This window comes from Pseudomonas sp. S3_B11, from assembly GCF_054667715.1.
The window spans coordinates 6,413,528-6,528,870 of the sequence record NZ_CP162749.1 but is presented as its reverse complement, the minus strand read 5'-3'; the positions used below and the strand labels follow the sequence as shown (position 1 = coordinate 6,528,870).

Genomic DNA, 115,343 nt, shown 5'->3' with positions numbered 1-115,343 from the left:
GCACCGTGGGTCAGGTGACCGCCGTGGGCCAGGCTCATGCCCAGGATGGTGTCGCCAGCCTGCAGCAGGGCCAGGTATACGGCGCTGTTGGCCGAAGAGCCGGAGTGCGGCTGGACGTTGGCGTAATCGGCACCGAACAGTTGCTTGGCGCGCTCGATGGCCAGGGCTTCGACTTTGTCGACGTGCTCGCAGCCACCGTAGTAGCGCTTGCCCGGATAGCCTTCGGCGTACTTGTTGGTCAGGCCGCTGCCCTGGGCCTCCATCACGCGCTTGCTGGTGTAGTTTTCTGACGCGATCAGTTCGATGTGATCTTCCTGGCGTTGCTCTTCGGCGTTCATCGCCGCCAGCAGTGCATCATCGTAGCCTTGGATTTGGTCTTGCTTGCTGAACATCGCGTCTCTCCCAGCGGCGGCGGTGCGCCTTTCGTCTCGGTGAGGCACGGACCGTTCGGTCGTGCCCTTTGGATGCGATGGTATGGCTGGCGCAGGCATGTCAAATGCCTATGGACGCCACGCAAAGGTGCGTTTACGACATGGGATCAAAGAGTCGGAGAGCAAGGCCTGCGCGATAGCACTATGGGAGCAAAGCTTGCTCGCGATCCAGGCGCCTCGGTCCATGGGAGCGCGCGGCGCTTTCATCGCGGGCAAGCCTTGCTCCCACTGGCTTTGCTCCCGCGCCTTAGTTCCCAGGATGCTGCTCCCATAGGGTTACTCGACGATATGGCGAACCGCGAGCAGTAACAGGAAATGCGCGGGATAAAGGCCATATGTCCAACGCCGCATCGCCGGTGGATGAAAACGACCCGCGTGTCGCAAAAGCATCAGCCCAAGCCATGGCGCGATCAGGCAAGCCACCAGCCCCCACAACGCCACCCCATCCCCCAGCCATGCCGCGCCATACAACACCCGCCATTGATTGGCCGCCACGCAAACCAACCCCGGCAACAACGCGAAATACCAGGGCCGGCGAAACACCAGCAGCATCGCCAGCGGCAGCAACACACCGAAGAACCCGAACATCAGTTGCGATGAAAACAGTGCCGCCAACAACAACGCCACTGCGGCCAGGCCGCGCGCCTCCAGCGTCGGCACCCGCCAACTGCGCGCCACCAGCAAGCCCAGGACCAGGGTTGGCATCACATTCAGGGTGACGGGATCAGGGATGAACAAGCGGTAGGGGATTTCGCTGACGGCGCTGAATAGCAACAGCCAGCCCAGGTAGCGCCACGGGACGGTGCTGGCATTGTTGCGTGCCAGGTTTGCCGCCATCGCCAGGCAAAACCAGGGAAACGCCAACCGCCCCGGCACATAGAGCCAATCGACGGAGAAACCGACATATCGCAGATGATCGAGCACCATCGCCAACAGAGCCAGCCACTTGAGCAGGTCCAGCGCTCCGTCGCGCCGGCTCATGTATAAAGCCACGCGACGAGATTGATACTTTCCGACAGAAACATCCGGTGTGTTCCCCCGCTAATCTTGGGTAAAGTGCGCACCAACATAGATCACGGCGTTGTGGACCCAAACACGCCGCACCATGGAACGCCCCACCCGGGCATTCCGCCAGGGATCTCTTTATCCAGGACTCTCTATTCAAGGAGCAAGGCCATGACCGACAAGAGTCAACAGTTTGCCAGCGACAACTATTCCGGCATTTGCCCCGAAGCCTGGGCGGCCATGGAAGAAGCCAACCAGGGTCACCAACGCGCCTACGGCGACGACGAGTGGACCCACCGCGCGGCGGACGATTTCCGGGCCTTGTTCGAAACCGACTGCGAAGTGTTCTTCGCGTTCAACGGCACGGCGGCCAACTCCTTGGCGTTGTCCTCACTGTGCCAGAGTTACCACAGCGTGATCTGCTCGGAAACCGCCCACGTCGAAACCGACGAATGCGGCGCGCCGGAGTTCTTCTCCAACGGCTCCAAGCTGCTGGTGGCGCGCACCGAAAACGGCAAGCTGACCCCCGAGTCGATCCGTGAGATCGCCCTCAAGCGCCAGGACATCCACTACCCCAAGCCCCGGGTCGTGACCCTGACCCAGGCCACGGAAGTCGGCAGTGTCTACACCCCGGAAGAAATCCGCGCCATCAGCGTCACCTGCAAGGAACTGGGGCTGAACCTGCACATGGACGGCGCGCGTTTTTCCAACGCCTGCGCCTTCCTCGGCTGCTCCCCGGCCGACCTGACCTGGAAGGCCGGCGTGGACGTGCTGTGCTTCGGCGGCACGAAAAACGGCATGGCGGTAGGTGAGGCGATCCTGTTCTTCAACCATGACCTGGCCGAAGACTTCGACTATCGCTGCAAACAGGCCGGGCAACTGGCCTCGAAGATGCGCTTCCTCTCCGCGCCCTGGGTCGGTTTGCTGCAAAACCAGGCCTGGCTCAAGCACGCCCGCCACGCCAACCACTGCGCCCAATTGCTGGCAGAGCTGGTCAGCGACATTCCCGGCGTGGAACTGATGTTCCCGGTTCAGGCCAACGGCGTGTTCCTGCAACTCTCGGAACCGGCCATCGCCGCGCTGACCGCCAAGGGCTGGCGTTTCTACACGTTCATTGGCAAAGGCGGCGCACGCTTCATGTGCTCGTGGGATACCGAAGAAGCACGGGTGCGGGAATTGGCGGCGGATATTCGGGAAGTGATGGCAGGCTAGGAAAGCCGCCCCGGCCTGTCATGCCCGCCGTGGTGAAAGAGGCTTACTGTGGGAGCAAAGCTTGCTCCCACAGGGCTTTGCTCCCACAGACCTTAATCCCACGGGAGGTGCTCACCGCTACTTGGATGGGCAGATCAGAACTCGATCCGCACATCCCCCTTCGGCACGCTGCAGCACGACAGGATGTAGCCCTCGGCCTCGTCGTCCTCGGTGATCCCGCCGTTGTGGTCCATTTCCACTTCCCCGCCCAGCTTCAGCACCTTGCAGGTGCCGCAGATGCCCATGCCGCAGGCCTTGGGGATCATCATGCCGAGCTTGGCGGCGGCGGCGTGTACGGTTTCTCCCGGTCCCACGCGGATGCTCTTGCCCGAGGAGGTGAACTCCACCAGGTGCAAGTCCGCAGCGTCGACTTCAGGGGCGTCGGCGGCCTGTTCGGCCTGCTCCACTGCGTCGGCGCGGGCTTCCGGTGGCGTGGCGCCGAAGGATTCCTCGTGATAACGCTTCATGTCGTAGCCGGCCGCTTCCAGCAGGCGCTTGACTGCGGTCATGTACGGGGTCGGGCCACAACAGAACACCTCGCGATCGAGGAAGTCGGGCACCATCAATTCCAGCATCTTGTGGTTCAGATAACCGCGATAGCCGGCCCAGGGCTCGCCCAGGCCATGTTTTTCGCAGATCAGGTGCAAGCTGAAGTTGTCGATCCGCGACGCCATGTGTTCCAGCTCGCGGTGGTAGATGATGTCCTTGGGCGAGCGGGCACTGTGGATAAAGGTCATGTCGACATTGGCGTTGGTGTCGTAGAACCAGCGCGCCATGGACATGCATGGCGTGATCCCCACGCCACCGCTCAGGTACAGGACTTTCGGGCTCGGGAAATCGATGGCGTTGAACAACCCCACCGGCCCGTGCACCGCCAGCTCCTGGCCTTCATGCAGAGTGTCGTGCAACCAGTTGGAAACCTTGCCCCCCGGTACGCGCTTGATGGTCACCGAGAAACTGTAGGGCACCGACGGCGAGCTGGAGATGGTGTAGGAGCGCATGACCGGCTGGCCTTCGATTTCCAGCTCCAGGGTGACGAATTGCCCAGGCTTGAAAAAGAACAGGATCGGCTGGTCAGCCATGAAGCAGAAGGTGCGCACATCCCAGGTTTCCTGGATGACTTTGACGCAACGTACGATATGTCGGCCATTGGCCCAGGTCTGGGTCGTGACCGGGTTCAGGAAGTTATTGGACATGCTGATCTCCACGGCCGACTGTCGGCCTTCATGAGGGCGATTGTGCGCAGGCGCCTGGGTGACCATTTACCTATCTGCGACATTCACATACTTATCGCGACCAGCCCCCAACTACCGGGGCTTGCGCGTCGGGAACAGATTGGGCCATGTCGCCCATGGATAAGGTTCGGCCCCTGCGCGGCCCCACACTCGCCCCAACAGATAAACAAAGTTTTCTGCCTTGCGTAGCACAACCGATTAGTCATTTTTCGCCGGCCACATAGAGGGCCATGAGGATAAAACGATGGACGTCACCACTACCCTTAGCCTGGGCGATCCGCTGGAACCCGCACGCAAGGCCACCGCGCAAATGCTGCAAGAGCGTGAGCGCACCTTTTCGCTGCCGCAGCCGTTCTACTCCGATGAGCGCCTGTTTGATATCGATATGCAGGAAATCTTCCAGAAAGAATGGTTGATCGCCGGCATGACCTGCGAAATCCCGGCCAAGGGCAACTACCTGACCCTGCAAGTCGGCAAGAACCCGATCATCGTGATTCGCGGTGCCGAGGGCGTGGTGCATGCGTTCCATAACGTCTGCCGCCACCGCGGTTCGCGGCTGTGCACCAGCGACAAGGGCAAGGTCGCCAAACTGGTCTGCCACTACCACCAGTGGACATACGAGCTGGACGGTCGCCTGCTGTTCGCCGGCACCGAGATGGGCGCCGACTTCGACATGAAGCAGTACGGCCTCAAGCCTGTGAACGTGAAGACCGCTGGTGGCTACATCTTCATCAGCCTGGCCGAGAACCCGCCGGCCATCGATGACTTCCTGTCGACGCTGAACCATTACATGGAACCGTACGACATGGAGAACACCAAGGTGGCGGTGCAAACCACCTTGATGGAAAAAGCCAACTGGAAACTGGTGCTGGAAAACAACCGTGAGTGCTACCACTGCGGCGGCGCGCACCCGGAACTGCTCAAGACCCTGCTGGAATGGGACGACGTCACCGACCCACGCGCCGACCAGGCGTTCAAGGACCACGTGGCTGCCTCCGCCGCTGCCTGGGACGCCGAGAAGATCCCCTACGCCCACGCCAGCTTCGGCCTGCGCAACCGCATCGTGCGCATGCCGCTGCTCAAGGGCACCGTGTCGATGACCATGGACGGCAAGCAAGGCTGCGCCAAGCTGATGGGCCGCATCAAGAACCCGGACCTGGGCTCGATGCGCATCCTGCACCTGCCGCATTCGTGGAACCACTGCATGGGCGACCACATCATCGTGTTCACCGTGTGGCCGATCAGCGCGCAGGAAACCATGGTCACCACCAAGTGGCTGGTGCACAAGGACGCGGTCGAAGGCGTGGACTACGACGTCGCGCGCATGCGCCAGGTCTGGGACGCCACCAACGACCAGGACCGTCGCCTGGCCGAAGAAAACCAGCGCGGCATCAACTCCACCGCCTACCAGCCAGGCCCGTACTCCAAGACTTACGAGTTCGGCGTGGTGAACTTCGTGGATTGGTACAGCGAGCGCATGCTCAACAACCTGGGGGCCGAACCGGCGCCGTACCTCAAGGGCGTTCCGGTCCAGGGCTAAAATCCAAAGCTTCGGTTGATGATCGTCCCCACGCTCTGCGTGGGGATGCAGCCCGGGACGCTCTGCGTCCCAAAAGCGAACGCGGAGCGTCCGTAGAGGCATTCCCACGCAGAGCGTGGGAACGATCTTCAGTGGGAAGACCACCGCACACTGCCATCCTCCCCATAAAACGTCTCGACAATCTCCTCCCCCTTCAGCCGCACCTTCACATACCCGTTCAACACCCGCTGCGGATACGCCTCGTCTCCCGCCAACTGCGTTTCCGACCACAGCACCCGGGCATGCCCATTCAACTCGCTGGTAGTACCGTAGGGAATCGCTCCGTGCCCGGCGCAGCGCGCATGCAGCCCGCCTTGCGGCGCGTAGCAGATACCGTTGTGCAGATGCCCCCAATACCAATAATCCGGCTCGCGCCCCAAGGCATCGCACACCGGTTGGTAAAGCGCCGTCTTGTTGTGCCCGGAAATATCAAAACCCTGGTGATGACTGAGTACCATGAGTTTCTTGCGCTTGGGCAGGGTCTTCATCCACTCGATCTGCTGGGTGTTGAGGGTGCCGTCCATGTACAGGTTCATGGCGTCCGAGGCGTAAGCACTGTCGAGGCCGACCACCAGCCAGTCGTCGTTATACAAGGCAAAGTAACTGGTGCCTTGCTGCACCGGGAAACGCTTGGACAGTTCCTTGAAATAGCCGTGGGCACCGCTGTACATCTCATGGTTGGAATTGAGAGTAAACGCGCCATGCTTGCCCTGGGGCCAGCCGACCATGTCGACGTCTTCCTGGGAATGGGTGCCGGCGTAATACACGTCGCCCAGATGGATGGTGAAATCGGCCAGGGCCAGTTGCATCTGGTTGGCCACCGCCACCGCCGGGGCATGACTGTCGAACGGCCCGGTGCCCCAGTCGCCAGCGATGGCCAGCACCACGTCGCTGTCCATTTTCACCAGCGCCGGGTTGGTGGCGAACGGCGCGTGGTGGCGCAGGTTCTCGATCCACTTGAGCAGCGCCTCGCTCCACAACAGGTCCAGCAGCTCCCATTTGCGGCAGCCGAGCAAGGTGCCGTCCTTGAGTACCCGGGTCGGCAACTCGTCCTCGCTTTGCGGCAGGGGCGTGGCGTTGCCGATCTTGAGGATCGACAAGCCGTGGGACAACTCCCACGGCACGGCCGGTTCGTCGTCCGGCAGGTCGCCATGCTCGATGACATGCTGGGCCTGGTCGTGGCCTCGCTGCAGCAGCTTGACGATGGCCTGGAACTCCTCGGGCTCCAGGTCGTTGACGAGTTTCTTCCAGGACATTTCCAACCGCGTGACCAACCCGTGCAGGCGGACCTTGACCTTGTCGAACTCATGTTCCCAATGGTGCAGTAATGACATGTGAACGCTCCTTCGCAATGCCCTGGGCTACAGGGTCTTCATGAATTCGATCAGGGCCCGTTTGTCGACGTCCGACAGCTGCGTGCCATACAGGTGGCCGCCGTTGTGGTTGCCTTCCAGACGGGTGTCGTATTTGAAATCCGCCGACGCCTTCATCTGCGCGCCACTGGTGATGAAGCCGACTTTCTGCGGGTCGTAGATGTCGGAGCCGGTGTAGAACACCTGCGGACGCTGCTCCGGCGCTTGCAGCAAATCCCACAGGGTCGGCACCGAACCGTTGTGCAGGTACGGCGCGCGCAGCCAGATGCCGTCGGTGGGCGTGTTGCTGTAGCTCTGGGTCTTGCGGTAGGCGTTGAAGTCGAATGGCGGTTTCTTGAAGCCGTGGAACGCCGTCACCAGGCCGGTGGTGAAGGAATTCAGGCGATGGGGATCGGTGCCCAACTGGTCGATGTTGGTGGTGACCTGGCCGGTGTCGCTGCGGCCAAAATCATGGCAGCCGGCGCAGTTTTTCTCCCAGATCGGTTTGCCCTGGGCGACTTTCGCCTGGTCCAGGGCGAACGGCCAGGCCGGTGCCTTGTGGCCCAACAGCCAGTTGGTCACGCGATTGAAACTCGGCGGCAACACCGATTGCGGCGTCGCCCCCACGGCCATCGCCGCTGCGTAGTTGCGTTCGTGGATCTTGTTGTTATTGCCATCCCAATGCAGGTACATGGACTCGCGCGGTTTCTGGTTCCAGACCTGCGGCAGATCCACGGTGCCGATGGTGGAGTCATCCGGGAAGCCGAACACCACCATTTTGGTCGGATTGAAGGTGTCGGTCCGCCCTGGCCCCTGGGCCGGACGCAGCTTCTGCCAGGCGTAGGCCTGCTTCTGCTTGAGCAGCGCACTCTTGGCCATCGGGATGATCAGGTAACGGTTGTACAGCTTCTCGAAAAAACCCAGTTGGAACTTGCTGTTGATCGCCGCCATGACCGCATCGGGGGTGAATTTCGGGTCGCTGGCGCAATCGTAGGCAAACCACTGGAAGGCTTGCAGTTGCAGGGTATTGGCCGGTGCGGTGGCGACCGGAACCGCTACGTCACTGGCGTTGGCCCGGTAGGAACCGGTGTGGCACAGGGCGCAGTTCGGTTCCACCGTGGGGTAGCCGAGCTGCCGCTTGGCCATGCCAATGGGCAGACCGTTGCCGTTTTCGTAGAGAAAACCGAACACCTCGTAGCCGCCCGGCTTGGGCAGTTTTTCCGGGCACATCTGTGGCAGCACGGCGAACAGGTAGTACGGAATCCGCGCCTCGATGCCGAGGCCAATGGCGGCGTATTTGTAATGGTCTTCATCTGAGGCGAAGTCCGGTTGCGGCACTTCCCGGATCATCTGGTACCAGGTCTGGTAGCCGATGAAGCCCAGCACCAGCAGCACCACCAGCGTGCCGACCTTGAAAGCGTGGCTCTGCCAGCGCAGCGCCCAGCCGGCACGCCATTCCCGCCAGCCGGCGCAGAGCAAGGCCAGCGGGCGATTGGCCGCTGGGCAGCCGAGGTACAGCAGCACGCCCAGGATCAGGAACATGCTCAGGTCGCCCATCAACATCGGCACGAACACCTGGCCCTGGTTGTTGGTGTTGATCAGGTAGATCCAGAACACCACAGCCACCAGCCGCGACAGCACGCACAACCACGAATGCACGACGAAACGCGGCGCGTTGAACCCCGAGGGCATGTAGAACAGGCTGATTCCCACCAGCAACATGCCGGCGTTTTCCAGCCAGGGATCGGATAACACGGGCGGCAGGCCGAGCATGGACGTCAGCAACGCTGGCGCAAACAGCGCCGGAATCGCGAAGAACATGTTCATGACGATCCCGACCCAGATGATGCGTTGGAACCAGCGGATGTAAGTGTTCATGGCATCCTTTTCCTTATTCCTGACTCACGAGATGCGGCGCTCTGGTGATCGCCATCGCGAGCAAGCTCGCTCCCACACTGGATCAGCGGTACATAGCCCCCTTGTGGGAGCGAGCTTGCTCGCGATGCAGTCGACTCGGTCTTGAGTCAACCGAGCGCCGTCTTCTCCAGGTGCTCGAGGATGATCGGATACACATCCACCACCGCATCCTTGCCGAACATGCAGTCGATGTGGCCGTAACCCGGTATCTCGTGACGGCTGAACAACTGCGGGCCGTGCATCTCGCACAGTCGCTCGTAGGTCTTGAGGGTGCTTTGCGGCAAGTAGCACTGGTTGTCGGCACCGCTGATGAAGCAGATCGGCAATTTCAACCGATCGAAATGCGGCATGTAGACGTCGTTGCCCTTGAAGTCCACCAGGTGCCCCTTGCGCACGATCAGCGCCAAGTGCTCGAAGGTCTGGATGTTCGACTCGCCGAACAATTCATGCAGGTTGTCGTGCAGGGTTTCGTTGAGGGTGTCGTGGCGGTACAGCGAGGCATACATGAACGTGATGCGATGGCAGACCGGGTTGGTGCAGTAGCCCTGGGCCTCGATCCGGGCATAGCCGTTGAGGGCCTTGTCGTAGAGTTTGTTGAACCAGCTTTCCTTGGTGTCGGCGTAGGCCGTGAGGGACTTGATGCCGATGGCATCGAGCATCCCCGGCAAATGCAAACCGGCCTTCAGCCCAGTAGCAGTGGCGACCACCGTGTCGGCGGCGATCTGCGAGCAGACCACCGAACGCACGCCCTGCAAACCCGCCAGCATCGACATGAAGAACGTCGTCGCACCGTAGCAATGCACTACGCACTGCACGTCACTGGCCAGGGTCGCCTGCTGGATCTGCTCGATGGCGGCCTTGAAATCGTACTGGGCCACCTGGTCGCCGTTCCATTCGTTTTTGCTGGCCGGCAGCAGGATGCTCACTCGCAAATCCAACAGCCAGACGTCGTATTCGTGCTTGCAGAGGTATTCCAGCAGGTTGGTGTGGATGGTGTCGGTGGAGAAAATATTCGAGCCCACGCCCAGGCCATGGACCAACATCACCGGACCTTTGGTGCCGGCCTGATAACGGGTCAGGCGCAGCTCGACGTTGTCTTCGGTCTGGAAGAAATGCACCACCGGTGGCGGCGCATCCAGTGGACGTTTCAACCGGGGCGGCGCGTCCGGGTTGAAGTAGACGTCGCCGGCGAAGACACCGCCGTAGCTCTCCCACAAGATGCCGGCAAAGAACTTGCCAAATCGCGCCAGCGCCTCCACGCGCTCACGTTCATTGCGGGCATTGAGCACTTTCATGGTGGTCATTTGCTTGGCGAAGTCAGCCGGCAGGATGTGCATCACCCCCGAACCGATCACCGCGCCGGTCTTGTCTGACCCTCGATAGAGGGTGACGTACAAGGTACTGGTGTCGTGCCAGATGTTCAGCACACCGTTGTCCTCGGGCACGGTCTTGAAGGCGCTGAAGTAATAGTCGCTGCCGTCTTCGGCGGTCAGCTTCATGTCGTAGTTCATGTGCCGCACGCCAACCTGCCCCTGATACTGCTCGAACAGGTTGAATACCCCATTGCTGGCGACCAGCGGCTGCGACGAGAGCGACGGTGCGTCGAGGGTCCCCACCAGGGTTGCCGCATGCTCCGGCTCCTTGATCAGGCGGTTGAGGTCGGCGGCGGTGATGGTCAGGGTGAATTCGATGGACGAGTTGTCGGCCTTGCCACGCTTGGCCGCCGCTTCATACAGGCTGAGATCGGTGCCCTGGGGCTGGATGAAGGCTGTGGAAAAGTAGCCCTTCATGGTTTCGGTGAACTGCACGCCGAGGGTCGGCGCCGCCACCGCTTTACGCGGGACCGAAGGCAGCGTGTAGTCGATGATCCACCCCCGATCAGCCGCCAGCAGGCCCATGTTGCGCTCACTCACCGCCGAGATGGTCAGCAGCGGGTTGACCGCCAACGACGTCGGGATCACCGAACCGTCGGTCACGTACAGGCCCGGGTAGACATCGGTGCCGCTGGCGCCACTGAACACCTGGCCCTTGTGGTTGACCACGCCTTGGGTCGCATCCTCGCCCATCACGCAACCGCCGAGGGGATGGACCGAGACGATGCTGTGCTTGAGCAGCTTGGTCCAGATCGGGTTCTCGACCCAGATCCCGCCCAGGGCCTTGGTGCTCTGGTGCAGCCGCTCGTTGCCGAGGGTGACGTTCTCCTGTTCGCCGACGCCGGGCCAGTCGATGCGCAACTGATCCTTGCTGTCGAGCAGCATGCGCCCCTTGCCGTTGTCATGGCTCATGATCAAGTAGGTCTGCATGTTATGCAGCGCGCCGTAGTAGGGACCGCGCAAAAAGCTCTCGGCTTCGCGCCCCTTGTACTTGAGGCTGGCGCCGAAGCCAGTGTCGGTGGGCACACCGATCATTTCGGCAAACGCCGCCATGCTCGGCACCATGGCCCGACCGAGGGCGCCGGGAATCGAACCTTCCTCGATGACCATGCGGCTGCGCCAGTCGCCCTCGGTGCGCATATCGATGATCGAGGTGATGCATGGCCCCACCGGTTCCAGTTCCTTGGCCGAATGGGCACCGAAGCCGATGCCATTGATGACCTGGTCGCAGTTGTGGCCGAAGCCGAGGATGTCGCCGTTGCCGCTCATGTTCTCGCCCAATTGGCTGGACATCGACAGGCCCTTGTCCCGCGAGCGCAACATGATTTCGGTGGAGCCCAGGGTGCCGGCGGACACCACCACGATGTCGGCGCGCACGAACAGGGTCGGCGCCGAGAACATCTCGCGACCGCTGTCCAGGTATTGGAAGTGCACGATCCAGCCATCGCCGTCGCGCTCCAGGTGCCGCACCTCGGCCTGGCAGAAAATTTCCGCACCGTGGTTCCAGGCATCCGGCAGGTAATTCATCAGCGTGGTGTTCTTGGCCTTGTTGTTACAGCCCGAGACGCAATCGCCACAGCCGTTGCACGGCAGTTGTTCGACGCCGACGTGGTTGAGGTTGTTAGGCAACTTGTCGAAGGTCACGTTGATCGGTGGCGTGTAGAAATGCGCGCCTTGCTTGAGGTAATCGGCCGACTTCTTGTGGGCATCAAGTTTGGGCAGGTTTGGCTCCGACGCCGGATAGGCGTTGGGTTTGAGCATCTCCCGGGCCCGGGCGTAGCCGTCCTTGAGCAGCGTGTCCTGGTGCTCACGGACCGCCTGGGGCCAGCGCGGGTCCTCGAACACGCCAGGCTCCGGCTCCAGCGAAACGTTGGCATTGATCAGCGACGTGCCGCCCAGGCCACAACCGACCACCACGTTCTGCTGGGCGTTGACGTGCAGGTCGAACAGCCCGGTGCGCGAACCGATGTGGCCGTCCGGGTCGTGGACTTGCAGTTCCTCGGTGGCCGCGAGCAGGGTATTGGGGTATTCGCCGGGCTGGATTTCCCGGCCACGCTCCAGCAGGCACACCTTGCGTCCGGCCCGGGACAGACGCGAGGCAGCAATGCCACCCCCGTAGCCGGAACCGATGACGATCACGTCGTAGTGCTCCTGGATATCACTGATGGGGGTCGAGATCCGTGTCATGTTCAAGTCCTCTCAGGCAGAAGGGGCAACTCTGCGGTTGCCTGCAAATCGACAGGCGCACGAACGCCTGGCCACCGTCCCTTGCAGGGTCCGGCGGCAGTCAGCGGTGCTACAGGGAAAAAACCAGGCGCTATAGACGCGCACGCTGATTGACGGCGCGGCGATGAATGCGTTTGTGCAACGAGGTGGGAGGTGTCGGGACGCAGGTCACCGATGATTGCGGGTGTGAGCGGGGGTCCTTGCTATCCATCATGTGTTCTCCCTGAACCTGATGTGGATAAAGTGGCGATGTCCTTGTGCCATGGAGTGAAGACAGCCCACAGACCCTCGTCAAGGCTGCGACTTAGAACTGTATGAAATTTGATCTATCGCGATTTGCGCTATGCCCGCCGTGGCTTGCAGCGTTTGGCGAACAAGTTATCCACATGACCACCCACAGCAAATGGGGACAAGTACGTGTATGTCCGGCATTTTTCCACCGGCAAAGTGAATAAAAACCGTGACTTATGAACAATGACGGTTTTACCGACCTATCGGTTGTTTTTTGATCAAAGACCTGTAAGCCATGCCTGGCAAGGCGTGTGGCGGTAAGCGAACACCTTATCCACAGAAGCGCCAACAGTGTTTGGGGGTAATTCTGACGATTCTGTGGAAAACCCTTCGGACGACTTGTAAATCGAGGTTTTCCGGAGGTTTTCCTGATAAAAATGGCTGATTGATCATTTTATGATCAACTTACTGAAGACCCCGGTTCGTATGGCTTGCAGCGTAGAGCGAACATCTTATCCACAGAAGCGCCAACAGAGATTGGGGGCAAGTTTCGGCTGGAGCGAATAACTACTCACAGGCAAAAGCCAATAAAAACCGTGGGTTAGGCTGACTATTTTTTGAGCGCAGGCCTGGAGGGCCTGTTTTGCATAGGGTGCAGCGAGGGGCGAACAGGTTATCCACAGAAGCGCGCACAGGGATTGTGGGTAACCCACCATGCCTATTTTTTGTGGGAGCTAGCCCTGTGGGAGCAAAGCTTGCTCGCGATGAAAACGCCTCGATCTCTTAAGTGCCGAGGCGCCTGGATCGCGAGCAAGCTTTGCTCCCACAAGGGGGGCAGGGGGTACTTGAGGTCAGCGAACCACCCCTTCCTCCACCAACAGCTTGAGAATCGCCTCGGCCCCCGCCTCCGCGCTCACGCCCTTGAGCACTTGCCCGCCTCCGCCGCTGGCCTTGGCCGTGGCGGCTTTCATGCGGTCGGCGCCGCTCTTGGCCTTGATCACTTTCAAGCGTTTGGGGCGTGGCTTGGCCGGTTGCAGGGTTGCCACCGCCAGCAAGGTGTCGTCGATTACCTCGACTTCCTCGCCATGCAACGCCCCGCGCCGGGCCGGGCCGTAGGCGCTTTGCCGAGGTTTTGGCGCAGCGTTATCCACAGTGGCCAGGAACGGCAGGCGCACTTTGAGACGGCGTCGTTGGCCTCGAGGCAAGGCTTGCAGTACCAGGGCCACGCCGCCGTCGATGGACTCGACCTGGGCCAGCCCCACCACCAACGGCCAACCAAGATTCTCGGCCAGCAGGAACGGCAACATGCCCGAACCTTCACCGGTTTCGGCCTGGCTGCCGGTGAGCACCACTTGGGCTCCAGCGTCACGCAGGTAATCGGTCAGGGCCGGCAGAGCGTCCGCGCCGACAGGGTTTTCCAGCACGTGCAATTCATCCAGGCCCATGCCCAGGTAGGCGCGCAGGGCCGGTTCGGCCACATCACCGGCGTGCAGCACTTGCAGGTCGCTGCCGGCCAGTTGCAGGCCCAGCTCCACGGCCCGGGCGTCCTGTTCGGCGCGCCGGGGTCGCCCGGAAGTGGGGTGGGCGCCGATGGACACGAGGCTGATCACTTGGGTACTCATCAACTTATCCTTCTTAAGCCGCATCGCGCTTGGCTTCGTTGCGGTAAGCCTCTACCGCCGCGATCAAGGCCTGGAGAATCGCCGCGCTGTCACCGATCACCGACAGGTCCGCCCGTTTGATCATGTCGCAACCCGGATCGAGGTTGATTGCCACCACCTTGTCGCAGGCGCCAATGCCCTGCAGGTGCTGGATCGCCCCGGAAATCCCCACGGCCACGTAGACCCGCGCCGTAACCCAGGTGCCGGACGCACCGACCTGGCGATCGCGAGCCATAAAGCCGTCGTCCACCGCCACCCGCGAAGCGCCTTCAGTGGCGCCCAGGGCCGCAGCGGTCTGGTGGAACAGCGCCCAGTCCTTGACCCCATTGCCGCCGGAGAAAATGAATTCGGCTTCGGCCATCGGGATCGCACCCGGGTCCACCGCCACCGCGCCGAGGTCTTCGATACGCGACAAGCTGCGAGCCACGCTTGTGGATAACTCCACCGGCAAGGCTTCGTGGCGGGTTTCGCTGACCGGCTCGGCACATTCGACCGCCGCCAGGATCAAGCGCGCCAACGGCCGGGCCAGGTCTTGCAGGCCGGCACCGGCGCGGCCGATGCACTCTTCGCCCTTGACCTGCCAGACCCGCGTGGCCGGGCGTTCGCCCAGGGCCGCAGCCAAACGCCGGCCCAGTTCTCCGCCACCGGTGCGGCTGTCAGGCAATAGCCAATGGCGCGGGCTGAATTGGTTATCCACAGCCCGCAGGCCTTGCACTCGTTGTTCCGGTGCATAACCGCTGAATTCTTCGCCATCGAGCACCAGCAAGCGGTCGACACCGGCCGTGGCGAAGGCGTTTTCCTTGTGTTCGCCGAAGACCACCGCCAGCACCGCGCCTTCGCTGCCGGCAAGCTGATGGGCCAGGCCCAGCAGATCGCGGTCGTGGCTGCTCAAGCGGCCACCGACCATGTCCGGCACCACACTGATGTAGAACGCAGGTTGCGGCACCTGATGCAGCGGCAGTTGCACTTCAGCGGCGGCAGTACGCTTGGTCGCGCCACCCTGCTGGGCGCCGCTGCGGTCGATGCGCTTGATGCCATTGGGGCCGATGAAACCGACGCCATGGACATTCTTGCGGATGATGCCGTTGGGCCCCATCCAGCTGTGCTGCACCGGTTGCATGGCCGCGTGCAGCGGGTGCAGGCGGTTGCGGGCGATCCACTCGGCGCGGGGGTCGCGGCGGATGATGTCACTCATTAATGCACCTCCGCGGGTTCACGTTTGGCCGGGGTTACCGGTTTGCTCGGGGCCGCGTCTTCCAGCAGCGCGTCGGCCACCAGTTCGGCGATGTCCTTGATCATTGGCCGCGGTTCGACCACGCCTTCCAGCATCGCGGTGCACTGTGGACAACCCACGGCCACCAGTTCGGCGCCGGTTTCGCGGATGTCGTCCATGCGCATGTCAGGGATCCGCTGCTTGCCCGGAATGTCGGTGATCGGCGCACCGCCGCCACCGCCGCAGCAACGCGAACGGAAACCGGAACGTTGCATCTCCTTGACCTCGATACCCAGCGCACGCAACACCTGGCGCGGCGCCTCGTATTCGCCGTTGTAGCGGCCCAGGTAGCACGGGTCGTGATAGGTCACGCTGTCGCCCTTGTGCTGGCCGAGGTTCAGCGCCCCGGCGTCGATGATTTCCGCCATGTAGGTGCTATGGTGCTGCACCAGGTAGTTGCCATCGAAGGCGCCGTATTCGTTTTTCAGCACGTGGAAACTGTGGGGGTCGCAGGTGACGATGCGGTTGAAGCTGTATTTGGCCAGGGTCTGGATATTGCGCTTGGCCAACAGCTGGAACGTCGCCTCATCACCCAGGCGCCGGGCCACGTCGCCGCTGTCGCGCTCTTCGAGGCCGAGCACGGCGAAGTCGATTTTCGCCGCCTTGAGCACTTTGACGAAGGCGCGCAAGGTGCGCTGGTTGCGCATGTCGAAAGCACCGTCGCCGACCCAGAACAGCACGTCGGTGGATTTCTTCTCGCTGAGCAGATTGAGGTTCAAGTCCGCCGCCCAGTTCATCCGCCCGCCCGGGGCGAAGCCGCCAGGGTTGTCGGTGGCGATGAGGTTTTCCAGCACCTCGGCGCCCTTGTTCGGCGTCGCGCCTTTTTCCAGGGTCAGGTGGCGGCGCATGTCGACGATGGCGTCGACGTGCTCGATCATCATCGGGCATTCCTCGACGCACGCCCGGCAGGTGGTGCAGGACCACAGGGTCTCGGCGTCCACCAGGCCGTTGACGATCGGCTGATGTGGGTTGCCGCTGTGCTCGCCCACCGGTTTACCTGGATAGGGGCTGCCGGCGAATTTCGCATCGGTGCCGCCGGCCAGGCCGACGACCATGTCCTGGATGAGCTTTTTCGGGTTCAGCGGCTGGCCGGCAGCGAACGCCGGGCAGGCAGCTTCACACTTGCCGCACTGCACGCAGGCATCGAAGCCCAACAGTTGGTTCCAGGTGAAATCCTTGGGTTTCTCAACGCCCAGCGGTGCGCCAGGGTCGTTCAAGTCCAACGGCTTCAGACCGGTGGAACGACCGCCACCAAAGCGCTCGGCTCGGCGGTGCCAGGCCAGGTGCAGGGCACCGGCGAAGGCGTGTTTCATCGGCCCGCCCCAGGTCATGCCGAAAAACAATTCCGACACACCCCACAGCACGCCGACACCCAGGACCGCCGCCACCAGCCAACCGCCGAAGTTTTCCGGGAGAATGCCCGCCACCGGCAGGGTCACCAGGAAGAACGACGCCGAGAAGGCCAGCAGGCTTTTCGGCAGGCGCATCCAGGGGCCCTTGGACAAACGGGCCGGCGGATTGCGCCGACGCAAGTAGACGAAGATCGCACCGACGAACATCACGGCCGACATCAACAGCAACGCATAGCCGAGGAAGCGATTATGCAGGCCAAAACCGTGGACCAGGATCGCCAGCACCACCGACGCCACCGCACCACCAGCCGTGGCCACGTGGGTATTGGCAATGTATTTGTCCCGCGCCACCACATGGTGCAAATCCACCATATAGCGCTTGGGCATGGCGAAGAGACCACCGATCAGGTCGACCTTGGCCGGTCGTCCACGGCGCCACATGTTCACCCGCCGCAAGGCGCCAAGGACCGCGAGGCCCAGGGCAGCAAACAGCAGGATGGGAAGAAGGGTGTTCAACATGGTGAAGCTCCCAAAGACCTCAGGTCTTGCAGGCACAGAAACCTGGATGTCTTGCTCGATCCCTGTGGGAGCGAGCTTGCTCGCGAAGACGGACTCAGATCCAACATAAATGTCGACTGATCCACCGCTATCGCGAGCAAGCTCGCTCCCACAGGGTTATCCACAAGCCGTTAGAAATCCTTGCACAACCGCAGGGCGTCGTAGATGGCCGCGTGGGTATTACGCTGGGCCACGCAGTCGCCGATGCGGAACAGCAGGTAGCCTTCGCCACTCTGCTCCAGGCACGGCTGGGGCTTGATCGCGAACAGGGCTTCAACGTCGATCTGGCCCTTGTTGCGCGAACCTTCCTTGAGCGCGTAGTAGATTTCCTCGTCCGGCCGCACGCCGTTTTCCACCACCACCTGGTCCACCACGCGCTCTTCCTTGGCACCGGTGTATTCGTTCTCCAGCACCGCCACCAGCTTGTCGCCTTCGCGGTAGACCTTCTCCAGCATCATGTCCCCGGTCATGATCACTTCCTTGGGGTACATGCTGCGGTAGTAGGTGGGGAACGACGTCCCGCCAATCGCCACGCCCGGCTTGATGTCGTCGGTGACGATCTCGACCTGGCTGCCCTTGTCGGCGAGGAAGTCGGCCACCGACATGCCGGTGAACTCGCAAATGGTGTCGTAGACCAGTACGTTCTTGCCCGGTGCAACCTTGCCGTCGAGCACGTCCCAGCTGCTGACCACCAGCCCTTCGGCGGCGCCCCAGTGCTCGTTCTGCTCCAGGTACGGATGCCCGCCGACGGCCAGCACCACCACGTCCGGACGCAAGTCCATGATGGTTGCCGCATCAGCCGCCACGCCCAGACGCAGGTCGACTTTCAACCGCGCCAGCTCCAGTTGGAACCAGCGGGTAATACCGGCGATCTGGTCCCGTTGCGGGGCTTTCGAGGCGGTGGTGATCTGCCCGCCGATGAATTCTTTTTTCTCGAACAGGGTCACGTCGTGCCCACGTTCGGCGGCCACACGCGCCGCTTCCATCCCAGCCGGGCCGGCACCCACGACGACCACCTTGCGTTTCGGCCCGGTGGACTTCTCGATGATGTGCGGCACTCCCATGTATTCACGGGACGTCGCGGCGTTCTGGATGCACAGCACGTCCAGGCCCTGGTACTGGCGGTCGATGCAGTAGTTGGCGCCGACGCACTGCTTGATCTGGTCGATCTGGCCCATCTTGATCTTGGCGATCAGGTGCGGGTCGGCGATGTGGGCGCGGGTCATGCCGACCATGTCGACGTAACCGCCCTCCAGGATCCGCGTGGCCTGGTTCGGGTCCTTGATGTTCTGCGCGTGCAAAACCGGAACCTTGACCACTTCCTTGATACCGGCGGCCAGGTGCAGGAACGGCTCCGGTGGATAACTCATATTCGGGATGACGTTAGCCAGGGTGTTGTGAGTGTCGCAACCCGAGCCCACCACGCCGATGAAATCCAGCATGCCGGTGTCATCGTAATACTTGGCGATCTGCTTCATGTCCTCGTGGGACAAGCCGTCCGGGTGGAACTCGTCGCCGCACAGGCGCATGCCCACGCAGAAATCGTCACCGACCTCGGCGCGCACGGCTTTCAACACTTCCAGGCCGAACTTCATCCGGCCTTCGAAGGTGCCGCCCCATTCGTCGGTACGCTTGTTGACCCGCGGGCTCCAGAACTGGTCGATCATGTGCTGGTGTACGGCGGACAGCTCGACGCCGTCCAGGCCACCGGCCTTGGCGCGCCGTGCGGCCTGGGCGTAGTTGCCGATCACCCGCCAGATCTCTTCCGGCTCGATGGTCTTGCAGGTGGCGCGGTGCACCGGCTCACGCACACCGGACGGCGACATCAGGGTCGGCCAGTTGAAACCGTCCCAACGCGAGCGACGGCCCATGTGGGTAATCTGGATCATGATCTTTGCGCCATGCTTGTGCATGGCGTCGGCCAGGTTCTGGAAGTGCGGAATGATGCGGTCGGTGGACAGGTTCACCGAACTCCACCATTCCTGCGGGCTGTCGATGGCGACCACGGACGAGCCACCGCAGATCGCCAGGCCGATGCCGCCCTTGGCCTTCTCTTCGTAATACTTCACGTACCGGTCGGTGGTCATGCCGCCGTCGGTGGCGTAGACCTCGGCGTGCGCGGTGCTGAGCACGCGGTTGCGGATGGTCAGCTTGCCGATCTGGATCGGCTGGAACATTGCTTCAAAAGCCATGGTGCGATCCTCGACTTACAACGGCTTGACGATGAACAGGCCGTCGTCGTGGCCTTCTTCGGAACCGCCGTAGACCTGCTCGGCCACGGTGCGGATCTTGCTGCCGCGAGCGGCGAGGATCTGGTCCATGGCACCGGCGAACCAGCCAGTGAACATGTAGTCGACCTTGCGCCCGACCTTGCCGTACACATAGACGAATGCCGAGTGTTCGAGCTTGACGCTGGCGGTGCCTTTGTCCAGGTCGATGTCCTGGATCTTGAACAGGCCCCAGCCACGCTGCGACAGGCGCTTCATGTAGTGCTCGAACACCGCGACGCCTTCCAGGCCATGGCATTCGGCTTCTTTTTCACACCAGTGCCAGGCGGATTTGTAGCCGGCCTTGTAGAGAATCTCGGCGTAGGCGTCGGCGCCCAATACTTCTTCGATGCCCATGTGGTTGTTGACGAAAAAGTGCCGTGGCACGTACAGCATCGGCAGGGCGTCGGAGGTCCAGACACCGGTTTCGCTGTCGACTTCGATAGGCAGTTGCGGGGCGATCTTGGCCATGAAAACTTGACTCCGGAAATTCGTGGTATTGCCTGCGGCGCAGAGGGCCGCAGGTAGAGGGTTGGCGGTACGGCGGCGTTTTATTCGCCCCAGACGTCTTTCAAGACGCTGACCCAGTTTTCGCCCATGATCTTGCGCACTACCCGCTCAGGATGGCCGCGCTTGAGCAGCGTCTCGGTGAGGTTCGGGAACTCGCCCACGGTGCGGATGCCCAGAGGGTTGATGATCTTGCCGAAGCTGGTCAGACGACGGGCGTAGCCCTTGTCGTGGGTCAGCATTTCGAAGAAGTCCTGGCCGTGGCCCTGGGTGAAATCGGTGCCGATGCCGATGGCGTCTTCACCAACGATGTTCATGGTGTATTCGATGGCTTCGGCGTAGTCGTCGATGGTCGAATCGATGCCCTTGGCCAGGAACGGCGCGAACATGGTCACGCCGACGAAACCGCCGTGATCGGCAATGAACTTCAGCTCTTCATCGGACTTGTTGCGCGGGTGTTCTTTCAGGCCGGACGGCAGGCAGTGGGAGTAGCACACTGGCTTCTTCGATTCGAGGATGACCTCTTCGGAGGTCTTGGAACCGACGTGGGACAGGTCGCACATGATGCCGACCCGGTTCATCTCGGCGACGATTTCGCGACCGAAGCCCGACAGGCCGCCGTCGCGTTCATAGCAACCGGTGCCGACCAGGTTCTGGGTGTTGTAGCACATCTGCACCACACCTACGCCCAGCTGCTTGAAGATCTCGACGTAGCCGAGTTGGTCTTCGAAGGCATGGGCGTTCTGGAAACCGAAGATGATGCCGGTCTTGCCCTGTTCCTTGGCGCGACGGATGTCGGCGGTGGTTTTCACCGGGATCACCAGGTCGCTGTTCTCGCGGATCAGTTTCTGGCTCGCGGCGATGTTGTTGATGGTGGCCTGGAAACCTTCCCACACTGACACGGTGCAGTTGGCTGCGGTCAGGCCGCCCTTGCGCATGTCTTCGAACAGGTCGCGGTTCCACTTGGCAATGATCAGCCCGTCGATAACGATGCTGTCGGCGTGCAATTCGGCTGGGCTCATCAGGCAGTCCCCTTTTGTCAGCGATTCATGCGCCGAATCGTGTGCCGGCGCTTTGGGGCCAGCATATGCCTGAGGGCCGTGGCGACCCGGTGCAAAAACGACAGGGGAATTGCCGAAAGCGTCAATCCACGACAATGGACTACAACAGGCCCACCCTACCCGTCTGTTCTTTAGCCGACGCTTGCGCCAGAATCCGCCGCATCACTGGTTTTCACTGGACTCGAGCGGCAACGCGATGAAATCACTCTTCCTGGCTTTGGCACTGATCAGCACCGTCGCACATGCGACCGAAGACACCGAACCCAACCCCTGCGACGAAGTTGAAAACGACGTCCAGACCCTGGCCTGCTCGGTCTACGGCAAAACCGCCGCCGAACAATTGCTGGGCGAAAACCTGCAAAGCCTCTTTGAGCGCCTGCAAACCCGCTACGCCAGCGACAAGGCCCAGCTCAACGACATCACCACCAAGGTCAAGGCCGCCCAGCAACTGTGGCAAAAACAGCGCGAGGCCGACTGCGCCGTCGCCGCCTTCCCGGCCAAACCCGGCAGCGAAGCCTACAAAATCGCCGAAAACGACTGCATGGCCCAGGTGAGCGATGATCGGTCGGAGTTTTTGGAGTCGATTGGGCAAGACTGAGGGCAATATTCAGACACCTTTCATGCGTTGGCCCTGGAGGGGATATAAGTCAGGATTCGCAAAACTTATAAAAGACTTATATCCTTTCATGAACACCATCCACTGGACCAGAAAAGCCGTTAAGCAGCTTCTGAAATTGCATTCTGCCCATCAGGCCCAGGTTCGGGACGCCGTTACGGCGCTCGCCCAGATGCCCGACGCGGCGAACGTCAAAGCGCTTGTCGGCCATGACTACGCCTGTCGCCTTCGGGTAGGCCGCTATCGAGTCATGTTCGATTGGGACGGGGCGATCAAGATCGTCAGCATTCAAGAGGTCAGGAAACACGATGAACGTACCTACTGATATTCAGATCATCAATGACGCAGACGGGCATCCGGCATTTGTGGTCATTCCATATGCCCAATACGTCGCGCAGAAACTGGAACCCGATCTGATTCCCCATGAAGTCGTCAGCCGCATCGTCGATGGCGCCACGCCCATTCGTGCCTGGCGCGAACACCTGAACCTGACTCAAGATGAAGTCGCCAGGCGCCTGGGTATTTCTCAACCGGCGTTTGCCCAGCAAGAGTCGGTCGCCAAGCCTCGCCGAGCCACCCGCGAAAAAATTGCTGCGGCCTTTGGTATCCATGCTGACCAGTTGGAGCTGTAAGCTGCACGCCACCCTCCAGCAAAAGGATTCACATGAAAACGTGCGGCATCGAAATCAAAGGCAGCGAAGCGATCATCGCCGTTGCCTCGCTGGATCAACAGGCGTTGAGCCACGTCCCGCTGAACACCAAGAAAATCGCCCTGGACGACGATGACGAAGCCGCCAACGTCAAGGCGTTTGCTGCTCAGGTCCGAGCGTTCGTGACGGATAACGGTATCGAACGCATCGCCATCAAAAAGCGCAGCAAGAAAGGCGAGTTCGCCGGTGGGCCGACGACGTTCAAGATCGAAGGGGTCTTCCAGTTGCTGGACGGTTGCGAGGTGACGCTGCTGTCGCCGCAGACCATCAATGCACAAAGCAAGAAACATGACTTCGCCCTGCCGGCGACGCTGAACAAGTATCAGCATGAGGCGTACAAGGCGGCGTGTTCGGCGCTGATGAAGAAATAGACCTTTTCCAGCCGAACACCGTACCTATAGTCATGGAATTTTTGTGGGAGCAAGGCTTGCCCGCGATGGAGGCGATGCGGTCCTTCAGAAACCGAGTCGACTGTTTCGCGAGCAAGCTTTGCTCCCACAAAACCCCCTCTCCACACAGGTCACTATGCTCGACCGCCAATCGGGTCAGGACCGATTCTGTTGCTTGCGATACCCCTTCAACCAATCGGCAAACGCCTTGTCCTCCAGCGCATAACCACCCCGGTTGGACTTCCACACCAATTCCTTTTCACGCAGCGCATCAATGCAGGCTTGGATGGTCTGGGTACCGGGCACGACTTCGCTTCCCATGGTCCTCAGCGCCTTGCCCACCGCCTCCAGCGTTGAATCGGTGAAAGGTGCGAAGGGCTCGTTGTTTTGCGAGCGCTCTGCCATGACCTGCAGCACGGCGCGTTGTGGCACCGTCAGGGCGTTCCAGGCGCTCTCGAACTCGGTCCAGACGCCGGCGCGCAGCATTTCAGCGCTGCTGCGCAGCAATTCACCCAACTGGCTCGCCTCACCCAGCTCCAGGGCAATTTCGCCGATGACGCTGCGCAACATCTCGGGACGGCGCCCAACCAACTCAAAAGCCTGGTCGAGGTCATCGGCGTTGAACTGGTTGGTCTGAGCCAGGTGTGCGTTCAAATGGGCGGTGTAGGCCTGGGTGAAAGCTTTGCCCAACAACGGAAACGGCGTGATGCTGGACCCGTAGAACGGTTGGTTGCGGCTCAATACCAAGTGGGCGAGCTTGTCGCGATTGGAGCCGGTGAACACCAGCCGCAGGCCGCTGGCATCCCCCTCACGTCCCTGGTTGAGCTGGTCACGGGCAGCCTTGAGGCCGAACATCGCGTTGACCCCGGCCTCGGTGGTCAAGGCATGCTGGGCTTCGTCGATCACCAGCACCACGGTTTTACCCGCGGCACGGTGCAACAGTTCCAGCGCCTGGGTCAGCGTCGCCCCTTCGGGCAGTTGCGGCTGGCTGAAATCCCAGGACAACGTGCGCAAGAAGCTGAGTTTGTCGATGCCCATGGATTTGGCGAGCTTGCGGATGCCCTTTTCATAAGGCACCAGTGCCCCGGCGATGGCCGAGGCGATCAGGTCGGCAGGGTCCTTCTCCTTGTTGGCCCAAAGATCGACATAGACCGCGAGCCAACCTCGCGTCTCGCATTCGGGAATCAAGTCTTCGCGCAGGAACGTACTTTTTCCGGTACGCCTTGGCGCGGCCAGGAACAGGCCTGAGGTGTAATCCTGGATCCCGGCGCCGGCCAGCCCATCGACAATATTGCGGGCCAGATCGGGGCGCCGGAAGACAAAACCGGGGTGCTTGGACATGGTTTTATACTCAATTATGGCGACAGGTATAATTTATAGTCGCGAGTATAATTGAGTATAAAAGCCTGTCAAACCAGTTCCCGCCCATCCCCCTGCCGTCGTCGATCCTCCCGCGGGCAGCGCTCGAACCGTGCCCGATAGCTGCGGGTGAAGTACGACGGTGACTCAAAGCCGCAGGCGATGCTCACTTCCAACACGCTCATGTCGGTCTGGCGCAGCAGCTGCCGGGCCTTCTCCAGGCGCAGGCGCAGGTAGAAGTTGCTCGGGGTGTCGTTCAGGTGCAGGCGGAACAGGCGTTCGAGCTGGCGACGGGTGACGTTGATCGATTCGGCCAGCGCCAAGGTGCTCAGGGGCGGTTCGCTGTGGGTTTCCATCTCGCCGATGACGTGCACCAGCTTCTTGTTGCGAATGCCATAGCGGTTGGCGATTTCCATGCGCTGGTGGTCTTTGCGCGGACGGATACGGCCGAGCACGAACTGCTCGCTGACCTGGATCGCCAGTTCCGAACCGTGGGCTTGGCCGATCAGGTCCAGCATCAGGTCGATGGAAGCAGTGCCGCCCGCGCAAGTGATGCGGCGACGGTCGATCTCGAACAGTTCCTGGGTCACGCTGAGTTGCGGATAGGACTCCTTGAACGCCTCGATCGCCTCCCAGTGCAAGGTCACGCGGTGCCCTTCCAACAGCCCCGCCTCGGCCAGCACCACACTGCCGGTGTCGATGCCGCCCAGGGTCACGCCTTCGTTGTCCAGCCGATGCAGCCAGCGCTCCAGCGCCGGGGTGGCGAATTTGAGCGGTTCGAACCCGGCCACCACCCAGAGGGTCGCGCCTTTCTTCAAGGGTTCAAGTGCGGCATCGGCGTTGACCGACATGCCATTGCTCGCCAGCACCGGCCCGCCATCGACACTCAGCACATGCCAGCGGTATAGCTCGCCACGAAACCGATTGGCGACCCGCAACGGCTCGATGGCCGAAATAAAACCGATGGCCGAAAAACCCGGCATCAACAAAAAGTAGAAATCCTGGGACATGGAGCGCACTCGGTTGGCGGGTAGCGTGCGGACCTTGATACGCCAGTTGCAACGGCCGTTCAAGAGTCGCTGCAGTGCAAGAGCACGTCGCCGCTGTGCGTTTTGCCAGGCGCCGGGCTGCGTAACTTGGCATCACCGGTGCGCAGATGCCGGACCCCATAACAATAAGCTGCCGAGGAACCCGACATGAAACGACTGATCAGCTCCTGTGTACTTGCACTTTGCGGCACCACTTTGCTCAATGGCGCCGCCATGGCAGCCGACCCTGCCGCATGCCAGAACGTGCGCCTGGGCGTGGTCAACTGGACCGACGTCATTGCCACCAGCGCCCTGACCCAAGTGATGCTCGACGGCCTCGGCTACAAGACCAAGCAAACCAGCGCCTCCCAGCAAATTATCTTCGCCGGCATCCGCGACCAGCGCCTGGACTTGTTCCTGGGCTACTGGAATCCGTTGATGACCCAGACCATCACCCCGTTCGTCGAGGCCAAGCAGGTCAAGGTGCTGGAGCAGCCAAGCCTCAAGGACGCCCGCGCGACCCTGGCCGTGCCGACCTACCTGGCCGACAAGGGCCTGAAGACCTTCGCCGACATCGCCAAATTCGAAAAAGAGTTGGGCGGCAAGATCTACGGCATCGAGCCGGGCTCCGGCGCCAATACCCAGATCAAGGCGATGATCGCCAAGAACCAGTTCGGCCTGGGCAAATTCCAACTGGTGGAGTCCAGCGAAGCCGGCATGCTCGCCGCCGTGGACCGCGCCGTGCGCCGCAAGGAAGCCGTGGTGTTCTTTGGCTGGGCGCCGCACCCGATGAACGTCAACGTGCAAATGACCTACCTCACCGGCAGCGATGACGCCCTCGGTCCGAACGAAGGCATGGCCACCGTGTGGACCGTCACCGCGCCGGACTACGCCCAACAATGCCCGAACGTCGGTCGCTTGCTGAGCAACCTGACGTTCAGCGCCGAAGATGAGAGCCGGATGATGCAGCCGTTGCTCGATCACAAGGACCCGCTCGAATCGGCCCGGCAATGGCTCAAGGATCATCCGCAAGACAAGCAGCGTTGGCTCGAAGGCGTCACCACCTTCGACGGCAAGCCCGCCGCCGACAACCTGAAACTGACCAGTAACTGAGCAACCGCTATCCATCTGCGCAGCACCAAAGGGCTGTGCAGTGACTCACCACGCCTGAAGGAATCCGCACCATGAACCACGACGTCATCATCACCTGCGCACTCACCGGTGCTGGCGACACGACCGCCAAGAGCCCTCACGTACCGGTCACCCCGAAACAGATCGCCGCCGCTGCCGTCGAGGCGGCGAAGGCCGGGGCCACGGTGGTCCATTGCCACGTCCGCGACCCGCAGACCGGCAAGTTCAGCCGCGACGTGGCGCTGTACCGCGAGGTGATGGAGCGCATCCGTGAAGCGGACGTGGACATCATCGTCAACCTCACCGCCGGCATGGGCGGCGACCTGGAGATCGGTGCGGGCGAACGGCCGATGGAGTTCGGTCCCAACACCGACCTGGTCGGTCCGCTGACCCGCCTGGCCCACGTCGAAGAGCTGTTGCCGGAAATCTGCACGCTGGATTGCGGCACCCTGAACTTCGGCGACGGCGACACCATTTACGTCTCCACCCCGGCGCAACTGCGGGCCGGCGCCAAGCGCATCACCGAGCTGGGGGTCAAGGCCGAGCTGGAGATCTTCGACACCGGTCATCTGTGGTTCGCCAAGCAACTGATCAAGGAAGGCCTGCTGGAAAACCCGCTGTTCCAACTCTGCCTGGGCATCCCGTGGGGCGCACCGGCCGACACCACCACCATGAAAGCCATGGTCGACAACCTGCCGGCGGACGCGGTGTGGGCCGGCTTCGGCATCGGCCGCATGCAAATGCCGATGGCCGCCCAGGCGGTGCTGTTGGGCGGCAACGTGCGGGTTGGGCTGGAAGACAACCTCTGGCTGGACAAAGGCGTACTCGCTACCAACGGCCAACTGGTGGAGCGCGCTGGCGAGGTCCTCAGCCGCCTCGGCGCCCGCGTGCTGACCCCGGCTGAAGGTCGCAAGAAAATGGGGCTGACCCAGCGCGGCTGAGCCGACATCAACTTCCCCTATTGGGGGCACAACCTGTGGGAGCAAGGCTTGCCCGCGATGACGGTATGTCAGTCGACATCCCTGTTGAATCTACTGCTGCCATCGCGGGCAAGCCTTGCTCCCACAGGAGATCACCGAACTATTTTTTCAGGAAATCACCATGAGCTTTATCACCGACATCAAGACCTTCGCCGCCCTGGGCAGCGGTGTGATCGGCAGCGGCTGGGTCAGCCGGGCCCTGGCCCATGGCCTGGACGTCGTCGCCTGGGACCCGGCGCCGGGTGCCGAAGCAGCGTTGCGCAAGCGCGTCGCCAACGCCTGGGGCGCCCTGGAAAAACAAGGCCTGGCACCCGGCGCTTCACAGGATCGGCTGCGCTTTGTCGCGACCATCGAGGAGTGTGTGCGCGACGCCGATTTCATCCAGGAAAGCGCCCCCGAGCGCCTGGAACTGAAACTCGAATTGCACGGCCAGATCAGTGCCGCCGCCAAGCCGAACGCGTTGATCGGTTCCAGTACCTCGGGGCTGCTGCCGAGCGAATTCTACGAAGGCGCCACCCATCCGGAGCGCTGCGTGGTCGGGCACCCGTTCAACCCGGTCTACCTGTTGCCGCTGGTGGAAGTGGTCGGCGGCAAAAACACCGCGCCCGAAGCCCTGCAGGCGGCGATGCAGGTATACGAATCCCTCGGCATGCGGCCACTGCATGTGCGCAAGGAAGTGCCCGGTTTCATTGCCGACCGCCTGCTCGAAGCGCTGTGGCGCGAAGCCCTGCACCTGGTCAACGACGGGGTAGCGACCACCGGAGAAATCGACGATGCGATCCGTTTCGGTGCCGGCTTGCGCTGGTCGTTCATGGGCACGTTCCTGACCTACACCCTGGCCGGCGGCGATGCCGGCATGCGGCACTTCATGGCCCAGTTCGGCCCGGCGCTGCAACTGCCGTGGACTTACCTGCCAGCGCCTGAGTTGACCGAGAAGCTGATCGACGACGTGGTGGACGGCACGAGCGCGCAATTGGGCAGCCACAGCATCTCGGCCCTGGAGCGCTATCGTGATGATTGCCTGCTGGCGGTGCTGGAGGCGGTGAAGACCACCAAAGAAAAGCATGGGATGACCTTTGCCGAGTAACTGATCGTTCCCATGCTCTGCGTGGGAATGCAGCCCGGGACGCTCCGCGTTCCGAATGAAGCGTGACGCAGAGCGTCACAAGAGGCGTTCCCACGCAGAGCGTGGGAACGATCATGCTCGGAGACAGCCATGCCCACCCTCACCACCTACCAAACCCGCATACTCCCCGAATGGGTCGATTACAACGGCCACCTGCGCGATGCCTTCTACCTGCTGATCTTCAGCTACGCCACCGACGCGCTGATGGACCGGCTCGGCCTGGACAGCCAGAACCGCGAAGCCAGCGGCCACTCGTTGTTCACCCTCGAACTGCACCTGAACTACCTGCACGAAGTGAAGCTCGACGCCCAGGTCGAGGTGCACACGCACATCATCGGCCACGACGCCAAACGCCTGCACCTCTACCACAGCCTGCATCTGGTCGGCGGTGATAAAGAGCTGGCCGGCAATGAACAGATGCTGCTGCACGTCGACCTGGCCGGCCCGCGCTCGGCGCCTTTCACCGAACAGGCCCTGGGCCAGCTCAGCGCCCTGCTCGACGAACAATCCGACCTGCCGCCGCCGCTGTACATCGGCCGGATCATCGCCCTGCCTCTCCCCCGATAGGCCGCGAACAGGAGATCGCCATGAACACCGCCGCCGCCTTTGCCGACTTCCGCCGTTACCCCCTGATCTCCCCATTGACCGCCGCCACACCGTTGACCGACCGGGTGCAAGTGACGTGGGCCGATGGCCGGGCCAGCCCCTTTCATCACCAGTGGCTGCGGGACAACTGCCCTTGCCCTCAATGCGTCTACAGCGTCACCCGCGAGCAGGTGCTGGAAATCGTCGACGTCCCTGAAGACATCACCCCCCGCGCAACCTACCTCGATGACGAAGGCTGCCTGTGCGTGGACTGGCAGGACGGCCACCAGAGCCGTTTCGATCCGGGCTGGTTGCGCGCCCACGCCTACGATGATCAGTCCCGAGCCGAGCGCCTGGCGAACAAGCCCCGACGCCAACTGTGGCGGCACGACCTGCAATTGCCAGTGTTCGACTACCCGGCGCTGATGGACGACACCGATGCGTTGTTGCAATGGTTGCTGGCGGTGCGCGACATCGGCCTGACCCAGGTGCGCGGCGTACCCACCGAACCCGGCTCGCTGAAACGGATTGCCCAGCGCATTTCCTTTATTCGCGAGAGCAACTTCGGTGTGCTGTTCAATGTGCAGTCCAAGGCCGATGCCGACAGCAACGCCTACACCGCTTTCAACCTGCCGCTGCACAGTGATTTGCCGACCCGGGAATTGCAGCCGGGGCTGCAATTCCTGCATTGCCTGGTGAATGACGCCGACGGCGGCGAGAGCATTTTTGTCGACGGGTTTTCCATTGCTGAAGCGCTGCGCCAGGAAGACCCCGAGGCCTTCGACGCGCTGTGCCGGATCCCGGTGGAGTTTCGCAACAAGGACCGTCGCAGCGACTACCGCTGCCTGGCGCCCATCATCGCCCTGGACGCCCTCGGCCAGGTTTCGGAAATCCGCATGGCGAACTTCCTGCGTGGGCCGTTCGACACCACGGTCGAGCAGATGCCCAAGCTTTACCGCGCCTACCGCCGCCTCATTGCCCTGACCCGCGAGCCACAATTTCGCCTGATACAGCGTCTCGAGCCCGGCCAGCTCTGGTGCTTCGACAACCGCCGCACGCTCCACGCCCGCAATGCCTTCGACCCGGCTTCCGGGGCCCGGCATTTCCAGGGGTGCTATGTGGATCGGGATGAGTTGTTGTCGCGGATTCTGGTGTTGCAGCGCTAGACCGCGTCATCGTTCATCGCGAGCAAGCTCACTCCCACAGGGGTTCTGCGTCGTTCACAAAATCTAATGTGGGAGCGAGCTTGCTCGCGATGACAATCCACCAGACACCCAAGCTTTCCCTGATTCACAGGCAAAAAAATCCCCGATCAAGCCGTGACAGGATCGGGGCAGGTTGCGTTACTGGAGGAGCTGTCGCGCGAGGGTGACCAAACCATCGTGATTCAGCTTGAGGTCAGTGTGCCCAGTCCAGCCCCGTGCAAGTTAGCCGAAAACGACGCCTCCATAGTCATTCATGACATTGCGACCATTTGCCCTTGCCGCCGCTTCGGGTCGCTACCAGAATCGAGACACGACCCCAATCCCTGAACAAGGAAAAGCGTCATGATGTACGCCGATTTGATCGACCAGGAAGACCTGCTGGGCCATCTCAAGGCCCTGGGTCTGCAAATACCCAGTGGCTCCACCGCCGAGCAGGCATGCGAGTGCGCCGTGCGGGGGCTGGACACTGTCCGTGCCAATGACTTGCGGCGGATGGTCAAGGAGATGTACACCAGCAGCGCCACCATCCTGCCGGCCGTGCGCCAGGCGATTGATAAGCAGCTGTTGCCTGCGTTGATGCAATACCAGCAGAACCATAGCGCCTGACAAACCAATGGCTCCCGCAGGATCTGTGTCGTTCACGAAACCTGTGGGAGCGGGCTTGCTCGCGATAAAGGCGCTGCGGTCTTAGAGCCTCACACTGGCAAACGTCGATTCATTGCGCGCCTGGCTCAGCGCCGACAGCGGGCCGGACAATGGCGACAGCACCAGCGCCTGCGGCAGCGGCATCATCGCCACCTGTTGCGTGGTGTTGGAACCGACGCGCTCGTCCCGTGGCGGAATGCCGAAGTATTCGCGGTAGCACTTGGAGAAGTGCGGAGTGGAGACGAAGCCGCACACCGAGGCCACTTCGATGATCGACATCGGCGTCTGCTTGAGCAGTTGCCGTGCACGGATCAGCCGCAGCTTGAGGTAATAGCGCGATGGCGAGCAGTGCAGGTATTTCTGGAATAACCGCTCCAGCTGACGCCGGGACACGGCGACGTACACCGCCAGCTCGTCCAGGTCGATCGGCTCTTCGAGGTTGGCCTCCATCAGCGCGACGATTTCCTGCAACTTCGGCTGGTTGGTGCCGAGCATGTGCTTGAGCGGCACACGCTGGTGATCCTGTTCGTTGCGGATACGCTCGTAGACAAACATTTCCGAGATCGCTGCCGACAGTTCACGACCGTGATCGCGGCTGATCAGGTGCAGCATCATGTCCAGCGGCGCGGTGCCACCGGAGCTGGTGAAGCGGTTGCGATCAAGGGTGAACAAACGGGTGCTCATCGACACCCGTGGGAAAGCTTCCTGCATTGCCGCCAGGCATTCCCAGTGCACGCTGCAATCGAAGCCGTCCAGCAGGCCGGCGCAGGCCAGGGCCCAACTGCCGGTACAAACCGCGCCGAGGCGACGGGATTGGCGGGCCTGGCTCTGCAGCCACGACACGTGTTCGCGGGTCACGGTGCGCTGGATGCCGATGCCGCCACAGACGATGACAGTATCCAGGGCCGGCGCCTTGTGCATCGAGGCGTCGGGGGTGATCTGCAAGCCGTCGCTGGCCCAGACCTGGCCGCCATCGACCGTAAGGGTGGTCCACCGATATAGCTCGCGACCGGACAGTTGGTTGGCCATGCGCAGCGGTTCTACCGCGGACGCCAGGGAAATCAGCGTGAAATTGTCCAGCAGCAAAAAGCCGATGGATTGAGGCGCACGGTTCTGGGGTTGGGCCCCGGAGTTGGACGTCGTCATCGCGGTATCTCCTCACACAAAGCGGGTGATGGCCTCAGGCGGAGGCTCTTTTTATTGGTTATTGCCCTCGTTCTCACAAAGGAGCTGGGCTTTACAGCAATAGAGCAATTGCCATGCCTAAAATTGAATACGCGTTCAATAAATCCTGAAAACGACATCACGACCTGTCTATATAAGGCGTACATCGAGTACGGGTTATGAGCGCCATCAATGGCGGCAGGCACCTGCCACAGCGGACCGTGAGCAGTTCGGTAGCACTTGTGGGTACTGGGCTGCGCCGCTTGCGCAACGAGTATCACCACAGGTGCGGATGACGGACGGTCGAGCGCGATTCAGTGGTTGGCTCGACAACAGGGGGCTTGTCTGTTTGCGACGCGCTAAAAGGTGGCGCGTTTGCAGATTGGTGTTCATTTTGTGAGCGGTTTTCGCTCTTGTGAATAAAGGGAATCATCTGTGGGAGCAAAGCTTGCTCCCACAGAGAATCCCCTTGCTACAGAGGATGCGAGAACGCGATTCAGCACTCCACCGCACTGACCGCCAAGCCGCCGCGCGAGGTCTCTTTGTATTTGTCATGCATGTCGGCACCGGTATCACGCATGGTGCGAATAACCCGGTCCAGGGAGATGAAATGCTGGCCATCCCCGCGCAGGGCCATTTGGGCGGCGTTGATGGCCTTGACCGCGGCGATCGCATTGCGCTCGATGCACGGCACCTGCACCAGGCCGCCCACTGGGTCGCACGTCAGGCCGAGGTTGTGTTCCAGGCCGATTTCCGCCGCGTTGCACAGTTGCTCCGGCGTGGCCCCGAGAATTTCCGCCAGGCCCGCCGCCGCCATGGCGCAGGCCGATCCCACTTCGCCCTGGCAACCGACTTCGGCGCCAGAAATAGATGCGTTCTTCTTGCACAGGATCCCGACCGCCGCCGCACCGAGGAAATAATCCACGACGTTGGCGTCGGTGACCGCCTCGCTGAATTTCATGAAGTAATGCAGCACCGCCGGAATGATCCCCGCCGCGCCATTGGTCGGCGCCGTGACCATGCGTCCGCCGGCGGCGTTCTCTTCGTTGACCGCCAAGGCGAACAGGTTGACCCACTCCATGGCGCTGAGGGTCGAGCCGATGACATTGGGTTTGTTCAGTTCTTGCAGGCTGCGATGCAACTTGGCCGCCCGTCGACGAACATTCAAGCCGCCCGGCAGGATGCCTTCGTGCTTGAGACCCTGCTCGACGCAATCCTGCATGGCCCGCCAGAGCTTCATCAGGCCGCTGCGGATCTCGTCTTCCGAACGCCAGACCTTTTCGTTGGCCATCATCAACTCGGCCACCCGCAGGTTGTGGCTGCGGCACAACTGAAGCAACTCTTCGGCGCTGGAAAAATCGTAAGGCAGTTCGGTGCGATCCAGGTCCACCACACCGCTGGCGGCCTGGGCCTGATCGACGACGAAACCACCGCCGACCGAGTAATAGGTGTCGCGGTGCAGCTCGCCGTCGGCGGCCTCGGCCACCAGCGTCATGGCGTTGGGATGGAATGGCAGGTTTTCGTCGATCAGGCGCATGTCCCGGGACCAGATGAACGGCACCGACAGGCGACCGTCCAGCAGCAGGGTCTGGGTGTCGCGCAGTCGCTCGATGCGTACACCAATCTGCGACGGATCGATCGCGTCCGGCCACTCGCCCATCAAGCCCATGATCACCGCGTTATCGCTGCCATGGCCGATGCCTGTGGCTGAAAGCGAACCGTAGAGCTGAACTTCCACCCGCGCTACTAGTTCCAAAAGTCCTCGTTCACGCAAACCTTGCACGAACAAGGCGGCGGCCCGCATCGGGCCCACGGTGTGTGAGCTGGACGGGCCGATACCGATTTTGAACAGGTCGAACACGCTGATTGCCATTGCCGAAAACCTCCAGAACAGGCACATCCGGGCGCAGGAGCGTCCGGTGACGGAGCTGCTACGCTCAACGCCGGGATGGCCGCATCATCCGGTTTTTGCCTTGGGGTCCGACGTCTGACACCGACGCAATCATGCCCAGCAACGCCGCCCCGTCCTGGCCCCGGTTTTGCGCCGTTTTTCTGCGTATCAGGGGCCCGCCAGGGGCGGAAAAAATCTGTAAACGACGTCACCGACACTGGATGCGACCCTCCCTGTACTGGATACGACCCACCCTGTAGGCGTCAGATTTGCACTGGTACATGATCGGTTACGGCTCGTTTGCAAGGCCGCGTGTCAGAGAGTGCCCACGCGCCACCAACCGCAACATCCAATAAGCGCGGTTGTCCTGACCGGACACCGCCGATAAAACACCAGGAGTCCACCCATGAAAGGTTCCACATCGTTGTTGTTGGCCGCCATGCTGAGTCTTCCGATGCTGGCCAACGCTGCTGAACCCCAACAGTGCAGCACCGTCAACTTCTCCGACGTCGGCTGGACCGACATCACCGTGACCACCGCCACCACCAGCGTGGTGCTGGACGCCCTCGGCTACAAGACCAAGACCACCATGATTTCCGTGCCGGTGACCTACAAGTCCCTGGCCGACGGCAAGAACATGGACGTATTCCTCGGCAACTGGATGCCGACAATGGAAAACGACATCAAGGCCTACCGCGAAGCCGGCACCGTGGAAACCGTGCGCACCAACCTCAAGGGCGCCAAGTACACCCTGGCCGTGCCTCAGGCTTTGTATGACAAAGGCCTGCACGACTTCGCCGACATCCCCAAATTCAAGAAAGAGCTGGACGGCAAGATCTACGGGATCGAGCCCGGCAACGACGGCAACCGCCTGATCCAGAGCATGATCGAAAAGAACGCCTTCGGCCTGAAGGACGCGGGCTTCAAAGTCGTCGAGTCGAGTGAAGCCGGCATGCTTTCGCAGGTCGACCGCGCCGCCAAGCGTGGCACCGACGTGGTGTTCCTCGGCTGGGCGCCACACCCGATGAACACCCGCTTCAAGATCCAGTACCTGACCGGCGGCGACGACTTCTTCGGCCCCGACTTCGGTGCCGCAACCGTGGCGACCAACACCCGCAAGGGCTACAGCCAGGAATGCAGCAACGTTGGCCAGCTGTTGAAAAACCTGGAGTTCACCGTCGACATGGAAAGCACGCTGATGGGCAACGTGCTCGACGACAAGATGAAGCCGGAGGCTGCCGCCAAGGCCTGGCTGAAGAAAAACCCACAGGTACTCGATACCTGGTTGGCTGGCGTGACCACCATTGACGGTAAACCTGGCCTGGACGCCGTGAAAGCCAAGCTTGCGCAGTAACTGCTTATGTTATGCCGGGCGGGTTCGCTCGCCCGGGCTGTTTATTCCCTTGCATGCGGACGTTCACTACCATGCTCATTGATCAGAAAATACCCTTAGGCCAGTACATTGCCGGCTTCGTCGAATGGTTGACGCAACACGGCGCCAGCACCTTCGACGCAATCGCACTGTTCCTGGAAACGATGATTCACGGCGTGACGTTTGCGCTGACCTGGTTCAATCCCCTGGCCCTGATCGGCCTCATTGCGCTATTGGCGCACTTCATCCAGCGCAAATGGGGCCTGACCGTATTCGTCATTGCGTCCTTTCTGCTGATCCTCAACCTGGGTTACTGGCAAGAGACCATGGAAACCCTCGCCCAGGTGCTGTTCGCGACCCTGGTTTGCGTACTGATCGGCGTGCCGCTGGGCATTGTTGCCGCGCACAAGCCGATGTTCTACACCCTGATGCGTCCGGTGCTCGATCTGATGCAGACCGTACCGACCTTCGTTTACCTCATTCCTACCCTGACCCTCTTCGGGCTGGGTGTGGTCCCAGGCCTGATCTCCACGGTGGTGTTCGCGATTGCCGCGCCCATCCGCCTGACCTACCTGGGCATCCGCGACGTACCGGACGAACTGATGGACGCTGGCAAAGCCTTCGGCTGCTCCCGTCGCCAGCTCCTGTCGCGTATCGAACTGCCCCATGCGATGCCGAGCATCGCGGCTGGTATCACCCAGTGCATCATGCTGTCGTTGTCGATGGTGGTGATCGCCGCACTGGTGGGCGCCGATGGCCTGGGCAAACCCGTGGTCAACGCACTGAACACGGCCGATATCGCCCTGGGCTTCGAAGCCGGCCTGGCGATCGTGCTGCTGGCGATCATGCTCGACCGAATCTGCAAACAACCCGACGCCAAAGTAGGGGGTGACGCATGAGCATAATCCGTTTTGAAGACGTTGACGTGATCTTCTCCAGGGATCCACGCGAAGCCCTCAAGCTGCTCGACCAGGGCATGACCCGCAACGAAATCCTGAAGAAAACCGGGCAAATCGTCGGCGTGGAAAAAGCCAGCCTGGACATCGAGAAAGGCGAAATCTGTGTCTTGATGGGCCTGTCCGGCTCCGGCAAATCCAGCCTGCTGCGCTGCATCAACGGCTTGAACACCGTCAGCCGCGGCAAGCTGTTCGTCGAACACGAAGGCCGGCAGATCGACATCGCCTCCTGTACCCCCGCCGAACTGAAGATGATGCGCACCAAGCGCATCGCCATGGTGTTCCAGAAGTTCGCCCTGATGCCTTGGCTGACGGTGCGCGAGAACATCAGCTTCGGTCTGGAAATGCAGGGCCGTCCCGAGAAAGAACGGCGCAAGCTGGTGGATGAGAAGCTGGAGCTGGTGGGCCTGACCCAATGGCGCAACAAGAAGCCCGATGAATTGTCCGGCGGCATGCAGCAACGGGTCGGCCTGGCCCGCGCCCTGGCGATGGACGCCGACATCCTGCTGATGGACGAACCCTTCTCGGCCCTCGACCCGCTGATCCGCCAGGGTCTGCAGGACGAACTGCTGGAGCTGCAACGCAAGCTGAGCAAGACCATCGTATTCGTCAGCCACGACCTCGACGAAGCCCTGAAGCTGGGCAGCCGTATCGCGATCATGAAAGACGGCCGGATCATCCAGTACAGCAAGCCGGAAGAAATCGTGCTGAACCCGGCGGACGACTACGTGCGCACTTTCGTCGCCCACACCAACCCGCTCAACGTCCTGTGCGGTCGCAGCCTGATGCGCACCCTGGACAACTGCAAGCGCATCAACGGTTCGGTGTGCCTGGACCCGGGCGGCGACTCCTGGCTCGACCTCGCCGAAGGCAACACCATCAAGGGCGCCCGGCAGAACGGCGCGGCACTGGACCTGCAAAACTGGGTACCGGGCCAAGCCGTCGAAGAGCTGGGTCGGCGTCCGACCCTGGTGGACTCCAACATCGGCATGCGCGACGCGTTGCAGATTCGCTACCAGACCGGCAACAAACTGGTGCTCCACGATAACCAGCAAGTCGTCGGGATCCTGGGCGACAGCGAGCTGTACCACGCGCTGCTGGGCAAGAACCTGGGCTGAGCCAACGCCAGCAAAAACGCCGCGAGATGAACGCGGCGTTTTTGTTTGGGTGGTTCTGAACTGCTGACTAGCTTGACCTGGAATGCAAATCTCCTCGCCACAACAGCATTCCAGCGATCAAGCGCATTTGGCCTGCATGCCAACCGACGAGTGTTATAAAGACATCCCCAAAAGTCCTCGCCCCGGCAAATAGCGACGACTTGTCATGAACTTATTTTTTGTTGATTGAACGTTCAATCAAAACAAAATAGACTGGCTTTCGTTCCGGCAGACGACATTCGTGCGCCGGATGGCCTAAGGAGATGTGCTAGATGCCCAAGGTCGGTATGCAACCCATCCGCCGCCAACAACTGATCGAAGCCACGTTACAAGCGGTCGATCAAGTCGGCATGGGGGACGCCAGCATTGCGCTGATCGCCCGTTTGGCCGGTGTCTCCAACGGCATCATCAGTCACTACTTTCAGGACAAGAATGGCCTGATCGCGGCCACGGCCCAGTACCTGATGACTGTCCTGAGCGAGAACGTCACCGCACGCCGCCAGGCGCTGGAGGACACAAGCCCCCGGGCTCACCTCAAGGTGATCATCGAAGGCAACTTCGACGCCAGCCAGGTCAATGGCCCGGCAATGAAAACCTGGCTGGCCTTCTGGGCCACCAGCATGCACCACCCGTCTTTGCACAGGTTGCAGCGGATCAACGATCACCGTCTGTATTCCAACCTGTGTAGCCAGTTCCGCCGCGTGTTGCCCGTCGATCAGGCGCGCAGCGCGGCACGGGGCCTGGCCGCGCTGATTGACGGCTTGTGGCTGCGCGGAGCGCTGTCGGGAGACGCGTTCGATACCGCCCAGGCGCACCAGATCGCTTACGAATACATGGATTTCCAACTGGCCAAAGCAGGGGCACCAGAGCACACAGAACCGCTCGACTCCTGAACCGCCGCCGAACCGCGTAGTCAGCTATAAACGACACGCTCCGGTGGTCAGCCAACCACTTATGCACTTGCGAGGACTTTATGGCCCGTTTCGAACTGCAAAAACTCTACATCGATGGCGCGTACAGCGATGCCAGCGGCGACGCCACTTTCGAAGCCATCAACCCTGCCAACGGTGAGGTCCTTGCCCAAGTGCAGCGTGCGACGTTCGAGGACGTCGAGCGCGCCGTGGTCAGCGCCGAAAAGGGCCAGAAAGTCTGGGCCGCCATGACCGCCATGCAGCGTTCGCGCATCCTGCGTCGCGCCGTCGACATCCTGCGCGAGCGCAACGATGAGTTGGCCGCCCTGGAAACCCTGGACACCGGCAAGGCCTACTCCGAAACCCGCTACGTCGACATCGTCACTGGCGCCGACGTGCTGGAATACTACGCCGGCCTGGTGCCTGCCATCGAAGGCGAGCAGGTTCCGCTGCGCACCACTTCATTCGTCTATACCCGTCGCGAGCCCCTGGGCGTAGTGGCCGGTATCGGCGCGTGGAACTACCCGATCCAGATCGCCCTGTGGAAATCCGCCCCGGCCCTGGCAGCCGGTAACGCGATGATCTTCAAACCGAGCGAAGTCACCTCGCTGACCACCCTGAAACTGGCCGAAATCTACACCGAAGCCGGCGTTCCAGCGGGTGTGTTCAACGTCCTGACCGGCAGCGGCCGTGAAGTCGGCACCTGGCTGACCGAGCACCCGCGCATCGAAAAAATCTCCTTCACCGGCGGCACCGACACCGGCAAGAAAGTCATGGCCAGCGCCTCGAGCTCTTCGCTCAAGGACGTGACCATGGAACTGGGCGGCAAGTCGCCGCTGATCATCTTCGACGACGCCGACCTGGATCGCGCCGCCGACACCGCGATGATGGCCAACTTCTACAGCTCCGGTCAGGTCTGCACCAACGGCACCCGCGTGTTCGTGCCGAGCCACCTCAAGCCCGCCTTCGAAGCCAAGATCGCCGAGCGCGTGGCACGCATCCGCATCGGCAATCCTGAGGACGAAAATACCAACTTCGGCCCACTGGTGAGCTTCGCCCACATGGAAAGCGTGCTGGGCTACATCGAGAAAGGCAAAGCCGAAGGCGCTCGCCTGCTGTGCGGCGGCAGTCGCCTGACCGACGGCGAATTGGCCAAGGGCGCGTTCGTCGCCCCGACCGTGTTCACCGATTGCACCGACGAGATGACCATTGTGCGTGAAGAAATCTTCGGCCCGGTGATGAGCATCCTCACCTATGACACCGAAGAAGAAGTGATCCGCCGCGCCAACGACACCGACTTCGGCCTGGCCGCTGGCGTCGTCACTCGCGACCTGAACCGCGCCCACCGTGTGATCCACCAGCTCGAAGCCGGTATCTGCTGGATCAACGCCTGGGGTGAGTCGGCCGCTGAAATGCCGGTCGGTGGCTACAAGCAATCGGGCGTGGGCCGGGAGAACGGCATCAGCTCGCTGAACAACTTCACACGCATCAAATCGGTACAGGTCGAGTTGGGCGATTACACGTCGGTGTTCTGATCTGGCATTGCTTCGCCGGCCAGGCCGCCATCGCGAGCAAGCTCGCTCCCACATTGGGATGAGATCTCCTGTGGGAGCGAGCTTGCTCGCGATCGAGTGCAAAGCACTCGCCAACCCTGAACCCAATTCCAGAAGAGGGTGCATTTCATGTCCCAAACATTCGATTACATCATCATCGGCGCCGGTTCGGCCGGTAACACCCTGGCTACCCGCCTGACCGAAGACGAAGGCGTCACCGTCCTGCTGCTCGAAGCCGGCGGGCCGGACTACCGCCTGGACTTCCGCACACAAATGCCCGCCGCCCTGGCGTTCCCGCTGCAAGGCCGGCGCTACAACTGGGCCTACGAGACCGACCCGGAGCCACACATGAATGGCCGCCGCATGGAATGCGGTCGCGGCAAGGGCCTGGGCGGTTCTTCGCTGATCAACGGCATGTGCTACATCCGCGGCAACGCCCTGGACTATGACAACTGGGCCAAGCTGCCGGGCCTGGAAGACTGGACCTACCTCGATTGCCTGCCGTATTTCCGTAAAGCCGAAACCCGCGACATCGGCCCGAACGATTACCACGGTGGCGACGGCCCGGTCAGCGTGACCACGCCCAAGGCCGGCAACAACCCGCTGTTCCACGCCATGGTCGAAGCCGGCGTACAGGCCGGTTACCCGCGTACCGAAGACCTCAATGGCTACCAGCAGGAAGGTTTCGGCCCGATGGACCGTACCGTGACGCCCAATGGCCGTCGCGCCAGCACCGCACGCGGTTACCTGGACATCGCCAAGAAGCGCTCGACCCTGACCATCGTCACCCACGCCCTGACCGACAAGATCATCTTCGAAGGCAAGCGCGCGGTCGGCGTGCGTTACCTGGTAGGCGCCGCCGAAGAGCGCGTCGAAGCCCGGGCGCGCAAGGAAGTGCTGCTGTGCTCCGGCGCCATCGCCTCGCCGCAGATCCTCCAGCGTTCCGGTGTAGGCCCGGCGAAGCTGCTGGAAAGCCTCGACATCCCGGTGGTTCACGATCTGCCAGGCGTCGGTGAAAACCTGCAGGACCACTTGGAGCTGTACCTGCAATACGCCTGTACCCAACCGGTTTCGCTGTATCCGTCGCTGCTCTGGTACAACCAGCCGGCCATCGGTGCCGAGTGGCTGTTCAACGGCACCGGGATTGGCGCCAGCAACCAGTTCGAGGCTGGCGGTTTCATCCGCACCCGTCCGGAATTCGATTGGCCGAACATCCAGTATCACTTCCTGCCGGTGGCGATTAACTACAACGGCAGCAACGGGGTGAAGGAACACGGTTTCCAGGCGCACATGGGTTCCATGCGCTCGCCAAGCCGCGGCCGGATCCGGGCCAAGTCCAAGGACCCACGCCAGTACCCGAGCATCCTGTTCAACTACATGGCGACCGAGCAGGACTGGCAGGAATTTCGCGATGGCATCCGCCTGACCCGCGAGATCATGCAGCAGCCGGCGCTCGATCCGTTCCGTGGCCGCGAGATCAGCCCGGGCATCGAGGTGCAGACGGACGAGCAGTTGGACCAGTTCATCCGCGAGCATGCCGAAACCGCGTTCCACCCGTCCTGCTCGTGCAAGATGGGCACCGACGACATGGCGGTGGTGGACGGCGAAGGCCGCGTGCATGGCATGCAAGGGTTGCGCGTGGTGGATGCCTCGATCATGCCGATCATCACCACCGGCAACCTCAACGCGCCGACGATCATGATCGCCGAGAAAATCGCCGACAAGATCCGCGGCCGCCAGCCTCTGCCACGCAGCACCGCACCGTACTTCGTGGCCGGCGATGCGCCGGTGCGTGGCAGGCCAATGCGTGAAGTCGGGCCTACCGCCCAGTAAGACTCAGGGCCGCATCGCGAGCAGGCTCGCTCCCACAGGGGATTGGTGGTGAACACAGATTTTGTGACCACCCAAGATCCACTGTGGGAGCGAGCCTGCTCGCGATTGCGTCCACCCTGACACCCCAAATGCCTATCTGCCTTGATCCCTCCCCCGCCCAGGCCTAATCTAGAGCCGCCGCGTCAACGCGCCGCACCTCGCTGCACCGCCACTCCAGACAAGGAGGTTCCATGTTCGACTTCCACCCCCAGCTCAAGCAGCGTTTTGCTGCCTTGCGCACGGGCGCTGAATTCTTTTCCCTGCGTTACGTGCGCGAGTCCGGCCAGCACCTGTCGGTGCGCAAGAATGTCGCCGAACCGCCCAGCCTGGGCCGTGATGAAGGGGCGATGCTCACCGTGCGGGTCAACGGGGTCGAGGCGTATGCCGCTACCAACGACCTGTCCCAGGCCGGCCTGCAAGCGGCACTGGAACGCGCCGAGCAACATGCCCGCGGCCTCAAGCCCCATGCCCTGCTGGACCTGCGCGAGCAAGCGGTGTCCAGCGACCGCGCCGATTACTTCTCGCCGAATTTCGACCAGGCCTTCCCGGCACTGAGCGATTGCTATCAATTGCTCGGTGACGAGTCAGCCGCAGTGCCTCAGGACGAGCGCCTGGTGAACTGGCAAGCCAGCATCGGCCTGACCCAGGTCGAGCAGATCTACCTCAACAGTGCCGGCGCTGAACTGCGCCAGGCCCAACGCTTCATCTACCCGGCCCTGGAAGTCACCGCCTTCGACGGCAACGACAGCCAGACCCGTACCCTGGGCCGGGAAAACTTCGGCCAGCAAGGCGGCTTCGATGTGATCAGCCGCAGCGGCCTGATCGGCGCCGGGCTGAAAATCGCCGACCAGGCCCTGCAATTGCTGCTGGCACCGAACACCCCGCAAGGCCCCCGCGACCTGCTGCTGATGCCCGACCAGATGATGTTGCAGATCCACGAATCCATCGGTCACCCGCTGGAACTGGACCGCATCCTCGGGGACGAACGCAATTACGCCGGCACCAGCTTCGTCAAGGCCAGTGATTTCGGCCACCTGCAATACGGCTCCAGCCTGCTGAACGTGACCTTCGACCCGAACATTCCCGAGGAGCTGGCGAGCTACAGCCATGACGACGACGGCAGCGCCGCCAGCAAGCAGTTCCTGATTCGTGAAGGCCTGTTGCTGCGTCCACTGGGCGGCGCGCTGTCACAATTCCGGGCTGGCCTGGACGGTGTCGCCAACAGCCGCGCCTGCGGCTGGAATCGTCCGCCCATCGACCGCATGGCGAACCTGAACATCGAACCCGGCGACCAGTCCCTGGAACAATTGATCCAAGGCACCGAGCACGGCGTGCTGATGCGCACCAACCGCTCCTGGTCCATCGACGACGCCCGCAACAAATTCCAGTTCGGCTGCGAGTGGGGCCAGTTGATCGAGAACGGCGAGCTCAAGGGCGTGGTGAAGAACCCCAACTACCGGGGTATTTCCGCGCAATTCTGGAAGAGCCTGCGCGCCGTGGGCGATGCCAGTACCTCCCGGGTCCTGGGCACGCCGAACTGTGGCAAGGGCGAACCGAACCAGGTCATCCGTGTCGGCCATGCGTCGCCGGCCTGTGTGTTCAGCAACGTTGATGTGTTTGGAGGGGATGCCTGATATGAGCACCGTCAATAATCAGGCCGAGGCATTCAAGGTATTGGTCGACTGGCTGCGCGATGCCCTGCATGAGCAGGAACAGTTCACCTTGGGTTACGCCGCCGAGTCCTCGGCCTTCGTGCGTTTCAACCACGCCAAGGTGCGTCAGGCCGGGCAGGTGCAGCAGGCCAATGTGAGTTTCAAATTGATCGACGACGGACGCCACGCCGACTTGCAGATCACCTTGTCCGGCGACACCGAGACCGACCTGCAACGCCTGTCCGAAGGCCTGCAACAACTGCGCGAAACCTTGCCGCTGCTGCCCCGCGATCCGTACCTGTTGCTCAACCACAACCACTGGCAAAGCCATAACGTGCAGGACCATCCGCTGCCGGACACCGAGCAGGCCGTGGCTGAAATCAGCCGCGCCGCCGAAGGCCTGGACCTGGTGGGGTTCTATGCGGCCGGGCCCATCAGCCGCGGTTTCGCCAGTTCGTCGGGAGCGTTCGGCTGGCATCAGGCCAACAGCTTCAACTTCGATTTCAGCCTGTTCCATGAAAACGGCCAGGCGGTAAAAGCCAGCTATGCCGGGCATGCGTGGAGTAGCGAAGGGTTTGCCCGGCGCTTCGAGCAGGCCCGCGAGCAGCTGGCATTTCTCGGCCTGCCGCTGCGCACGTTGCCGCCCGGCGAATACCGCGCCTACCTGGCACCGGCCGCCCTGGAAGAGATCATGGGCATGCTCAGTTGGGGCGGGTTCTCGGCCCGCGCGATTGCCAGCAAGCAGAGCCCGTTGCAGAAGTTCTACGCCAACGAAGCAAGCTTGAGCCCCAACGTGTGGCTGAGCGAGCAGGTCAGCGGTTCCTTGAGCCCGGCGTTTTCCGACGAAGGTTATCCCCGCGATGACCTGGGGCTGATCGCCAAGGGCACGGCCAATGCGCAGTTGGTCAACTCCCGCAGCGCCGCCGAATACGGCCTCACCGCCAACGGTGCCAGCAGCTACGAATACCCCACGGCGCTGGACATGCAGGGCGGGCAACTGGAGCACAAATACATCCTCGAACAACTTGGCACCGGGCTATACATCAGCAACCTCTGGTACCTGAACTACTCGGACCAACCGGCCGCCCGCCTGACCGGCATGACCCGCTTCGCCACGTTCTGGGTCGAGAACGGCCAGATCGTAGCGCCGGTCAGCACCATGCGCTTCGACGACAGCGTCTACAGCCTGCTCGGCTCGCAACTCGAAGGCCTGACCCGGGAGCGGGAACTGCTGCTCTCGGCCAGCACTTACAGCCAGCGGGCCACGGCCTCGATGTTGCTGCCGGGGGCGCTGGTCAAGCGGTTGACCTTGACGCTGTAAAAAAGCATCGCGGGCAAGCCTTGCTCCCACAGGATGTACGCCGTACATGTGGGAGCAAGGCTTGCCCGCGATGAAGCCAACAGACACCCGAACACAAACAAGAGGTCCCATGCCCAACCGTGCACCGCTCGACGCCGTCACCGCCCGCTGGCTTCCGTGGGTGGTGGCGATTGCCTTCTTCATGCAGTCCCTGGACGGGACCATCCTCAACACGGCCCTGCCCGCCATGGCCAGCGACCTGGCGGAAAACCCGCTGCGCATGCAGGGCGTGATCATTGCCTACATGCTCACCGTTGCGTTGCTGATCCCGGCCTCGGGCTGGATCGCCGACCGCTTCGGCACCAAGAAGATTTTCTTCGGGGCGATCCTGCTGTTCAGCTTCGGCTCGTTGCTGTGCGCCCTGTCCAGTTCGTTGAGCATGCTGATCGGCGCCCGGGTCATCCAGGGCCTCGGTGGAGCGCTGATGCTGCCGGTGGGCAGGCTGGTGGTGCTGCGGGCGTATCCGCGCTCGGAACTGGTGCGGATCATGGGCTTCATCACCATCCCAGGCCTGCTCGGCCCACTGATCGGGCCGACCATGGGCGGCTGGATGGTCGAGTACCTGACCTGGCACTGGATCTTCATCATCAACCTGCCGGTGGGCGTGCTCGGCTGTTATGCCGTGTGGAAGTTCATCCCCGACCTGCGGGGTAGCGAGCGCACGCGGTTCGATGGGTTGGGGTTCCTGCTGTTCGGCGCGGCGATGGTGCTGATCACCATCGCCATGGAAGGCCTGGGTGAACTGCACCTGCCGCACCTGCGCGTGATGTTGCTGCTGTTCGGCGGCATGGCCTGCCTGGCGGCCTATTGGCTGCGGGCCGGGCACGTCGAGAACGCGCTGTTCCCGCCGTCACTGTTCAAGACCCGGACCTTCGCCGTGGGCATTCTTGGCAACCTGTTCGCGCGCCTGGGCAGCGGTGCGCTGCCATTCCTGGTGCCGTTGCTGCTGCAAGTCGCCCTGGGCTATTCACCGTCCCAGGCCGGGATGAGCATGCTGCCCCTGGCGGCGGCGGCCATGGTCGCCAAGTCCGTGGCCCGGCCGCTGATCGAACGCCTGGGCTATCGCATCGTCCTGACCGGCAACACCCTGGCCCTGGGCCTGATGCTGGCGAGCATGGGCCTGGTCAGTGAACAGACGCCGTACTGGCTGCTGCTGGCGCAACTGGCGGTGCTGGGGGCGATCAACTCGCTGCAATTCACCGCGATGAACACCGTGACCCTGATCGACCTGGACGACGCCAGCGCCAGCAGCGGCAACAGCCTGCTGTCGGTGGTGGCGCAACTGTCCCTGAGCCTCGGCGTGGCCTGCGCCGGCGCCCTGCTCGGCGGCTTTACCGCCCAGGTGGGTAACGATGGGGTGGAGACCGTACTGGGGGCGTTCCAGCTGACGTTCGTCACGGTGGGGATCATGGCGATGCTGGCGGCGACGATTTTTTCCCAGTTGTCACGCGAAGACGGGCGACGGGTGAAACGCCCGGATGAGCATATCGAACACTAAGTCGCTTCGTGGCTTGGAGATTTTGTGGGAGCAAGGCTTGCCCGCGATACAGGCGACTCGGTTTTCCTGGGGGAAATGCGTCGCCTGCATCGCGAGCAAGCTTTGCTCCCACAGTTTCACAGTTTCACAGTTTCACAGTTCCACAGTTCCACAGTTCCACAGTTCCAGAGCTCCCACAGTTTCTGGAATTGCCAGCCCCCCAGGGCAGGCCCTGCCCTCACAGCTCGTCCAGAACTTTCGAAGAAAGTGGCACGAGACTGCTACACTGCGCGACATTTTGTTTTGCAGGCCAGTCCCGTGACCACCATTGCCACCGCTTTTAATACTTTGCCGCTGTCCGCCGCCATGCTGGCTAACCTCGAATCACTCGGTTATGCCCAGATGACGCCGATCCAGGCGCAAAGCTTGCCGGTGATCCTCAAGGGCATGGACCTGATCGCCCAGGCCAAGACCGGCAGTGGCAAGACCGCCGCCTTTGGCATCGGCCTGCTGAACCCGATCAACCCGCGTTTCTTCGGCTGCCAGGCCCTGGTGATGTGCCCGACCCGCGAGCTGGCCGACCAGGTCGCCAAGGAAATCCGTCGCCTGGCCCGCGCCGAAGACAACATCAAGGTCCTGACCCTGTGCGGCGGTGTGTCCTTCGGCCCGCAGATCGCCTCCCTGGAACACGGCGCCCACATCATCGTCGGCACGCCAGGACGCATCCAGCAGCACCTGCGCAAGGGTTCGCTGGTCCTGGACGGCCTCAACACGCTGATCCTCGACGAAGCCGACCGCATGCTCGACATGGGTTTCTACGACGCCATCGAAGACATCATCCAGCAGACCCCGGAACGCCGCCAGACGCTGCTGTTCTCCGCCACCTACCCGGTGGGCATCAAGCAACTGTCGTCCAAGTTCATGCGTAACCCGCAGCAAGTGAAGGCCGAGGCGTTCCACTCCGACGCGCAGATCGAGCAGCGCTTCTACGAGATCTCCCCCGAGGAACGCATGGACGCAGTGGTCAAGGTCCTGGCGCATTTCCGCCCGGCCTCCTGCGTGGCGTTCTGCTTCACCAAGCAGCAGGTCCAGGAAACCGTCGATCACCTGACGTCCAAGGGCATCTCGGCCGTCGGCCTGCACGGTGACCTGGAACAGCGCGACCGCGACCAGGTTCTGGCGATGTTCGCCAACCGCAGCACCTCGGTGCTGGTGGCCACCGACGTGGCGGCCCGCGGCCTGGACATCGATGCCCTGGACATGGTGATCAACGTCGAACTGGCCCGGGACTCTGAAATCCACATCCACCGCGTCGGCCGCACTGGCCGCGCCGGGGAGAAAGGCATCGCCATCAGCCTGGTGGCGCCGTCCGAAGCCCACCGCGCCCAGGCCATCGAGCAACTGCAGAAGTCGCCGCTGAGCTGGGACCAACTGGACAACCTCAAGTCTCAAGGCGGTGGCCCGCTGTTGCCGGCCATGAGCACCCTGTGCATCGGCGCCGGGCGCAAGGACAAAGTCCGCCCCGGCGACATCCTCGGCGCCTTGACTGGCGAGGCCGGCATCCCCGGCACCCAGGTCGGCAAAATCGCGATCTTCGATTTCCAGGCCTACGTGGCAGTGGAACGCGGCATCGCCAAACAGGCCCTGCAACGCCTGAACGATGGCAAGATCAAGGGCCGCTCGTTGCGGGTGCGGATCCTGTAACCGATCGCCTGAAGAACAGAGATCAAACTGTGGGAGCGAGCTGTGTGGGAGCAAGGCTTGCCCGCGATGAAAACGCCGCGGTCTCTTGAGGACCGCAGCGCCTGGATCGCGAGCAAGCTTTGCTCCCACAAAGCTCGCTCCCACATTCAGTTATGTGGGAAAACTGAGAGGACACCGTTTTGCGCTCTACCGAAGTCGTGATCATTGGCGCTGGCGCCGCGGGGTTGATGTGCGCGCTGACCGCGGCCGCGCGCGGACGGCAGGTGATGTTGCTGGACCACGCCAACAAGGCCGGCAAGAAAATCCTCATGTCGGGCGGTGGGCGCTGCAATTTCACCAACATGTACACCGAGCCAGGCAATTTCCTCTCGCAGAACCCGCACTTCTGCAAGTCGGCCCTGGCCCGCTACACCCAGTGGGATTTCATCGCGCTGGTGGCCAAGCACGGCGTGCCCTATCACGAGAAAAAGCTCGGCCAGTTGTTCTGCGATAACAAGTCCAGTGACATCCTCGGCCTGCTGTTGGATGAGTGCGACCAGGCCGGCGTCAGCCTGCATCTGGACACCTCGATTACGCAGATCGAAAAAGCCGACGGCGGCTACCTGCTGCAAACCACCCTCGGCGCCCTCGTCTGCCAGTCCCTGGTGATCGCCACGGGCGGACTGTCGATCCCGACCCTGGGGGCGACCGGTTTCGGCTATCAGGTGGCAAAACAGTTTGGCCATGAACTGCTGCCAACCCGCGCCGGCCTGGTGCCGTTCACCATCACCGATCAGCTCAAGACCCTCTGCACCGAACTCTCGGGCACATCGGTGGATTGCCTGGTGAGCTGCAACGACCAGAGCTTTCGCGAGAACATCCTGTTCACCCACCGCGGCCTGAGCGGTCCGGCGATCCTGCAGATTTCGTCGTTCTGGGAATCGGGGGACACGGTGCAGATCAACCTGTTGCCCGACCACGACGTGCCGCAATGGCTGCAACAGCAGCAGGCCGAACGCCCCAACAGCGAACTCAAGACGTTGCTGGGCGAGTTGTTCACAAAGAAAATGGCCAACCTGCTGGCGGACACCTGGTTCGTGTCCAAACCCATGAAGCAATACACCCATGCGGAGCTGGCAGACATCGCCGAAAAACTGGCGAGCTGGAACGTCGTCCCCGCCGGCACCGAAGGCTACCGCACCGCCGAAGTCACCCTGGGCGGCGTCGACACTCGGGAAGTCTCGTCCAAGACCATGGAATCGCTGAAAAGCCCCGGGCTGTATTTCATCGGCGAAGTGCTGGATGTCACCGGGCACCTGGGCGGGTTCAACTTCCAGTGGGCGTGGGCGTCGGGGTATGCGGCGGCGCAATACGTCTGACCCGACACGACTCGAATGCGGGCAATAACCCTGTGGGAGCGAGCTTGCTCGCGAAAGCGGTGTGTCAGCCACTATTGAATTGCCTGAGACACCGCTATCGCGAGCAAGCTCGCTCCCACAGAGGTTCGGGGGTATACCCCGGAACACTTTTTGCTGTCAGATGTGATCGCCGCCATTGCGTCGGCGTCATTACTGCCTCAATTTAGCGTCATTGCCCGTCAGGCCCGTGCACTTCATGTCAGCGAATTCGTTTAGCCAGTCTTTGCGTCGCCTTTGGGCGTTGGATAAGTTCAGTTATAGCGTGCGGGTCTTCATCGCCCTGACCGGCAGCATGGGGCTGTGCTGGTACCTGGACGAAATGGTGCTGCTGATTCCCTTGTTCCTGGGCATCATCGCCAGCGCCCTGGCCGAGACGGACGACAGTTGGCAGGGCCGCCTCAACGCGCTGGCCGTGACCCTGGTGTGCTTCACCGTCGCAGCACTGTCGGTTGAGTTATTGTTCCCCTACCCCGTCCTGTTCATCATCGCCCTGGCCCTGGCTGCCTTTGGCCTGACCATGCTGGGCGCGCTGGGTGAGCGCTATGGCGCCATCGCCTCGGCCACGCTGATTCTTTCGGTCTACACCATGATCGGCGTGGACCAACGCGGTGGCGCAGTCAACGATTTCTGGCATGAACCCCTGCTGCTGGTCGCTGGTGCCGCGTGGTACGGCTTGCTGTCGGTGTTGTGGCAGGCGTTGTTTTCCAACCAACCGGTGCAACAAAGCCTGGCGCGGCTGTTTCGCGAACTGGGGCGCTACCTGAAACTCAAATCATCGCTCCTGGAGCCGATCCGCCAACTGGACGTCGAAGCCCGCCGCCTGGAACTGGCCCAGCAAAACGGCCGGGTGGTCGCTGCGCTCAACAGTGCCAAGGAAATCATCCTGCACCGCGTGGGCAATGGCCGCCCCGGCTCGAAAGTCAGCCGGTACCTGAAACTGTACTTCCTGGCCCAGGACATCCACGAACGCGCCAGCTCTTCTCACTATCCCTACAACGCCCTGGCCGAGGCCTTCTTCCACAGCGACGTGCTGTTCCGCTGCCAGCGCCTGCTGCGTCAGCAAGGCAAGGCCTGCCAGGCACTGGCCGAGTCGATCCAACTGCGTCAGCCGTTCGTCTACGACGACACCTTTGCCGAGGCCCTCAACGACCTGCATGCGTCCCTCGAACACCTGCGCATCCAGAGCAACCCGGCCTGGCGCGGCCTGCTGCGTTCGTTGCGGGCACTGTCAGTGAATCTTGCCACCATGGACCGCCTGCTCAGCGATGCCAGCAACCCCGACGCCCTGGCCGACGCCACCGACAGCAGCCTGCTCGACCGCTCGCCGCGCAACCTCAAGGATGTCTGGCTGCGCTTGCGCACGCAGCTGACGCCCACTTCGCTGCTGTTCCGGCATGCCCTGCGTTTGCCCCTGGCTCTGAGCGTGGGCTACGCCATGGTGCATCTGATCCACCCGTCCCAGGGTTATTGGATCATCCTCACCACACTCTTCGTGTGCCAGCCCAACTACGGCGCCACCCGGCGCAAGCTCGGCCAGCGGATCATCGGCACCGCCATCGGCCTGACCGTGGCCTGGGCGTTGTTCGATCTGTTCCCCAACCCGCTGGTGCAATCGAGCTTCGCCATTGCCGCCGGGGTGGTGTTCTTTACCAACCGCACGACCCGCTACACCCTGGCGACGGCGGCGATCACCATCATGGTGCTGTTCTGCTTCAACCAGGTGGGCGACGGCTACGGGCTGCTGTTGCCGCGGCTGTTCGATACCTTGCTCGGCAGCCTGATTGCCGGGCTTGCGGTTTTCCTGTTCCTGCCCGACTGGCAGGGCCGACGGCTGAACAAGGTGCTGGCCAACACGCTGACCTGCAACAGCATCTACCTGCGCCAGATCATGCAGCAGTACGCCGCTGGCAAAAGCGACGACCTGGCCTATCGCCTGGCCCGACGCAACGCCCACAACGCCGATGCCGCGTTGTCCACCACGCTGGCCAACATGCTGATGGAGCCGGGACATTTCCGTAAGGAAGCCGATGTGGGGTTCCGCTTCCTGGTGTTGTCCCACACCCTGCTCAGCTACCTGTCGGGCCTGGGCGCCCACCGGGGCACCGAACTGCCGGCGCAGGTACGCGAGCAACTGATCGATGGCGCGGGGGTGAAGCTGGCGACGAGCATCGACGAAATCGCCCAGGGCCTGGCGAGTAAAACGCCGATTGTGGTCCAAAGCGACGAGGAGGAGGCCCTGGCCAATGAGCTTGAGCAGATGCCCGATGAGATCGACGAAGGCCAGCGGTTGGTGCAGACACAATTGGGGTTGATCTGCCGTCAGCTCGGTCCGTTGCGGACCTTGGCGGCGCATTTGGTCAAGGACACCAGCGAGGCTTGAGGGCTGTGGTGTTTACACTGGCCTCATCGCGAGCAAGCTCGCGATGAGGCCAGCCCAGGCGCCCTACATTCCGTGAGCTTTCATTAACCGCGCATAACTCCCATCCGCCTTCATCGCCGCGATCTCCCGGTCAAACCCCGCCACGATCTGCTCATGCTCCGGGTTCTTCAAGCTGACCAGGATGTGCAGGCTGTTTTCACTCAATGCCTTGGGCAAAAATTCCACGGCGTTACGCACCTTGGCGGATTCGCGGGCCAGGTAATAGCGGGCGACGTACTCGTCTTCCAGGGTCAACTTCACGCGATCGGCAGCCAGCATGCGCACCGCCATCGCGAAGTTATGCACCGGGACTTTTTGCATTTGCGGGTCTTCGTCGAAGTCCTTGGAATAGGCGTAGCCGCGAACCACGGCGATGGGATAGGCACGCAGCTGTTGCAGGCTGTCAAACTGGATCGCTTCGTCCTTGCGCTTGATGAAGCGCACACGGTTGAGCAGATACTCGGCCGAGAACTGGCCGATGTGAGTGCGCTCCTCGCTGTACCAGGCGTTGACCAGCACGTCATAGCGGCCCTCGCCGATGCCCAGCATCGCCCGGGCCCAGGGCACCTGTTCGAAGTCCGAGGCATAGCCGGCCCGTGCCAGGGCCGTGCTGACGATATCGGTCGCCAGGCCACCATTGATCAACGTGGAGTCGGTAAAGGGTGGCCAGCCATCGGCGACCAGACGCAGCTTTTGCGCGCAGGCCTCGTAGCTCAGTAACAACAACCCGATCAATGCAAGAGCTCGATGCAATCGCGGCATGCCAAACGTCCTTGACGGGTTCAAAGCCCGGTTTGTTTTTAGCCGAAACTCAACAGGCATCCTCAGACACCCGGTCCTAACATTAGCTCATTGGAACCGCTGCGCAGCGCTGTCACGAAGATTACACAAAGACGACAACGCCGCGACAGAGGAATGATGGCATTTTGGTATTTATCACAGATTTTCCGGTCGACCGAGAAAGAGACTTCCGGGCCAAGCACGCTTAATATCGGCATCAGGTTCTTCAGGAAATTCAAAAAATGGATATCGAGTGGGTCTGTAAACATCACAGTGACCTGAGCAAGGAACAGCTGTATGCCATCCTCAAATTGCGTGCCGAAGTGTTCGTTGTCGAGCAGAACTGCGCCTACCCGGATGTTGACGGCCTGGACCTTGAAGGCGACACGTGCCATTTGATGGCCTGGCAGGACAACCACCTGGTGGCCTACCTGCGCTTGCTCGACCCGCATTCGCAAAACAGTGACGTGGTGATCGGGCGCGTGATCATCGCGCCGCAAGCGCGCGGCCAGGGGCTGGGCCACACGTTGATGGAACAGGCGCTCAAGCAGGCCGAGAAATATTGGCCCGGTACGTCGATCTCATTGTCGGCCCAGGCGCATTTGCAGGGGTATTACGGGCGGTACGGGTTTGAAGTGGTGGGTGTGGAGTATATGGAGGATGGGATTCCGCACATCGGCATGCATCGGCCCTGAGGACGCCATCGCGAGCAAGCTCGCTCCCACAGGGATCTTCAGTGAACAACGATCAAATGTGGGAGCGAGCTTGCTCGCGATAGGGCCGGCCCAGGCAAATCCAATATTCAGGGATACTCCAGTACCGCCTTGATCCGCGGCAAATTCCCCTCGATCCACCCCCGATCGATCGCCCCCCAATCGCGAATCCGATACCGCCCGGCATGATTGCGAGCGCCGTCCTCTTGCTCGAACTCACAAACGATATCCAGGTCAGCCAGCGCGGCGATGGTGTCCTGGGCCGTACGCCGTGGCATGCCGGTGGTTTCGGTGAGGGCCGGGACGTTGCTGGCCACACCGCTGTCGATCAGGTAAGCCACGTACAAGCGACGGTAGAAGCTGGTCTTGGTCTTGCTGACATCCATTCGGTCATTCCTTGTGGGGTTGCAGGTCCCGCCAGGTCAGGTACACCCGCAGGTCGAATTCCAACTGGTGATACCCCGGAAGCATGTGCTCGCAGAGTTGGTAGAACGCCTTGTTGTGGTCCGACTCCTTGAAGTGCGCCAGCTCGTGCACCACGATCATCTTCAGGAACTCGGGCGCCGCGTCCTTGAACAACGCAGCGATGCGGATTTCCTTCTTGGCCTTGAGCTTGCCACCCTGCACCCGCGACACCGCGGTATGCAGGCCGAGGGCGCGGTGGGTCAGGTCCAGGCGACTGTCGAACAGCACCTTGTCGATGGCTGGCGCGTTACGCAGGTACTGCTGCTTGAGGTCCAGCGCATAACCGTACAGGGCCTTGTCGCTCTGGATCAGATGTCGGCCCGGATAGCGCTGTTGCAGATAATCGCCCAGTCGGTCCTGGGCGATCAATTGCTGCACCTGGGCTTGCAGGGCGGCGGGGTAGGCCTGGAGGTATTTGAGCGCGGTCATCAAGGGGCAACACAGTCACAAGAGGCCACCAGTGTAGCGAATTCAAGCCTGCACCGCGCTCCAGTCAAACGGCGTGGCGAAGGCATTGGTGTCTTCGGCCATCAAGGGCCGCGCCACGAGGAACCCCTGCACGTACTCACAGCCATGGGCCTGCAGCCACTCATATTGCTCGCGGGTTTCCACCCCTTCGGCAATCACCCGCAAGCCCAGTTGTCCACACAGGTCGATCACCGAAGCGGCCAACGCGGCATCCCGGGGCGATCCCGGCACGCGGGCGATCAAGTGCCGGTCGAGCTTGAGGGTATCGAGCTCAAGGTCACGCAGATGCGTCAGCGAACAGGGCCCCGAACCAAAGTCATCCAATGCCACCCGCACTCCGAGGTGACGCAGCAGTCGCAGTTGCTTGTGGGTTTCATCGGGATTGCGCATCAGCGCATCCTCGGTCACCTCCACCTCCAGTTGCCGGGGCTTCAAGGCATGGCGTTCCAGGACCTGGCGCAACTCGGTCACCAGGTTGGGCATGCCGAACTGGGTGCTACTCAGGCTCACCCCCAACACCAGGTCGTCAGCGAACAAGCGTTCCCAGACTTTGCGCTGGGCGGCGCTGCGATGATAAATCCAGCTGCCCAACCGGCTGATCAACCGCGCCTCTTCCAGCAAGGGCAGGAACAGGCCCGGCGGAACATCACCGACACTGGGGTGCTGCCAGCGCAACAGCGCCTCGAACCCGCGGATCCGCCCATCGATGATGCTTACCTGCGGTTGATAGACCATATTGAAGTCGCGGTTCTCGATGGCCGAGCGCACGCTCTCTTCCAGCATCAGCCGTGAACGGGCTCGACCGTTCATTTCATGATCGTAAAAACGGTATTGCTGGCGGCCGGCACGCTTGGCTTCGTACATGGCGATGTCGGACGCCCGCAGCAACCCATCGAGATTGGCGCCGCAATCCGGGTACGTCGCGATGCCGATGCTGGCCCCCAGTGCCACATCCATGCCTTCAATCTGCTGGCAGATCGCGACTCGCTCGATGAGTTTCTCGGCGATCTTGGCCGCTTGCTCGGGGAACTCCAGGTCCAGCAGCGCGGTGAACTCGTCCCCGCCCAGCCGCGCCAGGATATCGAACGGGCGCAGGCACGCCTTCAACTGTTCCGACACCCAGCGCAATACCCGGTCCCCGGCATCGTGCCCCAGCGAGTCATTGACCCGCTTGAAACCATCGAGGTCCAGGTACAGCAGCACCCAGTTGCTTTCCAGGCGCTCGCTGCGCATCAACAGGTTTTCGGCGGTCTGGTAGAACCCCCGGCGGTTGAGCAAACCGGTCAGCGGGTCCGTGACAGCCTGGTATTCGAGTTGCTGATGCAAGTGGCGAACCACGGACATGTCCTGGAGTGTCACCACCATCGCCTTCTGCTCCGACGGCAACGGCGCACAGGACAAGGCCACCGACACCTGCTGGCCGGGCGCCGTGCGCAGGACCGCGTCATGCAATCGCCAGGTTTCACCCCGACGATAGGCGTTGTGGATATCGGAATCGAGCCACTCGGGGATATGCGGTTTCTGCAGGAAATCCAGGAACGGCATGCCCTGCAATTGCTCGGCGGTGGCATTGAGCAAGCGGCAGGTAGAGGGGTTGGCGAAGCGGATACAGCCATTCTCGTCCACCACCAGGATGCCTTCGGCGGCGTTGTCCAGCACCGAGGCATTGAAGGCCCTGGCCGCTTCAAGATCCTGGCTCAGGCGCTGCAAGGCCCGGCGATTGCGCTGGTGCTCGAGCAGCGCCTGGACCTTGGGCTTGAGGATTTGCGGATCGAAGGGTTTGAACAGGTAATCCACGGCGCCACTGGCGTAGCCCTTGATGACCGCGTCCTGGGATTGCTCATTGGCCGTCAGGAAAATGATCGGCGTGAGCCGCGTGCGCTGGCTACCGCGCATCAGGCGCGCCACTTCGAAACCGTCCATGTCGGGCATCTGCACATCCAGCAGAACCAGATCGATGTCGTGTTCAAGCAGCAGGTTAAGCGCCTCGACCCCCGAGGACGCGGTCATGACTTGCCAATCCTGACGCTGCAACAAGGCTCGCATGCTGAGCAGGTTTTCAGGGTAATCATCAACAATCAAAAGGACAGAGCTGTCTTCGCCGAGCGGTGGTTGCGCGCATTCCATGCTGCTTCTCTTATCGGGCGCCACGTCCGTTTTTACGTAGCAAAGCGGACAAATACTGTCCCCTCACTCTAGACCGGGATTGTGAAAAGCAGTAGGTGTCAACGCGCCATCATCCAGACAAAGCCCGAAATAGCCGACTAACGGTCACCCTCCTCGGGCACAAAAGCTGCACAGACGACTTCGACGGACAATTGACGTCAGCCATCCGCCGAAAGGTTGCCAGCCAGTTTCTTCCGTCGCTCATCCGTACGCCCCGAAAAGACCGGCCTAGAGCCTTGCTTTGTGGTGTGCAGCTTTTTCATCGAGTGACATAGGATCCCACCATGATCGATCTCTCAACCTGGAACCTGAGCATCCCCGAAGGCAGCCCTCCGGCCACCATCGAAACGTCTCAACTCGTGCAGGGGTTCCAGGACCAGTATTTCCACTCCGATTCCGGCACGGTTTTTTTCTGGGCACCGGTGACCGGCGCCACGACCACTAATGCTATTTATCCGCGCAGTGAACTTCGTGAAACCTATAGCAACGGCACCTTGCGCAATTGGCTGTACCCGGCGGCGGACAACAAGCTGGCAGCCACCCTGGCCGTCAGCCAGGTGCCCAGCACCGGCAAGGTCGTGATTGGTCAGATCCATGCCAAGGACAGCACCAGCCCCATGGTGAAGTTGGAATACCAATATAAAACCTACAGTTCCACCGGCAACATTGTCGCCAAGGTGCGCATGCGCCCGGACGACGAAACAGGCCAGGTCATCACCATCGCCACGGGCATCAAACTGAATCAATCCTTCTCTTACCTGATCCATCTCAGCCCCGCCGGCGTCCTGACCATCAATGGCGCGGGTTACCAGTGGAGCTCCCCCATCAGCTCCACTTGGAGCGACAAGCCGCTGTACTTCAAGGCGGGCGTGTACGTGCAGGACAACACCGGTTATCCCACCGAAGGCGGAACCGTGACGTTCAGCTTGCTGGATATCGATCACATCTAGGTGCTTTGCGTGACGCCAGGGCAGCAACGGAATGCCGCCCGCCCAACGCGACACTATCGATGCGCCATAGTTCATGTCTAGCTCGAAACTACCGACTAACGGTCATCCATCCAGGCATAGATGCTGCAATTGACATGTTTGACGAACAATTGACGTCAAACATCCGCCGGATGGTTACTCAAAAAGACCCCTTCCTGCGTGATCAACCCATTCCAAATGCTCGGAGTAGAGCCTCCCGCTTTGGTACTCAGCACTTTTACGCCCGTTACGCAGGATCCGACCATGATCGATCTCAACACTTGGAACTTGAGCATTCCCGAAGGCAGCCCCGCCACCACCATCGAAACGCCTCGGCTGGCCCAAGGGTTCAAGGATGAATATTTCCACTCCGACACCGGCACGCTGTTCTTCTGGGCGCCGGTGACCGGCACCAAGACTGCAAACGCGATCTACCCACGCAGCGAACTGCGCGAAACCTACAGCGACGGTACCCTGCGCAACTGGTTGTACCCGGCGGCGGACAACACCCTGCGTGCCGCCGTCAGCGTCAACCAGGTGCCCAGCTCCGGCAAGATCGTGATCGGTCAGATCCACACCAAAGACAGCACCAGCCCCATGGTGAAACTGGAGTACCAGTACAAAACCTATAGCTCCACCGGCAACATCGTCGCCAAGGTGCGCTTGCGCCCCGACGACGAAACCGGTCAAGTCATCACCATCGCCACCGGCGTGAAGCTCAACCAGAGCTTTACCTACATGATCCACCTCAGCCCGAAGGGCGCACTGGGCATCAGTGCGGCAGGCTACAACTGGAGAACCACTGTCGACGCTACCTGGAAGGTCAAACCGCTGTATTTCAAAGCGGGCGTCTACGTTCAGGACAACACCGGCTACACCACCGAAGGCGGCAAAGTGACGTTCAGCCTGCTAGAAATCAAACACGCCACCCTTTGAGCACTCCCCCGCCCGTATTAGCAGCATGGAACGCTGCTATCGACCCACCTTCGAAGCACCCATTCAGGGTGTTTTTTTGTCCGCGCATGGCGAAAGAGTCAAATAGCCATCGCACAAGGTTCCGAAAAAATCGGAATAGTCGACCAACGGTCGTTTGTCTCGGGCACAAAAGCGACAAACGCAACTCTGACGGACTGTTGACGCCAACCCTCCGCCAGACGAACGTGCCAAACATTCGCCTGCCCCCCTTCTGGCCTCAGCAAAAGCGCGTCTTAGAGCCTCCGGCTGTGGCGTAAATCATTTCTTCTTCTCAGAAAGGATCCGAACATGGTCGATCTTGCAACCTGGAACCTGAGCATCCCCGAAGGCAGTCCGCCGAAAACCATCGAAACCCCTCGGCTAGTGGATGGGTTCCAGGACAAATATTTCAACTCCGAAGGCAGCACGGTGTATTTCTGGTCACCGGTGACCGGCACCAAGACTGAAAACGCGATCTACCCGCGCAGCGAATTGCGTGAGACCTACAAAGACGGCACCTTGCGCAACTGGCTGTACCCCGATGCCGACAACCAATTGCGTGCAAACCTGGTCGTCAGCCAGGTGCCCAGTAGCGGCAAGATCGTGATCGGTCAGATTCATGCCAAGGACAGCAGCAAACCCTTGGTGAAGCTGGAATACCAATACAAGGATGCCACCAGCACCGGGGACATCGTCGCCAAGGTGCGCATGCGCCCCGATGACGATGAAGGCCGGGTCATCACCGTCGCCTCCGGCGTGAAACTCAATCAGTCCTTCAGTTACCGGATCCACCTTGACCGTACCGGCGACCTGGGCATTACTGCGGCGGGTCGTAGCTGGTACACCACCATCAGCTCCACTTGGCGGGTCAAGCCGTTGTACTTCAAGGCTGGGGTGTACGTGCAGGACAACACTGGCTACACCAGTGAAGGCGGGAAAGTGACGTTCAGCGTGCTGGATATCGATCACAACACCTGAAATTTCACTTCCGATAATCTCGTAGGAAACCCCCTCTTGTGGCGAGGGGGATTTATCCCCGTTGGGCGTGAAGCAGCCCCCCTCTTTCCGTCAGCCCCACCGCATGTGCCGACTTTACGGCGGCTGCGCCCCCGAGCGGGAGCAAGCTCCCTCGCCACAGGGGGTTGTGGGCGTCCTACAGGTCGATTTTGGCTTCGAAAATCTCCTCTATAGTTCGGCTTGTCTGCTGGCTTTGGTCAGTGGGCAAGGGTTTCGCAGCCCGACAGAGAACAATGACTTTGCACCGCAAAATGAAAACTCAGGCAAAATTGCCGACATTCATTTTATGGCCGTTGCGCGTGGGAGGCCTTTGGGTCTGCCGGGTTTGGTCATTCTCGGTCTGCGAACCCGCGCGTAGCTGCCACCCACTTTGTTTCGCAGCAAAAAAGGTGGCAATTCTTTTTCTATAGGGAATTTCATCTATGACCACGCATCAATCGATTAACCGCTTCACGCCCTTGACCCCGATCGCCACCACACAACCTGTGCTGTTCATTGACAAGACTGCCCCGCTAACAGAGCTTCACGCCTGCGCCACCCTGCGCGATTCGGCCGCCAGCGACTTCAATACCCTCACCAATGTTGCTCGGATCCTGGTTCAGGATGTCACCGACGTGTTCGGCATCATTGAATAGCGTGGGCTCGAAGACCAAGCCCTCCCGGTGGGAGATGATCCCCTGTGGGAGCGAGCTTGCTCGCGATAGCGATCGATCAGCTTGCATCAGCGCTGGATGTGCCACCGTCTTCGCGAGCAAGCTTTGCTCCCACAGGTCCTGCTCCCACAGATCTGACGGGAGTACGACCGGGAGAGTCAGGTCGGCTATAAGGCCGCCTCGCGGTGGACGTTGATCTCGGCGCCCCGTTAACCACGATGGCTGAACGCAGGCATTGTGGAGTGGGCACCTCGGCATGGATGCCGAGGTAGCCGCGCTGGGCCATGGATGGCCCTTCGCGGCGGGCCCACGGAGCAATGCCTTCGTTCAGGCATGCCGAGCCCTAGCGAGGCACCGAGTGGTGGGGCAGGAGCGTTTTGCTTACTTTTGCGCTCTTCAAAAGTGAGCCGCCGTAAGGGCGGAACCATAAGCCGCCGTCACCCAAAAAAACGGATACACACACAAACCCCACTCATAAAAAAACCCGCATCACTGCGGGTTTCTCAAAACGCTAAAACATCAATTAACCTTAGCGTTCAACTCACCTTTCAGATACCGCTGATACATAGCCTCCAGAGAGATCGGCTTGATCTTGGAAGCATTACCCGCAGTACCAAACGCCTCATAACGCGCAATACACACATCACGCATCGCAGTCACGGTCGCACCGAAGAACTTACGCGGATCAAACTCGCTCGGATTGGTCGCCATCAAACGACGCATCGCACCAGTAGAAGCCAGGCGCAGATCGGTATCGATGTTGACCTTGCGCACGCCGTACTTGATACCTTCGACGATTTCTTCAACCGGCACGCCATAGGTCTCTTTGATGTCGCCACCGTACTGGTTGATGATCGCCAGCCACTCTTGTGGAACCGAGGAAGAACCGTGCATCACCAAGTGGGTGTTGGGAATGCGCTTGTGGATTTCCTTGATGCGGTCGATCGCCAGCACGTCGCCGGTTGGCGGCTTGGTGAACTTGTAGGCGCCGTGGCTGGTGCCGATGGCGATGGCCAGGGCGTCGACCTGGGTCTTCTTGACGAAGTCCGCGGCTTCTTCCGGGTCGGTCAGCATCTGGCTGTGGTCCAGCACGCCTTCGGCGCCGATGCCGTCTTCTTCACCGGCCATGCCGGTTTCCAACGAACCCAGGCAACCCAACTCACCTTCCACCGACACGCCGCAGGCGTGGGCCATGGCCACGGTCTGCTGGGTGACGCGTACGTTGTATTCGTAGTCGGTCGGGGTCTTGCCGTCTTCGCCGAGGGAACCGTCCATCATCACCGAGCTGAAGCCCAGCTGGATGGAGCGCTGGCAGACGTCCGGGCTGGTGCCGTGGTCCTGGTGCATGCACACCGGGATGTGCGGGAATTCTTCGATCGCAGCCAGGATCAGGTGACGCAGGAACGGCGCGCCGGCGTATTTGCGGGCACCGGCCGAAGCCTGGACGATCACCGGAGAGTCAGTCTTGTCAGCGGCTTCCATGATGGCGCGCATCTGCTCAAGGTTGTTGACGTTAAAGGCTGGAACGCCGTAGCCGAACTCGGCTGCGTGGTCCAGCATCTGACGCATGCTGATAAGTGCCATTGTGTCTCTCTCCCGGTCGAGGGTCGTTAATCGTGCCAGCCTGCCGGAGCGGCGGCGGCTATTCAAGTCATTGCGGATCGGGGGTCGGCCCGAGCTGCGTGTTCGGTATCGCTAAACCCAGATACTGACGCAATCCCTGTGGGAGCGAGCTTGCTCGCGATGAGGGCGGCACATGCAACATCACTGTCACCTGATACACCGCTATCGCGAGCAAGCTCGCTCCCACATTGGTTCTGTTCCAGCCTCTGGATCCGTGTGGATCAATCTTGTCACTCGGCCTTGCAGCCACGCCCAATCAAATCATTGGTGGCGACCCAATACACCAGGCCTTCCTCACCCTTGACGTGAAACGCCAGCATGTCATCGCTGTACAGTGAACCTTCAGCACCCGGCTCAAGCTTGAGGCGATAAACCTTATCGGCGCCGCCCAGGCGAACATCGACTTCCTTGTGGGCGGTGTCGGTGTAGCGCCAGAGCACTTTGGCCTCGCTGTCACAAGTCCAGGTCGTCCAACCTTCAACAGGTTCGGACGTGTGCAAAAAGTCCAACTGTGCACAACCGCCCAGCAATACCAACGCCACGACGGCGATCAAGCCTTTCATCCGTGTTCCTCGACTGACGGCACACGCCGCCAGCCATGAGTTAAGAGTCAGACCCGTCAAGGACAGCCATGTTCCTTGGTCGGGGTTTGCGTCTCGTATTTTTCCAGGCCGTCCGGTCCGGAACGCTTGTTCAGCACCGGGTTGGTCTCGGCCTGCCAGTCGGCCTGATAACAGCCGTCTTCAGGAGCCGGCGTGCCGGGTTGCGGGGCCGGAGCCTGCGGGCTGCTTGAGCAAGCCACCAGCATCGTCGCCGCCAACAGCAACGGGATCGTCTTGACCATCAGAACACTCCTTTGCCTGGTCAATGCAGCTTCAGGCCTTGGCCCGGCTTTCCAGGACTTCCACGGCAGGCAACACCTTGCCTTCGACGAACTCGAGGAATGCGCCGCCACCGGTAGAAATGTAGGATATCTGCTCGGCCACGCCATACTTGTCGATCGCGGCCAGGGTGTCGCCACCACCGGCGATGGAGAACGCAGCGCTGTCGGCGATGGCCTGGGCCAGTACCTTGGTGCCGTTGCCGAACTGGTCGAACTCGAACACGCCGACCGGGCCATTCCACAGTATGGTCTTGGAAGATTTCAGCAGTTCGGCGAAGTTGGCTGCGGTTTGCGGGCCGATGTCGAGGATCATGTCGTCCTCGGCTACGTCATCGATCAGCTTGACGGTGGCGGTGGCGCTTTCAGCGAACTCCTTGGCCACGACCACGTCCACCGGCAACGGTACGCTGACCTTGGCGGCGATTTCCCGGGCGGTGTCCAGCAGATCCGGTTCGTACAGGGATTTGCCGACCGGGTGACCCGCAGCGGCGAGGAACGTGTTGGCGATGCCGCCACCGACGATCAACTGGTTGCAGACCTGGCTCAGGCTGTTGAGCACGTCCAGCTTGGTGGAGACCTTGGAGCCGGCGACGATGGCAGCCATCGGCTGGGCCGGGGAGCCCAGGGCCTTGCCCAGTGCGTCCAGCTCGGCAGCCAGCAACGGGCCTGCGGCAGCGACTTTGGCGAACTTCGCCACGCCATGGGTCGAACCCTCGGCGCGGTGGGCGGTGCCGAAAGCGTCCATCACGAACACGTCGCACAGGGCGGCGTATTGCTGGGCCAGTTCGTCAGCGTTCTTTTTCTCGCCCTTGTTGAAGCGCACGTTTTCGAACAGCACGACATCGCCGGCCTTCACGTCCACGCCGCCCAGGTAATCAGCGACCAATGGCACTTCGCGCCCCAGGGCACGGCTCAGGTAATCGGCCACAGGCTTGAGGCTGTTTTCCGCCGAGAACTCGCCTTCGGTCGGACGGCCCAGGTGGGAGCAGACCATCACGGCCGCACCTTTTTCCAGGGCCAGCTTGATGGTCGGCAGCGAAGCCAGGATACGCGCGTCGCTGGTGACAACACCGTCCTTGACGGGGACGTTGAGGTCTTCGCGGATCAGTACGCGCTTACCTTGCAGATCGAGGTCGGACATCTTCAACACGGTCATGGGTCGCAATTCCTGGGTAACTGTTTAGAGAGCAGGTTTTTTAGAAGCGGTTTGCAGGTAATGCTCGGCAACGTCCAGCATTCGGTTGGCAAACCCCCATTCGTTGTCGAACCAGGCCAGGATATTCACAAGCCGCGGCCCGGAAACACGGGTCTGGCTGGCATCGACGATGGCCGAATGTGGGTCATGGTTAAAATCACAACTGGCATGAGGCAACTCGGTGTAGGCCAGAAGGCCTTTGAGCGGACCGCTGGTGGCGGCTTCGCGCAGGATCCGGTTGACCTCGGTGGCGTCGGTATCGCTCACGGTCTGCATCGTAATGTCGAGGCAGGACACGTTGACCGTCGGCACCCGCACGGCTTTGGCCTGAATTCGCCCCGCAAGTTCCGGCAACAGCCGTTCGATGCCGCGCGCCAGACCAGTGGACACCGGAATCACCGATTGGAACGCCGAACGGGTGCGGCGCAAGTCCTCATGATGGTAGGCGTCGATCACCGGCTGGTCGTTCATCGCCGAGTGAATGGTGGTGATCGACACATATTCCAGGCCAATGGCTTGGTCCAGCAGGCGCAACAGCGGCACGCCGCAGTTGGTGGTGCAGGACGCGTTGGACACCAGCAGCTCTTCGCCGGTCAGGCAATCCTGGTTCACGCCATAGACGATAGTGGCGTCCACGTCCACTTCACTGGCCATTGGCTGGGAGAACAGCACCCTTGGCGCGCCGGCAGCGAGAAAACGCTGGCCGTCTTCGCGGGTGTGGTAGGCGCCGGAGCATTCGAGCACCAGGTCGACGTCCAAGGACGCCCAGTCGATGCCTTCGGGGGTGGCACTGCGCAGGACCTTCACGCAGTCGCCATTGATATGCAGACAATCGCCCTCGACCCGCACTTCGCCGGGGAACCGGCCGTGGGTGGAGTCAAAGCGTGTCAGGTATTCGATGCTGGCCATGTCGGCCAGATCATTGATCGCCACAATTTCGAAACCGGCCTTGGCCCCTCGCTCGAACAACGCACGCAAGACGCAACGACCTATCCGGCCGTAGCCGTTGAGTGCAACTTTGTAGGGACGCGGTTGGGGCATGGGGGGTTCTCTGACCAGAGTGAATCCATGGAGTACAGCGCTGAATGTTCCGCAGTCATCGCGGGCAAGCCTTGCTCCCACAGACTGGCACTTTCCCAGTGGGGGTATGCACATCCTGTGGGAGCAAGGCTTGCCCGCGATAGCGTCAGAACAGGCAATACATGCCTGGACTTAGTCTTCCAGCAGCTCTTCAGCCTGACCCAGGATGTTTTCCAGGGTGAAGCCGAATTCCTCGAACAGCGCCGGCGCAGGTGCCGATTCGCCGTAGGTGGTCATGCCGATCACGCGGCCTTCCAGGCCCACGTACTTGTACCAGTAATCAGCGTGAGCAGCCTCGATGGCGATCCGCGCACTGACCTGCAGCGGCAACACCGCTTGCTTGTAGCCAGCATCCTGGGCGTCGAACACGCTGGTGCAAGGCATGGACACTACGCGTACGTTGCGGCCCTGCTCGGTCAGCTTGTCGTAGGCCTGGACGGCCAGGCCGACTTCGGAACCGGTGGCGATCAGGATCAGTTCAGGCTCGCCGATGCAGTCCTTGAGCACGTAGCCGCCGCGAGTGATGTCACCGATCTGGTCGGCATCGCGGTTCTGGTGCTGCAGGTTCTGGCGGGAGAAGATCAGCGCCGACGGGCCGTCGTTACGCTCGATCGCGTATTTCCACGCCACTGCCGATTCCACGGCATCGCATGGACGCCAGGTGTCCAGGTTCGGCGTGCAACGCAGGCTCGCCAGTTGCTCGATCGGCTGGTGAGTCGGGCCGTCTTCGCCCAGGCCGATGGAGTCGTGGGTGAACACATACAGGATGCGTTTTTTCATGAGCGCCGACATGCGCACGGCATTGCGGGCGTATTCCATGAACATCAGGAAGGTCGCGCCGTAAGGCACCAGGCCGCCATGCAGGGCCACGCCGTTCATGATCGCGCTCATGCCGAACTCGCGAACGCCGTAGTACATGTAGTTGCCGCTGGCGTCTTCAGCGCTGACACCTTTGCAGCCTTTCCACAGGGTCAGGTTGGAACCGGCCAGGTCGGCCGAACCGCCCAGCAGTTCCGGCAGCAACGGGCCGAAGGCGTTCAGGGTGTTCTGGCTGGCCTTGCGGCTGGCGATGGTTTCGCCCTTGGCGGCGACTTCTGCGATGTACGCCGAGGCTTTTTCGGCGAAGTCAGCCGGCAGCTCGCCGCTGAGACGACGCACCAGCTCGTTTGCCAGCTCAGGGAATTCGGCGGAATACGCGGCGAAACGCTGGTCCCATTCGGCTTCAAGCGCGCGGCCTTTTTCCTTGGCATCCCACTCGGCGTAAATGTCGGCCGGGATTTCGAACGGGCCATGGTTCCACTTCAACGCGGCGCGGGTCAGGGCGATTTCCTCGGCACCCAGTGGCGCGCCGTGGCAGTCTTCCTTGCCTTGCTTGTTCGGCGAGCCGAAACCGATGGTGGTCTTGCAGCAGATCAGGGTCGGCTGCGCGCTTTTGCGGGCAGTCTCGATGGCGGTCTTGATCTCTTCCGGATCGTGGCCGTCGACGTTGCGGATCACCAGCCAGTTATAGGCTTCGAAGCGCTTGGGGGTGTCGTCGGTGAACCAGCCTTCGACTTCGCCATCGATGGAGATGCCGTTGTCGTCATAGAAAGCGATCAGCTTGTCCAGGCCCAGGGTGCCGGCCAAGGAGGCGACTTCATGGGAAATGCCTTCCATCATGCAGCCATCACCCAGGAATACGTAGGTGTGGTGATCGACGACGTTATGGCCGGGGCGGTTGAATTGCGCGGCCAGGACTTTTTCCGCCAGGGCAAAACCCACGGCGTTGGCCAGGCCTTGGCCCAATGGACCGGTGGTCGTTTCCACGCCTGGGGTGTAGCCGTATTCCGGGTGGCCCGGGGTGCGGCTGTGCAGTTGGCGGAAGTTTTTCAGGTCATCGATCGACAGGTCGTAGCCGGTCAGGTGCAGCAGCGAGTAGATCAACATCGAGCCGTGACCGTTGGACAGTACGAAACGGTCACGGTCGGCGAAGGCTGGGTTGCTCGGGCTGTGCTTGAGGTAGTCGCGCCAAAGCACCTCGGCGATATCCGCCATACCCATGGGGGCACCGGGATGGCCGCTGTTGGCTTTCTGCACGGCATCCATGCTGAGGGCACGAATGGCATTGGCACGCTCACGACGGCTGGGCATCGCTGTTCTCCTGCGGGTATTGAATCGAGAATGAATAAAAATGGAACTGAAAAAAGGCGAGCATTTTCCCTCACCCACCCACCCCGGGGCAATGACAGATAGTCATCCTCGGGCGTTTTTCCGGTGGATAAAGTCGCATTCGCCTGGTGAAACCTTTCCGCTGATGGCTTGTAGAGTCAAGCACAGGTTGGGAAGTGCCATTTATCAACCAATATCAAAACTTTTTGATATTGAACTTGCGATGATCGAAACCCCTCACTAGACTGCCGCACTATGAACTTACCTGCGCCTTCCATTCGCCACGACGACTGCGATGAGCTGGCGGCCCTTTGCAAGGCCGGCGGCGATCCGTTGCGGCTCAATGTATTGCGCGCCCTGGCCAACGACTCGTTCGGCGTGCTGGAACTGGCGCAGATCTTCGGCATCGGCCAATCCGGCATGAGCCACCACCTCAAGGTCCTGGCCCAGGCTGACCTGGTGGCGACCCGCCGCGAAGGCAACGCCATTTTCTATCGCCGTGCCCTGCCCCACACCGACCTGTTGGGCGGCAAGCTGCACGCGGCGCTGCTGGACGAAGTGGACGCGCTGAACCTGCCGATCGACGTACAGGCTCGCATCGCCCAGGTACACGGGCAACGGGCCGCCGCCAGCCAGGACTTTTTCGCCCGGGTCGCCGAGAAATTTCGCGCCCAGCAAGACCTGATCGCCGGGCTGCCGCAATACCGCGAAAGCGTCGTGGCGCTGCTCGACAAACTAAGCTTCGAAGCCACGGCCACGGCGATCGAAGTCGGCCCCGGTGATGGAGCTTTTCTGCCGGAGCTGGCGCGACGCTTCAGCCAGGTGACGGCGCTGGACAACAGCCCGGCCATGCTCGAACTGGCGCGCCAAGTGTGTGAACGCGAGGCCCTGGCTAACGTCAGCCTGCAACTGGCCGATGCCCTGGATGGCATGAGCCTGCAGGCCGACTGCGTGGTCTTGAACATGGTGCTGCATCATTTCGCCGCGCCGGCCGACGCACTCAGGCACATGGCCGGCCTGCTGCAACCGGGCGGCAGCCTGCTGGTGACGGAGTTATGCAGCCACAACCAGAGCTGGGCCAGGGAGGCCTGCGGCGACCTCTGGCTCGGCTTCGAACAGGACGACCTGGCCCGCTGGGCCACCGCTGCGGGCCTCGTGCCCGGGGAAAGCCTCTATGTAGGCTTACGTAATGGTTTCCAGATCCAGGTTCGCCACTTTCAGCGGCCGACTGGCGACACTCACCAACGGTAACTTGTAGGAAAACATCGAGATGAGCGAATACTCCCTTTTCACCTCCGAGTCCGTGTCTGAAGGGCATCCGGACAAAATCGCCGACCAGATTTCTGATGCGGTGCTGGACGCCATCATTGCTGAAGACAAGTTCGCCCGCGTGGCGTGCGAGACTCTGGTGAAAACGGGCGTGGCGATCATCGCCGGCGAAGTCACCACGTCGGCCTGGGTCGACCTGGAGCAGATCGTCCGGGACGTGATCCTGGGCATTGGCTACAACAGCTCCGACGTCGGCTTCGACGGCGCGACCTGTGGCGTGATGAACATCATCGGCAAGCAGTCCCCCGACATCAACCAAGGCGTTGATCGGGCCAAGCCGGAAGACCAGGGTGCCGGCGACCAAGGCCTGATGTTCGGCTACGCCAGCAACGAAACCGACGTGCTGATGCCGGCCCCGATCACCTTCTCGCACCAGTTGGTTCAACGCCAGGCCGAGGCCCGCAAATCCGGCCTGCTGCCTTGGCTGCGCCCGGACGCCAAGTCCCAGGTGACCTGCCGTTACGAAGGCGGCAAGGTGGTGGGTATCGATGCCGTTGTCCTGTCGACCCAGCACAACCCAGAAGTGTCCTACAAAGACCTGCGCGAAGGCGTGATGGAACTGATCGTCAAGCACGTGCTGCCTGCCGAGCTGCTGTCCAAGGACACCCAGTTTCACATCAACCCGACTGGCCAATTCATCATCGGCGGCCCGGTGGGCGACTGCGGCCTGACCGGTCGCAAGATCATCGTCGACAGCTACGGCGGCATGGCTCGTCACGGCGGCGGCGCGTTCTCCGGCAAGGACCCATCGAAGGTTGACCGTTCGGCGGCCTACGCCGGCCGTTATGTCGCCAAGAACATCGTCGCCGCCGGCCTGGCCGAGCGCTGCGAGATCCAGGTTTCCTACGCCATTGGCGTGGCCCAGCCTACGTCGATCTCGCTGAATACCTTCGGCACCGGCAAGATCGGCGATGACAAGATCATCAACCTGGTCCGTGAAGTGTTCGACCTGCGTCCATACGCCATCACCACCATGCTCGACCTGCTGCACCCGATGTACCAGGACACTGCAGCCTATGGCCACTTCGGTCGTACGCCGCAGACCAAGACCGTGGGTGACGATACCTTCACCACGTTCACCTGGGAAAAAACCGACCGCGCCGACTCCCTGCGCGCCGCTGCCGGCCTGTAATACCGGGGTGTAAAGAAAAGCCCCTGGCGACTGGGTCGTCAGGGGCTTTTTCATGCCTTGAATAAACTCAAACCCGCTTTATGACAAGGGGCCCTCTTCTAAGTCCGCCGTGCCACCAGCAAAAACGAAGCCGCACTGGCCAGCAGTCCCGCACACATCCGATTGAACAGGCGCTTGCCGCTAGGCCGGGCGAACAGCCGTCGCGCGTAAATGCCCATGTAGCAATACAGGCCGATGGCGATGCACTCCAGTGCCAGGAACAAACCTCCCAGCACGGCGAATTGTTGGGTGACGGTGCCTGTACGGTCGACGAATTGCGGCAGGAACGCGGTAAACAACAGGATCGCCTTCGGATTGCCGATCGCCACCAGGAACTCCTGACGCGCCAGGCCGGCCCGGCTCATCGACGCGACCGCGGCTTCACTGCCGGCCTCAGGCTGGGCCCGCCACAATTGCACGGCCAAATAGAACAGGTAGCCGGCACCGACGAGCTTGATCCCCAGGAACAGCAACTCCGAGGTGTGCAGCACGGCGGTGAGCCCCACCGCTGCCAGGGCGATCATGATCGCAAACGCCAGCAATCGACCAATGCCGCCACTGCACGCCCGGACGAAGCCATAACGCGAGGCGTTACTGATGGACAGCAGATTGTTCGGCCCCGGCGCCATGTTCAGCGCAAAGCAGGCCGGGATGAAAACAGCGAGCGTCGACAGTTCCATCGGGAGCATTCCAGGCAGCGGTGAATCGAAAGCCCATTCTGCGCCGGCCGTTGAGGAGGGCAAGGCACAGTTGCACGGCTAAATCGCCTCGCACTGTACCGCCGCGATTTTGCCACCAGACCCCGCAAAATCCGGTAACGCTCCGGGCCTCGCAACTTCCGGGACGGTGGCTAGCCTTCAGTACTCAACCAAGCAAGGATGCTTCGATGCCACCGTTTTTGTATGCACTCGCCTGTCTTGTCTTCATTGCCATTCCTGCGCTCGCCGCGCCCTGTCCCGACTGGCCCACTGAACGCGCCCGGGCCGAGATCGCCGCGCTGCAACAGCAAATCGACACCTGGGACGACGGCTATCACCGCCTCGGTCAATCGCCGGTGGCCGACGAACTGTATGATCAGTCCCGCGCACAGTTGGGCCAATGGCGCCGCTGCTTCAACCTCGCGGCACCCGACGATCCGCTGCGCTCAACGGGCGGAAAGGTTCCGCACCCCGTGGTCCATACCGGCCTGGAAAAGCTGAAGGACGCCGACGCCGTGGGGGCCTGGCTGCGCGGTCGGGAGGACGTCTGGGCCCAGCCGAAAGTCGACGGTGTGGCGGTAACCCTGGTCTATCGCAAGGGTCGCCTGCATCAGGCAATCAGCCGTGGCGATGGCGTCCAAGGACATGACTGGACCACGAATGCGCGCAAGATCGGCGCCATCCCCCAGCGACTGCACCAGTCCGTAGACCTGGTCGTCCAGGGCGAGTTGTACTGGCGCCTGGAGGCCCATGTCCAAGCCAGCAGCGGCAGCGTGAACGCCCGCGGGACCATGGCAGGCTTGATGGCACGCAGCAGTTTGACGGTGCACGATGGGGTGTATATCGGCCTGTTTGTCTGGGACTGGCCGGAAGGGCCGGACACCCTGCCCGAGCGAATGGCTGCGCTGAACGCGTTGGGCTTCGCTGACACCCTCGACTACAACCAACCTGTGCGGACATTGGCCGATGCCGAGCAGTGGCGCGATCACTGGTACCGCACGCCGCTGCCATTCGCCAGCGACGGAATCGTCCTGCACCAGAGCCGCCGCCCACCCGCCGACCGCTGGCAGGCCAGGGCGCCGTTCTGGAGCGTGGCCTGGAAATACCCGTATGCCCAGGCGCTGGCCGAAGTGCGCAAGGTGCACTTCAAGGTCGGTCGCACCGGACGCATCACCCCCGTACTGGAGCTTGAACGCATCCGACTCGACGACCGGTGGATTCGCCGGGTAAGTGTCAGTTCCCTCAAGCGTTGGGAAGAGATGGACATTCGCCCCGGCGACCGTGTCGCTATCAGCCTGGCCGGGCTGACCATCCCACGGCTCGACAGCGTCGTGCTGCGCAGCGTCGAGCGGAAGAACCTCAACGTCCCTGCGGAAACCGATTATCACTTCTTGAGTTGCTGGCAACCGACACCCGGCTGTGAAAGCCAGTTCCTCGCGCGACTGGGCTGGCTCAGCGGCAAACAAGGGCTTGCCCTGCCCCACGTCGGCCCCGGCACCTGGGAAAAGCTGCTGGCCGCCGGACGACTCGACGGATTGCTGGATTGGATGACCCTCGATGCCGCCGAGCTTGCTAACATTGCCGGCTTCGGCGAACACAGCAGCACCCGCCTGCTCGCCAGCCTGCACAGCGCCCGACAACGCCCTTTCGAGCAATGGCTCAAGGCCCTGGGCCTGCCGCCCGCTGGTGAGGCCCGGCTGGAGGGGCCGTGGCAGGCGCTGGCCGAGCGCAGCACCGAACAATGGCAAGCCGAGGCCGGCATCGGACCGGGACGCGCCGCGCAACTGAGCGCATTTTTTCGCGACCCGCGGGTGCTGGCCTTGAGTGACGTATTACACACTGCCGGGGTCGACGGTTTTTAATCCGGGCCCTGTGCGGTTGAACCCAAGGGGCAAGCATGCGTTCCAACAGCGCATCTGTACCGACCGCTCGCGATTTTTTACGGAGTTGCTATGAATTTCCTGTCCCCCGTTGCCCTGCTGGTCTTATGCAGTGCCATGGCCGCCCCCTTGATGGCGGACGAGCAAGCCCCGGAGCTCACCGGTTGCGCGGCCAAGCGCCAGGGCATCATCAACCAGATCGAACTGGCCAAGTCCCGTGGCAACCAGGACCAGCAGGCAGGCCTGGAAACCGCGTTGGACGAAGTCACCAGCCATTGCACCGATGCGTCCTTGCGCAAGGAGCGCGAAAACAAGGTGCTCGATGCCAAGCACGAGGTCAGCCGGCGTCAGGCCGACCTGGAAAAGGCCATGAAAAAAGGCGACGCCGAGCGGATCAACAAACGCAAGGACAAGCTGGCAACCTCCCGCAAGGAACTGCAGGAAGCGGTGGACGAGCTGGACAAGTGAACATTGAAAAGATCGCAGGCTCCTGCAGGATGAATGCGATCCCCTGTAGGAGCCTGCGATCTTTCAAGACATGTCAATGATCCCGAAACTCCTTATGACAGGCACTGCACGCATCCTCGACCTTTTGCACCGCCGGCCCCAAGTAACTGGCCTTGTAGGGTTGGACGTTGCTGGCGATCACCAACTCACCAGTGGCGGCTTCAAGGTTGCGGGCCATTTCCTGAAAACGCGCCTGCTTTTGCCAGACCTCATCCCGGGCGCTGGTGTGGTCTTGCTCGCGCACTTGCGGAAAGTGTTTCCACGGCTCATGGGAGAGTTGATCCAGTTGCGCCGCGCCTTCGGCAAATCGTGGGCCATCGAACGGGACTCGCCCACGCAACATGCCGCCCAACTCTTCGTTGGTCTTGAGCATCTGCTTGAAGATCGCCTTGCGCTGGCCAAGGGGAGAATTGGGATCGACGCCGCCACAGGCGGATAACATCAGGCAGGCCAGTACGGCCATGGAAAATCGTTTTACAAACATCTTGGCCTCGGGGCAGGAAACGGCAGTTAGTATCCTCGGGTCATCGGTAAAGACCAATGGCCCTATCAACAATACGGGTTGTTCGAGCGCCTGACAGCGTTCGAATGACTGCAAAGGAAATCTTCATGAACAGCCGCATCAAGACCTGGCACAAAGGCCTGGCATTGACCCTACCGCTGATCGCACTGTTGGCCGGTTGTAATCGCGGCGAAAAGGTCGAAGAACCTCAGACCCACGCCCTCGCCACCTATGTCAGCGCACCGTGGGAGGCGTTGCCGTCGGTGTCCGATGCAGACCTGCTGGCCGGTTTCGGCTCCTGGCGCAGTGCCTGCACCCGGCTCAAGGCCGATGCGACCTGGGGCCCGACCTGCGCGGCAGCGATCAATGTGCCGCAAACCGCACAGGATGTACGCAATTTCCTGAAACAGAACCTGGACGTCTATGGCCTTCGCTCGGGAGACAACAGCCCCAACGGCCTGATTACCGGCTACTACGAGCCGGTCTACCCCGGCAGCCTCACCCAGACCGCTACAGCGAATATCCCGGTCTACGGTGTGCCGGAGGACATGATCATTGTGTCGCTGGACAGCATTTACCCTGAGCTCAAGGGCAAACGCCTGCGTGGCCGCCTCGAAGGCCGGGTGCTCAAGCCATACGACGACGCGGCCACCATCGAAACCAACGGGGTAAAGGCGCCGGTCATCGCCTGGCTGACCGACCCCATGAACCTGCAGTTCCTGCAAATCCAGGGTTCGGGACGCATTCGACTCGCCGATGGCCGCCAACTGCGCATTGGTTATGCCGACCAGAACGGCCATCCTTACCGCCCCATCGGGCGCTGGCTGGTTGAACAGGGCGAGCTGAAGAAAGAAGACGTGACCATGGGCGCCATCAGTGCCTGGGCCAAGGCCAACCCGAACCGTATTCCCGAATTGCTGGGCAGCAACCCCAGCTACGTGTTCTTCAACCGTAACCCCGACAGCAACGAAGGCCCGCGAGGCTCTCTGAATGTACCGCTGACAGCCGGCTACAGCGTGGCGGTGGACCGCAAGGTGATTCCGCTGGGCAGCCTGCTGTGGCTATCCACCACGCGCCCCGACGGCAGCACCTTGAACCGGCCCGTCGCCGCCCAGGACACTGGCGGTGCAATTGCAGGCGAAGTGCGGGCGGACCTGTTCTGGGGCACGGGCGAGGCGGCCGGACAACTGGCCGGGGACATGAAGCAACAGGGCCAGATCTGGATGCTCTGGCCCAAGGGCATGGCGTTGCCGCAAGTGCCGCAGGTGGCGAACGCGGTGACCGCCAATCCCTAGGGTCCCGATCGCGAGCAAGCTCGCCTCCACATTGGATCGGTTGTGTACACAATATATGTATTCACCGAGATCAACTGTGGGAGCGAGCTTGCTCGCGAAGAGGCCAGCCAAAACGCCAAAAATCCGAAACCAGGCTCAGACCGAAACGAAGAAGAAACTCAAGACCAACCCCACCCCCACGAACCACATCAGCGAACGTAGAATCGCCCAGTCAGCCAGGTAGCAAATGATGTAGAGCAGGCGACTGGTGATGAACAGCACTGCCAGCACATTGATGGTCACCAGCTCGGCATTGCCGGCCAGGTGCGCGACGATCACGGCGGCGGCAAAAAACGGGCTGATTTCAAAGCTGTTCAGTTGCGCGGCGTATGCCCGCCGAGGCGCACCTTCGAGTGAGTCCAGAAAGTCCCGAGGGTCGTGGTTATCTGCCAGCCTGTATCGTCCACCGATCTTGGCAATGGCGACGCACAGGTAAGGCAGGAGAAAGGCAATCAAAATACACCACAGGGCAACCGTCATTGACGCAGTTCCTTCTTTGAGTTTTATAGAATATCGCAAGTCCAGCGCCGGTCAGGACTTCATCACCAGCATGCCAACCAACACCAGCCCGCAGGCTAAGAGCCGCGGCAAGCCGAAAGGTTCTTTCAAGTAACGCATGCCGAACAGCACCACCAGGATCACGCTGATCTCCCGCAGCGCCGCCGCTTCGGCGATCGAGCCCAGTTGCATGGCCCACAGCACCAGAGCGTAGCTGAACAATACGCAGAATCCGACTGCCAACCCCAACCGCCACTGCTCACGCCAGAAGCGCATGAAGGCCGGCCGCTTGCTCACCAGCGCCAGCAACGGGAACGGCCAGGCACTGAGCAGCGTGACCCAGACCAGGTAATCCAGCGGATGGGACCAGCGCCGCAAAGCGTGACCGTCGATAAAGGTGTAGCAACCGATGCACAGGCCGATCAGCGCCACCACCGGCAGCATCGACCAGGGCAGCCGCTCGCCACCACCGCCCTGCCACAACAGGCAAAGCATGCCGAACGGGATCAGCAAAATGCCGATGACCTGCTGGGTCGCCAGGGTTTCACCAGCGAACATAAATGTCAGGGCCAGCACCACCAGCGGCGACAGGCCGCGCATCAGCGGATAGACCAGCCCCAGGTCACCGACCCGATAAGCCTGGATCAGCAAATAGCGGTAGAGCAGCTCGAACGCCGCCGACGCCAGGATCCACGGCCAGATCTCCAACGGCGGCAAGGCCACGAAACCCAGTGCCAACGCGACGAACAGCAAGGCGACGCTGTCCATGCACGCCACCACCAGCAAACGCTCGCCACTGAACTTGATCAGCGTATTCCACGCCGCATGCAACAGCGCCGCGACCAACACCAAGGCCGTTGCAAGCACGGCACGCTCCTTGTCTTATCCCCCGCCCGTAGGAGCTGCCGAAGGCTGCGATCTTTTGATCTTTCACTCCAGACTCAATTGTCGGCGGAAAGATCGCAGCCTCGTTGCACTCGGCAGCTCCTACGCTCAGTAAGGCTCATGAATTGATTCGCTATCGTTTATACTGCAAGCCGACCACGCCGCACTCAGTTGCGCATACACATATTCCAATAATCTCGCTGTTGCCCCGCTCATTCGAATGGGGGCGCCGGCATGCGTATGCCTGATCAGAGCGTCAAGACTACAGACAGAGACCTTGCGCATGCCACTCGCCTTGCTTGCTTTGGCCGTCGCCGCTTTCGGCATCGGCACGACTGAATTCGTCATCATGGGCCTGTTGCCCGATGTCGCCCGGGACCTGGCCGTGAGCATTCCCCAGGCCGGGCTACTGATTACTGGCTACGCCCTGGGCGTGGTGTTCGGCGCGCCGATCCTGGCGATTGGCACCGCCAACATGCCGCGCAAGGCCACGCTGCTGGGCATGACCCTGATGTTCATTCTCGGCAATGTGCTCTGCGCCCTGGCGCCGAACTATGCCACGCTGATGGCCGCCCGAGTCATTACTGCGCTGTGCCACGGAGCGTTCTTTGGCATCGGCTCGGTGGTGGCGGCCGGGTTGGTGGCGCCGAACAAACGGGCCCAGGCGATTGCCATGATGTTCACCGGCCTGACCCTGGCTAACGTGCTGGGCGTACCGTTGGGCACGGCGTTGGGACAATACGCCGGTTGGCGCTCGACGTTCTGGGCGGTATCGGTGATCGGCGTGATCGCCGCCATCGCCCAATGGGCCTGGCTGCCCAAGGAAATCCCCATGGACAAAGCCAACCTGGCCAGCGAGTTCAAGGTGCTGGGCAAGATCAACGTGTTGCTCGCCCTGGGCATGAGCGTGCTGGCCTCCACCAGTTTGTTCAGCGTGTTCACCTACATCGCGCCGATCCTGCAGGACATCACCGGGGTCAGCCCCCACGGCATCACCATCATGTTGCTGTTGTTCGGTGTCGGCCTGACAGCGGGCAGTTTCCTCGGCGGGCGCTTGGCGGACCGGCGCCTGCTACCTTCGCTGGTGGCCATGGCCCTGGCCGTGGTGCTGGTGTTGGCCGCGTTCAGCCAGACCAGCCAATCGGTGATTCCGGCGGCGATCACCCTGGTGCTGTGGGGGATCTTCGCCTTCGCCCTGTGCCCGATCCTGCAACTGCTGATCATCGACCAGGCCTTTGAGGCGCCGAACCTCGGCTCGACCCTGAACCAGAGCGCCTTCAACCTCGGCAACGCGGCCGGAGCATGGATTGGTGGGTTGGTCGTCGCCAGTGGTGCCGACTTGGCGGATTTGCCGTGGACCGGGGCCCTGGTGGGCGGGCTAACCGTACTGGCCGCGCTGTATTTTATTTATCGCCAGCGTCATCTCGGCGCTGCGGCAGGCCTTGCCGACTGAGGGGCGTATTGGTCTCGCTGCGCACCTGTGCGTGGCTGATCAGCGCAAAGATGAAACTGCCGCCGATGATATTCCCCGCCAACGTCGGCCCGGCAAACACCATCCAGAAATCCTCCCATGACAACTGGCCGGCGAACACCAGGTACGACACTTCGGCCGAGCCGACGACGATGTGAGTGAAATCCCCGAGCGCCATGAGGTAGGTGATCAGGATGATGATCCACATCTTGGCGCTTTCCATGGACGGGATCATCCAGACCATGGTGGCGATCATCCAGCCGGAGATGATGCCCTTGGCGAACATCTGGCCGGTGTCGTTTTCCATGACCTTGCGGCCGATCTCCAGGAAAGCCTGGTCAGTGCGCTGATCGAAGATCGGCAAGTGCAACATCACGTACGCCACCAGCAAGGTGCCGCACAGGTTGCCCACCAGCACCACGCCCCAAAGCCGCAACAGCCGGCCGAAATTGCCCAGCGTGGGCTTGCTCATGATCGGCAACACGGCGGTCAGGGTGTTTTCGGTGAACAGTTGCTGGCGGCCCAGGATCACCGCGAGAAAGCCGGCACAGTAACCGAAACTGGCGATCACCTTGAAGCCTTCGTGGTCCGGCAGCCGGGAGTTGAGCAATCCCATTGCCATCAGCGACAGGCCCATGGTCAATCCCGCCGCCAGGGCCGACCACCAGAGCGCGGCGATACTGCGCTCCAGCTCCTGGTTGCCCTGGGTGCGGATGATTTCATGCAACACGGCTGCCCGCGGTGGCTGGCTGCGGTCGACTTCATGCTGCTCCTGAGCCGAAAGGTCAGGGGTCTTGCCTTCTTCATGGGTGTCCATACAGCTCCTGAACCGGTGGCGTGATGTACCTACGACACGCGGCGTTCGGAGCTGTTCAGTTACCTCAGCCTGAAACCGCCATCGCGAGCAAGCTCGCTCCCACAGGGAGACGGCGGTGAGCACAAATCCCGTGAACACACCGAAATCAATGTGGGAGCGAGCTTGCTCGCGATAGCAGCGCCGTCGATCTCACTCGACGACAGCATCCTTGAACTGATCCTTGACGTACTTGATCTCGGTCCGCCCATGAGGCGCGGGCAGGCCGTCTTCGCCGAGATTGACAAAGACCATCTTCTCCACGGTCAGGATGCTCTTGCGGGTGATTTTGTTGCGCACCTCGCAGGTCAGGGTGATGGAAGTACGGCCAAACTCGGTGGCGGTGATGCCCAGCTCGATGATGTCGCCCTGGCGCGAAGCGCTGACGAAATTGATTTCCGAGATGTACTTGGTGACCACGCGCTGGTTACCGAGCTGGACGATGGCGTAGATCGCCGCCTCCTCGTCGATCCAGCGCAACAGGCTGCCGCCGAACAGTGTGCCGTTGGGGTTGAGGTCTTCGGGCTTGACCCATTTGCGGGTGTGGAAATTCATGATCACTCCTGAGTGTCTGGCCGTTGGATTGCTGCATCATGGCAGACCGCACGGTCAGGCTCTACGTCGCGGGCCCTATGACGGTCATCGGCATTTTCGATTTGCCGACAGAAACCCTTTTGGAAGATCCGATTAGCCCGTTATAATCGCAACCGCTTTACCTCGGTCCACCCTTTGGACCGTTCCCGCCACCTGTCCGAGGGGCGCTGCAGCAGGCTCGACCTGTCAGGCTCGGATGGGGCGTTGTTTGTACGGGGGCTCCCCGCACGGACACTAAACGCACAACGGCGCCCATTCGCATACATTACGAATGGAGGCTCTTCATGAGCGCTGTTATCACGCCTGCCGATTTTACCGACTACAAAGTCGCCGACATGTCCCTGGCTGCCTGGGGCCGTCGCGAAATCATCATCGCCGAATCCGAAATGCCAGCCCTGATGGGCCTGCGCCGCAAGTATTCTGGCGAACAGCCATTGAAGGGCGCGAAGATCCTCGGCTGCATCCACATGACCATCCAGACCGCCGTGCTGATCGAAACCCTGGTTGCCCTGGGTGCCGAAGTGCGCTGGTCGTCCTGCAACATCTTCTCGACCCAGGACCAGGCCGCTGCCGCCATCGCCGCCGCCGGTATCCCGGTATTCGCCTGGAAAGGCGAGACCGAGCAAGAGTACGAGTGGTGCCTGGAGCAGACCATCCTCAAGGATGGCCAGCCGTGGGACACCAACATGATCCTCGACGACGGCGGCGACCTGACCGAACTGCTGCACAAGAAGTACGCAGCCGTGCTGGAAAACGTCCACGGCGTGACCGAAGAAACCACCACTGGCGTGCACCGCCTGCTGGACATGCTGGCCAAGGGCGAACTGAAGATCCCGGCCATCAACGTCAACGACTCGGTAACCAAGAGCAAGAACGACAACAAGTACGGCTGCCGTCACAGCCTCAACGACGCCATCAAGCGCGGCACCGACCACCTGTTGTCGGGCAAGCAGGCGCTGGTGATCGGCTACGGTGACGTGGGCAAGGGTTCGGCCCAGTCCCTGCGTCAGGAAGGCATGATCGTCAAGGTGTCCGAAGTCGATCCGATCTGCGCCATGCAGGCCTGCATGGACGGTTTCGAGCTGGTTTCGCCGTTCATCGACGGGATCAACGACGGCACCGAAGCCAGCGTCGACAAGGCCCTGCTGGGCAAGATCGATCTGATCGTGACCACCACCGGCAACGTCAACGTCTGCGATGCCAACATGCTCAAGGCCCTGAAGAAGCGCGCCGTGGTCTGCAACATCGGTCACTTCGACAATGAAATCGACACCGCTTTCATGCGCAAGAACTGGGCATGGGAAGAAGTGAAGCCGCAGGTCCACAAAGTGCACCGCACTGGCACCGGCAGCTTCGACCCACAGAACGACGACTACCTGATCCTGCTGGCTGAAGGCCGCCTGGTTAACCTGGGCAACGCCACCGGCCACCCAAGCCGCATCATGGACGGCTCGTTCGCCAACCAGGTCCTGGCCCAGATCTTCCTGTTCGGCCAGAAATACGCCGACCTGTCGCCGACCCAGAAAGCCGAGCGCCTGACCGTGGAAGTACTGCCCAAGAAACTCGACGAAGAAGTGGCCCTGGAAATGGTCCGCGGTTTCGGCGGCGTGGTCACCAAACTGACCAAGCAACAGGCTGACTACATCGGCGTTACCGTCGAAGGCCCGTTCAAGCCGCACGCTTACCGCTACTAATAGGCGCCCTTCCCTTTGGGGGCAGGCCTGTGGGAGCAAAGCTTGCTCGCGATGCAGACACCTCGATCCAGCTATCGGACCGAGGCGATGCCAATCGCGAGCAGGCTCGCTCCCACATAAACCCGCTCCCACAAGGGATGTGCGAGCCTCTCCGGCTTACGAGCTTCCAAGGATATGACCATGTCCCAAGACCGTCGCTACAGCTTCGAGTTCTTCCCGACGAAGACCGATGCTGGACATGAAAAACTGATCGCCACTGCCCGTCAGCTGGCCAGCTACAACCCCGACTTCTTCTCCTGCACCTATGGCGCCGGCGGTTCGACCCGTGACCGCACCATGAACACCGTGTTGCAGCTCGAAAGCGAAGTCAAAGTTCCCGCCGCCCCCCACCTGTCTTGCGTGGGTGACAGCAAGGACGACCTGCGCAGCCTGCTGACCCAATACAAGGCCGCTGGCATCAAGCGCATCGTTGCCCTGCGCGGCGACCTGCCGTCAGGCATGGGCATGGCCAGCGGCGAGCTGCGCCACGCCAACGAACTGGTGAGTTTCATTCGTGAAGAAACTGGCGAGCACTTCCACATCGAAGTGGCTGCGTATCCGGAAATGCACCCCCAGGCGCGCAATTTCGAAGACGATCTGCGCAACTTCGTGCGCAAAGCCAACGCTGGCGCCAGCAGCGCGATCACCCAGTACTTCTTCAACGCCGACAGTTACTTCTACTTCGTCGAGCGCATACGCCAGTTGGGCGTCGACATTCCTGTGGTGCCGGGCATCATGCCGATCACCAACTACAGCAAGCTGGCGCGCTTCTCCGACGCGTGCGGTGCAGAAATCCCACGCTGGATCCGCAAGCAGCTGGAAGCCTACGGCGACGACTCCTCCAGCATCCAAAGCTTTGGCGAGGAAGTCATCACGCAAATGTGTGAGCGTTTGTTACAAGGTGGTGCACCGGGGCTGCATTTCTATACCCTTAACCAGGCCGAACCCAGCCTCGCGGTATGGAACAACCTCAAGCTGCCGCGCTGAATGACTTAATGCGGTGGTACAAAGAGGCCTTGGCGAAAACCAAGGCTTTTTTTAAGCAAGGAAATCCGGAGGATTGCAATAGATGCCTAATGGTCACAGGCTAACGACCCCACAACTCATTTACCTGGTCTACGGGGCCGAAACCTATCACCAGGAAGCGTTGTTCAGCATCGCCAGCGCGGTGGCCGGCCTGCGCAAGACGCCGGACGAAGCATTGGATATCCAGGTATTCACCGACAATCCCGCGCCGTACGAAGGGCTGCCGGTGCGTTTGCGCCCGTTGGACAACGAGACCCGCCAGGCCTGGATCGAACCCTACGGTTATCACTTCCGCGCCAAGCATGTGGTGATGCAGAAAGTCCTTGAAGAAGCAGAAGTGGCGCTGCTGATCGACACCGACACTTTTTTCCACTACTCGCCCCTAGAACTGTTCCGCCGTGTGCAGCCTGGCACACTGCTGTGCAACGCCTTCGGCATGAATTATGGCGCCAACAAGGATGCCGGGTTGTACCAGACACTGGCCGACACACTGCGCCAGCGGCAATTGGCAGACGACGACATGCCCCTGTTGAACTCGGGGGTCATTGGGCTCAACTGCGCCGATGCGTCAGTCCTGGGTCGCTCGATCGCCCTGATGGATGAACTGTATCCATTGGCGCAGGGTGCCTACACACTCGAAGAGTTCTGCCTTTCGGTGGCAGCCTATCGCTCGGTGCAGGTGCGCGAATGCCCGGATCTGATCCATCATTACTGGAGTCGCAAGCAACTGTTCCGCGCCAAGACCAAAGCCTGGCTCGACAAACACCGTGACGCGCCGGTCTGCCAACAGGCTTTGGATGAAACCGGCCAAGTGACCGCAACGCTGCCCCGGCCGCCGGGCCTCCAGCGCCTGGCCTACAAGCTCATCACCCTGGCACTGCCCAGCCATAAACGCCAATTCATGCGCGAGATCCTCTACGGCTGCTATCGCCACACCAACCAGTTCGATCAAGCCTGCGCCCCGGTCTGGTGGGAAAAAGCCCTGGAGAACGTCGAACACCGGCTGAAAAAACCATTGCACGACCATGAGCTCAAACGCTGGCTCAATCATCCACTGATTCGCCTGGTACTGGGCGAGCGCCGCGAAACCATCTACGAGCACCTGATGCAGGCGAAGGGCAATTAGTGGCCTGTGTGGTTGGCTCGTTAGTTGCCACCAGGGCGCAGGCCAGAGCGCTCTAGCTATTTGATGAGCTCTCGTCGTAACCTCAGGCCATGCCCGTCATTGTCCAGTTGCTGACCACCCTTCTTCTCTTGTGCCTGAGCATGACTGCCCGGGCCGAGAAGTTGCGCATTGTCACCGAACCCTGGGCGCCGTATGTCTACGAAGAGAACGGCAAGATGCTGGGCCTGGACTACGAAACCACGGCCATCGTGTTCAAGCGCCTGGGCATCGACGTGGAATGGCAGTTCCTGCCGTGGAAGCGCTGCCTGGTGATGCTGGAGCAAGGGTTGGCGGACGGTGCGCTGGACATTTTCCACAGCGATGAACGCGATGCCACGCTGCTTTACCCCAGCGAACCGCTGTCGGACGTGGAGTTCGTGATGTTCTACGCCAATGCCCGGCCCCATCCGTTTCGCACGCTCGATGACCTGGGCGGCCTGACCGTCGGCACCTCACCCGGCTATCTCTACAGTCAGGCCTTCAGTGAGTCGACCCTGTTCACCCGGGAAACAGCGCCGACCCACGAAGCCAATTTCGGCAAGCTACAGCTGGGACGCATCGACCTGCTCATCACCGACCGCAGGGTGGGACGACATGTGCTCGAACAAATGCAATTGGGCGACCAGATCACCGAAAACCCGATGGTCGTGAGCCGTCAAAGCCAATACCTGGCGGTGCGGCGCAACGCCGGGATGGATTTGCTGGTGCAACGCTTCAGTGCCGAACTCAAGCGTTTCAAGCGCGAACCCGCCTATGCCGAACTGAGCGCCCGCTACGGCGCCGGCCCAGTGGCCGAGGTCATCTCGCCCGGGCGGGTCAACGTTGAAATAAACCGTTGAGCAGCAGGAAAGCGGCGCACGGCGTTTGCTCTGTTATACTCCGGCCTTCCCGCCAGGCTCACGCCCGGACGCCCGGCCTTGCAAAAGGCATCCCGACACCGCTACAGCGCCGCCTACGGCCCGCGCGAGCCTTGTCCGGATCCGCCTTCTTGGCCCGGCAGGACCGGACGGGATGACGTCTTTTTGTTGAACGTCATTCGCGCCAGGCAAGACTATCCCATTGGGCCAGGCCCTCACTAAAACAGGATTACTCATGTCCTTTGCTTCCCTCGGTCTCTCCGAGGCTTTAGTCGGCGCCATCGAAGCCGCCGGCTATACCCAGCCTACCCCGGTGCAACAGCGGGCCATTCCCGCCGTGTTGCAAGGTCGCGACCTGATGGTCGCGGCGCAGACAGGTACTGGTAAAACCGGCGGTTTCGCCCTTCCGATCCTGGAGCGGTTGTTCCCCAACGGTCACCCAGACAAATCCCAGCGTCATGGCCCGCGCCAACCGCGCGTACTGGTCCTGACCCCAACCCGCGAACTGGCGGCCCAGGTACACGAGAGCTTCAAGGTCTACGCTCGCGACCTGAAGTTCGTCAGCGCCTGCATTTTTGGCGGTGTCGGTATGAACCCCCAGGTCCAGGCCATGTCCCGTGGCGTCGATGTACTGGTTGCCTGCCCCGGTCGCCTGCTGGACCTGGCCGGCCAGGGCAGCGTCGATTTGTCCCACGTGGAAATCCTCGTGCTGGACGAAGCCGACCGCATGCTCGACATGGGCTTTGTCCATGACGTGAAGAAAGTCCTCGCTCGCCTGCCCGCCAAGCGTCAGAACCTGCTGTTTTCGGCGACGTTCTCCAAGGACATCACCGACCTGGCTGGCAAGCTGCTGCATAACCCGGAGCGAATCGAAGTCACGCCACCGAACACCACGGTCGAGCGCATCGAGCAACGCGTCTTCCGCCTGCCGGCCAGCCACAAACGTGCCCTGCTGGCGCACCTGATTACCGCTGGTGCCTGGGAACAGGTCCTGGTGTTCACGCGCACCAAGCACGGCGCCAACCGCCTGGCCGAGTACCTGGACAAGCACGGCCTGCCGGCTGTTGCAATCCACGGTAACAAGAGCCAGAACGCCCGCACCAAGGCCCTCGCCGACTTCAAGGCCGGCGAAGTGCGCATCCTGGTGGCCACCGACATCGCGGCCCGTGGCCTGGACATCGACCAGTTGCCTCACGTGGTCAACTTCGAGCTGCCAAACGTCGATGAGGACTACGTGCACCGTATCGGCCGTACCGGCCGGGCCGGTCGTTCGGGCGAGGCGATCTCGTTGGTCGCACCGGACGAAGAAAAGCTGCTCAAAAGCATCGAGCGCATGACCAAGCAGAAAATTGCCGACGGCGACCTGATGGGCTTCGACGCCAGCACCATCGAGGCCGAGAAGCCTGAAGTACGCGAACGTCCGGACGTGCGCAATCCGCGCAATGCCCGTGGCCCGCGCGGCGACGGTCCGAATGGCGGCGGTGGTGGCGGTGGACGCAAGGACAAAGGCAAGGACAAGGGCAAGGAAAAACCGGCCAGCAACAGCAATGGCCGTGGCGAACGCCCAACCCGCGAGCAGAAGCCTCGCGAAGGCACGCCAGCCCGTGAACAGCAGCGTCCAGCCCCACGCGCCGCAGCCGATCGTGCCCCGGACGAGTTCCTGGACGACGATATCGATAACTTCGGTAACCGAGTCGACTACGTGCCACAGCAGAAACCGGCCCAAGGCCGTGGTCGTCGCCCGGGTGCCCCGGCACAGGGTGCAGCTGCAGGCGCGCCGCGCAGCGGCCAGCCACAAGGTCGCCAGAATGGTCCGCGCAACAGCAATGGCTCGTCCACCGGTACGCCACCGGCCAAGCGCAGCGGCCCACGCAACGGTGCCCCGCGTGACGGCCAGGCTCGCCGCGATGACACCCGCCCGCGCCGTCCGGCCCGTGACGACCAGCCTCGCCAGGAACCCGCCGTGCAGAACCCGCGCAGCAACCAGCCGAAGATCGTGCACAAGGAATCGAAAGCCGATCGCTTCCCGACGCCTGAACAGCTGGATCAACTGCCAAGCCGTCCACGGGGCGAAAAACCGGCATTGCTGACACGCAATCGCTGAGTTTTTCCAAACCTTGAAAAATGCCCCAGGTCTCGCGACCTGGGGCATTTTTTTGGCCCAACACAATTCCAATGTGGGAGCGAGCTTGCTCGCGATAGCGATATATCAGTCAACATCGAAGTCGGCTGGCATGACGCCATCGCGAGCAAGCTAGCTAGCTAGCTAGCTCCCACAGGGTTCTCCGTGTTGCCCGAATCCGGGTAATAAAAAACGCCCCTGATCGCAAGACCAGGGGCGTTTTTTGTCAGGCGCGAAGGTTACTTCGCTTTGACACCTTCAAACGAGATATACAGCTCAACTGCGTCGGATTGTGGCCCCAGGTCCATCATCTTGCCGAAGTCGGAACGCTTGATGCTGGTGGTGCCCTCGAAGCCAGCACGGTAGCCGCCCCATGGATCCTTGCCTTCGCCCAGGAACGTGGCCTTGACCACGATTGGCTTGGTCACGCCGTGCAGCGTCAGGTCACCCGTCACGTCTGCAGTGTCTTTGCCATCAGCGTTCTTGCCGGTGGACTTGACGCTGGTGGACACGAACTTGGCATCGGCAAACTTGCCTACGTCCAGGAAGTCCTTGCTGGCGATGTGCTTGTCGCGCTCGGCGTGGTTGGTGAACACGCTGGCGGTACGTACGTTGAACTCGATCTTGCTGGCCTCAGGCTTGGCGGCGTCAAAGCTGAACTTGCCGTCGATGTCCTTGAAGGTACCGGTAATGTAGCTATAGCCCAGGTGGCTGATCTTGAAGTCGACGAAGGCGTGCTGGCCTTCCTTGTCGACTACGTAGTCAGCAGCCATGGCCTGACCGGCCGACAGCAGGGCAGAACCGATTGCCAGGGCGGCGAGCGTCTTTTTCAACATGCTTTCTATTCCTTTGGAGTCGAGGTTGAACATCAGGCTTGGCGCCCCAGCATTCGCTTGAGGGTCGCGTCACGGTCGATAAAGTGGTGTTTCAATGCTGCCAACGCATGAAGGCCGGAGAAAATTACCAACGCCCACGCCAGGTAGAGGTGAATCTGGCCAGCGACGTCTGCCTGATCGGGCAGTCCGGACACCAGCGCGGGTACTTCAAACAAACCAAACACCGGAATCCCGACACCGTCTGCGGTGGAAATCAGGTAACCGGCAATCATCACCGCGAACAACCCGAGATACAGTGCGCTATGACCGAGCTTGGCGCCGGCGCGAGTCAGGCGGCCATAGGTCGGCAGGGTCGGTGGCGGCGGGCTGACAACGCGCCAGATCACCCGCAGCAGCATAACCGCCAGTAGCACCAGGCCAATGCTCTTGTGCAGGTCCGGTGCGTCTTTGCGCCAGGTGCTGTAGTAATCCAGGCCAACCATCCACAGGCCCAGGGCGAACAGCCCGTAGACCGCCAGCGCAACGCCCCAGTGCAAAGCGATACTGACCCAGCCATAGCGAGAAGAAGAGTTGCGTAGCTGCATTGCTCATTTCCTGTAAAAACTGCGATCAAGACTAGCGAGTTATCTATCGATTTAAAGCGGAAAATTTCGCTTTGAAATATCGAGAAATACGATCATCAGTCTGGAAGGGGTGGGTTAAGGAAAGATTAAAACCAATACAAGGCGTTATATCAGGAAGGGCCTCATCGCGAGCAAGCTCGCTCCCACACTGGCCAAGCGCAATTCCTGTGGGAGCGGGCTTGCTCGCGATAGCAGTTCTACAGGCAAAAAAAAGCGCGGCTGACACGCCGCGCTTTTTTCTGTCACCGAGCCTTACTGAGCCTTGGTCTCAGTCGCCGCCGGTGTTGTCGCTGCCGGCTTGGCCGCCGGTTTCTTCGTCGGAGTGGCTTTCTTCACTGGCGCTTTTTTAGCCGGAGCCTTGGCGGCTGGTTTTTTCGCCGCGGGTTTGGCCGCTGCTTTCTTGGCTGGCTCAACCTTCGCCGGGGCTGGTGCAGGTGGTTCCACCGGTGCCGGCGCAGGAGCGGGTGCAGGCACTGGAGCAGGCGCTACCGGTTCCGGTGCCTTGACCGGCTCTGGCTTCTTGTCGTCATCCGAGCCACCAAACAGGTTGGTGAAGAAGTTGCCCTTCTTCGCCGCCACTGCACCAGCAGCCGCCGCCGTTGCAACTGGCGCGACCTTGGCCGGCTCGAACGACTTGCCCGCCGCCAGGTCTTCAACCTGGCTGGCGGCCCGTTGACCGCTGCGCAGCGCGCCTTCAAGGGTGCCGGGATACAGGGTGTCGGTGTGTTCACCGGCAAAGGCTACGCGCTGCAATGGCTTTTCCCACAGGCGCCAGTACTTGCTGATCTGGCCCGGGCCAAAGGCCAGGTACGCACCGCCCATGGACGGGTCGGTGCTGTAGCGGCGGATTTCGTAGCCGGTGAACGCGCCACGGGCCTGTGGATAAAACGCGTGCAGACGGATCAGCACCTGATCGACCATCTGCTTGTCGCCGAAGGCCTGCATCACCCGGGCGTTGTCGCCGGACAGGTTGATGACTACGTTGGCACCGCCCTTCAAGGCCGGTTCGATCCACATCATGCCCAGGCCGGCATTGCTGTAGATCTCACCCGACATGCGCGCCTTGCTGTCCCAGACCGGGGTCTTGAACTTGAGCATGATCTGGTCGCGCCAGCCGTAGTTGGTGCCCTTGATCGCGCCTTGGTGCTGGGCGTCCAGGGCCGGGGTCAACTGGATCTTGTTCAGCGCCCGCAGCGGCACCGCCAGCACCACGTAGTCAGCCTGATAGCCAACGGCGCCAACCTTGACGGTCACCCCGTCCTTGTCCTGGGAGATGGCCGACACGGGCGAATTGGTCTTGATGGTTTTCAGTTGCTTGACGAACGCCTGGGCCAGGACCGGGCTACCGCCGAGCAGGCGCGAGGCCCGCAGGTCGCGGTCGGACACGCCGCGATAGACGCGATTCTGCTGGGCGAAATACAGCAGCGACAGACGCGAAGGTTCGTCATAACGGGTGCGAATCTCCTGGTTCACCAACTGCCGCGCCGTGGCCGGCAGTTGCAGACGGTCGAGCCAGTTGGACACAGTGATCTGGTCCAGCGCGTGCAGTGTGCTGGTCGCCGCCGGGTTCTGCGGGTCTTCGATGGAGCGCGCCAGGTCGTCCAGGGTGGTTTCGTAGCGCTTGAGGGCTTCGGCGGTGGCCGGCTGTTTGGTCGCCAGGTCCGCGGCGGTGAAGTAAGTGCCGTCGATCAGATAGCTGGGGGTACGCACGAACTCCGGCGCCGGCGTGGTGCTCAGCTTGAAGGTGGAGACGTACTTGTTCAGCACCGGCTGGGTCTTCTCGTTGCCGATCCACTCGCTGGTGGCCATGCCCGAACGACCGCCCAGGTCCGGCTTGGCTTCCAGCAACGTCACGAGCCAGCCTTTGTTCTGCAACTCATAGGCCGCCGTGAGCCCCGCCAGGCCGCCGCCGATGACGATGGCCGTCGGTTGTTTGTCCTTGGCCAGCGCCGAAACGCTGAACAGCCCTATCATCACCAGCGCACAGGCGCGCAGCCAACCAGCAGACATTCAACGAACTCCGGATTAAAACGTGGGAAATTTCAGTTTTCGAGCCAGGCGGCTCTCGGTTTTTCGAGCCAGTCGGCTCAGGGAACGGCGAAGAATACGTCAGCCATCAAAACGCCGCCAGCGACGTCTATCGCCTCGTTCAAAGTAGTGGGAATGACACAATGGGTTGTCCGCGGGGCCGCCATTGCATAGGCTTGCGCGATTGTTTTGCCCGCGCCCGCCGCGAGCCGCCTCGAGGAGACTGTAAATGGGCCTGAATAACCAGTGGATGCAACGCGACCTCGCGGTGCTATGGCATCCCTGCACCCAGATGAAAGACCACGAACAGCTGCCGCTGATCCCCATCAAGCGCGGTGAAGGCGTGTGGCTGGAAGATTTCGAAGGCAAGCGCTATCTCGATGCCGTCAGCTCCTGGTGGGTCAACGTGTTCGGCCACGCCAACCCGCGCATCAACCAGCGCATCAAGGACCAGGTCGATCAGTTGGAGCATGTGATTCTCGCCGGCTTCAGTCACCAGCCGGTGATCGAGCTGTCCGAGCGCCTGGTGAAGATGACGCCCGAAGGCCTGACCCGGTGCTTCTACGCCGATAACGGCTCGTCCTGCATCGAAGTGGCGATGAAGATGAGCTTCCATTACTGGATCAATCGCGGCCGGCCGGACAAGAAGCGCTTCGTCACCCTGAGCAACAGTTACCACGGCGAAACCATCGCGGCGATGTCGGTGGGCGATGTGCCGTTGTTCACTGAAACCTACAAGGCCTTGTTGCTGGACACGATCAAGGTGCCGAGCCCCGACTGCTACCACCGCCCCGAAGGCATGGGCTGGGAAGAACATTCACGCAACATGTTCGCAGCCATGGAACAGACCCTGGCCGAGCACCACGACACGGTGGCGGCAGTGATCGTCGAACCGCTGATCCAGGGCGCCGGCGGCATGCGCATGTACCATCCGGTGTACCTGAAGTTGTTGCGCGAGGCCTGCGACCGCTATGGCGTGCACCTGATCCACGACGAAATCGCCGTCGGCTTTGGCCGTACCGGGACGATGTTCGCCTGTGAGCAGGCCGGCATCACGCCGGATTTCCTCTGCCTGTCCAAGGCCCTGACCGGCGGTTACCTGCCGCTGGCCGCGTGCGTGACCACCGACGAGGTCTACAGCGCGTTCTACGACGACTACCCGACCCTGCGCGCCTTCCTGCATTCCCACAGCTACACCGGCAACCCACTGGCCTGCGCGGCGGCCCTGGCGACGCTGGACATCTTCGAAGAAGACAACGTCATCGAAAACAACAAGGCCCTGGCCCAACGCATGGCGAGCGCCACCGCGCACCTGGCCGACCACCCGAACGTCGCCGAAGTGCGCCAGACCGGCATGGTGCTGGCGATCGAGATGGTCAAGGACAAAGCCAGCAAAACCGCTTATCCGTGGCAGGAACGGCGCGGCCTGAGTGTGTTCCAGCATGCCTTGGAGCGTGGTGCCTTGCTGCGGCCGCTGGGCAGCGTGGTGTATTTCCTGCCGCCGTACGTCATCACCCCGGAGCAGATCGACTTCCTGGCCGAAGTGGCCAGCGAAGGCATCGACATCGCCACCCGGGACAAGGTCAGCGTGGCGGTGCCGAAGGACTTCCACCCGGGTTATCGCGACCCGGGCTGAGCCCTGAACTTCTCGTTCCCACGCTCTGCGTGGGAATGCATCCCGTGACGCTCCGCGTCACATCCACAGCGGACGCAGAGCGTCCATGGCGGCATTCCCACGCAGAGCGTGGGAACGATCGAGAGAACAAAACATGAGACTGTCCCGCTTCTTCATCGACGCGCCCCTGAGCCTCGGCGACCACGAACTGCCTGAAGCCCAGGCCCACTACATCGGCCGTGTGCTGCGCATGGCCGAGGGCGATGCGGTGCAGGTGTTCGATGGCTCGGGCCAGGAGTTTCGCGGCACCCTGGCCGAGGTCGGCAAGAAACGCGTGCGGGTGCAATTGGACGAGCAGTTCGCCGGACAACCTGAATCACCACTGCGCATTCACCTCGGCCAAGGCCTGTCCCGAGGCGAGCGCATGGATTGGGCGATCCAGAAAGCCACGGAGCTGGGGGTCAGTGAGATCACGCCGATTTTCAGCGAACGCTGCGAAGTGCGCCTCAAGGACGAGCGCGCCGACAAGCGCCTGCTGCACTGGCGCCAGGTGGCAATCAGCGCCTGCGAGCAATGCGGGCGCTCGAGCGTGCCGGTCATCCACCCGCCCCTGCTGCTGGCTGACTGGCTGAAACAGACCGAGGCCGAGCTGAGGCTGGTGCTGCATCCGGTGGCCGAGCCGCTGGTCAGCCATGACAAACCGTCGACATTGGCGTTCCTGATTGGTCCTGAAGGCGGTTTGTCGGACGCCGAAGTCGAACAGGCCAAGACCGCCGGCTACCACGCCGCCCGCCTCGGCCCTCGCGTGCTGCGCACTGAAACCGCGCCAGTAGTGGCGCTGGCGGTGGCGCAGCAGTTGTGGGGGGATTTCTAGAGTCGAATATAGAACCCATGTGGGAACGAGCTTGCTCGCGATAGCAGTGGGTCATTCAACATCGATGCTGACTGATCCGGCGCTATCGCGAGCACGCTCGCTCCCACAGGCCTACTGCACCGGCTCGCTGGTCGGCTTGGCAATGATCGCCTTCAACTCGCTGGTCATCGGGAATTCCAGGTTCAGGCCCTTGGGTGGAATCGGTTTCTGGAACCAACGGTCGTAAATGTCGTTGATCTCCCCCGACTTGTACAAATCAGCCAGGGTCGCATTGACCAGCGCCAGGAATTGCGGGTCGTCCTTGCGCACCATGCAGCTATAGATTTCCCGTGATTGCTCTTGCCCCACCACCACCCATTTGTGCGGGTCGCGGGCCTTGGCCCGTTCACCGTATAGCAACGCATCGTCCATGTAGAATGCCGCCGCCCGGCCTGTCTCGAGCATCTGGAAGGATTCGCCGTGGTCCTTGGCGCTGATGATGAACATCTCGGCGTTGTTGTCCTGGTTGTAGCTTTTCAGGAAGCGTTCGTTGGTGGTGCCGGCGGTGGTGACCACGTTCTTGCCGCGCAGGTCGGCGAAGCTGTGGATGCCACTGTCCTTGGCCGTCAGCAACTGGCCCTTCACATAGATGAAACCGTAGGAAAACGCCACTTGCTTCTGCCGCTCGGCCGTCACCCCGGTAGAGCCGCACTCCAGGTCCACGGTGCCGTTCTGCACCAGTGGAATGCGGGTCTGGGACGTGACCAGATTGTACTTCACGCCCAGTTGCGGCAACGCCAGCTGGGTCTTGATCCGCTCGACAATCTTGCCCGCCAGTTCCACCGAGTAACCCATCGGCTGGCCGCTGCTGTCACCGACGTAGGAAAACGGTACCGAAGCGTCGCGATAGCCCAGGGTAATGCTGCGGGTGCTGGCGATCTTGCCCAGTGTGCCGGCTGGGGGTGCTTCATTGGCATGGGCCTGGACGCTTAACAACAGGCTCAGGGTGCAGCCGATCAACGTGATTTTTTGCATTGTTATTCTCCGTTGGGTGGGTCAGGCGGCGCGGGGCGTCAGGCCCTGCAAGTCGATGGAAGGCGTGTGCTGGCCGATCAGCTCGCTGAGCAAGCGAGCGCTGCCACACGCCAGGGTAAAGCCCAAGGCCCCATGGCCGAGGTTGAGCCACAGGTTACGGTAGCCGGTGGCGCCGATCAGCGGCACGCCGCTGGGGGTCGCCGGGCGCATGCCGGCCCATTCGACGGCGCGCGAGTAATCCCCACCTTGGGGGAAGGTTTCCAGGGCCTGGCGCTTGATCAGGGCCAGGCGCTTGGGGTCCGGCGTCGGGTCGAAACCGACGATGTCCACCATCGCCGCAACGCGCAGCTGTTCGCCGATGCGCGCGTAGACGACCTTGCGGTCATAGTCGGTGATGCTCAACTGCGGTGCCCGATGCTGTGGGCCAATGGGCACGGTCAAGCTGTAGCCCTTGAGCGGATACAGCGGCATCCGCACCCCGGGCAATGCAAGCGCCGCGCTGCGATGGCCGGCGGCAATCACCAGTTGCTCCACCGGCAGCCGCTGACCGCCCAGCACAATGGCCTGCACCGCACCGTCGACGTGTTCGATGCCGCTGACCGGGTGCCCCAACAGGAACTCGCAGCGCCCCGAAGCTCGCAAACGTGCCGCCAATTGCTGGCAGAAGGCATGGCAATCGGCGACCTCCTCAGCCGGCGTGTAGACCCCGCCCACGTACGGCACGCCGGCCAGGGCCGGTTCCAGGTTCGCGCACTCGATGGGGCCAAGCACCTGCTGGTGGGCACTGTCCAGCAACCCCTGCCGCGCACGCTGGAAATGCCTCGCGTCGCGAAACGTCACTAGCTTGCCGTTGCGCCGCCAGTTGAAACCGTCGAGGCGGTCTTGCTCGCGCCAGTCCTGCAAAGTCGCCTGGCTCAACAGCGCCAGGCGCAACAGGTGGGCGCCGTTACGCCGGTTGACCGAGGTCCGGCAGGCGCCGATGAACGCGGCCATCCAGCGCCACTGCGCCGGGTCCAGGCGCGGTCGCAACTTGAGCGGCGAATCACCGCGCAGCATCCATCCCAGCGCCTGCCAGGGCACCCCGGCGTCCGCCAGCGGGGTGACGTAGCGATAGGACAACTGGCCACCGTTGGCGAAACTGGTCTCGCTGCCCAAGGTCTCCCGGGCCTCCACCAGCGTCACGTCGACGCCGTCGCGCACCAGTGCATAAGCCGTCGCCAGCCCGACCACGCCACCACCGATGATGCAAACCCGCTGTGCCATGTCCATCTCACATCCGTTTTCAGTGGCTTGAGGTTAGGGCCAGGTGACAGGCCTCGAACAATGAATAAAGATGGACTCCCTATAAACAAAGGTTATGGGCTCGCCATGCGTCTTCGCCATATCGAGATATTCCAGGCCATCCGCCAGGCCGGCTCCATCAGCGGTGCGGCCCAACTGCTGCATGTTTCGCAACCGGCGGTGACCAAAGTGTTGCAGCATGCCGAGCAGCAATTGGGGTTTGCGTTGTTTCTGCGGGTGCGTGGCAAGTTGCAGGCCACGCCTGAGGCGCTGGAGCTTGAGCGCGAAGTCGATAAGGTCAGCGAGAGCCTGCAAGGTGTCCGGCGCCTTGCCCAGAGCCTGCGGCGCGAGCCGGGCCACAGCCTGCGGATCGGCGCGACACCGGCCCTGGCCCTGTCGCTGCTGCCTGCGGCGGTTCATCAATGGACACAGCGTTATCCGGACATCGCCTGCGAATTGTCCAGCGCCCACAGCCGCGAACTGGTGCAGAACCTGTTGATGCGCGAAATCGACGTCGCCCTGACCCTGCAACCGCCCGATCATCCGGGACTCAAGGCCCAGGCCCTGGCCAGCGGTGTGCTGGTGGCCCTGGCGCCGAGCGGGCATTGGACCGACGCACAGGTGGGCCGGCCGATGCCCTTGCAGGCACTGGCCGGTGCACCGTTGATCGGCCTGTCCAGCGCCGACCCGCTGTCGGCCAGGCTGGACGGCTATCTCAAGGCCGTGGAACCGCCGCCGCGTATCAGCATCGCCGTACAGACGTATTCATTGGCCCGGGCCATGGTCGAGTCCGGTGCCGGGCTGGCGGTGATCGACCCGTTCACTGCCCTCGGTGCCTCGAACACCCGCACGGCCATCCGGCCGTTGTCGCCACCGCTGCCCATTTCCCTGTATGCCGTGACCCGGGCCAACGAGGCGCCGGTGCACACCCTCGGCGCGTTGCTGGACATTTTCGCCAGCCAGGCCCAGGCGCAACTGGATCGCCTGTTCGCGGTGGCGGGACGTCGTTAGAGCACGTAGAGCAGGATCGCCACGAAGTGCAACAAGCTGCCGGCGATCACAAACAGGTGCCAGATCCCGTGGGCGTGGCGCAGCCGATGGTCGAGGGCGAAAAATATGATGCCCACGGTGTACAACACGCCGCCCGAGGCCAGCCAGGCAAATCCGGTGCTGCCCAGGGCCGCCAGCAGCGGCTTGACCGCCACCAGCACGATCCAGCCCATCACGGCGTAGATGACGATCGACAGGATCCGCGCTTCGGAACGCGGCTTGATCTCCTGCAGGATCCCGATCAGTGCCAGCCCCCAGACGATCCCGAACAAGGTCCAGCCCCACGGCCCGCGCAGGGTCACCAGGCAGAATGGCGTATAGCTGCCGGCGATCAGCAGGTAGATCGAAAAGTGATCGACCTTCTGCATGATGGCTTTTTTGCGACCGCGCACGCTGTGGTAAACCGTCGAAGCGCTGTACAGCACCAGCAAGGTGAACCCGTAGATCGCCACGCTGACGATCTTCCACGGATCGCCCGCCATCCCGGCAATCACCAGCAACCACACCGCCCCGATAAAAGCCGCCACCGCCCCGACCAAGTGCGTCCAGGCGTTGAGTCGTTCCCCGTGATACATCCAGTCCCACCTCACATTCCAGAACAGACGCCAAGGCTCAGGCCTGGCGCGTCAAAGTGCAATGCTTTGCTTGCTGTGGAAGCAAGGCTAATGATCGTTCCCACGCTCCGCGTGGGAATGCAGCCGGGGACGCTCCGCGTCCCGAAGCGGACGCAGAGCGTCCCTTGAGGCATTCCCACGCAGAGCGTGGGAACGATCACATCCCAAGACCGATTGGGGCACAATCGGGTAATACGAATAAGAGTCCGCCCCATGCTGATCGACGAAGAATTGACCCTGAAGAAACTCGAGGTATTCCTGGCCTTCATGCGCACCGGCAACCTGGCGCGAGCGGCGGCCGAGCTGCAGACCAGCAACGTCAGTGTGCACCGGGCCATTCACTCGCTGGAGAGCGCCCTGCGTTGCCCGTTGTTCAAGCACGAAGGCCGCAACCTCACGCCGCTGGAAAGCGCTTATGTGCTGGAGGAGCGGGCACAGAAGCTGATCCAGGACGTGATCGAAAGCGTACGCCTGACCCGCGAAGCCGCCGGCTTCTCCGCCGAACGCTTCAAGCTCGGCTCGCTGTATTCGTTGACGGTCAAGACCGTGCCGCAACTGATCATGGGCCTGAAAATCCGCCGCAGCGAGCTCAATATCGACCTGATCCTGGGTTCGAACATCGACCTGCTGTACAAGCTCAAGAACATGGAGGTGGACGCGATCCTGATCTCCCTGGACGACAGCGTGAACGATCCGGATTGCGAGCATATCGAGCTGTTTTCCGACGACATCTTCCTCGCCACACCGGCCGACTCACCCTTTGCCCAACGCACTGAAGTCGATCTGGCCGAGGTGCGCGACGAGACGTTCATCACTCTGACCCAGGGTTTTGCCACGCACCAGGACGGTATCCGGGTGTTCAAGCAGGCGGGGTTCGAACCGAAGGTGGCGATGCAGGTCAACGACATCTTCACCCTGCTGAGCATGGTCAGCTCCGGGGTGGGCTATGCGTTGTTGCCGGGGCGAATTGCGGCGGTGTATGAAAACCGGGTGAAATTGATCCCGTTGCAGGAAAGGTATCGGCTACAACAGCGCATTGGCGTGGTGTTCCTGAAAGCCAAGGAGCGTGATCCGAATTTGCTGGCGCTGTTGGCTGAGTGTCGGATGTATGCCAATCGCCAGGTTTGACACCGTGTTGCCTTCATCGCGAGCAGGCTCGCTCCCACATTGGATCGGTGTTCACAAATCCCCTGTGGGAGCGAGCCTGCTCGCGATGAGGACAGCCCGTTCAGCGCAAATTCAAAGCCCTACCCCATTAACCCCCGCATGATCAGAAACAACAACGAAGGCCCCAACAAGCACCCAAGCGCCGTATAGAACGCCGCCGTCAGGCAGCCATACGGCACCAGCTTCGGATCGGTGGCCGCCAGCCCGCCGGCCACGCCGCTAGAGGTGCCCATCAAACCACCGAAAATCACCGCACTGCGTGGATTATTCAGGCCAATCATCGGTGCCACGAACGGCGTCGCCACCATCACCAGGATCGCCTTGATCAACCCGGCGGCAATGGACAGCGCCATCACTTCGGAACTGGCACCTATCGCCGCCCCGGTCACCGGCCCGACGATGTAGGTCACCGCCCCGGCGCCAATGGTGGTCAGGCTCACCGCATCGGTGTAACCGAAAGCCATCGCGACCCCGACGCCAGCAATGAACGACGTACCGACTCCGACAAACAGCGCCAGCACCCCAACGAAACCGGCGCGCTTGAGTTCTTCGATACTCACGCCGAACGCCGTGGCGACGATGGCAAAGTCCCGCAGCATCGCACCGCCCAGCAAACCAATCCCGGACAGCAGCGGAATGTCCACCACGCCCTTCTGCCCGCCGGTCATTGCCCCGCCAATGTAGGAAAGCACCAGCCCCAGGAGAATGGCGATGGCCGAACCATGCAGGCGACCTTTGGTGAACGTGTTGCTGATCCAGTAGGACACCCACATGGTGATGCCGACAATGGCGAAACCGCTGATCAGGCCGTAGCCGGTGATCACTTTCATCATGGATTCGTACATGGCAATCACCCGACCGTCTTAACGGAAACGTCGGCCTGAGGCCCTTTGTTGCCAATGCGCACCAGCACCGGCACCAACGCAAAGGCAATCACCACCGCCAGGGTTCCGGCCAGGATCGCCATCGGCCCGCCCTTGAGCGCGCCGTAGACGTTTTGCTGCGCCGCCATCGCGACCACAATGGGGATGTAGACCGCGCTCCAGAATTCCACGCCGGCCTCGGATTTGCCCTTGAACAGGCCGCGCTTGCTCAGGTAGCTGCCCAGGCCGATCAACAACAGCATCGCAATGCCGACGCCGCCGACGTTGGCCGGCACGCCGATCAATTTGCCCAGCAGCTCACCGATAAAAATACCCGCCAGGGTACAAAAGGCCAAAAATGCCACACCGTAGATAATCATTGTTGTAGTCCTCAAAGTGCATCGTCGAAGTTGTTGTTTTTGTGCTTCGCCAGCTTGAGTCGGTGGTTTAGGGTTGGCGGTTTCCCTCCTCACGCAACAGCGCCTGCAAGGTGTCGAGCCGGGCGCCGTCGAAAGCCATGACAGTGCCCTGCTCGAACACCCGGCGCGCCAGGGCGGTCAGCACCGCACCGGGCGGCAGTTCGATCTGTAGCCGCACACCGCGTTCGTAAGCGCTTTGCACGGTACCGCGCCAATCCACCACGCGGCACATGTTGAGCGCCAGGTCGTCGCGCAAGGCCTCGGTGTTGATCACCGGTCGCGCGCGGCTACCGCTGAGATAACCCAAGGCTGGTGCTTTCAACGGCACGTCGGCAAATGCCTGGGCCAATGCCCGGGCCGGTGCTTCCAGCAACGGGCAATGGGACGGCACGCTCACCGCCAGCCGACAGGCCTTCCCGGCACCCAGGCTTCGCGCCTGCCTGGCAACGTTGTTCATGGCCTCGTCACTGCCGGCGATGACCACCTGATTATCCGCGTTGATGTTGGCCAGGTAGACCGGGGTGCGGTCGCTGTGCACCTGCGCCAGCAACGCTTCCACTGCCGCGAGGTCCAGGCCGATGATCGCGGTCATGCCATAGCCTTGCGGATACGCCCGCTGCATCAATTCGCCCCGCAGGCTGACCAGTCGCAACGCATCCTCGAACCCCAGCGCCCCGGCCACCACCGCCGCTGGATAAGCGCCGATGGACAGTCCCGCCACGTAGTCCGGCGCAGGCGCCTGTTCCAGCAATCGCCGCGACGCCGCCACGCCGGCAATCAACAGGCACAGTTGCACGGCGCGGGTCGATTGCAGCGCCTCGGCACTGTCCAACTGCAAGACGTCCTCACCGAGCACGTCACCCGCCTCGTCGAGGACTTGCGGCGCCAGGCCGTGGAGCATGCCCACGCGCTGCGCACCCTGGCCGGGAAAGACGAAGAGGCTGCTCACGCGACTTGCTCCAATGAAGGCTGCCAAGGATCGTTCACCAGCCGTGCCTGCACATCATCCTTGAGCAGGACCCGCCGCGACGAACCCGCCCACTCGCGCAAGGCGACGGCACCGCAGGGCGTTTGCAATTGCATATCCACGGCGCAAACCGAGGCATCCAGTTGCGCCAGCAATTCCCTGGCGTGGAGACGATCGAGAAAATGCGGCACCCGCAGAATCAGATCCAGGTCGCTGCGTTCATGCAGCGCCTCGACACCTGTGGCGAGCTCGAACCCGGCGCTGCCGCTGACGCCCCAGGCCCAGCCACTGGCATCGAGCAGCGGACGCAGGCAGGACAGCGCTTGCAGGGCTGGCAAGTCGCGAGTCGACGCAACGTGACAAAGGTCTTCCGGCCTGACGCGACGGGAAATCGCAGCAATCACCATCGACGTTGCATAACGCTGCTCGCGCGAACGCCCGCGCACGCCGACCGCGATTTGACCCGGCACCGTCAGCGAGCGTCGGACCACCACCGGTTGACCGGCGGCAATCGATTCGAGCACCCATGCCGGCGCACCCGCAGGCACCTGTTCCGGGGTCATCCCCCAGAGCAGGTCATGGGCCAGATACGTATTCACCACTGTGCTCTCAGCAGTTGGCGCACGGTGCTGGAAGCCGCGCGATAGGTCGCACCGAGGCGGCTGCTCAAGCCCCGAGGCGCCCCAGCCACATCGTTGATCGCCTGTTGCAGGCAATCCGTCACCCGGGCCAGATCCGCCGCCGTCGGTTGCTCGACCTGCTCCACCGACAAGGTTTCCCACAGCAGACCCAGGCTGGCAAAACTGTCGATGTCATAGGCCATCGGTGGCACGCTGGCGGCCAAGGCCTCAAGCTCTTCGACACTGCGCAGGGTGACTCGCGCCGCCGAGGCCTTGCCCATGGCGTGAACCATCACCCCCGGGTCGCGCAGCGCAATCAGGCGGTTGGCCTGGTAGCCGTGGGCCAGGAACGCCCCGGACATGGCCTTGCCCACCAGCAAACCGATCACCGGATGCCCGGCCAGCCGCGCACGGGCATAGCTGTCCGCCGCACCGGCCAAGGCCTGATGAATGCCCAGGGCTTCTTCACGCCGCCCATAGGCCTGGCTCGGTACATCGACAACGGCGATCAGCGGACGTTTGTTGACTGCATCGCGGTCGGCGTCGATGGCGTCATCCACCGCTTTAGCCAAACCCCAACCCTCCAGCAAACCGACTTCGCCATTGCGAGCACGGGGAAAACGACTGTCGGGATCAGCCACCACCGCCAGCAGGCGCACGGTTTGCTCGCCCAGCCTGACGTCAGTGACTTTCAACGAAGCCGGCAGGCCTTCCAGCGGTTTGGCGTCGCCAGCCAAGGCCTCGAACCAGCGCAAGCCTCTCAATGAATAGGCACTCATGGGCGTTCTCCCTGATACAACTGGCGAACCGTGGCCGGTTCGATTTGCACTTCAGTGTCCAAGCGGGCCAGGCGTTGCAGGAACAGCTCGGCCTGGCCGCTGCGGTGTTGCGCGGGAACGCCCAGGTGCAGCAACTCGCCGACCTGTTGACGGATCTGCGCCACATCATCGGCGACGTAACGGTCCACCAACCCACTGGCGAACCGTTGCTCGCCGCCGGTCAGGCTCCAGATGAACGGCCGGTCGCGGGAGTCGTATTCGTCGATCCCGGCCTCCTGTTCGATCACTTGCGGGCCGTTCAGGCCCAGCCGCGCTTCCTGGGTCACCAGCAGATAACTGCACAGCCCGGCGGCGATGGACATGCCACCAAAACAGCCGACGCTGCCGGCCACCACGCCGACCACCGGTTGGTATTGGCGCAGGTCGACAATCGCCGAATGAATCTCGGCGATCGCCGCCAACCCGAGGTTGGCCTCCTGCAAACGCACGCCGCCGGTTTCCAGCAGCAATACGGCACGGGTCGGGATGCCCTTGCGGTTGTCCTCGGCGGCCAGTTCCAGCGCACCGGCAATCTTCGCCCCGCCGACTTCGCCGAGGCTGCCGCCCTGGAACGCGCCTTCGATGGCGGCGATCACCACGGGCAGGCCATCGAGCGTACCCTTGGCGATCACCACGCCGTCATCGCTTTGCGGCACCACGCCTTGGCGCAACAGCCACGGCGACATGATCCGCTGGAACGGGTCGAGCAATTCGCGAAACGTACCCTCATCGAGCAAGGCCTTGGCCCGTTGCCGGGCACCGAGTTCGACGAAGCTGTGCTTGTTGAGCAACGCTGCACTGTCAGTCATGGCCGATCTCCTCGAAACCTTGCTCCAGGCGCAAACGCACCACGCCGGGGGTGGCGCCGAAATCGTGGATGTCGATAGACAAGGCCGGCGGTGTCTGGCCGTCGAACATGCGGGCGAACAGGTGCTGCCAGCGTTGTTCACTGCCGTTGACCGAGGTCTGCACCTGGATGGTCAGCTTGCCTGCCAGGCCGGGCTCGATCAGCACTTCCAGGTCGCCCGAGCCGACGCAGCCCACCAGCGCCCGCCCCCGTGGCGGCTGCCCGGCAGGGAATTCAAAGGATAAGGTTTCCATCAGCACACTCCTGGGAAGAGGCCATCGCCGCGCTCGATACGATCGAGGAACAGGCAGGCGGCGAGCAGGTCGGCAGCGCCGCCGGGCGAGGCGTTCAAGGCAATCAGTTGTTGGTCCAGCGCGTGCAATTGGCGACGACCGCCCAAGCTCGCACTGCCACCGGCATCGAGCACCGCCTTGGCGCCCTGTTGCATGGCCTGCAAACCCGGCTCGCCGGCGCGATAGAGCACGCAGGTATCGGCCAGGGTGGTCATGATCGCCAGCAAGGCATCGAGCCGGGCGTTCTGCTCTCCCGCGCCCGCCGCGCGACTGCGCTTGAGTTGCGGCAGGCCCAGGCCAGTCACCGCCGGGAACGCCAGTTGCGCTTCTTCCCGGGCACCGCGTACGCCGTAGCGTTGGGCTACCTGGGCGCCGTGGCTCAAGGGTTGGGGCGCATAACGGTCGTTGAGCAAGGCCAGGCGGGCAGCGCGTAGAGCGACGGCGCTGGCGACACTGGATTCAGGTTCCAGCGCCGTTGCAGCGACCAACAGGCCCAAGGCCCAGATCGCCCCGCGATGGGTATTCACCCCGCCGGTGGTGGCGAGCATCGAGGCTTCGCCCTCACGGCCGATGCGCCCGAGGGCTTCGCGTAGCAGCAAACCGATCTCGCCGCAGTCGAGGGCGGCTTCGGCCATTTCCCTGAACGCCGGCCACAGCGACAGTGCCGAGGCGTGCATCAGGCCCAGGTGCAGGTCGGTGTGGGCGCCATTGCCACGACGATCCACCAAGGCCGGTTTAGGCGAGAGGTCGGCTTCGTCGATCAGCGCGTCCACCGCCATATCCGCCAGGTGCTCGGTCAAGGACAGTTTTTTCGGTTGCAGGTTGAAGGCGTGCATTTACCAGCTCCTGAACTTGGCGGGCGGGTTGTAGAGACCACCGGACCACTCCACCAGGTCGGCCACGCTCTTTGCCGCGAGCAACTCGCGGGTGGCGTCGGTGCGGCGTATACCGAGGTCTTCGGGCAAGGCGATCAGCCCTTCGCGGCGCATGCGCGCGGTGTCTTTCGGGTCATGGCGCAGGCCAATGGCAGTAACGCCGGCCACCGCAGCAATCATTGCCTGGCGCTCTTCCAGGGAGCGGGCCTTGTACAGGTAGGCGATGCCCTCTTCGGTGAGCAAATGGGTGACGTCGTCGCCGTAGATCATGATCGGCGCCAGGGGCATGCCGGCTTTCTTCGCCACGTCCACCGCGTCGAGGGTTTCGACGAAGGTCGGTTTACCGCCCTCCTGGAACGTCTCGACCATCTGCACCACCAGCTTCTTGCCGCGTTCGAGCAACGGCGCCTCGCCATCGCCGTGGCGCATATCGAGCCAGGCTGGCGTGCCGTGACGACGACCGCGCGGGTCGTGGCCCATGTTCGGCGCCCCACCGAAGCCAGCCAAGCGGCCACGGGTCACGGTGGAGGAATGGCCGTCGCCGTCCACTTGCAGGGTCGCGCCGATGAACAGGTCCACTGCGTATTGCCCAGCCAGTTGGCAGACCATGCGGTTGGAGCGCAGCGAGCCGTCGTGGCCGGTGAAGAACACGTCCGGCCGGGCGGCAATATAGTTCTCCATGCCCAGCTCAGTGCCAAAGCAATGCACACTTTCGACCCAGCCGCTTTCGATGGCCGGGATCAGGGTCGGGTGCGGATTAAGCGTCCAGTTGCGGCAGATCTTGCCCTTCAGGCCGAGGGATTCGCCGTAGGTCGGCAGGATCAATTCAATCGCGGCCGTGTTGAAACCAATGCCGTGATTGAGGGATTGGACGTTGTGTTTTTCGTAGATCCCGCGGATCGCCATCATCGCCATCAGCACATGCACAGGCTTGATGTGGCGCGGGTCGCGGGTGAACAGCGGCTCGATGTAGAACGGCTTGTCGGCCACCACCACGAAATCGACCCAGGACGCCGGGATGTCGACTCGCGGCAGGTCACTGACGTCATCCACCAACTGGTTGACCTGAACAATGACGATACCGTCGCTGAAGGCCGCCGGCTCGATCAGCGCCGGTGTGTCTTCGGTGCTGGGGCCGGTGTAGATATTGCCAGCGCGGTCGGCCATGAAACCGGCCGAGAGCACCACGTTGGGAATCAGGTCCACCACCAGCCGGGCATAGAGTTCGATATAGGTATGAATCGCGCCGATTTCCAGCAGGCCATCTTCGAGCAACTGGCTGATGCGCAGGCTCTGGGTGCCAGCAAAGGAAAAATCGAGCTTACGGGCAATGCCGCGCTCGAACAGATCCAGGTGTTCGGACCGCCCGACGCTGGGCATGATCATGTGTAAATCGTGCAGCTTCGAAGGGTCGACTTTCGCCAGGGAGCGGGAAAGGAAGTCCGCCTGCTTCTGGTTATTGCCCTCCAGCACTACACGGTCGCCGGGCAGGATCAACGCCTCCAGCGCCGCGACGATCTTGTCGGTGGGCAGCACCACACCGTCGGCAAGCCCCTTCACCAGCCCGAGACGCCGCTGCTTTTCGCTGCGCCGCCGCGTCCAGCGCGAGTCGGGGGATATTGTTGTTGTCATGACCACTCCACGGGTTCGCTGTCGTGGGGGTCACCTTAGGAGTGTTGGGGCGCGGGCATCAATCAAGCTCGACGGCGGATCGTTACGGTTGGAGTAACGGTTGACCGCCATCCTTGTGGGAGCGAGCTTGCTCGCGATAGTGGTGGGTCAGCCAAAGGAGATGTCGAATGTGCTGCCGCCATCGCGAGCAAGCTTTGCTCCCACAGTTTGATCGAAGTACAACCGGGAGAAACAGGTCGGCTATAAGGCCGCCTCACGAGCAAGCTCGCTCCCACATTGGGAATTCGTACGCCTCAGGGTTTGTGGGGCTGAATCAGGCCCACAGCCATCACCAACTCCTCCAACGCCAACAGGTCCGGCACTTTCGCCACGTGTTCCCCAACTTGCACCGCCGCCTGCTCCAACCCACACAGCGGCACATCGACGTAGCTCAATTGGCTGTCGAGCTTGTAGGAGCGCGGGATGCCTTGCACCAGCAGGGCAATGAAACGCAGCTCCGGCCGTCCGCCGAGGGCGTTGAGCACGACGATGCGCACTCGCTCGCCAATCACGGTCTTCTGGCCGCAGGCCGACTCGAAGCTCAGCAACGGGATTTGCCGTTCGCGCCAGCTCACCCAGCCCAGGAACCACGGCGGGGTGTCCATATCGAATACGCTGCTCTGGTAGTCGATCAGTTCGGCCACGGCCACGTTGGGCAACACCAGGTGCCGGTCAGCCAATGGCAACAACAGGCCGGTGAGTGGGCTGGTGCGCGAGTGAAGATGCAGGTCATGCATGGGTTTTGCTCCAGTACGCGATGCTGTCGAGCAGCACCGATTCCTGGTACGGCTTGCCCAGGTAGTCGTTGACGCCGATGGCCATGGCACGGTCGCGGTGTTTCTGGCCGGTGCGGGAGGTGATCATGATGATCGGCAAATGCGCCAGGCGCGGGTCGTTGCGCACTTGCGTGGCCACTTCGAAGCCGTCCATGCGCGGCATCTCGATGTCCAGCAGCATCAGGTCCGGGGCGTGCTCGGCCAGCAGCGCCATGGCATCCACGCCATCCTTGGCGGTCAGGACGTGCATGCCGTGGCGTTCCAGCAGGCGACTGGTGACCTTGCGCACGGTCACCGAGTCGTCCACCACCAGCACCAGCAACGGCCGTTGCGATTCGCCCTCGCCTTCTACCGGCACTTGGCGGCGCGGGACCTGGTGGGGCAAGGCGCGGATCGGCGCGAGCAGGTCGAGAATCAACACCACCCGGCCGTCCCCCAGGATCGTCGCCCCGGACAGGCCCTGTACCGCCGAGAACTGCGGGCCGAGGCTCTTGACCACGATCTCCCGGGTCCCGGCGGTAGCGTCCACCTGCACGGCGACGTGCCGCTCGTTGCACTGCACCAGCAGCACCGGCAAGGGCTGGCTCTGGCCCAGCAGTTTCGGCCGGGCGCCGGTTTTCAATAGCTCACCGAGGTAGCACAACTCGTAACGCTGCCCGGCGTAGGTGTAGGTCGGCGGATCAAGCTGGTAATAGCCGTCCAGCTCGGCGGGCAACACCCGGACAATGCTCTCGATGGTGTTCAGCGGGATCGCGTATTGGTCTTCGTGACAGTGCACCATCAACGCCCGGTTCACCGCCACGGTAAACGGCAGACGAATGCGGAAATTCACGCCCTGCCCCGGCGTGGAATCGATGACCATGCTGCCGCCCAGTTGCCGAACCTCTTCGTGGACCACGTCCATGCCGACACCGCGCCCGGATATCTGGGTGATTTTCTCGGCCGTGGAAAACCCTGGTTGCAAGATGAACTGCAGCACGTCGCGCTCGCTGATGTCGCTGTCCGGCGCCAGCAAGCCACGTTTGATCGCCTTGTTCCGCACAGCCTCCAGCGGCACCCCGGCACCGTCGTCGCGGATGTCGAAAATGATGTCGCCGCCTTCCCGGGACAGATCGAGGCTGATACGTCCTCGGGCCGGCTTGCCGGCGGCGATGCGCACGTCAGCCGGCTCCAGGCCGTGGTCGACGGCGTTGCGCAGCATATGTTCAAGAGGTGCAGCCATGCGCTCCAGCACGTTACGGTCCATCTCGCCGTCGGCGTTGCCGACCAGGAATTCCACGTCCTTGCCCAGCTCCTGCGCCACTTGCCGGACGATGCGCTTGAGCCGTGGCAACATGCGTTCGAACGGCACCATGCGCGTACGCATCAGGCCTTCCTGGAGCTCCGTGTTGATACGCCCCTGCTGTTGCAGCAGGACCTCGGCATCGTGATTGCTGCGGTCGAGGGTTTCCTTGAGCTCAAGCAAGTCCGAGGCGGACTCGAACAGTGCCCGGGACAACTGCTGCAACTGGGAGTGGCGGTCCATCTCCAGCGGGTCGAACTCTTCATAGCCCAGGCGCTCGGCCTCCACCTGTTGCCGGCTGAGAATCCGCCCCTGGGTTTCGGTATCCAGGCGCCGCAACTGATCGCGCATGCGCTCGATGGTGGTTTCCATTTCGCCCAGGGCCACGCGCCCGTCGTTGACCTGCTGTTCGATACGCCCACGGAAGATCGACGTTTCGCCCGCCAGGTTCACCAGGTCGTCGAGCAGTTCGGCGGATACCTTGACCATGTCCGCACCGTCGCCCGCTGCGCTGGGCTCCGGTCTTGCAGGCGCCGCAGGCGGGCTGACGATGGGAGTGGGCACCGGTTCCGGCGCCGAGACAGCCTGCGGTGCAGCATTCTCCTGGGGATGATTCACCGCCTGGATCTGCGCGATCAGTCGGTCCGCCAACGGGCACGGGTGGCCGGCGCGTACTGCATCGAGCATCTGCGCCAATCTGTCATGACTGCTTTGCAACAAAGTGAACAGCGCCGGGGTCGGCTGAAGCAGGCCTGCCGACAGGCCTTCGTAGAGATTTTCCAACTCGTGGGCCAGGTCGCCGATGGGCCCGATTTCCACCATGCGCGCACCACCCTTGAGGGTGTGCAAATCCCGCAGCAAGGTTTCCACGGCCTGGCGATTCGACGGTTCTTCCTGCCAGCGCAGCAGCGCCGCGCCCGAACTGTCGAGGATGTCGAAGCCTTCTTCAAGGAAGATTTCCAGCAACTCGGGATCATGGCCGGCGCCGTCGGCCTGGGCCGCTGCGTTCGTCTCGATGGCGTTCGGCTTGTCCTGGCGGAACCGTCGAATGGCGTCGATCAGCGCAACGGGATCGCCCAACGGCTGGCCCTGTTGCAACTGCCCGAGCAACAGGTCGAGGCGTTCGTGGCTGCTGGCGAGCAGCTGCACCAGTTCCTCGCTGTAGCTGTAGCGGCGGTCCACCAGTCCTTCGTAAAGGTTTTCCAACTCCTGGGCCAGATCGCTCACCGGCCGGATGTCAGCCATTCGCGCACCGCCCTTGAGGGTGTGCAAGTCACGTTGCAGCGAGGACAGCGGCGCGCCGTTATCCGGATCGGCCAACCAGCGTTGCAAGGCCTGGGCGGCGCTTTCGAGGATGTCTTGGGCTTCTTCGAGGAAAATCGCCGCGAGGTCATCTTCCATCGAGGTATCGACGGGCGCGTCACGCTCCATTTCCGCCGTCGCGCGGCCCAGTTCGCGGATGCTCAGGGTGCGGCTGCCGTCGCTGCGGATCAGGCCGGTGGCCGACGGGTCGAGGCTCTCCTGGAGCAGGCGGCGCAAGGCCTGTACCCGCTCGGGCTGCGGATGCACATGCTGCCCGGCCGCCAATTCATCGAGCATGTCGATCAGCGCTTCATGGGCGCGCTGGGCCTCCTGGAAAAATTCATCGCTGACCGCCAGGCTGCTTTCCTCTACCGCACCGTAGAGGTCGAGCAAGGCTTCGCAGAGTTCGTCCACCGGGTGCAAGTCGGCCAGGTGCGCGCCTTCGCCGAGGGTGGTCAGCTCATCGAGCAGCGCACTCAGTTCCTGGCCTTCGCCGGGGTGCTGCTGCCAGCGCTGCAAGAGGCTTTCGGCGTCCAGCAGGATGTCCATGCCCTGGGCGAGGAAGTTGTTGATCAGTTGTGGGTCGCGCTTGGTCCGCAGCGCTTTGTCCGGCGCGCTGTTGGCGGCGTGCAGACGCTCGGCCAGCAGGGCCTGGGCGCGCTGGATCAGATCCTCGGCGCCAGGGATCGCTGCCAGCGGCTCGCTGTGCAACTGGCGCAGGCCCCGGCGCAGCAGCCCTTCGGCTTCCAGCAGCAATTCGACCTCATCCAGATCGAGGGCAATCAGATGCGCCCGGTATTCCCGGGCCAGCTCATCCATCGCCCCGGCCAGCTCGGCGATCGGCAGCACGCCGGCCATCGACGCGCTGCCCTTGAGCGTATGCAAGGCCCGCTGCAACTCATCACTGGCCTGCAGGGGCAGGTGGTCGGCCGACTGATCGAGAAAGCGATTGAGGCTGGCGAGGTGGCCCTGGGCTTCGCTGTCGAAGATCTTCAACAGCAGCGGATCGAGGGCGGCCACGTCCTGCTCGTCTTCATCCTTCTCATCGCCGCCCTTGGCCAGGACATGCGCGCGGGCGGCCAAGCGGTCGACGTCGTCGCGCTGGCGCTGGTGATTGGCGGCGAATTCGGCCACCAGGGCCGGCAACAACTGCACCGTGTCTTCAATCAACTGACGGACCGAGGCCAACGGCTCGACGCTGCGCTCCAGGACCCGGTTGAGCAGGTTTTCCACGGCCCAGGCCAGTTCACCCAGCACCAGCGCCCGGACCATCCGGCCACTGCCCTTGAGGGTGTGGAAGGCCCGGCGCAGTTCGCTCAGGGCGCCGTGGTCGTCGGGATGCGCAATCCAGCGCGGCAGGTATTCACGCAGGACGTCCAGCACCTCGCCGGTTTCCTCGAGGAAGACCTCGCGCAACTCGTCGTCCACCGGACTTTCATCAAACGGTGGCGGCAACAGGCTGCCCGGGGTGCTCTTGGCCGGCGGATTGACCGCCGAGATCGGGCTGGCCAGCACCTCGGCCAAGGACTGCACCGTCTGCGGGTCGTCCCATTCCTGCAAGTCCTGCATGACCTGGGCTTCGTTGGGGCTCAATACATCGTCGAGCACCGGCACCCGCGCTTCGTCAGGAAAATAACCGAGCGCAGCCAAGCTCCGCTCGACCCCGTCGAGCAACGGCTCGCCAGGAGTTTCCGGGTCCTCGCTCAAGCGCTCCAAGTAGTATTCGAGGCCGGTGATCACGTCAGCCAGGTGGTCGAGTTCTTCCCAACCCGGCTGGGCCTGGTCCAGCAACAGGTGGTCGCGGATGAAACCGTTGCAGGCCTCCACCAGGCTGGCGGCACGGCTCAGGGGAATCATCGCCAGCGCGCCGCGCACCTGGGTCAGCAGCGCCGGCAAGGGCTGCAGTTGCTCGCGGTTCCAGTCCGCGTCGATGTAGTCGACGATCATGTCCTTGGCCTGTTGCAGGCAGGTGTGGGCTTCCTTGATGACGATCTGGTGGATCTGGGTCAGGTCGGTGGTGGGCAGGTGGGTGTCTTCGCGGCTCTCGGGCTCGACGGTGCCGACCATGCCGGCCAGCGTCGCCTCGACGTAGAGCAAGGCCCCGGCGACGTCCATGAGGGTCGCGTCATCCGGCTTGCGCTGGCCCTGGGCGAGGCTCAGGACCACCGCCAGTTGATCGATGATGACCTTGCGCGGCTGGCCGAAACCGAGCACCGCCAGGGTGTCGGCGATCTGCCGCAGCGGCGCCAACAGGCTGTCCAGCTCCGAGGCGTGCTGGCGATCGCTGCGCACGAACAGGTCCAGGCGCTCCTTGACCCGCACCAGTTCCTCGCACAGCGCGGCAAGCACCGAGCGCATGGCATCGCGGTCGGGCCCGGCCAGGCGCGCGCGTTCTTCGTCGACCATGGCGCTGTCGGGCAGCGCGTCGTCCAGTGAGTAGCGTTCTTTCATGATCTGCATCTGCCCGCTGGGATGTTCGGCCTTGGCAATATAGAACAACAAACTCTTGAGCAGGTGGGGCGGTGCCGGCTGATTGATGCCTGGCATGCCTTGGTCCAGCAGGCGCTTGAGTTCCTTGTCGGCTTCCTTGAACAGACTGCGCAGCGTCGGGCTGTTGGCAATACGTCCGTCACGCATGCCTTCGACCAGCGCCGAGGCCACCTGCCATAACGCATTGAGCGGTGCCCCAGTACACAAGGTTTCCAGGCGATGGAAGACCTTGGCCAGGTAACCGAGGTGGGTCGCGTCGTCCTGTTCGCGCAGCAGGCCCACCAGGGCCATTTGCAGGGTCTGGCGCAGTTTGCGCAAGGTGTTTGGCAGGTCAGCGGGTTCGAGGTGCTGCAAGGCCTCGTCGCTGAGCGGCGCAATATCGGGCAACTCGGGGCTGAACAGGCTGGTTTCCGACAACAGGCTCTCGCCCCGGGCACTGCGCAGGTCGTTGATCAAAGGCAGCACCACCAGCGGCAGGTCGCGACGGGCACCTTGTACGCGGTCCAGATAGATCGGCAACTGCCCCAGGGCCTGGCTCAACAGGCTGATGGCTTCGTCGCGATGGGTGACGCGGTTGTCCTGCAGGGCGGCGCACAGCTGCTCCATCTCCTCGGCCAGCAGCGCCGCACCGTAGAACTCGACCATCTGCAGGCCGCCGTGGACCTGGTGAATGCAGGCCAGGCATTGCCCGAGGGCATCCGACGCCTGCGGATCGTCCACCAGGCGGTTGAGGGCCAGATGAGCCTGCTTCAGCGTTTCGGCAATCTCGCCCTTGACCCATTCCAGGGCCACATAGTCGTGCCGATCACCCATAACCACTCCAATCAGGAGAACACAACACGCCCGCGGGGAAAGGATTTACCTGTGGGAGCAAAGCTTGCTCGCGATGCAAACACCTCGGTTCCCGAAGAACCGCGTTATCTTCATCGCGGGCAAGCCTTGCTCCCACAGAAACCTCCTCGCCACAAAAAGCCTTTTCCAACGGATGGATCCGGTTGGTCACCCCTTTTCCTCATCGCCAGCCGCTGCCGCCGGCAACGTGAACCCCGACACCGAACGACGCAGCTGGCTGGCCATTTTCGCCAGGTTGCCAATGCTCTCGGCAGTGGCGGTGGAACCGGATGAAGTCTGCGAAGTGATCTGCTGGATCACGTTCATGGTCAAGGAAATCTGCCCCGCCGAGGTGGTCTGTTGCTGCGCCGCGTTGGAAATGCTCTGGATCAGCGCCGCCAGGGTCTTGGACACGCCTTCGATTTCTTCCAGGGCAACGCCGGCGTCCTGGGCCAGTCGCGCACCGCGCACCACTTCGGTGGTGGTCTGCTCCATGGAAATCACCGCCTCGTTGGTGTCGGTCTGGATCGCCCGCACCAGGGTCTCGATTTGCCGCGTCGCCGCCGAAGAGCGCTCGGCCAGACGCTGCACTTCATCGGCCACCACCGCGAACCCGCGCCCGGCATCACCGGCCATGGACGCCTGGATGGCGGCGTTGAGGGCCAGGATGTTGGTCTGGTCGGCGATGTCGTCGATCAGGCTGACAATGTCGCCAATTTCCTGGGATGACTCACCCAGGCGCTTGATGCGCTTGGCGGTGTCCTGGATCTGCTCGCGAATGTTGTCCATGCCATGAATGGTGTTGTGCACCACCTCGTTGCCCTTGTTGGCAATCTCCACCGACCGCTCGGCCACCGCCGACGACTCGGCGGCATTGGCCGACACCTGGTCGATGGACTGGGCCATTTCATTAATTGAAGTCGAAGCTTCGGAAATTTGCTGGGCCTGGTGCTCGGAGGCCTGCGCCAGGTGCATCGCCGTGGCCTGGGTTTCCTGCACCGCAGCGGCGACCTGGCCGGCGGTGAGGTTGATGGTCGCCACCAGATCGCGCAATTGATCCACCGAGTAATTGATGGAGTCGGCGATGGTGCCGGTGAAGTCCTCGGTGACCGAAGCAGTAACGGTCAGGTCGCCATCGGCCAGGTCTTCGATTTCATCCAGCAACCGCATGATCGCGTTCTGGTTGCGCTCGTTCTTTTGTGCGGTTTCGTGCAACTGGCGGTTGGTTTCGCGGACCATCACCAGGCCAATCAGGATGATCGACATCAGCGCCAGCAAACCCAGCACATAGCCGCCGATGGTATTGACGGAACGCCCGCCGGCGAGGTTTTCGAAGGCGGTGGCCAGGTGCGAAGCCTCGTCGAGCAGGGTCTGCGACAGGTTGAAGATGTTGCCGGCCGATTCGCGGACCTTGAACAGCTCTGGGGAGGTCTCGAGGATTTCGTCCACCGAACCGGAGACGAACTCGAAGAGCTCGCTGATTTCGCTCAGGCGTGCCCGGGCATCGCGGTCCTGGACCTGGGATATCTTCAGGGCCGGGTCACCTTGCAACATGCCATTGAGCACCTGGCCAAAACGCGCGGCGTCGCGCCCGAAGGTGTCGGCGGCCTGGCTGGCGTTTTCGTCCCCCGCCAGCACGGTATTCACCGCGCCGAGGATCCGTTCGGCCAGCAGCGACTGGCGCTGGGCCATGGCCACCTGGGCGGCCGGCGCGCCGCGTTGCAGCAGGATCTCGACGACTTTTTCGTACTCGACCTGCAACTGCGGCACGGTTTCGGCCAGGGTCGCCGCCACCTGGTGTAGCGACAGCACGGTCTGTTCGCTGGAGAGGATGGCATCGGTGTTCTTGAGCAGGCGCTCCCAATCCAGCTGCACGGCGCGCATCTGCGGACGAAGGGTGGCCGGCGCAGGGGGCAGGCCGGTGACCGGGTCGCCCTGTTTCAGGGAGCCCCAGCGCTGGGCGAAGTCATTGCGCGCATCGCTCAGCAGCTTGAACGCCGCGGGCTTGCCGGCGGCGGCCTCGGTGGCGTTCTTGGCGATGCGCTGGGACAGCACCCGCAGCTCGCCGGCATGGCCGATGTACTGTTTGTCATAGGTGGATTGGGTGTTGAGGTAAGCGAAGTTGGCGAACAGCAGCACGATGAAGACGATCAGCGCGACGAACAGCACGATGATCTGCGAACGACTGCGCGACGCTTCCAGTGGCTTGCCTGTTTTTGCTTTGATCATCGGTTCTCGCCTGTACTGCCCAATCCAACTTACAGCTATTAACTGTAAGCAAGCCTTTGTCGTGCAGCCTGCTCAACCAGTGCGGCTCTGTGGGAGCAAGGCTTGCCCGCGATGAGAACGACACAGTTTTCTCGCCAACCGAGGCACCGCCATCGCGAGCAAGCTGTGCTCCCACCGGCTCGCTCCCACAAGGGGCCTGCGCTGCATCTCGTTAAATCGCCACATCCATGAACCCCGGCGAACGCGCCAGGGCAAACGGGCTGAACACTTGCCACTCGCGCTCACCGCCAAACCGGCCCTTGACGAAGGCCGCTTCCGGGCCGTCGAGGTCGTCCACCAGCGTCGGTTCCAGGCTGTCCTGGGCAAAATGCTGCAGCCCAAGGACCTCGTCCACCAACAACCCGGCGAACACCTCGTCGTGATCCACCACCAACACGCGCCGCTGCTTGCGCACGGTCGACAGCTCGTGGCCAAAGAACCCGCACAAGTCCATCAACGGCAACAAACGCCCGCGCAGGTTAGCCACTCCACGCACCCACGGCTTGACCCCGGGCAAATGCGTGTGACGTGGTTCGTGCAGCACTTCGCTGACTTCACCCATCGGCGCCACGTACCAGTGCTCGCCCAAGCGAAAGCCAATGCCGCTCCAACCGGCGCGATGGGTCGGCTGGGAGGGCAGGTCCGCCCCCAGCAACCGGCAGCGCCGGTCGATCTGCAGCAGCAGTTCGAATGCGGTCAGGGATTGGCTCATGGCCGCGCCGTCAACCCGCCAGCACTTTGTTCAGGGTCGCGATCAGGGTTTCTTCGTCCACCGGTTTGGTCAGATAGTCCTTCGCCCCTTGGCGCGTGCCCCAGACCTTGTCGGTGTCCTGGTCCTTGGTGGTGATGATGATCACGGGGATGTGGCCGGTGTCCGGGTCCTTGGTCAGCTGGCGCGTTGCCTGGAAACCGTTGAGGCCGGGCATGACGATGTCCATCAGCACCGCATCGGGTTTTTCCTGGCGGGCCAGGGCCACGCCATCGGCGCCATTCTCGGCCTTCAGGACCTGATGGCCGTGCTTTTCCAGCATGCCGGTCAGTTTGTACATTTCAGTCGGCGAATCATCGACGATCAGAACTCGTGCCATGGTGTTCCCCATTTTCTTGTTGACCCCAGGCCCGTTGGCCAAGTGTCATTAATGTGCCTGGTGCGGCTGGACAGCGGCAAAGCCCGGAACATGGGCCTGTATCGCGCCCAGCAGTTCTTCCTTGCTGAACGGTTTGGTCAAAAACTGATCGGAACCGACGATGCGTCCCTTGGCCTTGTCGAACAACCCGTCGCGGGACGACAGCATGATCACCGGCGTGGCCTTGAACGCGCTGTTGTTCTTGATCAGGGCACAGGTCTGGTAGCCATCGAGGCGCGGCATCATGATGTCGACAAAAATGATGCCCGGATGATGGTCGGCGATCTTGGCCAGGGCATCGAAGCCATCGACGGCCGTGATCACCTCGCAGCCCACGTTGCGCAGCAAGGTTTCGGCGGTGCGGCGGATGGTCTTCGAGTCGTCGATGACCATGACCTTCAAGGCGCTGGGTTGCTGCTGCGTGAGATGCTCTGCCATTGCCACTGCGAACCGGTTTTTAACGCGTAAGTGTGATCGACAGCGCAAACCCTTGATGTTCAAGGCCCGCACGTCACATGGCAGCCTTTTTAGCACAGTCTCCATCGCCGATCTATCGGCCGCTCGGCGCGGTGGTTTTTCCTTGACCGCCAATCTTCCGGGCGCCACTCTGACGCCACTTTTTCACGCCAATATGTGCCCATCACATTTCGAGGAACCAAGCCATGAGCGTACGCGTCGGCATTGTCATGGACCCTATCGCCAGCATTTCCTATAAAAAGGATAGCTCGCTGGCCATGCTGCTGGCCGCTCAGAAGCGCGGCTGGGAGCTGTTCTACATGGAACAGCGCGACCTCTACCAGGCCGAAGGCCAGGCTCGGGCGCGGATGAAACCGTTGAAAGTCTTCGCCAACCCCGAGAAGTGGTTTGAGCTGGGCACCGAGAGCGACGCGCTGCTGAGCGACCTGGACGTGATCCTGATGCGCAAGGACCCGCCGTTCGACATGGAGTTCGTGTACTCCACCTACCTGCTGGAACAGGCTGAAAACGCTGGCGTGCTGGTGGTCAACAAGTCCCAGAGCCTGCGCGACTGCAACGAAAAGCTGTTCGCCACGCTGTTCCCGCAATGCACGCCGCCGACCATCGTCAGCCGTCGCCCGGACGTGTTGCGCGAATTTG

The 115,343-nt window shown here is 62.1% G+C and carries 98 protein-coding genes, 1 pseudogene and 1 riboswitch (2 of these 100 running past the window's edge); of the genes and pseudogenes, 46 read left to right on the top strand and 53 right to left on the bottom strand.

What is annotated here, in order from left to right; genetic code table 11:
- Both glyA and AB4O22_RS29250 read right to left on the bottom strand, forming a co-directional pair.
- Positions 1-392, bottom strand: partial view of a serine hydroxymethyltransferase gene (gene glyA / locus AB4O22_RS29255; protein WP_003206308.1) — the beginning only. 862 nt of this gene lie to the left of the window's left edge; 392 of the gene's 1,254 nt are visible here — the first part of the coding sequence; the start codon lies at positions 390-392; its stop codon lies off the left edge, out of view.
- Between the two features lie 315 nt (positions 393-707).
- Complete coding sequence (locus tag AB4O22_RS29250; protein ID WP_223474953.1) at positions 708-1,412, bottom strand: TraX family protein; 705 nt, start codon at positions 1,410-1,412, stop codon at positions 708-710.
- 195 nt (positions 1,413-1,607) lie between these two features.
- Here AB4O22_RS29250 and AB4O22_RS29245 point away from each other — a divergent pair, with 195 nt between their 5' ends.
- Positions 1,608-2,648 (top strand): threonine aldolase family protein, encoded by a 1,041-nt coding sequence (locus AB4O22_RS29245; RefSeq protein ID WP_003206313.1) that lies wholly within the window; start codon positions 1,608-1,610, stop codon positions 2,646-2,648.
- 134 nt (positions 2,649-2,782) lie between these two features.
- Here the strand turns inward: AB4O22_RS29245 and gbcB are convergent, their stop codons facing one another.
- On the bottom strand, positions 2,783-3,883 hold the full coding sequence (gene gbcB, locus AB4O22_RS29240) for a glycine-betaine demethylase subunit GbcB (RefSeq protein WP_003206314.1): 1,101 nt from the start codon (positions 3,881-3,883) through the stop codon (positions 2,783-2,785).
- A 283-nt stretch (positions 3,884-4,166) separates the two neighbouring features.
- Between gbcB and gbcA the strand changes: the two genes are divergently transcribed.
- The gene (gbcA, locus tag AB4O22_RS29235) at positions 4,167-5,462 is read left to right on the top strand and encodes a glycine-betaine demethylase subunit GbcA (protein WP_003206316.1); all 1,296 of its coding nucleotides are present in this window, start codon (positions 4,167-4,169) and stop codon (positions 5,460-5,462) included.
- Between the two features lie 128 nt (positions 5,463-5,590).
- Here gbcA and AB4O22_RS29230 read toward each other — a convergent pair whose 3' ends face one another.
- From AB4O22_RS29230 to AB4O22_RS29190, 9 genes are all read right to left on the bottom strand, one after another.
- A complete protein-coding gene (locus tag AB4O22_RS29230) occupies positions 5,591-6,835 on the bottom strand; it encodes a metallophosphoesterase (protein WP_003206318.1) in 1,245 nt (414 codons plus the stop codon).
- 27 nt (positions 6,836-6,862) lie between these two features.
- Complete coding sequence (locus tag AB4O22_RS29225) at positions 6,863-8,731, bottom strand: c-type cytochrome (protein WP_460095648.1); 1,869 nt, start codon at positions 8,729-8,731, stop codon at positions 6,863-6,865.
- A 146-nt stretch (positions 8,732-8,877) separates the two neighbouring features.
- On the bottom strand, positions 8,878-12,330 hold the full coding sequence (locus AB4O22_RS29220) for a GMC oxidoreductase (RefSeq protein WP_223472183.1): 3,453 nt from the start codon (positions 12,328-12,330) through the stop codon (positions 8,878-8,880).
- A gap of 1,121 nt (positions 12,331-13,451) precedes the next feature.
- A complete protein-coding gene (gene etfB, locus AB4O22_RS29215) occupies positions 13,452-14,222 on the bottom strand; it encodes an electron transfer flavoprotein subunit beta (protein WP_003206321.1) in 771 nt (256 codons plus the stop codon).
- Between the two features lie 13 nt (positions 14,223-14,235).
- On the bottom strand, positions 14,236-15,456 hold the full coding sequence (etfA, locus tag AB4O22_RS29210; RefSeq protein WP_223472182.1) for an electron transfer flavoprotein subunit alpha: 1,221 nt from the start codon (positions 15,454-15,456) through the stop codon (positions 14,236-14,238).
- Positions 15,456-17,405, bottom strand: coding sequence for a dimethylglycine demethylation protein DgcB (gene dgcB / locus AB4O22_RS29205; protein WP_223472181.1), 1,950 nt, complete (start codon positions 17,403-17,405; stop codon positions 15,456-15,458). Before dgcB ends, etfA begins: the two co-directional genes overlap by 1 nt.
- Before the next feature lie 170 nt (positions 17,406-17,575).
- Positions 17,576-19,636 (bottom strand): dimethylglycine demethylation protein DgcA, encoded by a 2,061-nt coding sequence (dgcA, locus tag AB4O22_RS29200; protein ID WP_003206325.1) that lies wholly within the window; start codon positions 19,634-19,636, stop codon positions 17,576-17,578.
- 15 nt (positions 19,637-19,651) lie between these two features.
- Positions 19,652-20,182 (bottom strand): 4-vinyl reductase, encoded by a 531-nt coding sequence (locus tag AB4O22_RS29195; protein WP_003177589.1) that lies wholly within the window; start codon positions 20,180-20,182, stop codon positions 19,652-19,654.
- An 80-nt stretch (positions 20,183-20,262) separates the two neighbouring features.
- The gene (locus AB4O22_RS29190) at positions 20,263-21,240 is read right to left on the bottom strand and encodes a dipeptidase (RefSeq protein ID WP_003206328.1); all 978 of its coding nucleotides are present in this window, start codon (positions 21,238-21,240) and stop codon (positions 20,263-20,265) included.
- A 235-nt stretch (positions 21,241-21,475) separates the two neighbouring features.
- Between AB4O22_RS29190 and AB4O22_RS29185 the strand changes: the two genes are divergently transcribed.
- The 4 genes from AB4O22_RS29185 to AB4O22_RS29170 all read left to right on the top strand — a co-directional run bounded on the left by AB4O22_RS29185 (position 21,476) and on the right by AB4O22_RS29170 (position 22,976).
- On the top strand, positions 21,476-21,877 hold the full coding sequence (locus AB4O22_RS29185) for a lysozyme inhibitor LprI family protein (protein WP_223472180.1): 402 nt from the start codon (positions 21,476-21,478) through the stop codon (positions 21,875-21,877).
- Positions 21,878-21,965: 88 nt separating this feature from the next.
- Complete coding sequence (locus AB4O22_RS29180) at positions 21,966-22,220, top strand: type II toxin-antitoxin system RelE family toxin (RefSeq protein ID WP_223472179.1); 255 nt, start codon at positions 21,966-21,968, stop codon at positions 22,218-22,220.
- Positions 22,204-22,527, top strand: a complete 324-nt coding sequence (locus tag AB4O22_RS29175; protein ID WP_003206335.1) for a helix-turn-helix domain-containing protein — start codon at positions 22,204-22,206, stop codon at positions 22,525-22,527. The genes AB4O22_RS29180 and AB4O22_RS29175 overlap by 17 nt, the downstream gene beginning before the upstream one ends.
- A gap of 32 nt (positions 22,528-22,559) precedes the next feature.
- The gene (locus AB4O22_RS29170) at positions 22,560-22,976 is read left to right on the top strand and encodes a DUF3010 family protein (protein ID WP_003206337.1); all 417 of its coding nucleotides are present in this window, start codon (positions 22,560-22,562) and stop codon (positions 22,974-22,976) included.
- Between the two features lie 174 nt (positions 22,977-23,150).
- Here AB4O22_RS29170 and AB4O22_RS29165 read toward each other — a convergent pair whose 3' ends face one another.
- On the bottom strand, positions 23,151-24,335 hold the full coding sequence (locus tag AB4O22_RS29165) for an ATP-binding protein (RefSeq protein ID WP_223472178.1): 1,185 nt from the start codon (positions 24,333-24,335) through the stop codon (positions 23,151-23,153).
- Positions 24,336-24,403: 68 nt separating this feature from the next.
- The gene (locus AB4O22_RS29160; protein WP_046063292.1) at positions 24,404-25,363 is read right to left on the bottom strand and encodes a GlxA family transcriptional regulator; all 960 of its coding nucleotides are present in this window, start codon (positions 25,361-25,363) and stop codon (positions 24,404-24,406) included.
- 186 nt (positions 25,364-25,549) lie between these two features.
- Here AB4O22_RS29160 and AB4O22_RS29155 point away from each other — a divergent pair, with 186 nt between their 5' ends.
- From AB4O22_RS29155 to AB4O22_RS29130, 6 genes are all read left to right on the top strand, one after another.
- Positions 25,550-26,494 carry a choline ABC transporter substrate-binding protein gene (locus tag AB4O22_RS29155; protein ID WP_003206341.1) on the top strand — a complete coding sequence of 315 codons (945 nt, stop codon included), beginning with the start codon at positions 25,550-25,552 and terminating at the stop codon, positions 26,492-26,494.
- A gap of 71 nt (positions 26,495-26,565) precedes the next feature.
- On the top strand, positions 26,566-27,453 hold the full coding sequence (locus tag AB4O22_RS29150; protein WP_223472176.1) for a beta-keto acid cleavage family enzyme: 888 nt from the start codon (positions 26,566-26,568) through the stop codon (positions 27,451-27,453).
- A 160-nt stretch (positions 27,454-27,613) separates the two neighbouring features.
- Positions 27,614-28,579 carry an L-carnitine dehydrogenase gene (locus tag AB4O22_RS29145; RefSeq protein WP_223472175.1) on the top strand — a complete coding sequence of 322 codons (966 nt, stop codon included), beginning with the start codon at positions 27,614-27,616 and terminating at the stop codon, positions 28,577-28,579.
- A 129-nt stretch (positions 28,580-28,708) separates the two neighbouring features.
- Positions 28,709-29,185: a thioesterase family protein gene (locus AB4O22_RS29140; protein ID WP_223472174.1), complete on the top strand. Its 477-nt coding sequence runs from the start codon at positions 28,709-28,711 to the stop codon at positions 29,183-29,185.
- 20 nt (positions 29,186-29,205) lie between these two features.
- The gene (locus AB4O22_RS29135) at positions 29,206-30,369 is read left to right on the top strand and encodes a gamma-butyrobetaine dioxygenase (protein WP_013694421.1); all 1,164 of its coding nucleotides are present in this window, start codon (positions 29,206-29,208) and stop codon (positions 30,367-30,369) included.
- 381 nt (positions 30,370-30,750) lie between these two features.
- Positions 30,751-31,014: a hypothetical protein gene (locus AB4O22_RS29130; RefSeq protein WP_018612353.1), complete on the top strand. Its 264-nt coding sequence runs from the start codon at positions 30,751-30,753 to the stop codon at positions 31,012-31,014.
- Between the two features lie 81 nt (positions 31,015-31,095).
- On the opposite strand, the gene gbdR is transcribed toward AB4O22_RS29130, so the two are convergent.
- Both gbdR and AB4O22_RS29120 read right to left on the bottom strand, forming a co-directional pair.
- Positions 31,096-32,199 carry a choline metabolism transcriptional regulator GbdR gene (gene gbdR, locus AB4O22_RS29125; RefSeq protein WP_003177576.1) on the bottom strand — a complete coding sequence of 368 codons (1,104 nt, stop codon included), beginning with the start codon at positions 32,197-32,199 and terminating at the stop codon, positions 31,096-31,098.
- Positions 32,200-32,713: 514 nt separating this feature from the next.
- On the bottom strand, positions 32,714-34,090 hold the full coding sequence (locus AB4O22_RS29120; RefSeq protein WP_223472173.1) for an L-serine ammonia-lyase: 1,377 nt from the start codon (positions 34,088-34,090) through the stop codon (positions 32,714-32,716).
- Positions 34,091-34,514: 424 nt separating this feature from the next.
- Here AB4O22_RS29120 and AB4O22_RS29115 point away from each other — a divergent pair, with 424 nt between their 5' ends.
- The 12 genes from AB4O22_RS29115 (at position 34,515) to yccS (ending at position 51,899) form a co-directional block, all read left to right on the top strand.
- Positions 34,515-35,462, top strand: coding sequence for a choline ABC transporter substrate-binding protein (locus tag AB4O22_RS29115; RefSeq protein ID WP_003206353.1), 948 nt, complete (start codon positions 34,515-34,517; stop codon positions 35,460-35,462).
- Positions 35,463-35,533: 71 nt separating this feature from the next.
- Entirely contained in the window at positions 35,534-36,379 is an 846-nt protein-coding gene (choW, locus tag AB4O22_RS29110; RefSeq protein WP_003206355.1) for a choline ABC transporter permease subunit, read from the top strand.
- Positions 36,376-37,554: a choline ABC transporter ATP-binding protein gene (gene choV / locus AB4O22_RS29105; protein ID WP_003206357.1), complete on the top strand. Its 1,179-nt coding sequence runs from the start codon at positions 36,376-36,378 to the stop codon at positions 37,552-37,554. The genes choW and choV overlap by 4 nt, the downstream gene beginning before the upstream one ends.
- 311 nt (positions 37,555-37,865) lie before the next feature.
- Positions 37,866-38,486 (top strand): transcriptional regulator BetI, encoded by a 621-nt coding sequence (betI, locus tag AB4O22_RS29100; RefSeq protein ID WP_003206359.1) that lies wholly within the window; start codon positions 37,866-37,868, stop codon positions 38,484-38,486.
- 80 nt (positions 38,487-38,566) lie between these two features.
- Complete coding sequence (betB, locus tag AB4O22_RS29095; protein ID WP_223472172.1) at positions 38,567-40,039, top strand: betaine-aldehyde dehydrogenase; 1,473 nt, start codon at positions 38,567-38,569, stop codon at positions 40,037-40,039.
- Positions 40,040-40,186: 147 nt separating this feature from the next.
- A complete protein-coding gene (gene betA, locus AB4O22_RS29090; protein ID WP_223472171.1) occupies positions 40,187-41,890 on the top strand; it encodes a choline dehydrogenase in 1,704 nt (567 codons plus the stop codon).
- Between the two features lie 230 nt (positions 41,891-42,120).
- Positions 42,121-43,563: a TldD/PmbA family protein gene (locus AB4O22_RS29085; RefSeq protein WP_223472170.1), complete on the top strand. Its 1,443-nt coding sequence runs from the start codon at positions 42,121-42,123 to the stop codon at positions 43,561-43,563.
- Between the two features lies 1 nt (position 43,564).
- Positions 43,565-44,902: a TldD/PmbA family protein gene (locus AB4O22_RS29080; RefSeq protein ID WP_223472169.1), complete on the top strand. Its 1,338-nt coding sequence runs from the start codon at positions 43,565-43,567 to the stop codon at positions 44,900-44,902.
- Between the two features lie 70 nt (positions 44,903-44,972).
- The gene (gene mdtD / locus AB4O22_RS29075) at positions 44,973-46,439 is read left to right on the top strand and encodes a multidrug transporter subunit MdtD (RefSeq protein WP_155499109.1); all 1,467 of its coding nucleotides are present in this window, start codon (positions 44,973-44,975) and stop codon (positions 46,437-46,439) included.
- Between the two features lie 345 nt (positions 46,440-46,784).
- Entirely contained in the window at positions 46,785-48,122 is a 1,338-nt protein-coding gene (gene dbpA, locus AB4O22_RS29070) for an ATP-dependent RNA helicase DbpA (RefSeq protein WP_230494465.1), read from the top strand.
- Between the two features lie 179 nt (positions 48,123-48,301).
- Positions 48,302-49,480 (top strand): BaiN/RdsA family NAD(P)/FAD-dependent oxidoreductase, encoded by a 1,179-nt coding sequence (locus AB4O22_RS29065; RefSeq protein WP_223472168.1) that lies wholly within the window; start codon positions 48,302-48,304, stop codon positions 49,478-49,480.
- A gap of 235 nt (positions 49,481-49,715) precedes the next feature.
- Complete coding sequence (gene yccS, locus AB4O22_RS29060; RefSeq protein WP_223472167.1) at positions 49,716-51,899, top strand: YccS family putative transporter; 2,184 nt, start codon at positions 49,716-49,718, stop codon at positions 51,897-51,899.
- 63 nt (positions 51,900-51,962) lie between these two features.
- Here the strand turns inward: yccS and AB4O22_RS29055 are convergent, their stop codons facing one another.
- Entirely contained in the window at positions 51,963-52,700 is a 738-nt protein-coding gene (locus AB4O22_RS29055) for a substrate-binding periplasmic protein (RefSeq protein ID WP_460097715.1), read from the bottom strand.
- Between the two features lie 260 nt (positions 52,701-52,960).
- Here AB4O22_RS29055 and AB4O22_RS29050 point away from each other — a divergent pair, with 260 nt between their 5' ends.
- Positions 52,961-53,413, top strand: coding sequence for a GNAT family N-acetyltransferase (locus tag AB4O22_RS29050; protein WP_003206373.1), 453 nt, complete (start codon positions 52,961-52,963; stop codon positions 53,411-53,413).
- A 107-nt stretch (positions 53,414-53,520) separates the two neighbouring features.
- Here the strand turns inward: AB4O22_RS29050 and AB4O22_RS29045 are convergent, their stop codons facing one another.
- Genes AB4O22_RS29045 through AB4O22_RS29035 form a run of 3 tightly spaced genes read right to left on the bottom strand, consistent with a single transcriptional unit; the run spans position 53,521 to position 56,491 of the window.
- Positions 53,521-53,817 carry a winged helix-turn-helix domain-containing protein gene (locus AB4O22_RS29045; protein WP_223472166.1) on the bottom strand — a complete coding sequence of 99 codons (297 nt, stop codon included), beginning with the start codon at positions 53,815-53,817 and terminating at the stop codon, positions 53,521-53,523.
- Between the two features lie 4 nt (positions 53,818-53,821).
- Positions 53,822-54,325: a M48 metallopeptidase family protein gene (locus AB4O22_RS29040; RefSeq protein ID WP_460097714.1), complete on the bottom strand. Its 504-nt coding sequence runs from the start codon at positions 54,323-54,325 to the stop codon at positions 53,822-53,824.
- Between the two features lie 42 nt (positions 54,326-54,367).
- Complete coding sequence (locus tag AB4O22_RS29035; protein ID WP_223472165.1) at positions 54,368-56,491, bottom strand: putative bifunctional diguanylate cyclase/phosphodiesterase; 2,124 nt, start codon at positions 56,489-56,491, stop codon at positions 54,368-54,370.
- 323 nt (positions 56,492-56,814) lie between these two features.
- Between AB4O22_RS29035 and AB4O22_RS29030 the strand changes: the two genes are divergently transcribed.
- From AB4O22_RS29030 to AB4O22_RS29015, 4 genes are all read left to right on the top strand, one after another.
- Entirely contained in the window at positions 56,815-57,480 is a 666-nt protein-coding gene (locus AB4O22_RS29030; RefSeq protein WP_003206381.1) for a polysaccharide lyase family 7 protein, read from the top strand.
- Positions 57,481-57,762: 282 nt separating this feature from the next.
- Positions 57,763-58,434 carry a polysaccharide lyase family 7 protein gene (locus AB4O22_RS29025; protein WP_223472164.1) on the top strand — a complete coding sequence of 224 codons (672 nt, stop codon included), beginning with the start codon at positions 57,763-57,765 and terminating at the stop codon, positions 58,432-58,434.
- A gap of 327 nt (positions 58,435-58,761) precedes the next feature.
- The gene (locus AB4O22_RS29020; protein ID WP_223472163.1) at positions 58,762-59,430 is read left to right on the top strand and encodes a polysaccharide lyase family 7 protein; all 669 of its coding nucleotides are present in this window, start codon (positions 58,762-58,764) and stop codon (positions 59,428-59,430) included.
- Positions 59,431-59,891: 461 nt separating this feature from the next.
- On the top strand, positions 59,892-60,104 hold the full coding sequence (locus tag AB4O22_RS29015) for a fructose-bisphosphate aldolase (RefSeq protein ID WP_460097712.1): 213 nt from the start codon (positions 59,892-59,894) through the stop codon (positions 60,102-60,104).
- A gap of 537 nt (positions 60,105-60,641) precedes the next feature.
- Here the strand turns inward: AB4O22_RS29015 and fba are convergent.
- The 6 genes from fba to tkt form a co-directional block, all read right to left on the bottom strand.
- Positions 60,642-61,706 carry a class II fructose-bisphosphate aldolase gene (gene fba / locus AB4O22_RS29010; RefSeq protein ID WP_003177554.1) on the bottom strand — a complete coding sequence of 355 codons (1,065 nt, stop codon included), beginning with the start codon at positions 61,704-61,706 and terminating at the stop codon, positions 60,642-60,644.
- A gap of 269 nt (positions 61,707-61,975) precedes the next feature.
- Positions 61,976-62,308, bottom strand: a complete 333-nt coding sequence (locus AB4O22_RS29005; RefSeq protein ID WP_460097710.1) for an MliC family protein — start codon at positions 62,306-62,308, stop codon at positions 61,976-61,978.
- A 56-nt stretch (positions 62,309-62,364) separates the two neighbouring features.
- Positions 62,365-62,589 carry a hypothetical protein gene (locus AB4O22_RS29000; RefSeq protein WP_460097709.1) on the bottom strand — a complete coding sequence of 75 codons (225 nt, stop codon included), beginning with the start codon at positions 62,587-62,589 and terminating at the stop codon, positions 62,365-62,367.
- 31 nt (positions 62,590-62,620) lie between these two features.
- Positions 62,621-63,784, bottom strand: coding sequence for a phosphoglycerate kinase (locus AB4O22_RS28995; protein WP_003206391.1), 1,164 nt, complete (start codon positions 63,782-63,784; stop codon positions 62,621-62,623).
- A gap of 24 nt (positions 63,785-63,808) precedes the next feature.
- The gene (gene epd / locus AB4O22_RS28990) at positions 63,809-64,864 is read right to left on the bottom strand and encodes an erythrose-4-phosphate dehydrogenase (RefSeq protein ID WP_013694439.1); all 1,056 of its coding nucleotides are present in this window, start codon (positions 64,862-64,864) and stop codon (positions 63,809-63,811) included.
- 171 nt (positions 64,865-65,035) lie between these two features.
- Positions 65,036-67,033: a transketolase gene (gene tkt / locus AB4O22_RS28985; RefSeq protein ID WP_013694441.1), complete on the bottom strand. Its 1,998-nt coding sequence runs from the start codon at positions 67,031-67,033 to the stop codon at positions 65,036-65,038.
- A gap of 40 nt (positions 67,034-67,073) precedes the next feature.
- Between tkt and AB4O22_RS28980 the strand changes: the two genes are divergently transcribed.
- From AB4O22_RS28980 to metK, 3 genes are read left to right on the top strand one after another with little or no spacing between them, the layout of a single operon-like run.
- Positions 67,074-67,295, top strand: coding sequence for a hypothetical protein (locus AB4O22_RS28980; protein WP_460097707.1), 222 nt, complete (start codon positions 67,074-67,076; stop codon positions 67,293-67,295).
- Positions 67,296-67,306: 11 nt separating this feature from the next.
- Complete coding sequence (locus AB4O22_RS28975; protein WP_014340627.1) at positions 67,307-68,302, top strand: ArsR/SmtB family transcription factor; 996 nt, start codon at positions 67,307-67,309, stop codon at positions 68,300-68,302.
- A 19-nt stretch (positions 68,303-68,321) separates the two neighbouring features.
- Positions 68,322-69,512 carry a methionine adenosyltransferase gene (metK, locus tag AB4O22_RS28970; RefSeq protein WP_013694443.1) on the top strand — a complete coding sequence of 397 codons (1,191 nt, stop codon included), beginning with the start codon at positions 68,322-68,324 and terminating at the stop codon, positions 69,510-69,512.
- Positions 69,513-69,610: 98 nt separating this feature from the next.
- On the opposite strand, the gene AB4O22_RS28965 is transcribed toward metK, so the two are convergent.
- Positions 69,611-70,231, bottom strand: a complete 621-nt coding sequence (locus AB4O22_RS28965; RefSeq protein WP_003206403.1) for a LysE family translocator — start codon at positions 70,229-70,231, stop codon at positions 69,611-69,613.
- Positions 70,232-70,437: 206 nt separating this feature from the next.
- On the opposite strand from AB4O22_RS28965, the gene ligB reads away from it, so the two are divergent.
- Positions 70,438-72,111 (top strand): NAD-dependent DNA ligase LigB, encoded by a 1,674-nt coding sequence (gene ligB, locus AB4O22_RS28960; RefSeq protein WP_460097705.1) that lies wholly within the window; start codon positions 70,438-70,440, stop codon positions 72,109-72,111.
- A 90-nt stretch (positions 72,112-72,201) separates the two neighbouring features.
- Positions 72,202-72,597, top strand: coding sequence for a DUF1090 domain-containing protein (locus AB4O22_RS28955; protein ID WP_003206407.1), 396 nt, complete (start codon positions 72,202-72,204; stop codon positions 72,595-72,597).
- Between the two features lie 73 nt (positions 72,598-72,670).
- Here AB4O22_RS28955 and AB4O22_RS28950 read toward each other — a convergent pair whose 3' ends face one another.
- Complete coding sequence (locus AB4O22_RS28950) at positions 72,671-73,120, bottom strand: c-type cytochrome (RefSeq protein ID WP_223472157.1); 450 nt, start codon at positions 73,118-73,120, stop codon at positions 72,671-72,673.
- 125 nt (positions 73,121-73,245) lie between these two features.
- Here AB4O22_RS28950 and mltA point away from each other — a divergent pair, with 125 nt between their 5' ends.
- Positions 73,246-74,433, top strand: coding sequence for a murein transglycosylase A (gene mltA / locus AB4O22_RS28945; protein WP_460097704.1), 1,188 nt, complete (start codon positions 73,246-73,248; stop codon positions 74,431-74,433).
- Positions 74,434-74,568: 135 nt separating this feature from the next.
- On the opposite strand, the gene AB4O22_RS28940 is transcribed toward mltA, so the two are convergent.
- Together AB4O22_RS28940 and AB4O22_RS28935 are read right to left on the bottom strand one after the other, a co-directional pair.
- Positions 74,569-74,952, bottom strand: coding sequence for an MAPEG family protein (locus tag AB4O22_RS28940; RefSeq protein WP_013694446.1), 384 nt, complete (start codon positions 74,950-74,952; stop codon positions 74,569-74,571).
- Between the two features lie 51 nt (positions 74,953-75,003).
- Positions 75,004-75,837 carry an EamA family transporter gene (locus AB4O22_RS28935; RefSeq protein WP_223472156.1) on the bottom strand — a complete coding sequence of 278 codons (834 nt, stop codon included), beginning with the start codon at positions 75,835-75,837 and terminating at the stop codon, positions 75,004-75,006.
- Between the two features lie 301 nt (positions 75,838-76,138).
- On the opposite strand from AB4O22_RS28935, the gene AB4O22_RS28930 reads away from it, so the two are divergent.
- Positions 76,139-77,308 carry an MFS transporter gene (locus AB4O22_RS28930; RefSeq protein WP_223472155.1) on the top strand — a complete coding sequence of 390 codons (1,170 nt, stop codon included), beginning with the start codon at positions 76,139-76,141 and terminating at the stop codon, positions 77,306-77,308.
- On the opposite strand, the gene AB4O22_RS28925 is transcribed toward AB4O22_RS28930, so the two are convergent.
- Positions 77,259-78,143, bottom strand: a complete 885-nt coding sequence (locus tag AB4O22_RS28925; protein WP_223472154.1) for a formate/nitrite transporter family protein — start codon at positions 78,141-78,143, stop codon at positions 77,259-77,261. The two genes, AB4O22_RS28930 and AB4O22_RS28925, sit on opposite strands and share 50 nt — an antisense overlap.
- A 189-nt stretch (positions 78,144-78,332) precedes the next feature.
- Positions 78,333-78,734, bottom strand: a complete 402-nt coding sequence (locus tag AB4O22_RS28920) for an acyl-CoA thioesterase (protein ID WP_003206420.1) — start codon at positions 78,732-78,734, stop codon at positions 78,333-78,335.
- A 192-nt stretch (positions 78,735-78,926) separates the two neighbouring features.
- Positions 78,927-79,034: riboswitch (S-adenosyl-L-homocysteine riboswitch) on the top strand.
- Positions 79,035-79,057: 23 nt separating this feature from the next.
- Here AB4O22_RS28920 and ahcY point away from each other — a divergent pair.
- The 5 genes and pseudogenes from ahcY (at position 79,058) to AB4O22_RS28895 (ending at position 85,658) form a co-directional block, all read left to right on the top strand.
- The gene (gene ahcY, locus AB4O22_RS28915; RefSeq protein WP_460097702.1) at positions 79,058-80,467 is read left to right on the top strand and encodes an adenosylhomocysteinase; all 1,410 of its coding nucleotides are present in this window, start codon (positions 79,058-79,060) and stop codon (positions 80,465-80,467) included.
- A 180-nt stretch (positions 80,468-80,647) separates the two neighbouring features.
- Positions 80,648-81,493 (top strand): methylenetetrahydrofolate reductase [NAD(P)H], encoded by an 846-nt coding sequence (gene metF, locus AB4O22_RS28910; protein WP_223472152.1) that lies wholly within the window; start codon positions 80,648-80,650, stop codon positions 81,491-81,493.
- Between the two features lie 82 nt (positions 81,494-81,575).
- Positions 81,576-82,658: a hypothetical protein gene (locus AB4O22_RS28905; protein ID WP_223472151.1), complete on the top strand. Its 1,083-nt coding sequence runs from the start codon at positions 81,576-81,578 to the stop codon at positions 82,656-82,658.
- A gap of 89 nt (positions 82,659-82,747) precedes the next feature.
- Positions 82,748-83,558: pseudogene (locus tag AB4O22_RS28900) on the top strand (substrate-binding periplasmic protein); the annotation flags it as partial.
- 231 nt (positions 83,559-83,789) lie between these two features.
- Positions 83,790-85,658, top strand: coding sequence for a DEAD/DEAH box helicase (locus AB4O22_RS28895; RefSeq protein ID WP_223472150.1), 1,869 nt, complete (start codon positions 83,790-83,792; stop codon positions 85,656-85,658).
- Positions 85,659-85,915: 257 nt separating this feature from the next.
- Here the strand turns inward: AB4O22_RS28895 and AB4O22_RS28890 are convergent, their stop codons facing one another.
- The 3 genes from AB4O22_RS28890 to AB4O22_RS28880 all read right to left on the bottom strand — a co-directional run bounded on the left by AB4O22_RS28890 (position 85,916) and on the right by AB4O22_RS28880 (position 89,145).
- Positions 85,916-86,512, bottom strand: a complete 597-nt coding sequence (locus AB4O22_RS28890) for a YceI family protein (protein ID WP_003206427.1) — start codon at positions 86,510-86,512, stop codon at positions 85,916-85,918.
- Between the two features lie 32 nt (positions 86,513-86,544).
- On the bottom strand, positions 86,545-87,096 hold the full coding sequence (locus AB4O22_RS28885; protein ID WP_214509960.1) for a cytochrome b: 552 nt from the start codon (positions 87,094-87,096) through the stop codon (positions 86,545-86,547).
- A gap of 291 nt (positions 87,097-87,387) precedes the next feature.
- Positions 87,388-89,145, bottom strand: a complete 1,758-nt coding sequence (locus tag AB4O22_RS28880) for a flavin monoamine oxidase family protein (RefSeq protein WP_223472149.1) — start codon at positions 89,143-89,145, stop codon at positions 87,388-87,390.
- A 247-nt stretch (positions 89,146-89,392) separates the two neighbouring features.
- Between AB4O22_RS28880 and AB4O22_RS28875 the strand changes: the two genes are divergently transcribed.
- Together AB4O22_RS28875 and AB4O22_RS28870 are read left to right on the top strand one after the other, a co-directional pair.
- A complete protein-coding gene (locus AB4O22_RS28875) occupies positions 89,393-90,799 on the top strand; it encodes an adenosylmethionine--8-amino-7-oxononanoate transaminase (protein ID WP_003206433.1) in 1,407 nt (468 codons plus the stop codon).
- 133 nt (positions 90,800-90,932) lie between these two features.
- Entirely contained in the window at positions 90,933-91,652 is a 720-nt protein-coding gene (locus tag AB4O22_RS28870; RefSeq protein WP_003206435.1) for a 16S rRNA (uracil(1498)-N(3))-methyltransferase, read from the top strand.
- A 111-nt stretch (positions 91,653-91,763) separates the two neighbouring features.
- Here AB4O22_RS28870 and AB4O22_RS28865 read toward each other — a convergent pair whose 3' ends face one another.
- Together AB4O22_RS28865 and AB4O22_RS28860 are read right to left on the bottom strand one after the other, a co-directional pair.
- Positions 91,764-92,666 (bottom strand): transporter substrate-binding domain-containing protein, encoded by a 903-nt coding sequence (locus AB4O22_RS28865; RefSeq protein WP_028237459.1) that lies wholly within the window; start codon positions 92,664-92,666, stop codon positions 91,764-91,766.
- A gap of 21 nt (positions 92,667-92,687) precedes the next feature.
- A complete protein-coding gene (locus AB4O22_RS28860) occupies positions 92,688-93,929 on the bottom strand; it encodes a D-amino acid dehydrogenase (protein ID WP_028237458.1) in 1,242 nt (413 codons plus the stop codon).
- A 105-nt stretch (positions 93,930-94,034) separates the two neighbouring features.
- On the opposite strand from AB4O22_RS28860, the gene AB4O22_RS28855 reads away from it, so the two are divergent.
- Entirely contained in the window at positions 94,035-94,958 is a 924-nt protein-coding gene (locus tag AB4O22_RS28855) for a LysR family transcriptional regulator (protein WP_223472146.1), read from the top strand.
- Here AB4O22_RS28855 and trhA read toward each other — a convergent pair.
- Positions 94,955-95,572 (bottom strand): PAQR family membrane homeostasis protein TrhA, encoded by a 618-nt coding sequence (gene trhA / locus AB4O22_RS28850; RefSeq protein WP_003206441.1) that lies wholly within the window; start codon positions 95,570-95,572, stop codon positions 94,955-94,957. The genes AB4O22_RS28855 and trhA overlap by 4 nt on opposite strands.
- A 252-nt stretch (positions 95,573-95,824) precedes the next feature.
- Here trhA and AB4O22_RS28845 point away from each other — a divergent pair, with 252 nt between their 5' ends.
- Positions 95,825-96,739 (top strand): LysR family transcriptional regulator, encoded by a 915-nt coding sequence (locus AB4O22_RS28845; RefSeq protein WP_223472145.1) that lies wholly within the window; start codon positions 95,825-95,827, stop codon positions 96,737-96,739.
- 119 nt (positions 96,740-96,858) lie between these two features.
- On the opposite strand, the gene madM is transcribed toward AB4O22_RS28845, so the two are convergent.
- The 15 genes from madM to AB4O22_RS28770 all read right to left on the bottom strand — a co-directional run bounded on the left by madM (position 96,859) and on the right by AB4O22_RS28770 (position 114,665).
- Positions 96,859-97,623 carry a malonate transporter subunit MadM gene (gene madM, locus AB4O22_RS28840; RefSeq protein WP_003206444.1) on the bottom strand — a complete coding sequence of 255 codons (765 nt, stop codon included), beginning with the start codon at positions 97,621-97,623 and terminating at the stop codon, positions 96,859-96,861.
- A gap of 5 nt (positions 97,624-97,628) precedes the next feature.
- Entirely contained in the window at positions 97,629-98,021 is a 393-nt protein-coding gene (gene madL / locus AB4O22_RS28835; protein WP_013694456.1) for a malonate transporter subunit MadL, read from the bottom strand.
- Between the two features lie 67 nt (positions 98,022-98,088).
- Entirely contained in the window at positions 98,089-99,009 is a 921-nt protein-coding gene (gene mdcH, locus AB4O22_RS28830) for a malonate decarboxylase subunit epsilon (RefSeq protein WP_003206448.1), read from the bottom strand.
- Positions 99,006-99,626 carry a malonate decarboxylase holo-ACP synthase gene (locus AB4O22_RS28825; RefSeq protein WP_223472144.1) on the bottom strand — a complete coding sequence of 207 codons (621 nt, stop codon included), beginning with the start codon at positions 99,624-99,626 and terminating at the stop codon, positions 99,006-99,008. Before AB4O22_RS28825 ends, mdcH begins: the two co-directional genes overlap by 4 nt.
- Positions 99,623-100,426 carry a biotin-independent malonate decarboxylase subunit gamma gene (mdcE, locus tag AB4O22_RS28820; RefSeq protein WP_223472143.1) on the bottom strand — a complete coding sequence of 268 codons (804 nt, stop codon included), beginning with the start codon at positions 100,424-100,426 and terminating at the stop codon, positions 99,623-99,625. The genes AB4O22_RS28825 and mdcE overlap by 4 nt, the downstream gene beginning before the upstream one ends.
- Positions 100,423-101,274 carry a biotin-independent malonate decarboxylase subunit beta gene (locus AB4O22_RS28815; RefSeq protein ID WP_223472142.1) on the bottom strand — a complete coding sequence of 284 codons (852 nt, stop codon included), beginning with the start codon at positions 101,272-101,274 and terminating at the stop codon, positions 100,423-100,425. Before AB4O22_RS28815 ends, mdcE begins: the two co-directional genes overlap by 4 nt.
- Positions 101,267-101,566, bottom strand: a complete 300-nt coding sequence (locus AB4O22_RS28810) for a malonate decarboxylase subunit delta (protein ID WP_003206454.1) — start codon at positions 101,564-101,566, stop codon at positions 101,267-101,269. Before AB4O22_RS28810 ends, AB4O22_RS28815 begins: the two co-directional genes overlap by 8 nt.
- Entirely contained in the window at positions 101,566-102,441 is an 876-nt protein-coding gene (locus AB4O22_RS28805) for a triphosphoribosyl-dephospho-CoA synthase (RefSeq protein WP_460105833.1), read from the bottom strand. The genes AB4O22_RS28810 and AB4O22_RS28805 overlap by 1 nt, the downstream gene beginning before the upstream one ends.
- Positions 102,442-104,112 (bottom strand): malonate decarboxylase subunit alpha, encoded by a 1,671-nt coding sequence (mdcA, locus tag AB4O22_RS28800; RefSeq protein WP_003206457.1) that lies wholly within the window; start codon positions 104,110-104,112, stop codon positions 102,442-102,444.
- 293 nt (positions 104,113-104,405) lie between these two features.
- The gene (locus AB4O22_RS28795; protein WP_223472140.1) at positions 104,406-104,888 is read right to left on the bottom strand and encodes a chemotaxis protein CheW; all 483 of its coding nucleotides are present in this window, start codon (positions 104,886-104,888) and stop codon (positions 104,406-104,408) included.
- Positions 104,881-110,814 carry an Hpt domain-containing protein gene (locus AB4O22_RS28790; protein ID WP_223472139.1) on the bottom strand — a complete coding sequence of 1,978 codons (5,934 nt, stop codon included), beginning with the start codon at positions 110,812-110,814 and terminating at the stop codon, positions 104,881-104,883. Before AB4O22_RS28790 ends, AB4O22_RS28795 begins: the two co-directional genes overlap by 8 nt.
- 186 nt (positions 110,815-111,000) lie before the next feature.
- On the bottom strand, positions 111,001-113,061 hold the full coding sequence (locus AB4O22_RS28785; protein WP_223472138.1) for a methyl-accepting chemotaxis protein: 2,061 nt from the start codon (positions 113,059-113,061) through the stop codon (positions 111,001-111,003).
- A gap of 211 nt (positions 113,062-113,272) precedes the next feature.
- Positions 113,273-113,812, bottom strand: a complete 540-nt coding sequence (locus tag AB4O22_RS28780) for a chemotaxis protein CheW (protein WP_003206464.1) — start codon at positions 113,810-113,812, stop codon at positions 113,273-113,275.
- Between the two features lie 10 nt (positions 113,813-113,822).
- On the bottom strand, positions 113,823-114,188 hold the full coding sequence (pilH, locus tag AB4O22_RS28775; RefSeq protein ID WP_003206465.1) for a twitching motility response regulator PilH: 366 nt from the start codon (positions 114,186-114,188) through the stop codon (positions 113,823-113,825).
- Between the two features lie 48 nt (positions 114,189-114,236).
- Positions 114,237-114,665, bottom strand: coding sequence for a response regulator (locus AB4O22_RS28770; RefSeq protein WP_003206467.1), 429 nt, complete (start codon positions 114,663-114,665; stop codon positions 114,237-114,239).
- Between the two features lie 224 nt (positions 114,666-114,889).
- Here AB4O22_RS28770 and gshB point away from each other — a divergent pair, with 224 nt between their 5' ends.
- Positions 114,890-115,343: the beginning of a glutathione synthase gene (gene gshB / locus AB4O22_RS28765; RefSeq protein WP_223472137.1), read on the top strand. The gene runs 500 nt beyond the window's last position; only the first 454 of its 954 coding nucleotides appear in the window; it begins with the start codon at positions 114,890-114,892; its stop codon lies off the right edge, out of view.

What these genes read in the sequence shown, in the direction of transcription:
- AB4O22_RS29250 (WP_223474953.1), bottom strand. Translation starts at nt 1,412, where the DNA reads ATGAGCCGGCGCGACGGAGCGCTGGACCTGCTCAAGTGGCTGGCTCTG.
- AB4O22_RS29245 (WP_003206313.1), top strand. Translation starts at nt 1,608, where the DNA reads ATGACCGACAAGAGTCAACAGTTTGCCAGCGACAACTATTCCGGCATT.
- gbcB (WP_003206314.1), bottom strand. Translation starts at nt 3,883, where the DNA reads ATGTCCAATAACTTCCTGAACCCGGTCACGACCCAGACCTGGGCCAAT.
- gbcA (WP_003206316.1), top strand. Translation starts at nt 4,167, where the DNA reads ATGGACGTCACCACTACCCTTAGCCTGGGCGATCCGCTGGAACCCGCA.
- AB4O22_RS29230 (WP_003206318.1), bottom strand. Translation starts at nt 6,835, where the DNA reads ATGTCATTACTGCACCATTGGGAACATGAGTTCGACAAGGTCAAGGTC.
- AB4O22_RS29225 (WP_460095648.1), bottom strand. Translation starts at nt 8,731, where the DNA reads ATGAACACTTACATCCGCTGGTTCCAACGCATCATCTGGGTCGGGATC.
- AB4O22_RS29220 (WP_223472183.1), bottom strand. Translation starts at nt 12,330, where the DNA reads ATGACACGGATCTCGACCCCCATCAGTGATATCCAGGAGCACTACGAC.
- etfB (WP_003206321.1), bottom strand. Translation starts at nt 14,222, where the DNA reads ATGAGTACCCAAGTGATCAGCCTCGTGTCCATCGGCGCCCACCCCACT.
- etfA (WP_223472182.1), bottom strand. Translation starts at nt 15,456, where the DNA reads ATGAGTGACATCATCCGCCGCGACCCCCGCGCCGAGTGGATCGCCCGC.
- dgcB (WP_223472181.1), bottom strand. Translation starts at nt 17,405, where the DNA reads ATGTTGAACACCCTTCTTCCCATCCTGCTGTTTGCTGCCCTGGGCCTC.
- dgcA (WP_003206325.1), bottom strand. Translation starts at nt 19,636, where the DNA reads ATGGCTTTTGAAGCAATGTTCCAGCCGATCCAGATCGGCAAGCTGACC.
- AB4O22_RS29195 (WP_003177589.1), bottom strand. Translation starts at nt 20,182, where the DNA reads ATGGCCAAGATCGCCCCGCAACTGCCTATCGAAGTCGACAGCGAAACC.
- AB4O22_RS29190 (WP_003206328.1), bottom strand. Translation starts at nt 21,240, where the DNA reads ATGAGCCCAGCCGAATTGCACGCCGACAGCATCGTTATCGACGGGCTG.
- AB4O22_RS29185 (WP_223472180.1), top strand. Translation starts at nt 21,476, where the DNA reads ATGAAATCACTCTTCCTGGCTTTGGCACTGATCAGCACCGTCGCACAT.
- AB4O22_RS29180 (WP_223472179.1), top strand. Translation starts at nt 21,966, where the DNA reads ATGAACACCATCCACTGGACCAGAAAAGCCGTTAAGCAGCTTCTGAAA.
- AB4O22_RS29175 (WP_003206335.1), top strand. Translation starts at nt 22,204, where the DNA reads ATGAACGTACCTACTGATATTCAGATCATCAATGACGCAGACGGGCAT.
- AB4O22_RS29170 (WP_003206337.1), top strand. Translation starts at nt 22,560, where the DNA reads ATGAAAACGTGCGGCATCGAAATCAAAGGCAGCGAAGCGATCATCGCC.
- AB4O22_RS29165 (WP_223472178.1), bottom strand. Translation starts at nt 24,335, where the DNA reads ATGTCCAAGCACCCCGGTTTTGTCTTCCGGCGCCCCGATCTGGCCCGC.
- AB4O22_RS29160 (WP_046063292.1), bottom strand. Translation starts at nt 25,363, where the DNA reads ATGTCCCAGGATTTCTACTTTTTGTTGATGCCGGGTTTTTCGGCCATC.
- AB4O22_RS29155 (WP_003206341.1), top strand. Translation starts at nt 25,550, where the DNA reads ATGAAACGACTGATCAGCTCCTGTGTACTTGCACTTTGCGGCACCACT.
- AB4O22_RS29150 (WP_223472176.1), top strand. Translation starts at nt 26,566, where the DNA reads ATGAACCACGACGTCATCATCACCTGCGCACTCACCGGTGCTGGCGAC.
- AB4O22_RS29145 (WP_223472175.1), top strand. Translation starts at nt 27,614, where the DNA reads ATGAGCTTTATCACCGACATCAAGACCTTCGCCGCCCTGGGCAGCGGT.
- AB4O22_RS29140 (WP_223472174.1), top strand. Translation starts at nt 28,709, where the DNA reads ATGCCCACCCTCACCACCTACCAAACCCGCATACTCCCCGAATGGGTC.
- AB4O22_RS29135 (WP_013694421.1), top strand. Translation starts at nt 29,206, where the DNA reads ATGAACACCGCCGCCGCCTTTGCCGACTTCCGCCGTTACCCCCTGATC.
- AB4O22_RS29130 (WP_018612353.1), top strand. Translation starts at nt 30,751, where the DNA reads ATGATGTACGCCGATTTGATCGACCAGGAAGACCTGCTGGGCCATCTC.
- gbdR (WP_003177576.1), bottom strand. Translation starts at nt 32,199, where the DNA reads ATGACGACGTCCAACTCCGGGGCCCAACCCCAGAACCGTGCGCCTCAA.
- AB4O22_RS29120 (WP_223472173.1), bottom strand. Translation starts at nt 34,090, where the DNA reads ATGGCAATCAGCGTGTTCGACCTGTTCAAAATCGGTATCGGCCCGTCC.
- AB4O22_RS29115 (WP_003206353.1), top strand. Translation starts at nt 34,515, where the DNA reads ATGAAAGGTTCCACATCGTTGTTGTTGGCCGCCATGCTGAGTCTTCCG.
- choW (WP_003206355.1), top strand. Translation starts at nt 35,534, where the DNA reads ATGCTCATTGATCAGAAAATACCCTTAGGCCAGTACATTGCCGGCTTC.
- choV (WP_003206357.1), top strand. Translation starts at nt 36,376, where the DNA reads ATGAGCATAATCCGTTTTGAAGACGTTGACGTGATCTTCTCCAGGGAT.
- betI (WP_003206359.1), top strand. Translation starts at nt 37,866, where the DNA reads ATGCCCAAGGTCGGTATGCAACCCATCCGCCGCCAACAACTGATCGAA.
- betB (WP_223472172.1), top strand. Translation starts at nt 38,567, where the DNA reads ATGGCCCGTTTCGAACTGCAAAAACTCTACATCGATGGCGCGTACAGC.
- betA (WP_223472171.1), top strand. Translation starts at nt 40,187, where the DNA reads ATGTCCCAAACATTCGATTACATCATCATCGGCGCCGGTTCGGCCGGT.
- AB4O22_RS29085 (WP_223472170.1), top strand. Translation starts at nt 42,121, where the DNA reads ATGTTCGACTTCCACCCCCAGCTCAAGCAGCGTTTTGCTGCCTTGCGC.
- AB4O22_RS29080 (WP_223472169.1), top strand. Translation starts at nt 43,565, where the DNA reads ATGAGCACCGTCAATAATCAGGCCGAGGCATTCAAGGTATTGGTCGAC.
- mdtD (WP_155499109.1), top strand. Translation starts at nt 44,973, where the DNA reads ATGAAGCCAACAGACACCCGAACACAAACAAGAGGTCCCATGCCCAAC.
- dbpA (WP_230494465.1), top strand. Translation starts at nt 46,785, where the DNA reads ATGCTGGCTAACCTCGAATCACTCGGTTATGCCCAGATGACGCCGATC.
- yccS (WP_223472167.1), top strand. Translation starts at nt 49,716, where the DNA reads ATGTCAGCGAATTCGTTTAGCCAGTCTTTGCGTCGCCTTTGGGCGTTG.
- AB4O22_RS29055 (WP_460097715.1), bottom strand. Translation starts at nt 52,700, where the DNA reads ATGCCGCGATTGCATCGAGCTCTTGCATTGATCGGGTTGTTGTTACTG.
- AB4O22_RS29050 (WP_003206373.1), top strand. Translation starts at nt 52,961, where the DNA reads ATGGATATCGAGTGGGTCTGTAAACATCACAGTGACCTGAGCAAGGAA.
- AB4O22_RS29045 (WP_223472166.1), bottom strand. Translation starts at nt 53,817, where the DNA reads ATGGATGTCAGCAAGACCAAGACCAGCTTCTACCGTCGCTTGTACGTG.
- AB4O22_RS29040 (WP_460097714.1), bottom strand. Translation starts at nt 54,325, where the DNA reads ATGACCGCGCTCAAATACCTCCAGGCCTACCCCGCCGCCCTGCAAGCC.
- AB4O22_RS29035 (WP_223472165.1), bottom strand. Translation starts at nt 56,491, where the DNA reads ATGGAATGCGCGCAACCACCGCTCGGCGAAGACAGCTCTGTCCTTTTG.
- AB4O22_RS29030 (WP_003206381.1), top strand. Translation starts at nt 56,815, where the DNA reads ATGATCGATCTCTCAACCTGGAACCTGAGCATCCCCGAAGGCAGCCCT.
- AB4O22_RS29025 (WP_223472164.1), top strand. Translation starts at nt 57,763, where the DNA reads ATGATCGATCTCAACACTTGGAACTTGAGCATTCCCGAAGGCAGCCCC.
- AB4O22_RS29020 (WP_223472163.1), top strand. Translation starts at nt 58,762, where the DNA reads ATGGTCGATCTTGCAACCTGGAACCTGAGCATCCCCGAAGGCAGTCCG.
- AB4O22_RS29015 (WP_460097712.1), top strand. Translation starts at nt 59,892, where the DNA reads ATGACCACGCATCAATCGATTAACCGCTTCACGCCCTTGACCCCGATC.
- fba (WP_003177554.1), bottom strand. Translation starts at nt 61,706, where the DNA reads ATGGCACTTATCAGCATGCGTCAGATGCTGGACCACGCAGCCGAGTTC.
- AB4O22_RS29005 (WP_460097710.1), bottom strand. Translation starts at nt 62,308, where the DNA reads ATGAAAGGCTTGATCGCCGTCGTGGCGTTGGTATTGCTGGGCGGTTGT.
- AB4O22_RS29000 (WP_460097709.1), bottom strand. Translation starts at nt 62,589, where the DNA reads ATGGTCAAGACGATCCCGTTGCTGTTGGCGGCGACGATGCTGGTGGCT.
- AB4O22_RS28995 (WP_003206391.1), bottom strand. Translation starts at nt 63,784, where the DNA reads ATGACCGTGTTGAAGATGTCCGACCTCGATCTGCAAGGTAAGCGCGTA.
- epd (WP_013694439.1), bottom strand. Translation starts at nt 64,864, where the DNA reads ATGCCCCAACCGCGTCCCTACAAAGTTGCACTCAACGGCTACGGCCGG.
- tkt (WP_013694441.1), bottom strand. Translation starts at nt 67,033, where the DNA reads ATGCCCAGCCGTCGTGAGCGTGCCAATGCCATTCGTGCCCTCAGCATG.
- AB4O22_RS28980 (WP_460097707.1), top strand. Translation starts at nt 67,074, where the DNA reads ATGGAACTGAAAAAAGGCGAGCATTTTCCCTCACCCACCCACCCCGGG.
- AB4O22_RS28975 (WP_014340627.1), top strand. Translation starts at nt 67,307, where the DNA reads ATGAACTTACCTGCGCCTTCCATTCGCCACGACGACTGCGATGAGCTG.
- metK (WP_013694443.1), top strand. Translation starts at nt 68,322, where the DNA reads ATGAGCGAATACTCCCTTTTCACCTCCGAGTCCGTGTCTGAAGGGCAT.
- AB4O22_RS28965 (WP_003206403.1), bottom strand. Translation starts at nt 70,231, where the DNA reads ATGGAACTGTCGACGCTCGCTGTTTTCATCCCGGCCTGCTTTGCGCTG.
- ligB (WP_460097705.1), top strand. Translation starts at nt 70,438, where the DNA reads ATGCCACCGTTTTTGTATGCACTCGCCTGTCTTGTCTTCATTGCCATT.
- AB4O22_RS28955 (WP_003206407.1), top strand. Translation starts at nt 72,202, where the DNA reads ATGAATTTCCTGTCCCCCGTTGCCCTGCTGGTCTTATGCAGTGCCATG.
- AB4O22_RS28950 (WP_223472157.1), bottom strand. Translation starts at nt 73,120, where the DNA reads ATGTTTGTAAAACGATTTTCCATGGCCGTACTGGCCTGCCTGATGTTA.
- mltA (WP_460097704.1), top strand. Translation starts at nt 73,246, where the DNA reads ATGAACAGCCGCATCAAGACCTGGCACAAAGGCCTGGCATTGACCCTA.
- AB4O22_RS28940 (WP_013694446.1), bottom strand. Translation starts at nt 74,952, where the DNA reads ATGACGGTTGCCCTGTGGTGTATTTTGATTGCCTTTCTCCTGCCTTAC.
- AB4O22_RS28930 (WP_223472155.1), top strand. Translation starts at nt 76,139, where the DNA reads ATGCCACTCGCCTTGCTTGCTTTGGCCGTCGCCGCTTTCGGCATCGGC.
- AB4O22_RS28925 (WP_223472154.1), bottom strand. Translation starts at nt 78,143, where the DNA reads ATGGACACCCATGAAGAAGGCAAGACCCCTGACCTTTCGGCTCAGGAG.
- AB4O22_RS28920 (WP_003206420.1), bottom strand. Translation starts at nt 78,734, where the DNA reads ATGAATTTCCACACCCGCAAATGGGTCAAGCCCGAAGACCTCAACCCC.
- ahcY (WP_460097702.1), top strand. Translation starts at nt 79,058, where the DNA reads ATGAGCGCTGTTATCACGCCTGCCGATTTTACCGACTACAAAGTCGCC.
- metF (WP_223472152.1), top strand. Translation starts at nt 80,648, where the DNA reads ATGTCCCAAGACCGTCGCTACAGCTTCGAGTTCTTCCCGACGAAGACC.
- AB4O22_RS28905 (WP_223472151.1), top strand. Translation starts at nt 81,576, where the DNA reads ATGCCTAATGGTCACAGGCTAACGACCCCACAACTCATTTACCTGGTC.
- AB4O22_RS28895 (WP_223472150.1), top strand. Translation starts at nt 83,790, where the DNA reads ATGTCCTTTGCTTCCCTCGGTCTCTCCGAGGCTTTAGTCGGCGCCATC.
- AB4O22_RS28890 (WP_003206427.1), bottom strand. Translation starts at nt 86,512, where the DNA reads ATGTTGAAAAAGACGCTCGCCGCCCTGGCAATCGGTTCTGCCCTGCTG.
- AB4O22_RS28885 (WP_214509960.1), bottom strand. Translation starts at nt 87,096, where the DNA reads ATGCAGCTACGCAACTCTTCTTCTCGCTATGGCTGGGTCAGTATCGCT.
- AB4O22_RS28880 (WP_223472149.1), bottom strand. Translation starts at nt 89,145, where the DNA reads ATGTCTGCTGGTTGGCTGCGCGCCTGTGCGCTGGTGATGATAGGGCTG.
- AB4O22_RS28875 (WP_003206433.1), top strand. Translation starts at nt 89,393, where the DNA reads ATGGGCCTGAATAACCAGTGGATGCAACGCGACCTCGCGGTGCTATGG.
- AB4O22_RS28870 (WP_003206435.1), top strand. Translation starts at nt 90,933, where the DNA reads ATGAGACTGTCCCGCTTCTTCATCGACGCGCCCCTGAGCCTCGGCGAC.
- AB4O22_RS28865 (WP_028237459.1), bottom strand. Translation starts at nt 92,666, where the DNA reads ATGCAAAAAATCACGTTGATCGGCTGCACCCTGAGCCTGTTGTTAAGC.
- AB4O22_RS28860 (WP_028237458.1), bottom strand. Translation starts at nt 93,929, where the DNA reads ATGGCACAGCGGGTTTGCATCATCGGTGGTGGCGTGGTCGGGCTGGCG.
- AB4O22_RS28855 (WP_223472146.1), top strand. Translation starts at nt 94,035, where the DNA reads ATGCGTCTTCGCCATATCGAGATATTCCAGGCCATCCGCCAGGCCGGC.
- trhA (WP_003206441.1), bottom strand. Translation starts at nt 95,572, where the DNA reads ATGTATCACGGGGAACGACTCAACGCCTGGACGCACTTGGTCGGGGCG.
- AB4O22_RS28845 (WP_223472145.1), top strand. Translation starts at nt 95,825, where the DNA reads ATGCTGATCGACGAAGAATTGACCCTGAAGAAACTCGAGGTATTCCTG.
- madM (WP_003206444.1), bottom strand. Translation starts at nt 97,623, where the DNA reads ATGTACGAATCCATGATGAAAGTGATCACCGGCTACGGCCTGATCAGC.
- madL (WP_013694456.1), bottom strand. Translation starts at nt 98,021, where the DNA reads ATGATTATCTACGGTGTGGCATTTTTGGCCTTTTGTACCCTGGCGGGT.
- mdcE (WP_223472143.1), bottom strand. Translation starts at nt 100,426, where the DNA reads ATGAGTGCCTATTCATTGAGAGGCTTGCGCTGGTTCGAGGCCTTGGCT.
- AB4O22_RS28815 (WP_223472142.1), bottom strand. Translation starts at nt 101,274, where the DNA reads ATGACTGACAGTGCAGCGTTGCTCAACAAGCACAGCTTCGTCGAACTC.
- AB4O22_RS28810 (WP_003206454.1), bottom strand. Translation starts at nt 101,566, where the DNA reads ATGGAAACCTTATCCTTTGAATTCCCTGCCGGGCAGCCGCCACGGGGG.
- AB4O22_RS28805 (WP_460105833.1), bottom strand. Translation starts at nt 102,441, where the DNA reads ATGCACGCCTTCAACCTGCAACCGAAAAAACTGTCCTTGACCGAGCAC.
- mdcA (WP_003206457.1), bottom strand. Translation starts at nt 104,112, where the DNA reads ATGACAACAACAATATCCCCCGACTCGCGCTGGACGCGGCGGCGCAGC.
- AB4O22_RS28795 (WP_223472140.1), bottom strand. Translation starts at nt 104,888, where the DNA reads ATGCATGACCTGCATCTTCACTCGCGCACCAGCCCACTCACCGGCCTG.
- AB4O22_RS28790 (WP_223472139.1), bottom strand. Translation starts at nt 110,814, where the DNA reads ATGGGTGATCGGCACGACTATGTGGCCCTGGAATGGGTCAAGGGCGAG.
- AB4O22_RS28785 (WP_223472138.1), bottom strand. Translation starts at nt 113,061, where the DNA reads ATGATCAAAGCAAAAACAGGCAAGCCACTGGAAGCGTCGCGCAGTCGT.
- AB4O22_RS28780 (WP_003206464.1), bottom strand. Translation starts at nt 113,812, where the DNA reads ATGAGCCAATCCCTGACCGCATTCGAACTGCTGCTGCAGATCGACCGG.
- pilH (WP_003206465.1), bottom strand. Translation starts at nt 114,188, where the DNA reads ATGGCACGAGTTCTGATCGTCGATGATTCGCCGACTGAAATGTACAAA.
- AB4O22_RS28770 (WP_003206467.1), bottom strand. Translation starts at nt 114,665, where the DNA reads ATGGCAGAGCATCTCACGCAGCAGCAACCCAGCGCCTTGAAGGTCATG.